Source organism: Klenkia soli, assembly GCF_900103975.1.
Classification (GTDB): Bacteria; Actinomycetota; Actinomycetes; order Mycobacteriales; family Geodermatophilaceae; genus Klenkia; species Klenkia soli.
In genome coordinates, this window is record NZ_FNIR01000007.1 from 171429 (window position 1) to 284671 (window position 113243).

Below are 113243 nucleotides of genomic sequence, written 5' to 3' on the forward strand. Positions count from 1 at the left end.
GGTGCTGGACTCCCCGTGGTGGCTCCAGCCGCCGTTCCCGCTGCAGTAGGGCACCTACGCTCCCGGTCATGACCCAGGGTGGCTCCGCTCCCGTCCCCTGCCCGGCCTGCGGCGGGACCGACTTCGAGCGCGGCAGCATCGACGACGTCAGCCGGGGCGACGTACGGTGGATGGCCGGCGAGCCACGGCGCAGCTGGCGGGACAGGGCCGTCCCGCGGGGGCGGTCGACCGGCGTCGTGGCGCTGCGGTGCGTGCAGTGCTCCCGGCTGGAGCTCTACGCCCGCTGATCAGAGCGTCTGCAGCCAGTTGGTGAGCAGCGCGGCCCCGGCGTCGCCGGACTTCTCCGGGTGGAACTGGGTGGCGGTGAGCGCACCGTTCTCGACCGCGGCGACGAACCGGTCGCCGTGCTGCGCCCAGGTCACCGCGGGGGGCTTGAGCGGGCCGGTGCCGTCGCGGCCCAGCGGGAACTCACGCACGCCGTAGGAGTGCACGAAGTAGAAGCGTTCGTCCTCGATGCCGGCGAAGAGCGTGGAGCCCGCGGCGACCTCGACGGTGTTCCACCCCATGTGCGGCAGCACCGGTGCGTGCAGCTGCTCGACCACCCCGGGCCACTCGGCGCAGCCCGGCGCGTCGTAGCCGTGCTCGATGCCGCGGTCGAAGAGCACCTGCATGCCGACGCAGATGCCCAGCACCGGCCGCCCCCCGGCCAGCCGCTTGCCGATCAGCTTGGGCCCCTCGACCGCGCGCAGCCCGGCCATGCAGGCGGCGAACGCCCCGACGCCGGGCACGACGAGCCCGTCGGCCTCGAGCGCGGCGTGCGGGTCGGCGGTCACCGTGACCTCGGCGCCCACCCGGGCCACCGCGCGCTCGACCGACCGGAGGTTGCCCGACCCGTAGTCCAGGACGACGACGTTCTTCACCGGACCAACGCTACCCAGCACCCACCGGTGGTCGACCGACCCGGGAGCAACCCTCCCCTCACGTGAGGGTAGGGTTGGTCGCGATCCGGCCCCCTCCACCGAGGCGTGCGGCCGACACCCCCGAACCCGAGAACGGTGCCATGACGTCTGCCCTGCTCCCCCGCACCCGGCCCGGCTGGGTCGCCGCGCTCACCGACCCGCGCACCCTGCGCACCGAGGTGCTCGCCGGCCTCGTCGTCGCCCTCGCCCTCATCCCCGAGGCGATCAGCTTCTCCATCATCGCCGGCGTCGACCCCCGGGTCGGGCTGTTCGCCAGCTTCACCATGGCGGTCACCATCGCCGTCGTCGGTGGCCGACCCGCGATGATCTCGGCCGCCACCGGTGCGGTCGCGCTGGTCATCGCCCCGCTGGTCGCCGCGCACGGCCTGCCCTACCTCATCGCGGCGGTGCTGCTGGGCGGACTGCTGCAGATCGCCCTCGGCCTGCTCGGCGTCGCCCGGCTCATGCGGTTCGTGCCGCGCAGCGTGATGGTCGGCTTCGTCAACGCGCTGGCGATCCTGATCTTCGCGGCGCAGGTGCCGCAGCTGGTCGACGTCCCCTGGTTGGTCTACCCGATGGCCGCGGTCGGCCTGGCGATCATCTTCGGGCTCCCGCGGCTGACCACCGCCGTCCCGGCGCCGCTGGTCGCGATCGTCGTCCTCACCGTGACGGCGGTGGCCGCGGGCATCGACGTCCCCACCGTGGGCGACCAGGGCGCGCTGCCGGACAGCCTGCCCTCGCTCCTGCTGCCCGACGTGCCGTTCACCCTCGAGACGCTGCGGATCATCGCGCCCTACGCCCTGGGGCTGGCCGTCGTCGGGCTGCTCGAGTCGCTGATGACCGCGACCCTGGTCGACGACCTCACCGACACCCGGTCGTCCAAGACCCGGGAGTCGGTCGGGCAGGGCGTGGCCAACGTGGTCACCGGCTTCTTCGGCGGCATGGGCGGCTGCGCCATGATCGGCCAGACCATGATCAACGTGCGGTCGGGTGCCCGCACCCGGGTCTCGACCTTCCTGGCCGGGGTCTTCCTGCTCGTGCTGGTCGTCGTGCTGGGCGACCTCGTCGCGGTGATCCCGATGGCCGCCCTGGTCGCGGTCATGGTCTTCGTCTCGGTCGCCACCTTCGACTGGCACTCGGTGCGCACCCTGCGCCGCATGCCGCGCAGCGAGAGCGCCGTGATGCTGGTGACCGTGGCCGTCGTGGTGGCCACCGACAACCTGGCCATCGGGGTCGCGGTCGGCGTGCTCACCGCCTGCGTGCTCTTCGCCCGCCGGGTCGCGCACCTGGTGTCGGTCACCCCCGGCCCGGTCGCCGACGGCGTGCGCACCTACACCGTCTCCGGCGCGCTGTTCTTCGCCTCCAGCAACGACCTGGTCGGCCGGTTCGACTACGCCGGCGACCCCGCCCGCGTCGTCGTGGACCTGTCCGCCGCGCAGGTCTGGGACGCCTCCAGCGTCGCCGCCCTGGACGCCGTCGAGCAGCGCTACGCCGCCCGCGGCACGACGGTGGAGCTCGTCGGCCTCACCGGGGACGCCGGGCACTGGCACCGCCGCCTGGCCGGCCAGCTGGGCGGCGGGCACTGATGGGCCACGGGATGCTCCAGATCGGCGAGGTGGCCGAGCGGATCGGGCTCTCGCTGCGGACCATCCGGCACTACGAGGAGGTCGGCCTCGCCGTCCCCTCGGCCCGCTCGGAGGGCGGGTTCCGGCTCTACACCGAGGACGACGTCGAGCGGCTGCGGGTGATCATGCAGATGAAGCCGCTCGGGTTCTCCCTGGAGGAGATGCGCGAGCTGCTGCAGGCCCTGGCCGACGGCGGCCCGGCCGACCGGCTGGCGCACTACCGCACAGCCGCGGCCGACCGGGTCGAGGCGCTGCGGGCGCAGCTGACCACCGCGGATGCCTTCGCCCAGCGGCTCAGAACCTGAGGACGCCGGCGGCGATGGCCAGGGCCGCGGCCAGGACGAGGACACCGGCGAAGACCCACTGCCCCGTGGTGCGGCCCTTCACCGGGTCGTCGGCGCGGAAGATCGAGTACGCCCCGCCCAGCAGGAACAGCCCGATCGCGACCAGGCCGGAGGCGAAGCCCACGGCCTACAGCGCGCCCTTGGTGGAGGGCACGTCGGTGACCCGGGGGTCGAGCGCGACGGCGGTGCGCAGGGCCCGGGCCAGCGCCTTGAACTGACCCTCGACGATGTGGTGGGCGTCGCGGCCGGCGTAGAGCACCCGCACGTGCAGCGAGATGCGGGCGTTGAACGCGAAGCTCTCGAGCACGTGCTTGGTCAGGGAGGTCGGGTAGTCCGGCCCGATCATCGGGGTCATGCCCTCGGGCTCGGCGTGCACGAAGTAGGGCCGGCCCGAGAGGTCGACGGCGGCCTGCACCAGCACCTCGTCCATCGGGATCGTGGCGTCGCCGTAGCGGGTGATGCCCCGCTTGTCGCCCAGGGCCTCGGCGAAGGCCACGCCCAGCGCGATCGCGACGTCCTCGACCGTGTGGTGGGCGTCGATGTGCAGGTCGCCGTCGGCGCGCACGGTGAGGTCGATGCCGCTGTGCTTGCTCAGCGCGGTGAGCATGTGGTCGTAGAAGCCGACCCCGGTGGCGATCGAGCTGGTGCCGGTGCCGTCGAGGTCGACCTCGACCACGAGTGCCGTCTCGTTGGTGGTGCGCTCGACGCGCGCGGTGCGGGACATGCGGGTCATCCTCCCAGGCCCGGGGCGGCCACGACCTCACCCAGGGCGGTGAGGAAGGCGTCGGTCTCGGCAGGTGTGCCGGCGGTCACCCGCAGCCAGCCGGGCAGCCCGACGTCGCGGACGAGCACGCCGCGGTCGAGCAGGCCCTGCCAGACGGCGGGGGCGTCGGCGAACCCGCCGAAGAGGACGAAGTTGGCGTCGCTGGGGACGCTGGTGAGCCCGAGGCCCGGCAGCGCGGCCACGATCCGGTCCCGCTCGTGCTTCACCGCGTCGACGGTGGCCAGCAGCGCGTCGGTGTGCGCCAGCGCGGTGCGGGCGGCGGCCTGGGTGAGGCTGGACAGGTGGTAGGGCAGCCGGACCAGCTGCAGCGCGTCGACGACCGCGGGGTCGGCGGCCAGGTAGCCCAGCCGCAGCCCGGCCATGCCGAAGGCCTTGCTCATCGTGCGGCTGACCACCAGCCGCGGGCGGCCCTCGAGCAGCGTGAGCGCCGAGGGCGTGCCCGGGCGGGCGAACTCGGTGTAGGCCTCGTCGACCACCAGCACGCCCTCGGTGGCGTCGTGCAGCGCGGTGATCGTGTCGAGCGCGACCGCCGTGCCGGTGGGGTTGTTCGGGCTGGTGACGAAGACGACGTCCGGGCGCAGCTCGCGCACCTGGGCGACCGCGGCGTCGGGGTCGATGGTGAAGTCGGCCCGCCGGTGCCCGTCGACGAACGTGCCGCCGGTCGAGGCGGTGATGAGCGGGTGCATCGAGTACGACGGCGTGAAGCCCAGCGCCATGCGACCGGCCCCGCCGAAGACCTGGCTGAGCTGCTGCAGGATCTCGTTGGACCCGTTGGCCGCCCACACCTGGTCCGGGGTCACCGCGGTGCCCGACCGGGACAGGTAGGTCGCGAGGTCGGCGCGCAGGTCGAGGGCGTCGCGGTCGGGGTAGCGGTTGAGCTCCAGGGCCGCGGCGCCCAGCGCCGCACCGAGGTCGGCCAGCAGCTCGTCGGGCAGCGGGTACGGGTTCTCGTTGGTGTTCAGCCGGTGGGCGGCCGGTACCTGCGGTGCCCCGTAGGGCGACCTGCCCTCGAACTCCGGCCGGACGGGGAGCCCGGTCACTTCTGCCGGACGGCGACGGCGGCCGCGTGCGCGGGGAGGTCCTCGGCGTGGGCCAGGACGTCGACGTGCCGGGCGACGTCGGCCAGCGCGGCCTCGTCGTACTCGACCAGGTGCACCCCGCGCAGGAACGTCTGCACGCTCAGCCCGCTGGAGTGCCGGGCGCAGCCACCGGTGGGCAGCACGTGGTTGGAACCCGCCGCGTAGTCGCCCAGCGAGACCGGCGACCACGGCCCGACGAAGATCGCCCCCGCGTTGCGCACCCGCAGGGCGATCTCGCGGGGGTTGCGGGTCTGGATCTCCAGGTGCTCGGCGGCGTAGGCGTCGACCACGGCGAGGCCGGCGTCCAGGTCGTCGACCAGCACGATCCCGGACTGGCTCCCGGCCAGTGCGGTGTCGATGCGGTCGCCGTGCTTGGTGGCGGCCACCTGGCCGGGCACCAGTTCGAGGACGGCGTCGGCCAGCGCCTCGCTGGTGGTCACCAGCACCGCGCCGGCCAGCGGGTCGTGCTCGGCCTGGCTGATCAGGTCGGCGGCCACGTGCACGGGGTCGGCGGTGTCGTCGGCCAGGACGGCGACCTCGGTCGGGCCGGCCTCGCTGTCGATGCCGATCAGCCCGCGCAGCAGCCGCTTGGCCGCGGTGACGTAGACGTTGCCCGGGCCGGTGACCAGGTCGACCGGCTCGCAGGCACCCGCGCCGTAGCCGAAGACGGCGATCGCCTGCGCCCCGCCGACGGCGTAGACCTCGGTGACGCCGAGCAGCGCGCAGGCGGCCAGCACGCCCTTGTCGGGCAGCCCGCCGTTGTCCCGCTGCGGCGGGGTGGCCACCGCGATCGACTCGACCCCGGCGATCTGGGCCGGGACGACGTTCATGACCACGCTGGACAGCAGCGGGGCCAGGCCGCCGGGCACGTAGAGGCCGACGCGGCGCACGGGCACCCAGCGCTCGGTGACGGTGCCACCGGGGACGACCTGGGTGGTGACGTCGGTGCGCCGCTGGTCGGCGTGCACGCGGCGGACGCGCGAGACCGCCTCCTCGAGCGCCTCGCGGAGCACCGGGTCGCAGGTGGCCAGCGCTTCGTCCAGCGCGGCCTGCGGGACGGCGAAGTCCTCGGCGTCCACGCCGTCGAACCGGGCGGTGATCTCGCGGACCGCTGCGGCACCCCGGACCCGGACGTCCTCGAGCAGCGGACGGACGACGGCCTGCACGCTCTCGACGTCGGTGCCGGCGCGGGGCAGCAGGCCGGCGAGCTCACGCACCCCGGGCAGCTGGGAACCACGCAGGTCGATGCGGGTGAGCACGGGTACCTCCGGGTGACGACGACGGACGCGTCCAGGGTAGTTGCGCGGCACTGGGCCGGCCGGTCCCCTCCCCCGTAGGGTTCGGCCCGTGGGCGACCTGATCCCGTTGTTCCCGCTGGGGAGCCCCCTGTTCCCCGGCGTCGTGCTGCCGCTGCAGATCTTCGAGCCGCGGTACCGACGGCTGGTCGCGGACCTCGTCGCCCGGCCCGAGGGCAGCGGCCCGCGGTCCTTCGGCGTCGTGGCCATCCGCCAGGGGTGGGAGGTCGAGCGGGTGGCCCCCACCGAGGCGCTGTTCGACGTGGGCTGCACCGCCGTCGTGCGGGCCGTGACGCCGCAGGCCGACGGCGGGTACCGGCTGGTCACCGTCGGGGCCGACCGGTTCCGGCTGCTGGACGTCGTCGTCGGCGACGACCCGCCCTACCTGCAGGCCGAGGTCGAGTGGTTGGGCGAGGAGGAGGCCGCCGAGGAGGCCGCCGGCGACGCCGAGGGCCTCACCGCCACCGAGGGCTCCCCCACCCGCGCCGACGAGGACCTCGCCGCCTCGGTGGCCCAGGGGTCGCTGGACCTGCTGGTCGGCACCGTGTCCCAGCTGTTCTCCCGGTACGTCACCGAGGTGGCCGTGCTGCGCAGCGGCGGCCCGATCGAGGTCGACGACGAGGAGGAGGCCGAGCTGATGGCCGACCTCGGCCTGGACGGCTACGGGGACGGGGCCGACGACGAGCCCACCGACGCGGGGTCCGCCGCGGCCGCGCTGCTGCGCCAGGTGGGGGACGACGCCCGCGGGCTGTCCTACCTGGTGGCCTCTGCGGCGCTGCTCACCACGGACGACCGGCAGGCCCTGCTGGCCGAGTCCGCGACCCGGCGCCGGCTGGCCGCCGAGTCACGCCTGCTGCGGCGGGAGCTGACGCTGCTGCGCGAGCTGGGGGCCGTCCCGGTCCCCCTGCAGCAGTTCGCCACCCCCATGACGCCTAATTGATGCAGCTGGTGTCGGCGGCGGTGCGCTCGGGGTTGACGTAGGAGCCGGGCACCACCGGGTCGCTGGTGGGGGCCGGGGCGGCGGTGACCGGCTGGCCGACACCCGCGAAGTCCTCGCCGAGGGTGAGGGTCACGGTGCCCGCGGCGAGCGTGTCGTCGACGGTCAGCGCGGCACCGGGCACCTGCGCGGCCAGGGTCGCGGCAACGGCGTCGTCACCGGTGCGGTGGGCGATCGTGGTCGTCGCGGTGGGGGTGGCGTTGCCGCCGCTGCTGGCCTCGAACCCGGCGTCGGACAGCGTGGTCGCGGTGGTGGCAGCGGCACCGGCGACGCCGGAGCCGTTGAGCACCGACACGGTCACCTCGGCCGGCGCCTCGGTCGCCGGGGCCGTGGTCGTCGGCGCCGCGGGCTCGGGGTCGGCGGTGAGGTTGGCGAAGAAGTCGGTGAGCACCGACGGGTCGGGCAGCTTCAGCACCGAGCCCCAGCCGTCGGCGTTGCCGTCGGTCAGGCCCGGGATGGTCTGGAAGGTGATGTTGCCCGGCTGCACGTTCTGCATCTGCGTGGCCAGGTCGAAGATGTTCAGCCCCTGGTCCAGGGTCACGCTGGTGCCGACCTGCTGCACGATCTGCTGCTGCTTGGTGGGGTCGAGCAGGGTGTTGGAGGACAGCACGTTGCGCAGCATCCCGGCGATGAACACCTGCTGGCGGGCCACCCGGTCGAAGTCGGAGGTGAGCCCGTGCCGCTGCCGGACGAACAGCAGCGCCTGGCTGCCCGTGAGCGTCTGCGGACCGGCGTCGAAGTGCGCCCCCGTGACCGGGTCGTCGGTCGCCCGGCAGATGTCCACGTCGACCCCGCCGACGATCTGGGTGAGGTTGATGAAGCCCAGCAGGTTGATCTCGGCGTAGTGGTCGATCTGCAACCCCGACAGCGCGCTGATGGTCTGGATCAGCAGCCGGGCGCCCCCGGCCCGCTTGGCGTCCTCGTCGCCGTCGACGTCGTCGTACCCGTCGCTGTAGGCGGAGTTCAGCTTGCCCTTGCCGTGCCCGGGGATGGACACGTACATGTCGCGGGGGAAGGACACGAAGGAGGCGGCGGAGCCGTCGGCCGGGATGTGCACCAGCATCATCGTGTCGGTGTTGTGCAGACCGTCGGGGTCACCGGTGCTGTACTGCTCCACCTGCTCCTCGGTCAGCCCGGCACGGGAGTCCACGCCCACCAGGAGCATGTTCATCTCCTGGCCTGCGTGGGTGTCGCCGTTGACGTCGGAGTTCCCGGTGGTGGGGATGGCGTCGGTGCGGTTCACGCTGGCCTCGGCGACCCGGACCAGGTACCAGCCCCAGCCGCTGCCGGTCACCAGCAGCACGCTGACCACGCCGGCCAGCACCCTCGCGACCAGGGCCACGCGACGTCCGCTCCGCGCACCCGCGGCGTGCCGCGCGGGAGGCCGGCCCAGCCGGGGGTCCAACCGGGCCGGGAGCGGCGTCTGGTCGCCGACGTCGGTCCGGCGGCTCATCGGGCGGCCCGGAGGGGGTCGACCGACGAGGACTGGGGAACGAACCGTGGCTGCACACCACCGAGGGTGACAGCTCGCACGCAGCGGGTGACGGAGCGACGCGGGCGGTGTCCGTACCGTTCCGTCACTCCGGGACCGCCGGTCCCACGAGCCCCGCGGACGGCGACCCGGTCGGGCCCGCGGCCGGCGCCGGCTCCGTCGCCGGGTCACCGCGACCGAGGTCGTCCCGACCGGCCAGCACCGTGGCCACGAGGTAGACCAGCACCGCCGCGAACGGGCCGACGGCCAGCGAGGCCAGCATGTTCAGGTCCAGGGCGGTGGTCACCTGCCGACCGACCGTGGTCAGGTCGGTGCGGGACGGGCCGCGGCCCAGGACGGCGCCCAGCTGCCACGCGGTGAGCGAGGCGGCCAGCATGCCCGCGGCCAGGGAGACCAGGGTGACCACACCGCGCCGACGCACCCGGGTCCAGCCGACCAGGCCGACCAGCAGCCCCAGACCGCCCAGCAGCAGCACGTAGACGCCGTCGTCGCCCATGAACAGCTCGGGGTCGACCAGCCCGCCGCCGGTCACCTCGACGGCGCCGTCGGCGGACGTGACGGTGAAGTCCGCGCGGGGGGCGAGCCAGAGCCACAGCAGCCCGACGCCCAGGCCGACCACCGCCAGGACGAGCACGACGAGCACACCTCCGCGCACGTCGTCCCGGCTGCCGCGCAGCCCGGGGACCCCCGACCGGGTGGCCGGGGGTCGGGGACCGGGCGGCCCGGTCAGGAGGTCAGGGCTGCTCACGGCCGCGATGGAACCACACCAACCTCAGAGGATGGCCACGCTCGTGGGACCCAGCAGCGCCTTGATGTCGCCCATGAGAGCGGTGCTCGGCCGCACGGACAGCCGCTGGTCCAACCGCAGCACGGTCTCGCGCTGGCCGTTGATCAGCTTGAGCTGCACCTCGGTGGTGCCGGGGTGGCTGCCCAGCACCTCGCGCAGCCGCTCGACCACCGGCGGGGTGCACCGGGCCGCGGGCATCGACACCAGCACCGGGCCGCGCGGGCCCTCGGTGAGCTCGGGGATGGTGACCTCGGCGCCGAAGATCGACGGGGTGTCGTCGCGCCGGGAGATGCGGCCCTTGACCACCACGATCTGGTCGCGGGCCACCTTGTCCTGCACCTCGAGCCAGGTCTTGGGGAAGAACAGCACCTCGATGCCGGCCTCGAGGTCCTCGATGGTGGCGATCGCCCAGGGCGCGCCCTGCTTGTTGGTGCGCGGGGAGACCGCGGTGAGGATGCCGGCCACGGTGACGTTGGCGCCGTCCTCGACCCCGCCGGCCAGGATCTCGGCCAGCGAGGTGTCGGCGTGGCTGGTGAGCACGTGCTCGACGCCGTGCAGCGGGTGGTCGGAGACGTAGAGCCCGAGCATGTCGCGCTCGAAGACCAGCCGCTCGGCCTTGGACCAGTCGGCGGTCGGGATCGGGATGTTCAGGGCAGCCGACAGCGGGTCGTCGGCGCCCAGGTCGTCGCCGCCGCCGAAGAGGTCGAACTGGCCCTCGGCCTCGCGCCGCTTGAGCCCCATGGCGGAGTCGACGGCCTGCACGTGGATGGCGGCGATGCCCTGCCGGGAGTGGCCCAGGGAGTCGAACGCCCCGGCCTTGGCCAGGGACTCGATGACCTTCTTGTTGCAGGCCACGGTGTCGATCTTGCGCATGAAGTCGGCGAAGTCGCGGAACGCGCCCTTCTCCTCGCGGGCCCGCCGGATCGAGTCGACGACGTTGTGCCCCACGTTGCGCACCGACGCCAGCCCGAAGCGGATGTCGGTGCCGACGGCGGTGAAGTCCCAGGAGGACTCGTTGACGTCGGGCGGGAGCACCTTGATGCCCATGCGGCGGCACTCGGCCAGGTAGATCGGCCGACGGTCCTTGTCGTCGCCGACGCTGGTGAGCAGTCCGGCCATGTACTCGGCCGGGTAGTTGGCCTTCAGGTAGGCCGTCCAGTAGGAGACCAGGCCGTAGGCCGCCGAGTGCGCCTTGTTGAAGGCGTAGTCGGCGAAGGGCACCAGGATGTCCCAGAGCGTCTTGACCGCGGCGGCGGAGAAGCCGTTGGCCTTCATGCCGGCTTCGAAGCCCACGTACTCGGCGTCCAGCACCGACTTCTTCTTCTTGCCCATCGCCCGGCGCAGCAGGTCGGCCGCGCCCAGGGAGTACCCGGCGACCTTCTGCGCGATCGCCATGACCTGCTCCTGGTAGACGATCAGGCCGTACGTCTGGCCCAGGATCTCCTCGAGCGGCTCGGCCAGCTCGGGGTGGATCGGGACGATCTCCTGCTGCCCGTTCTTGCGCAGGGCGTAGTTGGTGTGCGAGTTCGCGCCCATCGGGCCCGGCCGGTAGAGCGCGCCGACGGCGGAGATGTCCTCGAAGTTGTCCGGGCGCATGAGCCGCAGCAGCGACCGCATCGGGCCGCCGTCGAACTGGAAGACCCCGAGCGTCTCGCCCTTGGCCAGCAGCTCGTAGGTCTTCGGGTCGGTGAGGTCCTTGCTGAGCTCGTCGAGGTCGATGGCGGGCTTGCCGTTGATCTCGATGTTGCGCAGCGCGTCGTCGATGACGGTGAGGTTGCGCAGGCCCAGGAAGTCCATCTTGAGCAGCCCGAGCGTCTCGCACGTGGGGTAGTCGAACTGCGTGATGATCGCGCCGTCGGCCTCGCGGCGCATGATCGGCACGCTGTCGATGAGCGGGTAGCGGCCGATGATGACCCCGGCCGCGTGCACGCCCCACTGGCGCTTCAGGCCCTCGAGCTTGCGGGCCTGGTCGACCACCTCGGCCGCGCCGGGGTCGGACTCGTAGCGGGCCCGGAACTCCGAGGCCTCCTTGTAGCGCGGGTGGGCCGGGTCGAAGACCCCCGTCAGCGGGATGCCCTTGCCCATCACGTCCGGCGGCAGGAGCTTGGTGAGCTCGTCGCCGACGGAGAAGGGCCGGTCGAGCACCCGGCCGGCGTCCTTGATCGCGGCCTTGGCCTTGATCGTGCCGTAGGTGACGATCTGGCTGACCCGTTCCTCGCCGTACTTGTCCGAGACGTAGCGGATGACCTCGCCGCGCCGGCGCTCGTCGAAGTCGATGTCGACGTCGGGCATGGAGACGCGCTCGGGGTTGAGGAACCGCTCGAAGATCAGCCCGTGGGCGAGCGGGTCGAGGTCGGTGATGCCCATCGCGTAGGCGGCCAGGGAGCCCGCGGCCGAACCACGGCCGGGGCCGACCCTGATGCCGTTGTCCTTGGCCCAGTTGATGAAGTCCGCGACCACGAGGAAGTACCCCGGGAAGCCCATCTGGACGATGATCGAGGTCTCGTAGTCGGCCTGCTTGCGCACGTGGTCGGGGATGCCGCCGGGCCAGCGCTTGTGCAGCCCGCGCTCGACCTCCTTGATGAACCAGGAGGTCTCGTCCTCGCCCTCGGGCAGCGGGAACCGGGGCATGAGGTCGGCGCCCTCGGTGAAGGTGACCTCGCACTGCTCGGCGACCAGCAGCGTGTTGTCGCAGGCCTCGGGCATCTCGGTGAACAGCGCACGCATCTCGGCGGCGGACTTCAGGTAGTAGCCGTCGCCGTTGAACCGGAAGCGGTTGGTCTCGTTCAGCCGGGACCCGGTCTGGATGCAGAGCAGGGCGTCGTGGGCGTCGGCGTCCTCGCGGTGGGTGTAGTGCAGGTCGTTGGTGGCCAGCAGCGGGATGCCCAGCTCCTTCGCGATCTCCAGCAGCGCGGGCTTGGTCTGCTTCTCGATCGACAGGCCGTGGTCCATGACCTCGGCGTAGAAGTTCTCCCGCCCGAAGATGTCCTGGAAGTCCGCGGCGGCCTGCCGGGCGCGGTCGACCTTGCCCGCGCGCAGCCACATGTTCACCTCGCCCGAGGGGCACCCGGTGGTGGCGATCAGCCCGGTGCCGTACTGCTCGAGCAGGTCGCGGTCGAAGCGCGGCTTGCGGTACTGGCCCTCGAGGCTGGCCAGCGACGACAGCCGGAACAGGTTGTGCATGCCCTCGGTCGTGCGGGCCAGCAGCGTCATGTGCGTGTAGGCGGCCTTGCCCTTGGACGACGCGCCCTCGCCGTCCTCGTCGGCGATGGCGCCGAACTCGAACGGGGCGCGGTCGAACCGGGACCCGGGTGTGTAGTAGCCCTCCATGCCGATGATCGGCTTCACGCCGGCGGCCGTGGACTGCTTGTAGAAGTCGTAGGCGCCGAAGACGTTGCCGTGGTCGGTCATGGCCAGCGCCGGCATGCCCTCCGCCGCGGCGGCCTTGGTCAGCTCGGGCAACTTGGCCGCGCCGTCGAGCATCGAGTACTCGGTGTGCACGTGCAGGTGCACGAAGTTCTCGCTCGAACCACTGGGCACGGATGCGCTCCTCACAGGTCGGTGGTGCAGGTGCGGTGGTGCTGACCGGCGGGGAAGGCCGTGTGCGGACCGGTGCTGGCGATCGGGGTGACGCGCACCCCCGATCCTCGCACTGCGGGCTGTCTACTCCGAGGGTCCGACAGAGTCGCGCTGGTCTCCCCGCGTGTCCCACCGGGGACGCGCGCCCTGACCGACGGCGGGCAGGGCGGCCGACGGCACCAGCAGGAACCGCAGGTCGACCGCGGCGTGCAGCAGGACCGGCAGCAGCAGGGACCCGGTCTGCAGGTACAGCGCCGCGAACACGCCCCCGAGGACGCCGGTCAGCAGCACCCCGCCCACGCCCTGGTAGGCGTGGGCGGCGCCGAAGGCCACCGCGGCCACCGCCACCAGCCATCCCGAGGCCAGCCCCGGCACCACCGCGGCCACCACGGCCAGGAAGAACCCGCGGTAGAGCCACTCCTCGCAGATCCCGGCCGTCACCCCGACGACGGCGAACAGCCGGCGCTCGGTCGCCGACCGGGGCAGCAGGGCCACCGTCGACTGCACCGCGGGCTCGCTGTGCCGGCCCTCCCCCGGGCGCGGCACCGGCGGCGGGGCGTCGGCCAGGGCGCCCGAGCGCAGCGCCCGGGTGGAGACCACCACGAAGGCCAGCAGGGCGAGGCACGCCAGACCGGTGATCCACCCCGGCCACGCCTTCGGCCAGCGGAGGCCCAGCTGGCCGCCGTCGACGTCCGGGGCGGCCAGGAACACCACCAGCACCAGCGACGACAGGCCCCACTCGAGGATCAGCAGCCGGACGTAGAAGGAGCGGCGGGCCTGCGCGTCGGTGCGCATGCGGTCCTCGAAGCGGCGGTGCAGCACGTGCCCCACGAACGGCTCGCCCACGACCAGGTACGCCGCCACCACGACCGCGGCCAGGGCGGCCGGGCCGAAGTCGGCGAGGGAGTCGGGCAGGCCGGTCACGTGCGGTGGGGCTCCTTCAGGCCTCGTCGCGCAGCCGGCCCAGCGCGCCGGCGAGGTCGGCCGGGTAGGTGCTGGTGAACTCCACCCAGCGGCCGTCGGCCGGGTGCGCGAAGCCCAGCCGCATCGCGTGCAGCCACTGCCGGGAGACCCCCAGCCGGGCGGCCAGGGTGGGGTCGGCCCCGTAGGCCATGTCGCCCACCAGCGGGTGCCGCATCGCCGAGAAGTGCACGCGGATCTGGTGGGTGCGGCCGGTCTCGAGCTTCACGTCGACCAGCGACGCGGCCGGGAATGCCTCGAGGGTGTCGTAGTGGGTGACCGACGGGCGCCCCGTGCTGACCACCGCGAACCGCCAGTCGTGCTTGGGGTGCCGGTCGATGGGGGCGTCGATGGTGCCGCGCGAGGGATCGGGGTGGCCCTGCACCAGCGCGTGGTAGCCCTTGTCGACGGTGCGCTCCTTGAACGCCTGCTTGAGCAGGGTGTAGGCGCGCTCGCTCTTGGCCACCACCATCAGGCCGGTCGTGGCGGCGTCCAGCCGGTGCACGATGCCGCGGCGCTCCTCGGCGCCGCTGGTCGAGATCCGGTAGCCGGCCGCGGCCAGGCCGCCGACGACGGTCGGGCCGTCCCAGCCCGGGCTGCCGTGGGCGGCGACGCCGACGGGCTTGTCGACCACCACGACGTCGTCGTCGTCGTGCACGATGCCCATGCCCACGACCGGCCGGGGCGGGGCGGGCTCGCCGGGCGGTGGCGGGAGCTCGACCTCGAGCCAGCTGCCGGCGGTGAGCCGGTCACCCTTGCCGCGGGCCCGGCCGTCGACGATCACCCGGCCCTCGTCGGCGAGGTCGGCGGCGGCGCCGCGGCTGAGGCCGAACAACCGGGCCAGGGCCTGGTCGACCCGCTGGCCCTCCAGGCCGTCGGGGACCGGGAGCTCGCGGTGCAGGCTGGCGGTCATCCCGCCATTGTGACCGACGATCAGTCGTCGGCCGGCCGCGTCGCCGGGGCGTCGCCGGCCGCGGTGCCGGCGGCGTCGTCGGCGGGCTTGCCGCGCGAGCCGTCGAACTCGATGCCGCGGACGGCGAGCACGGCGCCCAGGATGCCGCCGCAGACGATGGCGGAGTCGGCCACGTTGAAGATCGGCCACACCCGGCCGTAGGGGTCGAACAGGGACAGGAAGTCCACGACCCCGCCGCGCAGGAACCCCGGGTCGCGGAACACCCGATCGGTCAGGTTGCCCACCGCCCCGCCGAGCACGAGGCCCAGCGCGACCGCCCAGCCGGTGCTGAACAGCCGGCGGGCCGCCCGCACGATCACCACGACGACGACCGCCGCGATCAGGCTGAACACCACCGTGGCGCCCTCGGCGAAGGAGAACGCGGCGCCGGTGTTGCGGGCCTCGGTGAGGTACAGCACCCCGCCCAGCAGCCGCAGCGGCTCGCGGTCGGACAGTGTCGCCACCACGACCAGCTTGGTCACCAGGTCCAGGGCCAGGACACCGGCGGCCAGCCCGACCAGCAGGAGGGTGCGCGGCCGCCGGGCGGTGGCCGGCTCGGGCGCGGACGGGCTGGTGGGTTCCTCGGGCACGGGGCGACGGTACCGAGGTGGCTGCGCACCCCGGGTCCTGGCGCGCACCGGGTCACCCCTGCGTGCAGCATGGTGAGGGTCACACCGCCCGGGTGAGGTGCCCGGCACCGGGTGGGACGACCATGGCAGGGACGAGCGGTGATCCCGCTCCCCCCTGAACGCATCGCCGGGCACCGACAGCCCGGGCGAGACCACCAGGAAGGCCCCCGTGACCAGCCCCGCCAGCACCCCCGCGACCAGCACCCCGGGTGAGTACGCCCACCCGGTCATCCCCGACACGTCGCGCCCCGACGTCGTCCTGGTCGGCGGCGGGGTGATGAGCGCGACGCTGGCGGCTCTGCTGGGCATCGTGGCGCCGCACTGGTCGATCACGCTGTTCGAGGCCGGGGACAAGGTCGCCGCCGAGAGCTCCGACGGCTGGAACAACGCCGGCACCGGGCACTCGGCGCTGTGCGAGCTCAACTACACGCCCGCCGGCGCGGACGGCACGGTCGACGCGACCAAGGCCAACCAGATCAACGAGCAGTTCCAGCTGTCCCGGCAGTTCTGGTCGCACCTGGTGCGCACCGGCCTGACCGGCTCGCCCAAGAACTTCATCACCCCGGTGCCGCACATCAGCTTCGTGCACGGCACCGAGGGCCAGGAGTACATGCGGGCCCGGCACGCCGCCCTGACGGCCTCCCCGCTGTTCGCCGAGCTCGAGCTGACCACCTCGCAGGACGAGCTGGCCGGCTGGGTGCCGCTGATGATGGAGGGCCGCGACCCGGCCCAGCCGGTCGCGGCGACCCGGTCGACCGCGGGCACCGACGTCGACTTCGGCTCGCTCACCCGGCTGCTGCTGGACCAGGCGACCAGCCGCGGCGTGGCCGTGCACACCGGCACCAGCGTGCAGGACCTGGAGCGGACGACGGACGGCCGCTGGAAGGTCACCGCCCGGCACCACGCCAGCGGCGAGGAGTTCACCGTCAACGCGGGCTTCGTGTTCGTCGGCGCCGGGGGCGGCGCGCTGCCGCTGCTGCAGCGGGCCGACATCCCCGAGATCAGGGGCTTCGGCGGGTTCCCGGTCTCGGGCCTGTTCCTGCGGTCGACCAACGACGCCCTCGCCGCGCGGCACCAGGCCAAGGTCTACGGCCAGGCCGCCGTCGGCGCGCCCCCGATGTCGGTGCCGCACCTCGACCTGCGGCTGATCGACGGCCAGCAGTCCCTGCTGTTCGGCCCCTACGCCGGGTTCTCGCCCAAGTTCCTGAAGTCCGGCTCCTGGCTGGACCTCCCCCGGTCGGTACGCCTGGGCAACATCGGCTCGATGCTCGGTGTCGCCCGCACCCAGACCGCGCTCACCCGCTACCTGGTCGGCCAGGTGCTGCAGCGCCCCTCCGACCGGCTCGAGGCGCTCGAGGAGTTCGTGCCCACGGCCGAGGGCGACGACTGGGAGATGATCCACGCCGGCCAGCGCGTGCAGGTCATCAAGCAGGACGCGAAGGGCCGCGGCGTCCTGCAGTTCGGCACCGAGCTGATCGTCGGCGGCGGGGGCACCATCGCCGGCCTGCTCGGCGCCTCCCCCGGCGCCTCGACCGCGGTGGCCGCGATGCTCGACCTGCTGCGCCGGGCCTTCCCCGACCAGCACGCCGACTGGGAGCCGCTCCTGCGCGAGGCGATCCCCTCCTACGGCCGCACGCTGGCCGACGACCCGGCGCTGTTCGCCGAGGTCCGCGAGGAGACCACCCGCACGCTGGAGCTCACCGGCCCGGTCGAGCTGGCCGGCGCCCGCTGAGGCGGGCGCCGGCTCACCGGCGTCAGCTGACGACGGGGTTCAGCGGGGTGTCGATCACCTCGCCGGGCTGCGCCCCGGGGAGGAACTGCTGCCACTGGCCCGACACCAGGGTCGGCGAGGGCACCACCGCGGCGCCGTCGGCGAAGTAGGTGGTGGCCAGCACCATCCGCGGTGCCGTCGTCCGGTTCGGGCCCGCGGTGTGGAAGCACAGGCTGGAGTGCACCGAGATCTCCCCCAGCTCGAACGGCCCGTCCTCGACCGACACCCCGGCCTCGGCGAACGCCCGGGAGACCGTGCGGTCGTAGCTGGCGTCCTCGGTGGAGAACGACACGTCGTCCACCAGCCGGTGCAGGTCGACCCCGCGGGCGAAGGACAACGGGCCCATCTCGCGGGGCGTGTGCTGCAGCGGCATCCACACCGTGGCGACCGCCTGGCTGTCGATCGGGAAGTGGTGGTCGTCGAAGTGCCACGGCGTCCGGCCGCACGCGGGCTCCTTGGCCAGCACGTTGTCGTGGTAGACCCGCACGTCCTCGACGGCGAGCAGGTCGGCGACGATCCGGCCCAGCCGGCGGCTGAGCACGAAGGCGGCGATCTCCGCGGAGTGCGTCCACATCAGCTCGTCGCTGGTGAACCGGCCCTCCGGCCGGTCGCGGCCGGCCGCCGCCAGGTGCTCGACCAGCAGTCGCCGCAGCCGGCTGACCGCGGCCGGCGGGAGCACCGCGGGCAGCTTGACGAAGCCGTCGCGGGCGAAGGACTCCCGCTGCTCTGCCGTCACCGGGTAGACCTCGGCCAGTAGGGCGTCGAGCTCGGCGGCGGAGGGCTCGGGCAGCTGGTCCGGCTCCTCGACCTCGGTCAGCGGGCCCTGGTCGCCGCCGTTGTCGGCCAGCGTCAGGTACCAGTCCCACCACTCGTTGTTGTCACCGGTCCAGGCGGTGTCCAGCCCGTCGCGCGCGGCGTGGGACTGGGAGACGTTGCCGCTCACGCGTGCCGCACCGAGATCAGCGCGACCTGGTGGTCGAAGACCCAGCGGCCGTCCTCGGCGCAGGAGGCCAGGTAGCCACCCACGACGGGGTCGGCGAGCATCTGGTCCAGGGACACCGAGTCGTCGAAGACGCAGCGCTGCAGGAAGCCCTCGGCGGTGTCCCGGTCGTCCTGGGCGACCGACGTCCGGTAGGTCAGCAGCTCCTCGGCCACCGTGACCGGCAGCGCGTCCAGGGCGACGCGGACCTCCTCGGCTGCGGTGTAGGGCACCCGGACGCCGTCCGGGTCGAAGGAGCGCCGGAAGGCCTCGTCGACGACGAGGTAGTGGGAGGCGGCGGTGGCCTGCGCGACCACCCCCAGCCCGCCCGGGGCGATGGCCTCGACGAACCGGGCCATCCCGGCGTCGAGCACGTCGGGCGCCAGGGCGTACAGGCCGTGGGTGCTCCAGACCAGGTCCCAGCCACCGGGCCGGACGACGAGGTCCTCCACGGTGCACTCGTGGTCGGCCGCGCCGACGAAGGGCGGGGCCAGGGTGCCGCGGGCCTCGTCCAGGCTGAACCGCGACGGGTCCAGCAGGTCGGTCTCGACCACGAGCTCACCGGCCAGCGCGGCGACGTCGGGGGTGGCCAGCAGCGCGGTGGGGAACTTGCCGCTGCCGCAGGCGACGTCCAGCAGGGTCAGGCGGTCCCCGCCGGCGGCCAGGTCGCGGAACGTGCCGGCCCAGTCCCGGGCGGCGGCCAGCTGCCGGTAGTCCTCGGTGGCCAGGGCGTAGAAGGCCTCCATGCCGCGGCGGCCGGCCTCGGACCAGTGCGCCAGGCTCGCCGCCGACGTCGCCGAGCTGGGGGTGGGTGGGCTGCTGGTGGGGTGCACAGGTGCAGCCTGCGCCCCGTCCCGGACCGCCGTCCACCCGGGTCGTCACCGAGCATTTCCGCAGCTCGCTGCACACCGGGGTGTGGTTGAGTCGAGGCGGTGACCACCAGCACGGCACCGCTGGACCTGCTGCGCGGCACCCTCGCCCGGCGACCGGCCCTGCCCCCCTTGACCCCCACTGCCTACGCCCGCGCGCACGCCACCTACGAGGCGCACAGCGACCAGCGCGCGCTGCTGACCACCTGGCTGGCCAGCACGGTGGCCGACCGGCTCCCCGGGGCGGCGGCCCGCACCGTGCTCAGCGTGGGGCCGGGCGACGGCAGCGTCGACGCCCCGCTGGCCAGCTCCCTGGTCGGCGGGCGTGGACCGCTGCGCTGGGTGGTCGCCGAGCCCGACCCGGTGGTGGGCGAGCGCTGCCGGGCCCGGCTGGCACAGGCCGTCGGCCCGGCCGGCAGCGTCGTGCTGCACGCCGGCCCCTTCGACACCGTGGGCGAGACCGTCGGCGCCGAGCAGGTGGACCTGGTGCTGGCCGTGCACTCCCTGTACTACGTGCCCGACCTGGCGGTGGCCGTGGCCGCCGCCGCGGCCCGGCTGGTGCCGGGTGCCGCTCTGGTGGTGCTGCTCGCCCCGCTGGAGGCGCTGTGCCTGCTCACCGAGGCCGTCGACCCGGCCAGCCACCGCTGGTGGAGCGGTGACCTCCCCGACGCGCTCGCGGCCGCCGGGCTGCGCGGGTCGGCCGTCCGGCTGCCCGGCCGGCTGGACACCACCGACTGCTTCGACCCCGGGTCACCGACCGGTCGTGAGGTGCTGGACTTCCTGGTGGGGGCCGACTGCGCGGACCTGGACGACGTCGCCCGCGGCGTGCTGCTGGACGCCCTGGCCGACATCGGCACCCGGGACGGCGACCGCTGGTCCGTGCCGCACCCGGTCGACGCCGTGGTGGCCACCCGGGTCTGACCTCACCGGCCGACCGGCGCCGGCGGCAGCACCCCGACCAGGGTCACCGCGGCGGCGAGCCCGAACGCCGGCAGCACACCGGCGCCCAGCACCGCCGAGGACAGCGGGGCACCCACGGCCTGCCCGAGCAGCAGGGCCACGAAGAACGCGGAGACGGCCGGCCCGGGGGTGCACGAGACCTGCCCGGCCCAGGCGATGAGCACCGTCGTCCCCACCGTGAACCCCAGCCCGAACGCCGCCGCGGCCAGGAACGGCACCGGACCCACCGGCGGGACGGCGAGCCCGACCACCCCCGCGGCGGTGAGCCCGAGCGCGGCCGCCCGGGCCCGCCGCAGCCCGGCCCGCAGCCAGCGGGGTGCGACCACCGCGGCCCCCGTGGCGCCGACGCCCAGGGCCAGCCAGACCCACACCGCCGTGGCCTCGGCGAGGCCGGCGGCCTGCAGCACGGTCCGGCCGTGGGTCCAGACGGCGGCACTGCCCGCACCGAGCAGGAACGCAGCGCTCAGCGGGGCCAGCCATCGTCTGCCGGCGTCCACCGGAACCGCGGTACCGCGGGTCCCCGCCCCGTGCGGGGCCAGCACCAGCACGGCCACCGTGACGGCGGCGGTCGCGGTCGCCGCCACCCACCACGCCGTCTGCCACCGGTCGCCCAGCAGCAGCGCGAGCAGCGCCGCCGCCACGAGGCCCGGCCCGGTGCCGGCGTTGACCAGGGCCTGCGCGCCGTCCTGACCCGGGCCGGGCACCGCGCGCCGGACCAGCACGACCAGGCCCGGCGAGGCCGCCCCGGCCCCCGCGCTCCCCAGCACCACGGCGACGGAGAAGACCGCGGCCGACCCCGCCGTCCAGACCCCCAGGGCGCCGACGGCGGCTACCGTCCCGGCCCCGGCCACCACCGTCCGGGGCCACCGCTCGCAGGCGACGAACGCCAGGCCCGCGGCCACGCAGTAGGCCACCGAGGTGGCCCCGGACACCGCGCCGACGGCGCCCGTGGACAGGCCGAGGTCGCGCTGGGCGTCGGGTGCGGCCAGCCCGTAGGCGTAGCGGACCAGGCCGTAGGTGCAGGCGATGAGTGCGGTGCCGGCGAGCACCAGGGCAGCAGGACGTAACGGTCGTTTCATCGAAACGGACGTTACAGTGGATCCGTGACCCCGCGACCCGACGCCCGCCGACGCCTGCTGGACGCCGCCGACGAGCTGTTCGCGGTCCAGGGCTGCGCCGCCACCCCGGTGGACCAGGTGCTGACCCGCGCCGGGGTGGCCCCTGCGACGCTCTACGCCCACTTCGGCAGCAAGACCGGGCTGCAGGCCGCCGTCCTGGACGCCCGGCTGGCCCGCTGGGACACCACCTGGGCCGCGGCGGTCGACGCCGCGCCGGACGACCGGGGCCGTCTGCTGGCGGTGTTCGACGCGTTGGCGGAGTTCGCCCGCGGCGAGGCGGCGTCCCGGTGGTGCGCGTTCCTGGACGCCGCCGCCGGCGCCCCCGCCGACGACCCCACCGCCACGGCGGCGATCACCGCGGACACCGCCCTGCTGCGCGCGCGGCTGACCGAGCTGGCCGGACCGGTGGCCGGGGACCGGGCGGCCGAGCTGGCCGAGCAGCTGCTGGTGGTGGTCAGCGGCACCCTCGCGATGCACCTGCGGCCCGGCGGGTCCCTGGCCACCGGCCGGGCCACCGCGGAAGCGCTGCTGCGTTAGTCGATCTCCGTGGGCTCCCCGGCCTCGCCGCGCCAGCCGGCCAACCGGCCGGCGCGGCTGACCGCCCGCAGTCGGCGCTCGGCCTCGGCGCGGGAGCCGCGGGCCGAGACCAGCAGGGCCTGGTCCCCGCGCATCAACCGGGTCTCCGGGCCGGGCACGAACGGTTTGCCGTCCCGCACGACGAGGACGACGGCGGCGTCCTCGGGCAACCGCAGCTCGGGCAGGTAGACCCCGTGCAGGCGCGAGCCCTGCGGCACGGTCAGCTGCATGAGCTCGGCGCCGAGCTCGTCCAGCGGAGCGGACTCGACGTCGATGTCGCGCGGCGTGATCGGGGTGGCGATGCGCAGCAGCCGGGCCACCGCCGGCAGCGACCCGCCCTGCACCACGGTGAAGACGACGACCAGCACGAAGACGATGTCGAACACCCGGGTGGCCCCGGGCACCGACGCCGCGATCGGGAAGGTGGCCAGCACGATGGGCACCGCCCCGCGCAACCCGGCCCACGAGATGAACGCCTGCTGCGCCCACGGGACCTTGAACCAGGCCAGGCTGGCCACCACCGACAGCGGCCGGGCCACCAGCAGCAGCGCCAGGCCCACCAGCAGGGCCTGCGGCACGGCCTCGAGCAGCCGGTCCGGGCTGGCCAGCAGGCCCAGCAGCACGAACAGGCCGATCTGGGCGAGGCTGGCCATGCCCTCGGCGAACCCGATGGTGCCGGCGCGGTGCGGCAGCGGGGCGTTGCCCAGCACCAACCCGCAGAGGTACACCGCGACGAAGCCCGAGGTGTGCACCAGGTCGGCGGCGGCGAAGGCCAGCACGCACAGCGCCAGGGTGGCCAGCGGGTAGAAGCCGGCCAGCGGCAGCGCGGCCCGGCGCAGCAGCCAGGCCCCGCCGAACCCGATGGCCACGCCGATGACGGAGCCGCCGGCCAGCTCGCCGAGCACCTCGACCAGGGTGATCCACCAGGCGGCGGTCTCCCCGCCGACCAGCCGCTCGCTCAGCACGAGCACCAGCAGGATGACCGGGGCGTCGTTCAGCCCGGACTCCATCTCCAGCGCCGCGGCCATCCGCCGGGGCAGCGGCAGCCGGCGGAGCGTCGCGAAGACCGCCGCGGCGTCGGTGGAGCTGACGACGGCGCCCAGCAGCAGGGCGAAGGTCCAGGAGAAGTCGAGCAGCCAGACCGCCACGGCCGCCGTGACCACGATGGACACCACGACGCCCACCGTGGCCAGGGTCAGCCCGGGCCCCACCGCCCGCCGGACGTCGGACCACCGGGTGGTCAGACCGCCCTCGGCCAGGATCACCACCAGCGCCGCGACACCGAGGGTCTGGGTGAGCTCGACGTCCTCGAACTGGACGCCGGCACCGCTCTCGCCCAGCGCCACGCCGAGGGCCAGGTAGATCAGCAGGGCCGGCAGCCCGAGCTTGTCCGACAGACGCAGGGCGAGCGCCGCGGTGAGGACGACGAGGGCGCCGACGGCGAGCGCGATGGTCACCGTCGTCGACATCTGCCCCCCGTCACCCCCGCAGTGTCCCGCACCCAGGTGTCGGGCCGGTGACGCCGTCGCACCCCCCTGGGATGATGGCGGGCGTGAGCAGCCCCACCTCCCCGTTCCGCCCCCTCCCCGCCCAGGTGGACCTCCCGGCCCTCGAGCACGAGGTGCTCGACCAGTGGGCCGCCGACGAGGTCTTCGCGCGGTCTCTGGAGGCCTCCGCGGGCCGTCCGCAGTGGACCTTCTACGAGGGCCCCCCGACCGCCAACGGCCGGCCGGGCACCCACCACATCGAGGCCCGCGCGTTCAAGGACGTCTTCCCCCGCTTCAAGACCATGCAGGGCTTCTCGGTCCCCCGCCGCGCCGGCTGGGACTGCCACGGGCTGCCGGTCGAGATCGCGGTCGAGAAGGAGCTCGGCTTCAGCGGCAAGCCCGACATCGAGGCCTACGGCATCGCCGAGTTCAACGCCCGCTGCCGGGAGTCGGTCGAGCGGCACGTCGCCGACTTCAGCGAGCTCACCGACCGCATGGGCTACTGGGTCGACCTGTCCACTGCCTACTGGACGATGAACCCGGAGTACGTCGAGAGCGTCTGGTGGTCGCTGAAGACGATCTTCGACAAGGGCCTGCTGACCGAGGACCACCGGGTTGCCCCCTACTGCCCGCGCTGCGGCACCGGCCTGTCCGACCACGAGGTGGCCCAGGGCTACGAGACGGTCACCGACCCCTCGGTCTACGTGTCGCTGCCGGTCACCAGCGGCGAGTGGGCCGGCAAGGCCGACCTGCTGGTCTGGACGACGACCCCCTGGACGCTGCCGTCGAACACCGCGGTCGCGGTCAACCCCGACGTGACCTACCTGGTCGTGCGGGCCGACCACGCGGGCACCGAGCGCACCGTCGTCGTCGCCGAGCCGCTGGTGGCCGCCGTCCTCGGGGCCGACGTGCCCTACGAGGTGCTGGCCACCACCACCGGTCGCGACTGGGAGCGGGTCACCTACCAGCGCCCGTTCGAGCTGGTCGAGTTCCCCGCCCCGGCCCACTTCGTGCTGCTGGCCGACTACGTCACCACCGACTCGGGCACCGGTCTGGTGCACCAGTCCCCCGCCTTCGGCGCCGAGGACCTCGCCGTCTGCCGCGCCTACGGCCTCCCGGTCGTCGTCCCGGTCGACGCCACCGGGCACTTCGCCGCCGACGTCCCCCTGGTGGGCGGGCACTTCTTCAAGGCCGCCGACCCGACGCTGGTGCAGGACATGGCCGACCGCGGCGTGCTGTGGCGCGAGCAGCGCTACGAGCACCCGTACCCGCACTGCTGGCGCTGCCACACGCCGCTGATGTACTACGCCCAGCCCTCCTGGTACATCCGCACCAGCGCGGTGAAGGACCAGCTGCTGGCCGAGAACGAGGCCACCCGCTGGCACCCCGAGAACGTGCAGTGGGGCCGCTACGGCGACTGGCTGAACAACAACGTCGACTGGGCGCTCTCGCGCGACCGGTACTGGGGCACCCCGCTGCCCATCTGGCGCAACGAGCTCGACCCGGCGAACCTCGTCGCCGTCGGCTCGCTGGCCGAGCTCTCGGAGCTGACCGGGCGCGACCTCGCCGACCTCGACCCGCACCGGCCCTTCATCGACGACGTGACCTTCACCCTGCCCGGGGTCGAGGGCGAGTTCCGCCGGCTCCGCCAGGTCATCGACGCCTGGTACGACTCGGGCTCCATGCCCTTCGCCCAGTGGGGCGCCCCGCACCGCAACCAGGAGCAGTTCGAGGCCGCCTACCCGGCGCAGTTCATCGCCGAGGCGATCGACCAGACCCGCGGCTGGTTCTACACGCTCATGGCCGTGGGCACCCTGGTGTTCGGCAAGTCCTCCTACGAGGACGTGCTGTGCCTGGGCCACATCCTGGCCGAGGACGGCCGGAAGATGAGCAAGCACCTGGGCAACATCATCGAGCCCATCCCGCTGATGGACCGGCACGGCGCCGACGCCGTCCGCTGGTTCATGCTCGCCGGCGGCTCGCCGTGGCAGGCCCGGCGGGTCGGCCACGAGACGCTGTCCGAGGTCGTGCGCAAGGTGCTGCTGACCTACTGGAACACCGCGTCGTTCTTCACCCTGTACGCCTCGACCAACGGGTGGGACCCCGCCACGACCCCGGCTCCCCCGGCGGCCGACCGGCCGCTGCTGGACCGCTGGGCGCTGGCGTCGCTGGCCACCGTCACCGCGGGCGTCACCGACGCCCTGGAGGCCTTCGACACCCAGACGGCAGGCCGGCTGCTCGCGCAGTTCGTCGACGACCTGTCCAACTGGTACGTCCGCCGCTCCCGCCGCCGCTTCTGGGACGGCGACCCGGCCGCGCTGGGCACCCTCCACGAGGTGCTCGACGGCCTGACCCGCCTCATGGCGCCGTTCACCCCGTTCGTCACCGAGCGGGTGTGGCACGAGGTGGTCGCGCCCGGGCTCGTGGACGCGCCGGACTCCGTGCACCTGGCCTCGTGGCCGGCGGTCGACGAGGACGCCCGCGACGACGAGCTGGTCGCGCAGATGGACGTCGTCCGTCGGCTGGTCGAGCTGGGCCGGTCGGCCCGCACGGCGTCCAAGGTGCGCACCCGCCAGCCGCTGGCCCGCGCCCTGGTCGCCGCACCGGGGTGGGCCGAGCTGCCCCGCGACCTGGTGGCCGAGGTGGCCGAGGAGCTCAACGTGGTCGCCCTGGCCCCCGTCGCCGAGGCCGGCGGCGACCTGGTGGACGTCGGCGTCAAGGTCGACTTCCGCTCGGTTGGCCGCCGCATGGGCAAGCAGGTGCAGGCCGTCGCGCAGGCCGTCGCCGCCCGCGACGCGGCTGCACTGGTGGCCGACTACCGGGCCGGGACGGCGACCGTGGTCGTCGACGGCGCGGACGTGCCGCTGGTCGAGGGCGACCTGGTGATCACCGAGACCCCGCGCGAGGGCTGGACCGTGGCCTCGGGCGGTGGTCTGACCGTGGCGCTGGACCTCACCCTGACCCCGGAGCTCGAGCGTGCCGGGCTCGTGCGCGAGGTGGTCCGCCTGGTGCAGGACGCCCGCAAGGCCGCCGGGTTCGAGGTCAGCGACCGGATCCAGCTGTGGTGGACCGCCGACGGCCAGCTGGCCCAGGCCCTCATCGAGGCCCAGGACGCCCTGGCCGCCGAGGTGCTGGCCACGACCGTGCACGCCGACGCCCCCGGCAGCGGTGACGGCACCGAGGCCCCGGCCGGCGGCCGCGTCTGGGTCGCCCTCGCCTGACCCGCCCGGCGCAGCATGGATCAGGGGCCCTGATCGAACTCCGTCCTCCTCCGGCAGATCTGGTGGAGGAGGACGGAATTCGGCGGCGGAGGACGGCGGGCGACCGCTCAGGCCTTGGCGGCGGCGCGGCGGCGGCGCTCGGCGTCGGCGAGGTGTCGATCGGGGCGGCAGACGCCGCACGCGGTGAAGCCGTCCTGCTTGGCCTCGGTCAGCGGGAGGCCGAAGACCTCCTCGCCCGCGGTCACCGAGCACCCGGCCAGGTGGTAGCGGGGGTGCTCGTCGACGACCTCGACCTCGTCGGTGAGGTCGAGCACCAGCAGCAGATCGGTGACCTCGACGTCCTCCTCGACCGGCTCGCCGTCCTCGTCCAGGCTCGCGGGCGGACGGTGGCTGTGCGACCCGGTCGAGGGCCCGGCGACCGCCGGAGGCGCCTCGGGGGCCACCGCGGGCGCGGGGACCACGGGTTCGGGAGATGCGGACGCGGTGGTGTCCCCCACCGCGGGGGTCACCAGCGTCTCGGCCTCCGCAAGCGGGGAGACCTCCGCAGCCGGTGCGGCCTCCGCGGGCGACGCGGCCGCCGCAGCCGCCGGGGGCTCCTCCGGGGCCGCTGCCTCCACCGGCGCAGCCTGCACCGGGCGGGACGGCTGCGCGGGGATCACCGGGGCGGGAGGCTCGGGAGGGGACACGGCCGCGGGGGTCGACGCCGGGGACCCTGCCGAGGACGAGCCGGCGGCGGTGGTCGCCCCGACCAGCACGGGCTCGTCGTCCTCGGCGTCGGCTCGGGCGGCGCGGGCCCGTCGCACGCTCTGCAGCACGAGGGCCACGGCGGCCAGGGCGCTCACGCCCACCGACCCCCACAGCATGGCGGTCTCGCCGTTGCCGAGCCCGCCGACCAGCAGGGCCCCGGCGACGAGGATGAGCAGGCCGGCCAACACGATCACGGGCGGATCGTAACCGGCACCACACGACGGAGCCCCCGCAGACCACGAGGTCTGCGGGGGCTCCGGCGTGCAGTGCGGACGATCAGGCGCCGGCGTGCTGGTTCTGCCGGGCGTTGGAGGCCGGCTCGGCCGAGCCGCGGCTGTCCAGGTCGCGCAGGTGCGACTCGAGGTAGGACCGCAGACGGGTGCGGTACTCGCGCTCGAAGGTGCGCAGCTCCTCGATCTTGCGCTCGAGGCTGCTGCGCTTCTCCTCCAGGGAGCCCATGACCTCCACGTGCTTGCGCTCGGCCTCCTGGTCGAGCGCGGTGGCCTTGGCGCGGGCCTCGCGCTCCATCGTGTCGGCGCGGGTGCGGGCGTCGCCCACCATCGCGTCGGAGCGCTGCTTGGCCTCGGCGAGCTGCTGCTCGCTCTTGGCACGCGCGTCGGCCAGCATGCGGTCGCTGTTGGTCTTGGCGCTGCCGACCAGCTGGTCGGCCTGCTGCTTGGCCTCGTTGACGTACCGGTCGGCCGTCTCGGTGGCCAGGGTCAGCATCCGGGAGGCCCGGACGCCGTCGTCCTCGCGCGGCTGCTGCACGGGGGGCGGCGGCGGGGTGGCGGCGACCGGCTCGGCCGGGCGCTCCTCGGCGCGGGAGGCACCGCCGCCGTTGCTGCGGAGCTCGTTGTTCTCCTCGATCAGGCGGGCGAGCTCGGCCTCGACCACGTCGAGGAAGGCGTCGACCTCGTCCTCGTCGTAGCCACGCTTGCCGATCGGCGGCTTCTTGAAGACGACGTTGTGCACGTCGGCGGGCGTGAGTGGCATCGGGTCACCTCGGGTCGGACGGGCGGAACAAGGACTCGGTCTGACGAGCGGTGCGTGACCGCCCGCCCGACCGGCCCCCAGGACAGGAGCTGGTCACGCGTACGAAGCGATGATGCTGCGCAGGATGACCACGGCGATCAGGAGCACCATAAACCCGAGGTCCAACCTGATGCTTCCCAGGTTCAACGGCGGGATGACCTTCCGGACCGCCTTGAGCGGCGGGTCGGTCGCCGCGTACACGACCTCCAGGCCCGCGGCGACGGCGCCGGAGGGGCGCCAGCTGCGGGCCAGGACAATCACCCAGTCCACCACGAAACGGGCGAACAGCAGGATCAGGAAGACGAGCAGGACCGATGACACGATCTGCAGGAGAAGGGACACGGTCCTCGCTCGTTCGGGGGCTGGGCGGACGGGTGCCCGGCGGCAGCCGATGGGTCAGGACTGGGTGAGGAAGCCACCCTCACGGATGCGGGCCTTGTCCTCGGCGGTCACGTCGGTGCCCACCGGGGAGAGCAGGAACACCTTGGCCGTGACGCGCTCGATACTACCGTGCAGGCCGAAGGACAGACCGGCGGCGAAGTCGACCAGGCGCTTGGCGTCGGCGTCCTCCATCTCGGCCAGGTTCATCAGCACCGCGTTGCCCTCGCGGAAGCGCTCGCCGATGGTGCGCGCCTCGTTGTAGGTCTGCGGGTTCAGCGTGGTGATGCGGTAGGCCTTGGGGGCGGCCACCGGGGGCGTGACGACCGGCGCGGGGGTCGGTGCCGGCTCGGGCGCCTGCAGGGCCGCGGCGGTGGCACCCACCGGGCCGGAGGTGGCCGTGCCACCGGACAGCCCGCCGGACAGCGCCGAGGCGGTGCCGCGGGCGCTGCCGCTCAGCCGCGGACCGACGGTGGCGGGGGCGGCGAGGTCCAGCCGCCGCGGCCCGGTCCGGCGCGGCAGCGCGGGCTCCGCCACCGGCGGGGCCTGCAGCGCCTCGACCGGCAGCTCCTCGGAGGGGTACTCGGCCGAGGGGTAGCTGGTGTCGTACCGGTCGTCGTACCGGCTGTCGGTCTCGTAGCGTTCCCGGTCGGTCGAGCGACGGTCGACCCGGCGCTCCGCCCGGTCGTCGTAGTCGGACTGTCGTGCGTCGTACCGCCCGTAGGCGGCCCGGGTGTCGTCGTCCTCGACGAGTCCGAGGTAGATGCCCATCTTGCGCATGGCGCCGGCCATCGAAGGGCCCCTCTCTGCTGGTCGTCATCCGTGACTGGTGGGACTCGTGCGACGGTGGTGCCTGGTGTGTCCTACGGTCCTGCACCGGAGGCTAGGGCGCGGTCGCCGAACAGTGCGGTTCCGACACGCACGACCGTGGCGCCGGCCGCCACCGCCTCCTCGAGGTCGGCCGACATGCCGGCCGAGAGCTCGACGGCGCCCGGGTGGTCGGCCCGCACCCGGGCGGCGAGCCCGGCCAGCTGCTCGAAGGCGGGGCCCGGCGCCCCCTCACGCGGCGCTACGGCCATCAACCCGCGCAGCTGCAGCGCCGGCTGGGCGGCGACCGCGTCGGCCAGCTCGACCACGTGCTCGGGGGCCACGCCTCCGCGGGCCGCCGTGCGCCCCTCGGGGCCGCCCAGGTCGACCTGGACGTAGACCTCGGTGACCACGTCGGCGCGCTCGGCCACCCCGGCCAGCCGCTCGACCAGCGAGACCCGGTCCACCGACTGGACGACGGCCCCGAGCCCGACCACCGCGGGGGCCTTGTTCCGCTGCAGCTGACCCACCAGGTGCCAGCGCAGGTCAAGGTGGGCCAGCTCCTCGGCCTTGGCCACCAGCTCCTTGACCTTGTTCTCGGCGAACTCCCGCTGCCCCAGGGCGGCCAGCGCGGCGACGTCGGCGGCCGGCCAGGTCTTGCTCACCGCGAGCAGGCGCACCGACCCCGGGTCCCGCCCGGCGGCCCGCTCGGCCCGCTCGATCCGGGCCCGGACGGCGGCCAGCGCGTCGGCGAGGTCGCTCACGCCGGCTCCAGCCACGCCACGCCGGCCTGCCGACCGGTGACGCCGTCCCGGCGGTGGGAGAACAGCCGCCGGTCCTCGACGGTGCAGCGGGGGTCCTGCACGACCTGGCCGACGCCCGCGGCGCGCAGCACCTGGGTCAGGCCGGCGCGGAGGTCCAGCGCCGGCGTGCCGGTGCGCGAGGACACCGCGGCGTCCTTCGCGACCCGGGCGACCTGCACCTGCATCGCCCGCGGCACCTCGTAGTCGGCCCCGCACACGGCCGGGCCGAGCAGCGCCTGCACGTCGGCGGGCCGGGAGCCCAGCCCGACCATCGCCGCCAGCGCGGCGGTGACCACTCCCTGCCGGACACCCTCGCGCCCGGCGTGCACCGCGGCCACGACGCCGCCGACCGGGTCGGCCAGCAGCACCGGCACGCAGTCGGCGACCAGGACGCAGAGCACCAGCCCGGGGGTGGCGGTGACGAGGGCGTCGACCTGCGGCGGCGGACCCGTCTGCGGTCGGTCGACGACGGCCACCCCGGTGCCGTGCACCTGCTCCATCCAGACCAGCGCGCCCGGGTCCACCCGCAGCTCGCCGGCCAGCCGGGCCCGGTTGGCCGCGACGTCGGCGGGGTCGTCGCCGACGTGCCCGCCCAGGTTGAACGCGTCGTAGGGGGACGACGAACGGCCACCCCGCCGATCCGTGACCACCCGCCGGGGGCGGAGGGACCGGGTCGGCGGGGTGGCCGATGCGCTCGTGCTCACGTCGCGTTCGCTACTGGGAGCGCAGGAACTCGGGGATGTCGAGCTCTTCCTCGAAGTCGTCCGAGGACAGCGGACGACGGGCCCCCTGGCCCTGCACCGGCGGCAGCGGCGGCACGGTGATGCCACCGCCCTGCGGGGCCCGGGGGGCGGGCTGCTGCGGGGCGGACCGCTCCTGGGAGACCAGACGCTCACCGGTCTGCCGGGGAGCCAGCGGGGCCGGCTGGACCGGCCGTTGCTGCGCCGCCGCCGGGGCCTGGGACACCGGGGGCGCGGCCGCCGGCTGGGCGTCCTTGCGGGCCGTGCCGCTGGGCTTGCCGTTGTCGAACCCCGCGGCGATGACCGTCACCCGCACCTCGTCACCGAGGGCGTCGTCGATGACGGCGCCGAAGATGATGTTGGCGTCGGCGTGGGCGGCGTCCGAGACCAGCGAGGCGGCCTCGTTGATCTCGAACAGGCCGAGGTCCGAACCACCCGAGATCGACAGCAGGACGCCGTGGGCGCCCTCCATCGAGGCTTCCAGCAGCGGCGAGGCGATCGCCTGCTCGGCGGCCAGCAGCGCACGGTTGTCGCCGCGGGCGCTGCCGATGCCCATCAGCGCCGAGCCCGCCCCGGACATGACCGACTTCACGTCGGCGAAGTCCAGGTTGATCAGGCCGGGCGTGGTGATCAGGTCGGTGATGCCCTGCACACCGGACAGCAGCACCTGGTCGGCGGTGCGGAAGGCGTCCATGACGGACACGTTCCGGTCGCCGAGCTGGAGCAGCCGGTCGTTGGGGATCACGATGAGCGTGTCGCACTCGTTGCGCAGCTCGTCGATGCCGGACTCGGCCTGCACGGCCCGCCGCTTCCCCTCGAAGGAGAACGGCCGGGTGACCACGCCGATCGTCAGCGCCCCGAGCTTGCGGGCGATGGACGCCACGACGGGCGCGCCGCCGGTGCCGGTGCCACCACCCTCGCCGGCGGTCACGAAGACCATGTCGGCGCCCTTGAGCACCTCTTCGATCTCCTCGCGGTGGTCCTCGGCGGCCTGCCGGCCCACGTCGGGCTGGGCACCGGCGCCCAGGCCGCGGGTGAGCTCGCGGCCGACGTCGAGCTTGACGTCGGCATCGCTCATCAGCAACGCCTGCGCGTCGGTGTTGATCGCGATGAACTCGACCCCCTTGAGGCCGACCTCGATCATGCGGTTGACCGCGTTCACCCCGCCGCCGCCGATGCCGACGACCTTGATGACCGCGAGGTAGTTGTGCGGAGGTGTCATGCTGCGCTCCCCAACTGGACCCTCATCCTCAGGTTAAGCCTTATAGTTATGTCAACTAGGGCGATGGGGACGAAGCTAGGTGCGCAGGTTGCCCGACGCCAGCACCCTCCCCGGCTACGGCGTGTCGTCATCAGCCGCCCCGCCCACCTCCGCCGACCCGTGCGTCACACCCTCCTCACGCCATGTGACGACCCGCCTCGGAGACGTCTCATCCCGGGGTCGAGACCGGTGTGGGGCAGATTCTGCCGACGGTCTCCGGACCGGGCGTGTCGGATCACCTGCGCGGCTCGCGCCCCATGAGGAAGAACTCGGGGTTGGGCGGGATCGCCGCCCAGTGCGCGAGCCGGTTGGACAGCGCGAAGAAGCTCACGATCGCGCCGACGTCCCAGACGTCGTCCTCGCTCAGCCCGTGCCCGCGCAACGCGTCCAGGTCGGCCGGCTCCACCAGCGCCGGGGTCACCGCCAGCCGCACGGCGACGTCGAGGACGGCGTGCATGCGGGGGTCCAGCGGGGCCTTGCGCCAGTCCACGGCGACCTGGTCGGCCAGGTAGGGGTCGCGGGACCGGATCCGCGCGATCGCCCCGTGCGCGACGACGCAGTACAGGCAGTCGTTGGCGGCACTGGTGGCCACCACGACCACCTCGCGGTCGGCCTTCGACAGCCCCGTCGTCTCCTTGTCCATCAGCGCGTCGTGCATCGCGAAGAACGCCCGCGCCTCGTCGGGGCGGTGGGACAGCGCGGCGAACACGTTGGGCAGGAAGCCGGACTTCTCCTCGACGGCGTCGAAGCGCTCGCGGAGGTCTGCCGGCAGGTCGGCGCGCTCGGGGACCGGGAAGCGGGAGATCGGTGTGCTCATCACCACACCCTGCATCACCACCCCCCGCACCGGTCAGCGCAGCACGACCTCCTCGGGCGAGCTGACGTCGATCTGCGCAGCGGGGTCCAGGGCGCCGGCGGCGAGCTGGTCGAGGACGGCGGCCAGCACCTGCGCCTTGCGGTCGGCGTCGTCGGCGCTGCCCCACAGCACGCTGGTGCCGTCGACCAGGGTGAGGGTGACGTCGTCCCCACCGGTGGCGGTCACCTCGGTGACCTGGTCGCGGACGACGGCCGGCAGCGACACGATCGCGGCCAGCGCGGCGGTGGTGGCGCGGTCGCCCGGCCCGGGGTCGGCCACCTGCAGCGGCACCACCCCGGCCGGCGGGTCGCCGGTGATGGTGTCGAACAGCGTGCCCCCGGCGTCGACCAGCGAGCGGCTGCCGCCGACGGTCACCACGGCGACGGCCACCCGCTCGCGCAGGGTGACCACCACCCGGTCCGGCCACCCCCGGGTGACCTCGGCGTCGGCGACCTGGGGCAGCGCGGCGACCCGGGCAGCGGCGGCCGCGGTGTCGACCCGGGCCAGCGGGGTGCCCTCGGCGACGCCGGCGGCCTCCCGGACCTCGTCGGCGGTCAGCGTGGTCAGGCCGTCGACCTGCACCGTGCGCACGGCCAGCAGGGGGCTGGCGAGCACCACCCACGCGAGGACGGCGACCAGCACCGCGACGCCGCCGACCACCAGCAGCCGCCGGCGCCGGGGCCCCAGCGGCGGGCGGCGCGGGCGGATGCGGGTGACCCCCGCGTCGGCACGGGCCCGCCCCGGGGCACCCCGACGGGGGCCGCGGTGGCGGTCCCGGGTGGTGCTGCCCGTCCGCGGCACGGTCTAGTGCACCCCGCCCGTGTGCTCCCCACCCGCGCGCTCGGTGAGGGCGGTCAGGATCTCGGGGCCGACCATGACGACGTCGCCGGCGCCCATCGTCAGGAGCAGGTCACCGGGCCGGGCGCGGTCGGCCATGGCGCCGGCCGCCGCGGACCAGGACGGCTCGAAGCGCACCTGACCGGCCGGCAGCGGCACGGCGTCGGCCACCAGGGCACCGGTGACGCCCGGGACGGGGTCCTCGCGGGCGCCGTAGACGTCCATGACCACGACCTCGTCGGCCAACCCGAGCGCCTCGCCGAACCCCGCGGCGAACTCCTGCGTGCGGCTGTAGAGGTGCGGCTGGAAGAGCACCACCAGCCGGCCCTCGCCCACCACCGCGCGGGCGGCGCGCAGCTGGGCGGTGACCTCTGTCGGGTGGTGGGCGTAGTCGTCGTAGACCCGCACGCCGGCCGCGGTGCCCTTCAGCTCGAACCGCCGGTGCACCCCGCCGAAACGGGCCAGCCCGGCCATCAGCCCGCTGGCCGGGAACCCCAGCTCGAGCCCGGCCAGCAGGGCCGCCGCGCTGTTGAGGGCCATGTGCGCACCGGGCAGCCGCAAGCTGACCCGCCCCAGCTCGGCGCCGCGGTGCACCGCGGTCCAGCTGGTGCCGTCCGGGCCGACGACGAGGTCGCGCAGCTGCAGGTCGACGGCGTCGCCGAAGCCGTAGGTCAGCACCCGGGCTCCCCCGGTGGGCACGTCGCGCAGCCGGGCCGAGCCCGGGTCGTCGGCGCACAGCACGACGAACCCGGTGGGATCGACGGTGGTCACGAAGCGGTCGAACGCGGCCTCGACCGCGGCCAGGTCGCCGTAGTTGTCCAGGTGGTCGGCCTCGACGTTGGTCACGATGCCGGCGAAGGGGGCCAGCAGCAGGAACGACCGGTCGCTCTCGTCGGCCTCGGCCACGAACACGTCGCCGGAGCCGGCGTGCGCGTTGGACCCGGACTCGTTGAGGTCGCCGCCGATCGCGAACGACGGGTCGGCACCGCAGGCCTGCACGGCGACGGTGAGCATCGACGTGGTGGAGGTCTTGCCGTGGGTACCGGCCACCGCGACGCTGCGCCGTCCGGCCATGACCGCGGCCAGCGCGACCGCGCGCGGCAGCACCCGCAGGCCCCGCTCGCGGGCGGCGGCCAGCTCGGGGTTGTCCGGCCGGATCGCGGTGGAGACCACGACCGTCGCGGCGTCGCCCAGGTGGGCGGCGTCGTGCCCGACCTCGGTGCGGGCGCCGAGGGCCGCGAGCGCCAGCAGCGTGGGGGTGCTGCGGCGGTCGCTGCCCGACACCGCGACGCCGCGGGCCAGCAGGATCCGGGCGATGCCGCTCATGCCGGCACCGCCGATGCCGATGAAGTGCACCGCGCCCAGGTCGGCCAGGGCCGGGATGGGGTCGCGCCAGGCGGCGACGTCGGCGGCGCTCATGCCCGCACCACCGAGAGGGTCAGGTCGGCCAGCTTCTCGTCGGCGTCGGGGACGCCGGCCGCGGCCGCGTGCCGGGAGAGCTCGGCCAGCCGGGCGGGATCGGTGAGCACGGGCACCAGGGTGGACCCGATCCACGCCGCGGACAGCTCGGCGTCCTCGACGAGCAGCCCTCCCCCGGCCTCGACGACCGGCAGCGCGTTGCGGCGCTGCTCGCCGTTGCCGATCGGCAGCGGCACGAACGCGCCCGGCAGGCCGACCGCGGACAGCTCGGCGACGCTCACCGCCCCCGAGCGGCACAGCGCCAGGTCGGCGGCGGCGTAGGCGAGGTCCATGCGGTCCAGGTAGTCGACGACGACGTAGGGCGGCTCACCGGCCGGGACGGACACCTCGGTGTTCTTGGGCCCGCGGGCGTGCAGCACCTGGATGCCCGCGGCCCGCAGCTGCGCGGCGGCGCCGGTCGCGGCGGTGTTCAGCGACCGCGCGCCCTGGGACCCGCCGAACACCAGGAGGGTCGGTCGGTCGGCGTGCAGACCGAAGTGCGCCCGCGCCTCCGCCCGCAGCGCCGCGCGGTCCAGCCCGGTGATCGACGGGCGCAGCGGCATGCCCACGTGCACCGCACCGCGCAGCGGGGTGCCCGGGGTGGTGACGGCGACCGCCGCGGCCAGCCGGGCGCCCACGCGGTTGGCCAGGCCCGGCAGCGGGTTCTGCTCGTGCACGACGACCGGGATGCCGGCGCGGCGGGCGGCCAGGTAGGCCGGCAGCGCCACGTAGCCGCCGAAGCCGACGACGACGTCGGCCTCCAGCTCGGCCAGCAGGGCCCGGGTGTCGGCCACGGCGCGGCGGACGCGGCCGGGCACCCGCAGGAGGTCCGGGGTGGGCTTGCGGGGCATCGGCACCGGCGGGATCAGCCGCAGCTCGTGCCCGCGGGCGGGCACCAGCCGGGTCTCCATGCCGCGGGCGGTGCCCAGGCAGGTGACCCGGGGGGTGCCGCCCGGGGCGTCGGTGCGCCGGACGAGGGCGTCGGCCAGGGCGAGCATCGGTTCGATGTGCCCTCCGGTGCCCCCTCCGGCGAGCACGACGCTGACCGGTCGGGTGCGGGCGGGGGGTCTCGGTGGTGCGGAGGTCACGGGGGCAGTCTCACAGGGTCGGTGCTCAGCGTGGACGGCGCGGCCGGTCCCGGGGCGTGCGGAGCGGCTCGCCGACGACCGACCCGACCCGCTCCCGGGACGCGGTCCGGGCTCCGCGGTCGGCGGACCGGGCCGCGTCGCGCCGGGGGTCGCGCTCAGGGTCGCGGCGGGCGGGGTCGCGGCGGGCGGGGTCGGGACGGCCCGCGCCGGCCCGCGCACCGTCGCGCACGCGGGCCACGGTGCGCCCACCCGTGCGCCGGGCACCCCGGCCGTCGGCGGGCGGGGCGCTCCGGCGGCCCAGGGTGGGCAGCGGGGCGACGGCGTGCTCGGGCACCGGCACCAGCCAGCGGCCCAGCCGACCCAGCGCCCCGACGGGGTGCGCGCGGCGGTGCGCCCGCAGGTGCTCGATCGCTGCCGGTTCGGCCCGCGCGAAGCGGACGAGCAGGCCGACGATGAACAGGGTGAGCACCAGCGAGGTCCCGCCCGCGGAGATCAGCGGCAGGGTGACGCCGGTGACCGGGAGCAGCCCGACGACGTAGCCCATGTTGATGAACGCCTGACCGATCAGCCAGACGGTGATCGCGGTGCTGGCCAGCTGGATGAACCGGTCGGTCGAGCGGCGGGCGATGCGGAACCCGGCGTAGGCCAGCACCCCGTACAGCGCGATGACCACCAGGCAGCCCAGGAAGCCCAGCTCCTCGCCGATGATGGCGAAGATGTAGTCGCTGGAGGCGTGCGGCAGCAGGTTCCACTTCATCGCGCTGTTGCCCAGGCCGACACCGGTGAGCCCGCCCGAGGCGAGGGCGTAGAAGCCGCGGATGGCCTGCAGGCCGTCGCCCATGGGGTCGTCGAAGGGGTGCAGGAACGAGGTGACGCGGGCCAACCGGTAGGGCGCCAGCTGGACCATGACGACGACGAGCACCGCGACGACGCCGGCGGCGATGCCGATGTGCCGCCCGCGGATGCCACCGGCCCACAGCAGTCCCGCCACCACGAGCGCGTGGATCATCACGGCCCCGAAGTCGGGCTCGCGGATCAGCAGCAGGCTCAGCACGCCGAAGACCGGCAGGACCGGGACCAGCAGCGACTTCGTGGTCAGCCACCGCTCCCGGAGGGCGATGACGTGCGCCCCCCACAGGGCCAGGACCAGCTTGCTCAGCTCGGAGGGCTGCAGGTTCACCACCCCGAGGTCGAACCACTGACGGGCACCGTTGAGCTCGCTGCCGATGCCGGGGACCAGGACGACGACCAGCAGGAAGGCCACCACCAGCAGGGCCACGCCGGAGTACCGGCGCACGTGGCCGACCGGGAGGCGGACCGCGACCAGCATCGCCCCGATGCCCAGCAGCGCGAAGACCAGCTGCTGCAGGCCCGGGCCCCAGGCGGGCTGACCCGCGATGGCTGCCTTGACGCTCGAGGCGGAGAAGACCATGACCAGGCCGATCGCCAGCAGCAGGCCGGCCGAGCCCAGGACCAGGTGGGCGCTGGTCATCGGGCCGTCCAGCCAGGCCGGGGCCCGGAACAGCGGGGCGCGGGAGGCGAGGGCACCGCGCTGCGCGGCCCGCTCGGACGTCGCGGTGCGGGCGGGGCGGGTCGGGCGCTCGGTGCCGGTGTGCGTGGCGGCCATGCCGTGGACCCCCGTCAGTGCAGGGCGTGGACCGCGTCGGTGAAGGCGCGGCCCCGGTGCCCGTAGTCGGTGAACACGTCCATGGACGCGGCGGCCGGTGCCAGCAGGACGGTGTCGCCGGGTCGGGCCAGATCGGCAGCTGCACGCACCACCTGGACCATCACCGCCTCAGCCGTCCCGCTCGTCGCACCAGCCACACCGACATCGTCGCCGCTGGGGACGACGATCCGTGGGACCGCCGGGGCGTGTCGCGCCAGCGAACCGGCCAGCACCTCGCGATCACGGCCCAGCAGCACGACCCCGGCCAGCCGCGGTGCGACCGCGGCGACCAGCGGGTCGACGTCGGCGCCCTTGAGCAGGCCGCCGGCGATCCACACCACCCGGGGGTAGGCGGCCAGGGAGGCACCGGCCGCGTGCGGGTTGGTGGCCTTGGAGTCGTCCACGTAGTCGACGCCGTCGACCGTGCCGACCAGGACGTTGCGGTGCGCACCGCCGCGGAACCCGGCCAACCCCGCGGCGATGTCGGCGGCGCAGACCCCGGCGACCCGGGCGAGGGCGGCCGCGACCAGGGCGTTGACCACGTTGTGCGGCCCGGCCACCTGGAGCTCGGTGACGGCCAGCAGCGCCTCCTCGGCGGCGAACGCGCGGTCCACCAGCACCCCGGCACGCACGCCGAGCTGCCCCGGTGCCGGCTCGTCGAGGGTGACCGTGACCGGGTGGTGGTGCGCCGCGACCAGCGAGGCGGCGACCGGGTCGCCGGCGTCGGCGACCGCGACCGGCGCCCGCTCGAGCACCTTCGCCTTCGCCTCGCGGTAGGCCTGCGGGCTGCCGTGCCAGTCGACGTGGTCGTCGGCGACGTTGAGCACCGCCGCGGCCGCGGGGGCCAGCGAGCTGGACCAGTGGAGCTGGAAGGAGGACAGCTCGACGGCCACGGCGTCGAAGGCCGCCACGCCGTCGTCGTCGACGGCGGTGACCACCTCGACCAGCGGGCGCCCGACGTTGCCGGCCGCCACGGCCCGGCGTCCCCCGGCCAGCAGGAGTGCCTCGAGCATGGTGACCGTGGTGGTCTTGCCGTTGGTGCCGGTGACGGCGTACCAGGGCGCGGGCTGCCCGTCGGCCAGCGGCCGCCGCAGGCGCCAGGCGAGCTCGGGCTCCCCCACGACCTCGACGCCGGCACGGGCGGCCGAGACCAGCAGCGGGGAGTCCGGCCGCCACCCCGGGGAGGTGACCACCAGGTCGACGTCCTCGGGGCAGTCGACCACGGCACCCAGCCAGACCGCACCGGCGGCCTCGAGCTCGGCCCGCACCGCCGGGGTGCCGGCGTCGGCCAGCAGCACGGTGTCGCCGCGGGCCAGCAGCACGCGGGCGGCCGCGGCGCCCGAGACGCCCAGCCCGCAGACCAGGACCCGTCCCAGCGGGCCGGTCACAGGCCGGTGAGGGACAGCCAGTCGGCGTAGAAGGCGCCGATGCCGAAGGCGACCGCCATGCCGGTGACCAGCCAGAACCGCACGATCACCGTGTTCTCGGCCCAGCCGGCCAGTTCGAAGTGGTGGTGCAGCGGGGCCATGCGGAACACCCGCCGTCGGGTGGCCTTGAAGAACGCGATCTGGATGGCCACCGACAGGGTCACGGCCACGAAGAGGCCGCCGAGCACCACCAGCAGCAGCTCGGTGCGGGTGACCACGGCGATGCCGGCCATCAGGCCGCCCAGGGCCAGCGACCCGGTGTCGCCCATGAAGATCCGGGCCGGGGAGGTGTTCCACCACAGGAAGCCGAGGCAGGCACCCATCGCCGCGGCGGCGACCAGCGTGACGTCCAGGGGGTCGCGCACGGTGTAGCAGCCGTCGACCGCCGCGGTGCTGCAGTCGTGGCCGAACTGCCAGAAGGAGATGACGACGTAGGCGCCGAACACCATGGCGGAGCAACCGGCGGCCAGGCCGTCCAGGCCGTCGGTGAGGTTGACGGCGTTGGAGAACCCGGCGATGAACAGCAGCGCGAACAGCACGAACACCGCCGACGGCAGCGCCAGCGGGGCGATCTCGCGGACGAAGGAGATCGTGGTCGAGGCCACCGGGGCGCGGCCGCCGATCTCGACGATGGCCAGCACCGCGAAGCCCAGCCCCACCACCGTCTGGCCGACCAGCTTGGCCGTGGAGTTCAGGCCCAGGCTGCGCCGGTGCCGGATCTTCAGGTAGTCGTCGAGGAAGCCGACCACCCCCAGCCCGACCAGCAGGAACAGCAGCAGCAGCCCGGTCGAGGTGACCCCGCGGCCGGCCTGGCCGAGCAGGAACAGGTGGGCCACCAGGTAACCGATGACCGTGGCCAGCACGATGACCGTGCCGCCCATCGTGGGCGTGCCCTTCTTGGACAGGTGGCTCTCGGGGCCGTCGTCGCGGATCTCCTGGCCGAAGCCCTGCCGGCGGAAGGCCTTGATGGCGACCGGGGTCAGCAGGATGGAGATGATCAGCCCGACGGCGGCGGCGATCAGGACGGACTTCACTGGTGCGGCTCCCCGGTGGTGGCCCCGTCGGCGATGAGGTCGGCGGCCAGCAGCTCGAGCCCGTAGGAGCGGGATGCCTTGACCAGGACGACGTCGCCCGGGACCAGCACCTCCGCGAGCAGCTGGCGGGCGGCAGCCCGGTCCGGCACGTGCACCGACTCCTCTCGGGCCGCGGCGATCGCCGCGGCGTCCGGTCCCACGGCGACGACGAGGTCCACGGCGGCTGCGGCGTCCGCGCCCAGCCGTCGGTGCTCGTCGTCGGCCCCGGGGCCGAGTTCCCCCATCGCGCCGAGGACGGCGACCCGGCGGGTGCCCGTCATCCCGCGGACCGCCGCCAGGGCGGCCCGCATCGACTCGGGGTTGGCGTTGTAGGCGTCGTTGACCACCACGACGCCGTCGGGGCGGCGGGTGACCTCCATGCGCCAGCGGCTCTGCGGCACCGCGGCCGACAGCCCCTCGGCGACCTGGGCGGGCCCGAGCCCGGCGGCCAGGGCGGCGCCGGCGGCCGACAGCGCGTTGGCCACCTGGTGGGCGCCGACGACCTGCAGCCGCACCGGGTGCTGCTCGCCCTGCGCGTGCAGGGTGAACGAGGCCCGGGCGGCGTCGTCGAGCTCGACGTCGGTGGCGCGGACGTCGGCGTCGGGCGCGGTGCCGGTGAGCAGCACCCGGGCGCCGGTGCGGGTGGCCACCCGCGATGCCATGGCGCGCACGCGGGAGTCGTCGGCGTTCAGGACGGCGGTGCCGGTGGCCGCCTCGGCCAGCTCGCCCTTGGCGGTGGCGATGACGTCGGCGCTGCCGAACTCGCCCAGGTGCGCCGACCCCACGTTGAGCACGACGCCGACGTCGGGCCGGGCGACGCGGCACAGCCGCGCGACGTGCCCGACCCCGCGGGCGCCCATCTCGAGCACGAGGAAGCGGGTGCCGGCGTCGGCGGTGAGCACGGTGAGCGGGAGCCCGATGTCGTTGTTGAACGACCCGGGCGGGCTGACCGTGGCCCCGGCGGTGCCGAGCACCTGGCCGAGGAGGTCCTTGGTGGAGGTCTTGCCCGACGACCCGGTGATGCCGACGGTGACCAGGTCGGGCAGCCGCTCGTGGACCGCGTGCGCCAGCCGGCCCAGGGCCTCGACCGGGTCGTCGACGACCACCACGGCGGCGCCCTCGTGCGGGTGGGTGCTGATCGCCCCGACCGCGCCGGCGGCCACGGCGGCGGCGACGAAGTCGTGGCCGTCGACCCGCTCGCCGGGCAGCGCGACGTACAGGTCGCCGGCGCCGACGGTGCGGGAGTCGACGGTGACGCCCCCCGTGACGTCGGCGCCCTCGCCGACCAGACGGCCACCCACGGCCGTCGCGATCTCTCCCAGGCCCAGTGCGATCACGCCCGCGCCTCCAGTGCTCGTCGGAGTTCCACCCGGTCGTCGAAGGCGCTCACGACGCCGGCGACGTCCTGGCCGCTCTCGTGGCCCTTGCCGGCCACGAGCAGGGTGTCACCCGGTCGCGCGGCGTGCACCGCCGCCTCGATGGCCGCCCGCCGGTCACCCACCTCGCGCACCTCGCAGGCGGTGCCACCGGGCACCCCGGCGAGCATCGCGGCGCGGATCGCGGCCGGGTCCTCGGAGCGGGGGTTGTCGTCGGTGACCACCAGGAGGTCGCTGCCGGCGGCCGCGGCGGCCCCCATGCCGGCCCGCTTGCCGGGGTCCCGGTCCCCGCCGCAGCCCAGGACGGTGATCAGCCGGCCCGGGGTGCTCGCCCGCAGCGCCCCCAGCGCGGTGGCCACCGCGTCGGGGGTGTGGGCGTAGTCGACGACGGCGACGAAGGGCTGGCCGGCGTCGACCGGCTCCATCCGACCGGGGACGACGGTGCCGGCGATGCCGGCCAGCGCGTCGGCCACCGACACCCCCACGGCGTCCAGCAGCGCGACCGCCAGCACCGCGTTGGCCACGTTGAACGCCCCCGGCAGCCGCAGCCGCCCGGGCACCGCGTCGCCGGCCGGGGTGTGCAGGGTGAAGGCGGAGCCGCCGTCCTCGGTGGTCGCGACGTCGGTGGCCCGCCAGGCGGCGTCGCTCCCCCGACCCGACACCGTGACGGTGCCCGGGTGCAGCAGGCGGCGGCCGTGCTCGTCGTCGACGTCGACCACCTCGACCGCGGCCCGGCCGTCGAACAGCATCGCCTTGGCGGCGAAGTAGCTCTCCTCGTCGCCGTGGAAGTCCAGGTGGTCGCGCGAGAAGTTGGTGAACCCGGCCGCGGCGAAGCGCACCCCGCCGACCCGGCCCAGCACGAGCGCGTGGCTGGAGACCTCCATGACCACCGCGGTCACGCCGGCCGCGCGCATGCCGGCCAGCATCGCGTGCAGGTCGGGGGCCTCGGGCGTGGTGCGCACGCTGGACAGCTCGGTGACCACGGGCTCGCCCTGCGGGCCCGTGCCGCGGGTGCGGATCTGGACGGTGCCGATCAGCCCGCTGCTCCGCCCGGCCGCGGCCAGGCCGGACTCGACCAGGTAGGCGGTGGTGGTCTTGCCGTTGGTGCCGGTGATGCCGATGACCGCCAGCTGGTCGGCCGGCCGGCCGTGCACCCGGGCGGCGACCTCGCCGAGCACGGCCCGGGGGTCGTCGGCGACCAGCACGGGCAGGGCCGGGTCGTCGACCTCGGCCGCGCCGGCGGCGTCGGTGAGGACGGCGACCGCGCCGCGCTCCCGGGCCTGGGCCAGGAAGCGGATGCCGTGCGCGCGGGCGCCGGGCAGCGCGGCGAACAGGTCACCGGGCCCGATGCGGTCCGACGCCAGGCCGACGCCGGAGACGACGGTCGAGGGGTCGCCCTGGACGGGTGCGCCGACCAGGTCGGCCAGGTCGGACAGGGCGGTGCTCACGGGATTCCAATCTACCGGCGGGACGCACCGTCCCCTCATGTCGACCCAGCCTCCCGACCCGGTGATCAGCCCGTCGGTGCGGTGCCGGTGAGCTGGAAGTCCGGACGGGCGGTGCCGGAGGGGACGACGTCGTCGGTCATGAGCACGTACCGCATGAGGTCGGCGAACACCGGCGCGGCGACCTGGCCGCCCTCGGCGTCGCTGGAGGGGCGCTCGAGGTCCACGGCGATCACGTACTGCGGGTCGTCGGCCGGGGCGAAGCCGACGAAGGTCGTGAAGTACCCACCGCCGTCGTAGCAGCCGCACTCGGGGTTGGCCCGCTGCGCCGTGCCGGTCTTGCCGGCCACCCGGAAGCCGTCGACCTCGCCCAGCGGCGCGGTGCCGCCCGGGCCGACCACGGCCTCGAGCATGTAGGCCATCTGCTGCGCGGTGGACGCGCTGATCACCCGGGTGCCGTCGGGCTGCGCCTCGGGGGTCACGGTGCCGTCCGGGGCGGTGACCGACTCGACGATGCGCGGCGGGATGCGGACGCCCCCGTTGGCGATGGTCTGGTACACCGACGCCATCTGCAGCGCGGTCACCGAGACGCCCTGCCCGATCGGCACGTTGGCCGCTCGCGAGGCGGTCCAGTCGGCGGAGTCCTGCAGGATGCCGGCGCTCTCCCCGGGCAGCTCGATGCCGGTCTGCGCGCCCAGGCCGAAGGCCCGCATGTACTCCTCGAGCCGGGCGTCGCCGACCTCGCGGGCCAGCATGATCGTGCCGACGTTGCTGGACTTCGCCAGGATGCCGGTGACGGTCCAGTCGATGTTCGCGTGGTCGTGCGCGTCGGTGACGACGACGTCCCCGGCCTGGATGTGCCCGGGGACGCTCAGCACCGTGTCGGGGGTGGCGTGGCCGTCCTCGATGGCCGCCGACAGCGTCACGGCCTTCATCACCGAGCCGGGCTCGAAGACGTCGGAGACCGCGGGCAGGCCCAGCAGGTCGGGGTCGGTGGTGCGGGCCTGGCTCGGGTCGTAGCCCGGGCAGGTGGCCATGGCGGCGACCTGGCCGGTGTGCACGTCGAGCACGACGGCGGAGCCCTGGGTGGTGGCGCCGTCGGCGCAGGCCTGGTCGAGGCGCTGCTGCACCGTGTACTGCAGGTCCTCGTCGATGGTCAGCGTGACGTCGGAGCCGTCCACCGCGGGGGTGGACTCGTCGATGCCCGCGGGGATGGCGACGCCGCCGGCGCCCACCTCGACCCGGCGCTGGCCGTCGGTGCCCGACAGCACGTCGTCGTAGCGCTGCTCGATGCCGGCCAGCCCGTCGCCGTCGCTGCCGACGAAGCCGACGATCTGCCCGCCGACCGCGCCGGCCGGGTAGAGCCGGACCGGGTCGTCCTCGAGCACGATGCCGGCCAGGGCCAGGTCGGTCACCTGGTCGCTGGTGGCCGTGTCGACGTGCTCGGCCAGCACCACGTACCGGCCCTCGCCGGACAGCTTCTCCACCAGCTCCGAGGTGGGGACACCCAGCAGCGTGGTCAGCGCCAGCGCCGTGCGCTCGGGGTCCTCGACGATGCTGGGGTCGGCGACGACCCGGCTGGCGTCGACGGTGTAGGCCAGCGGGTTGCCGTCGCGGTCGAGCACCGCACCGCGGATGGCGGCGATGTCGAAGGTGCGCATGCGCTCGTCCGAGGCGTCGGCGGCGTAGGCCGCGCCGTCGAAGCCCTGCAGCACGACCAGCTTGGTGGCCACCGCGACCAGCAGCAGCACCAGGACGGTCAGGCCCAGCTTGTTGCGCTTGGTCCGCACGGCCGGCGACAGGCCGCGGGTGCGCCGGGTGCCCGGCTCGCGCCGCGGGCGGAAGGCGTCGCCCGAGGACGGCCGGCGGGGGCCGCTCGCCCGGACGGGACGGCGGGAGGGGTCGGGTCGGCGGTCCATCGTCAGCCTCCGGCCGGTGCGGGGGCCGCGCCGGCGTCCGGCGCGGGCTCGGGAGCGGGGGCGGGCACCGGGGCGCCGCGCACCACGGAGGTGCCGTCGGGACCGAGCACCAGGTGCCCGGCGGTGTCGGCCGGGACCAGCCCGGCCGCGGCGGCGTCGGCGGCCAGCTGGGCCGGGGTGCGCGCCGTGGTCACCTGCTGCTCCAGCCGGTCGACCTGCTGGGAGAGCTCGGTGTTCGCCGCCTTCTGCTGGCTGGCCCGCAGCGAGTCGACCGCGATCGCGGTGTTCAGCGCGAGCAGGCCCAGGGCGGTGGCCGAGATCAGCACGACCAGCAGGACCACGAACGGCGCACGGCGGGGTCGGGCGGCCGCCGCGCGGCGGGGCCGGGTGGGTGTGCCGACCGGGGCGGTGACCAGCCGCAGCTGCGGGCGGACGTGCACCGGTCCGGTGCGGCGGGTGGTCCCGGTGCGCGGGTGGGTCGACGTCGTCCGGGCAGCGGTCGAGCGGGCACTGGTGGTCCGGGCAGCGGTCGACCGGGAGGCGGTCGACCGGGAGGCGGACCGGGTGCTCGCCGCACGGGCCGCGCTCACGAGCCGGCCCGCCGGACGCGCTCGGCGGCGCGGACGCGGGCCGAGGCGGCCCGGGGGTTGGCGGCGGTCTCGGCGTCGGAGGGGGCCTCGCCGCCCCGGGTCAGCAACCGCAGGATCGGCGCGTGCTCGGGCATGGGCATCGGCATGCCCGGTGGGGTGGCGTCGGTGGCGCCGAGCGCCAGGGCCTGCTTCACGATCCGGTCCTCCAGGGAGTGGAAGGTGATGACGACGACACGGCCGCCGACGGCGAGGGCGTCCACGGCGGCCGGGAGCACGCGGGTGAGCACCCCCAGCTCGTCGTTGACCTCGATCCGCAGCGCCTGGAAGGACCGCTTCGCCGGGTGGCCACCGGTCCGTCGGGTGGCGGCGGGGATGGCGTCGCGGACGAGCTCGGCGAGCCGGGCCGTGCCGGTGAAGGGCTCGCGGGTCCGCTCGCGCTCGATCGCGGCGGCGATGCGGCCGGCGAACCGCTCCTCGCCGTAGACCTTCAGCACGCGGGTGAGCTCGCCGCGGGAGTAGGTGTTCACGACGTCGGCGGCGGTGCGCGGGCCGCTGGGGTCCATGCGCATGTCCAGCGGGGCGTCGGTGGCGTAGCTGAAGCCGCGGCTGGGCCGGTCGAGCTGGAGGGACGAGACCCCGAGGTCGAACAGGATGCCCTGCACCTCGTCGATGCCGAGGTCGGCGAGCACGTCGGGCAGCTCGTCGAACACGGCGGGCACCAGGGTGACCCGGTCCGTGTGGCCGGCGGCGGCGATCCGCCGGGCTGCCTCGGCGCGGGCGTCGGGGTCGCGGTCCAGGCCGACCAGGCGCAACCCGGGGTGCGCGTCCAGCATGGCCAAGGAGTGCCCGGCCAGGCCCAGGGTGCAGTCGACCAGCACGGCGCCCTCGGCGGCGCACGCGGGGCCGAGGAGCTCGGTGACCCGGTCGAGCAGCACGGGGACGTGCAGCGCGGGCTGCTCGTCTGCGCTCATCGCGGGCCTCCTGGTGCGATCCGTGCTGCGGGGCGTCCGTCCCGGCCGTGGGACGTCGGTGCTGCTCCGGGGTTCTCGGCGAGTTCTGGCCGATCTCCACTCGGTGGTGCAGGTCGTGCGGTGCTCGTGGTGCGGGTGGGGCTGGTGTGACTGGTCGGAGCCGGGTGGTGCCCGGGTCCAGGTGGTGCGGGGTGTCCGGGTCGGCGCGCCCGGGGGCGTCCGGCAGGTGCGGCGCGGGGCGTTCCCGCCCCACCGCGGGGCCCGTCCGGCGACGGGGAAGGTCACCGGCATGGGCCCCGCATCGGGTGCGGCTGCTGCTCGGGTCAGGGAGCAGGTCGTGCTGTGCGGTCGTGCTGTGCGGTGGTGCTGGCCGCCGGCGCCGGGTCCAGCCGCGGGGAAGTCGGCTGGCGGGTCCGGGTCCGAGCCCCGGGGAAGTGGGCTCGGGCTGCTGGCGGGTGGGGCATCGTGGGTCCCGGGGGCCGCCGTGGGGCTCGGTGGCGGCGCGGTGGGGCCCGGGGGTCAGGACAGGGTCGGCATCCCCTCGCTCTCGCTCTCCGCGTAGGCGGCCTCCTGCTCGGCGACGTAGGCGTCCCAGGCGGTGGCGTCCCAGATTTCGAACCGGGTGTCGACCCCGACCACGACGACGTCGCGGTCGAGACCGGCGTAGTCGCGCAGCAGGGCCGGGAGCGTGATGCGGCCGGCCTTGTCCGGCTCCAGCTCGACCATCGAGCCGAAGCCGAGGCGGTTGACGGCGCGGGCCTTGGAGGTGTCGGCGGCCATGGCGGCCGCGCGGGCCCGCTGGACCTCGGCTACGCGCTCGTGGGTGAGGCCGTAGACGCAGCGCTCCTGCCCCTTGGTCAGCACGACGCCGCCCGAGGCCAGCTCGCGGAAGCGCACCGGGAGGGCCAACCGGCCCTTCTCGTCGAGGCGCAGGACGTGGCTGCCGAGGAACACCGGTCCACCACCCCCACCCGCTCTTCCCGGGGGCCCGTCAGGTCCCCCTGTAGGCCCTGCCTCCCCATCGGGCGCCACAGTAACCCACCAGCCCCCACTGGACACCACTTCGCACCCCGTGTCCCCTTTTCCCCCTCGGACCCCCACCGGTGGGGGTCTGTGACAGGAGTGACGAGACCGGCACCGACGTGCGGAGCGGCCCCCCGGACGGCGGGGCCACGTACCGTGGCGGGGGTGACGGAGGCGACAGCGGTGGGGTCGGCAGGGGCGTCCCGGCACGGGGGTCCCGAGCCGGCCACGACCGTGGACGTGCAGGCCGAGGGCGCGCGGATCGGCGCGGCGATGGGCACGGTGGTCGTCGGCAAGCCCGACGTCGTGCGGCTGGCGCTCGTGGTCCTGCTCGCCGAGGGCCACCTGCTCATCGAGGACGTCCCCGGGGTCGGCAAGACCACCCTGGCCAAGGCGATGGCCCGGGCGATCGACTCCGAGGTGCGCCGGATCCAGTTCACCCCCGACCTGCTGCCCAGCGACATCACCGGCGTCGCCGTGTTCGACCAGGAGTCGCGCACCTTCGAGTTCCGGCCCGGCGCGGTGTTCGCCAACCTCGTGGTGGCCGACGAGATCAACCGGGCCTCCCCGAAGACCCAGTCCGCGCTGCTGGAGTGCATGGAGGAGCACCAGGTCACCGTCGACGGCGTCACCTACGAGCTCGCCCGGCCGTTCATGGTGCTGGCCACCCAGAACCCGCTGGAGATGGAGGGCACCTACCCGCTGCCCGAGGCCCAGCGCGACCGGTTCACCGCCCGGGTGTCGATGGGGTACCCCGACCGCGACGCCGAGCTGGCCATGCTCGACGACCGCGGCACCGTCGACCCGCTGACCCGGCTGCAGCCGGTCGCCGACGCCGCGTCCGTGCGGGCGATGGTCGACGCGGTGACCCGGGTGCACGTGGCCGACCCGCTCCGCCGCTACGTGGTGTCCCTGGTCGAGGCCAGCCGGCGCAGTCCCGACCTGCGGCTGGGCGCCTCGCCGCGGGCCGGCCTGCAGCTGCTGCGCTCGGCGCGGGCGGCCGCGGCCCTGGCCGGCCGGGACCACGTGCTGCCCGACGACGTGCAGGAGATGGCCACGCCCGTGCTCGCCCACCGGCTGCTGCTCACGCCCGACGCCGCACTGGCCCGGCGGACCCCCGAGCGGGTGGTCGGCGACCTGCTGACCGCCGTCCCGGTCCCCCGCCGGCGCTGAGCGGGTGCGCCGTCGCCCCGGCCGGCTGGCCGAGCTCACCTCCAGCCTCACGCTGCGCGGCGGCTGCCTGGTCGCCGCCGGGGTGACGCTGGTGCTGCTGGGCGCCCTGCTGGGCGAGCGATCGCTGGTGCAGGTGGCGGTGTTCGTCCTCGCGCTGCCGCTGCTGGCGACCGTCGGGGTGGCCCGGGCCCGGTTCCGGCTGGCCTCCCGGCGCACCGTCTCCCCCGCCCGGCTCCCGCGCGGGCAGGACGCCGAGGTGCTGCTGGAGGTCACCAACACCGATCGGCGCGTCGGCGGGCTGTGGGCGATGTCCGAGCAGCTGCCGGCCGAGCTCGGCCCCCGGCCGAGGTTCCTGGTCGAGCGGCTGCCGAGCGGGGCCACCGCGGCCCTGCGCTACCCCGTGCACGGGGCCCGCCGGGGCCGGATCCCGCTGGGTCCTCTCCGGCTGCGCCTGGTCGACCCCTTCGGGCTGGTCCTGCGGACCACGTCCGGCGTCGACACCGCCACCCTGCTCGTCGTGCCGCGCGTGCGGCCGCTGGGCGCCGTGTCGCTGTCCGGCGGCGCGGGGGGCGGTGCGGCGGGTGCCCGCCGGTCGCTGGCGGTGCACGGCGAGGACGACGTCAGCACCCGCGAGTACCGGCGCGGCGACGACCTGCGCAAGGTGCACTGGCGGGCGACCGCGCGCACCGGCGAGCTGATGGTCCGGCTCGAGGAGAAGCCGTGGCGGTCCTCGGCCACCCTGCTCGTCGACACCCGCGAACGCGCCCACGTGCTGGACGCCGCCGCCGTCGGCCCGACCGGCGATCCCGCTCCCCCGCCCGACACCCTGGAGTGGGTGGTGGAGGCGGCGGCCAGCATCGGCGACCACCTGCTGGCCCGGGGCGCCGACCTGCGGGTGGTCACCGAGGCGGGTGACCTCGCCGGCGCGGGTCTGGACCGCCCCGGTCTCGCCGAGCGGCTGGCCTCCGTGTCGGCCTCCCGCGCCGCCGACCTGGACACCGGGCTGCAGGCCCTCCGCCGGGTGGCCGAGAGCGGTCCGCTGGTCTGCCTGCTGGGTGCGGTGTCCCCGGCCGACGTCGCGGCACTGGTCCGCGCGCGGTCGGGGCCGGGCACCGACGTCGCCGTCCTGGTCGACGTCGCCGCCTGGCGCACGGCCCCCGGCCGGGGCGGCCGACGGCCCGCCCTGGCCCCGGGCGCCGCGCAGGAGCTCGCCGACCGGCAGCAGCAGGCCGCCGCCACGCTGCGGGCCGCCGGTTGGCGGGTGGTCACCGCCGGCCCGCAGGACGCCGTCGAGACGGTGTGGGCCCGGCTGGGCAGCGCGACCACCGATGCCGAGCCCGGCCGGGCGGTGCCGGCGTGAGCGGGCTGCGGTGGGGCACCTCGACCGCCGTCGCGGTGGCGATGCTGCTGGGCTCGCTGGCCCTCACCCCCGTCTTCCTGACCAGCGGGTGGGTCGTCCCGGTGGTGCTCGCGGTCCCGGCGGTCACCCTGTCCGGCGCGCTGGTCCGCGAGCTCGACGAGCGGTGGGGGCGGTCGAGCACCGTGGCCGCCGAGGTGGTGGCCCCCGTCGTCCAGGTCCTGGCACTGCTGGTCGTGCTGACCCTCGTGTTCGCCCCCGGGCGGGCCCTGCTCGGCGTCCTGCCGACCCCGAGCAGCGTCGCGGACCTCGTCGGCGTGCTCGGGTCGGGCTTCACCGAGATCCGCGAGCAGGCCACCCCGGCGATCCCGCTGGACGGCCTGGTCGCCCTGACCACGCTGCTGGTCGGGGTCCTCACCCTCGTCGTGGACCTGGTGGCCGTGGGCGGCCGGCAACCGGCGGCCGGCGGGCTGGCCCTGCTCGTGCTGTGCTGCGTGCCGGTGGCCACGACGACCGGCGACGTGACGCTGCTGGTCTTCCTCGGCCCGGCCGCGGGGCTGGCCCTGCTGCTGTGGGCCGACCAGCGCTTGCGGCTGTCCGGGCGCCAGCGGTCGGGGCCCGGCGCCTTCGCCGGCACCGGGGTGCTGCCCGCCCTGCGCACCGGCGCGCTGGCCGTGCTGGCCGGCATCCTGCTGCCGGTGGTGGTGCCCACGCTCGCCGAGGGCTCCTTCGCCGCCGGGCTGAGCACCGGGAGCGGCTCCGGCCCGTCGAGCACGGGGACGTCGCTGGACCCGCAGGCCGCCCTGCAGGGTCAGCTGACCCAGCCCGACCCGATCGACCTGCTCCGGCTCGAGACCGACGTCACCGACCCGTCGTACCTGCGGGCGGTCGCGCTGGACCAGTACTCGGCCGACGGCTGGGGCATCGGCGACCTGGACGCCACCGAGTCCACCGACACCGCGGGCGACCTGATCCCGCTGGCCGACGGGGTGCCCTCGCGCGAGGTCCGGGCCCGGATCACCGCGGTGGAGCACGACGACCGGTTCCTCCCGCTGTTCTCCTCCGTCGACCAGGTGACGGTCGAGGACGCCGACGACGGCGAGTGGCGGGTCGACCCCACCAGCGGCACCGTGTTCGGCCGCGACGGCGCCCGGACCAGTGGCCGCACCTGGGACGAGGTCGCCCTGGAGGCCAGGCCGACGGTGGAGCAGCTGGCGGCCAGCCCACCGCTGCCCGGTGACGACCCGGTGCAGCAGGCGTTCACCGCACTGCCCGAGCTGGACCCCCGGGTGACGAGCCTGGTCGGGCAGCTCACGAACGCGGGGCAGACCCCCGACCAACGGGTGCGGGCGGTCTTCGACTTCCTCACCGACCGGGCCAACGGCTTCGTGTACAGCCTCAGCACCGCCCCCGGGACCACCGGTGACGACCTGGCCGACTTCCTCGAGCTGCGCCGTGGGTACTGCGAGCAGTACGCCGGGGCCATGGCGGTGCTCGTGCGGGCCGCCGGGGTGCCGGCCCGCGTGGTGCTGGGGTACACCCCGGGCCAGGAGCAGCCCGACGGCAGCCGGCTGATCACCTCCGCCGACGCGCACGCCTGGGTCGAGGTGTTCTACGACGGGCTCGGGTGGGTGACGTTCGACCCCACCCCGATCTCCGCGACCCGCGCCGTGGACTCGCCGTGGGCGCAGCGCGCCGACGCCCCGACCCCCGAGGCCACCGCGGCACCCACCGCGCCGACCAGCGCCCCGGCCGGCCCGAGCGCCGAGCTGGACCGGGACGACGCCGTCGTGCCGCTGGCCACGCCGACCGCCGACGACGGACTCCCGTGGGGGGCGGTCGCGGCGTGGGGTGGCGGCTCGCTGGGGGTCCTGGCGCTGCTGGCGGTGCCGGCCCTCGCCCGCGCGGCGCAACGCAGGCGGCGCCTGGGCACGGGCGCACCGGGAGCGGTGTGGGACGAGCTGCTGGCCGTGGCGCTGGACCTCGGGGTGCCGGTGCGGTCGACCGGGACCCCGCGGCAGCTGGCCGCGGACCTGGTGGAGCGGGTGGGTCCGGCAGCGGCCCCGGCGGTCGAGGCGTTGGCGCTGGCCCTGCAGGGCGAGGTCTACGCCCCGCCGACCGCGGCGACGGGCCCCACGGACCTGGCCACCCCGGCCGGGGAGGTCTCCCGGGCGCTGCGCCGGGGCGCACCGACGCGGGCCCGCGTGCGGGCCCGACTGCTCCCGCCGAGCACCGTCGCCGACACCAGGGCCTGGCTCGGCGCGCACCGCCCCCGCCGCCCGCACCCCGCCTGATCAGCGGTCGGTCAGCCCGCGGGAGCACCAGACGAACGACCAGGACCCGTTCCGCGTGCGGAACGGGTCCTGGCCGTCGAGGAGTGCGGGGCGCCGACCGGGCTACTGGTCGTAGCGGCGGCGGAAGCGCTCTTCCAGGCGGTCCTTGAGCGGCTGCTTGCGGGCCTTGGGGGCGCCACGGCCACCGGCCCTGGGCTGACCGCCGGTGGCGGTACCCGCCTCGACGGCGCCTGTGGCGTGCTTGTAGTTGAGCACCCCGAGCACGGCACCGGCCAGCATGACCAGGAACCCGACGACACCCAGCGGCACGGATGGCAGGGCCGCACCGCCCACGAGCGCGGCGAGTCCGACGACGACGAGCAGGGCGCCCACCTGGAGCTTGCGGCGGGCGGCCTTGCGGCGATCACCGGTACGCACCTGGGAGGCGAACTTCGGGTCGTCGTCGACGAGCGCGCGCTCGATCTGCTCCAGCAACTTCTGCTCGTGCTCGGAGAGCGGCACGACGACCTCCTGAGGTCCACCTTCGGTACCGCCGGTGGCGAGTCGCCGGCGGTGCACCTGAGGATACGAGCCCGGGCCTGGGTGCGAAAGGCGAGTCGCCCCCGACACGGGGATGTCTGTCGCGGATCACCCGGAGGGGCGGTCCGCTACCGGGTGAACGACCCGGCAGGTGTGGACGTTCCCGCGGACGGGGGGCTTCACACGTCGGGTGCGGCGCGTCGGTGGCCGGGCCGGTCGGTCGGGCGCGCGGCGTGGGCGCGGCCGGCACCGGCGCGGCCCAGCAGGGTGGCGGGGCGCACCGCGCCGGCCCCGAAGCGGCGGGCTGCGCGGTCGGCGGCGAGCTCGGCGTCGCGGCGACCGTGCTCGGGCGCGCCGAGCTCCAGCTGGGTGGGCGTGCTGCCGGTGCGGGCCAGCCGCTCGGCCCGGACGCCGACCAGCCGGACCCGCACCCGGTCCAGCCCCAGGGCGTCGAAGAGGTCCCGCGCCGTGCCGTAGAGCTGCTGGCCGACGTCGCTGGGCACCGCGAGGGTGCGGGAGCGGGTGATGGTCGTGAAGTCGGCGAACCGGACCTTGAGGGTGACGGTGCGGGCGAGGAACCCCGCCGAGCGCAGCCGGCCGGCGACCCGCTCGGCCAGGTGCAGCAGCTCGCGGTGGATGACGACCGGGTCGTCGACGTCGGCCCCGAAGGTCTCCTCGGCGCCGGTGGACCGCTCGGGCTCGTCGGGCACCACCCGGCGAGGATCCCGCCCCCAGGACAGCTCGTGCAGGTGGCCACCGGCACCTCGACCCAGGGCGTGCTCGACGGTGCCGGCGGGGGCGTGCGCGAGGTCGCCGACGGTGCGCAACCCGAGCCGCAGCAGGGCCTCGGCGGTCTTCGGCCCCACGCCCCACAGCGCGGAGACCGGCAGCGGGTGCAGGAAGTCGACGACCTCGTGCGGCCGGACGACGAGCAGGCCGTCGGGCTTGCTGCGGGTCGAGGCGACCTTGGCCACGAACTTCGTGGGAGCCACCCCCACCGAGCAGGTGATGCCCTGCTCGTCGTGGATGCGGGCGCGGACCAGCTCGGCGATCGCCAGCGGGTCGCCCAGCCGGCGACCCGCGCCGGAGACGTCGAGGAAGGCCTCGTCGAGGGACAGCGGTTCGACGAGGGGGGTGATCGTGCGGAACACGGCCATGACGCCGCGGGAGACCTCGGAGTACAGCGCGAGGTCGCCGGGGACGACGACGGCGTCGGGGCACAGCCGCAGCGCCCGCGCGGTGGGCATCGCGCTGTGCACGCCGCGGGCCCGGGCCTCGTACGTGGCCGACGTGACGACACCGCGCCCGCCCGACCCGCCCACGATGACCGGCAACCCGGCCAGCGAGGGGTCGCGGCGGACCTCGACGCTGGCGAAGAAGGCGTCCATGTCCACGTGCAGCACGCGGCAGCCCTGAGCCCGGTCCACGGACCTCCTCGTCGTCGAACACGTGTTCGACACCCTACCGGGTCAGTCGCCGGCCAACCGGTCGAGGTCGGCCCCGAACCCGCCCGTCGCCCGGGGCCGGCGCCGGCCCGAGGTGACGACGGTGCCCGCCGGTGTCCGCAGCACCGTGCGGCCGGCCAGCAGCAGGGCCCCCACCAGGGCGGCGTCCTCGGAGACCGCCAGCGGGGGGAAGCCGCCGACGGCCAGGTAGGCGTCGCCCCGCACGCCGAGGTTGGCGCCGTGCACGTGCGGGTGCAGCGCGGCGGGACCGGCTGCCCGCCAGCTGTCGTAGGCGTGCGCGAACGCGGCGGCCACGTGCGGCGGGTGACCGGTCCAGTCCTCGACCCGGACCAACCCCAGGACGGCGTCCACGCCGGACTCGGCCGCCGCCCGCTGCAGGGCGAGCCAGTCGGCGGGCACCCTGCTGTCGGCGTCGGTGCTCGCCACCCAGACCCGGGCCGGTCGGGTGCCGGCCTCGGCGGCCTCGGCCAGCAGGGCCGACGCCCCGGCGTGCCGGGCGTCCCCGACGGTCTCCCCGTGGGCCTCGACCACCAGGGCACCGGCCGCGGCCGCCAGCGCGGCGGTGCCGTCGGTGCAGCGGTCGGCCACGACCACCACCCGGACGGCGACCCCGGCCAGCTCGGGGTGCCGGGCGGCCCGGCTGATCGCGGCCAGGCAGGCCGGCAGCACCCCGGCCTCGTCCCGCGCCGGGACGACGACGCCGATCACCGAGGGGATCACCAGAGGTCCTCCCCCGCGGCGACCGACGCGGCCCGCGGGTCACCGGCGGGTGCCCGCACCCAGCAGTCCAGGAGGAGGTCGGGCTCCTCGTGCACGGCGACCCGGGGCCAGTCCAGCGTCGACCGCAGCGCGGCGTGGACGGCGTCCCCGGTCTGCGGGTAGTCGGCCACGGGGTGCCGCCAGTGCACCGCGAGCAGCGTCCCGCCGGGGCGCACCGCCGTCCGCACCTGGGCGAGGACGGCAGCCAGGTCGGCCGGCGACAGGTAGTAGAGGACCTCCGACAGCACGAGCAGGTCGACCTCGGGGAGCGGGTCACCGGGCACCGACCGCTGCGCGACGGCGACCCCGGGGTTCCGCAGGGCGGCCCGCGCCACGGCGGCGGCGCTGGCGTCCCAGGCGGTGAGCCGGTCGCAGCGCGGGGCCAGGGCGGCGGTCAGCTCGCCGACCGAGCAGCCCACCTCGAGCCCGTCGGGGTACCGCTCGCGCGGCAGCACCGCGGTGGTCAGGGCGTACTTGCGTCGCTCGTACCAGCGGCTGCGCATCGACCAGGGGTCGTCGGCGGCGGCGTAGAGGTCGTCGAAGTAGGACGGGGGAAGGGTCACCAGAGCACCTCGTGGTCGCGGTCGAAGTGGGCCAGGAACTCCGGCGGCAGGATCGCCGGGTCGGGGCCCAGCGGCTGGACCTGGGTGGTGAAGCACGCGACGGCGGCCCGCTTGGCCGCCCGCACGGAGGGCGGCAGCGGGACCGCCCGCGCCCGGTCCCAGGGCACCCGCGGGTCACCGGGTGCGGCCCAGTGCCAGGTCCACACCGGGAACTGCAGGACCGGGACGTCGCCGGCCGCGGCCACAGCGGCCCGGCCCACCGCCTCGTGGTCGGGGTGGCCGTCACCGGTCCAGGGCGCGAGGACGGCGTCCGCCCCCGCCAGCAGCGCACCCAGCGCCACGACGAGGTCGCCCTCGTGGGCGGAGACGGCGGAGTCCGGCAGGCCGAGCCGGGTGCAGGTCGTGGACCCCGCACCCAGGACGTCGAGGGCACGGGCGTGCTCGGCGACCCGGGCCACGGCCAGCGCGGCCGGGCCGAGCACGGGGTTGCCGGGGTGGCTGGCCTCGCCGTCGGTGACCGCGACCAGGTGCAGCTGCACCCCGGCCCCGGCCAGCATCGCGAGGATGCCGCCGACGCCGAGCACCTCGTCGTCCGGGTGCGCCGCGCAGACGACCACCCGCCGCCAGGTCGGGTCGGGCACCCACTGCGGGAGGTCCGGGGCCCACCCGGCCCAGGCCGACTCCGGGGTCGCGCCGGGACCGTGCCCGGCGGCGGGCGCGCTCACCGGCCGGTCCGCACGACGTCGGCCGGCGCCGCTGCCCGCACGGCGTCGGCCAGCGCCGCGAGGTCCCGGTCGCCGTGGTGCTGGCGCAGGTAGACCTCCAGGTCGGCACGGCGGGCGGCATGGGCGCCGTCGTGCGCGGCGGGGCCGGCGCCCAGGGCGCGGCCCGTGGTGGCCAGCACCTCGAGCCCGGTGCGGACGGCCAGCCCGCGGACCCGGTGCGCCCGGGTGGCGGCGACCCCGGCGGCGTCGAGCGGGTCGGCGTCCACCTCGGCGGCCGCCACGGCCAGCGCGGCGTCCACGGCGTGCAGGGCGACGTCGACCGCTCCCCAGGCGGCGTCGCGGTAGGGGTCGGGGCCGGCCGCCACGGCCTCGGCCAGCGCGGCGGCGACCCCGTGGGCCCCGCCGGCCCAGACGGCGGCGACGCCGATGCCGCCGTGCCAGAAGCCGGGGCGGTCCAGGTACGCGCGCGGGCCGCCGACCGCGGTGGCGGGGACGTCGCACAGCTCGACGTCCACGGTGTCGCTGCCGGCCATCCCTGCGGCGCGCCAGCTGCCGGGTCGGGGGACGACCCCCGGGGCGGACAGGTCGACGAGGAAGAGCCGGCGGCCGTCCTCGGCGTGCGCGGTGACCAGCGCCGAGGTGCACGCCCGGGCACCGGAGCACCAGCGCTTGGTCCCGGTCAGCCGCCAGCCGCCGACCGACCGTGCCACGACCCGGCCGTCCGGTGGCTCGGCGGCCCACACCCCCAGCCGCTCGCCCGGGCCGGGGACCGGGCCGTCCAGCTCGGCCAGGACCGCCACGGCGTCGGCGTGGCCCTCGGCCAGCCGGGCCAGGGGCAGGTCCTGGGCGCCCAGGGCGGACAACCCGGACCAGCGGCGGGCCGTGTCACCGCCCCCGGGGAGCGGGAGGGACCAGCCGTCGTCGACCAGGTCGGCGAAGGCGGCAGCGGTGCGGGTGACCTCGGCGGTCCAGCGGTCGGTCACCCGGGTCCTCTACCCGTGCCCGGCGGGGTCCCAACCCGGATGTGTAGCGCGACGACCGCTGCGGTAGGACTCCCCCGGGACCGCCGACCGGCGGTCGCACGACGAGCTTGATGGAGGAATCGTGGCGTTCGACGACGACGACATGACCAGCACCGAGGGTCCCGCCGACAGCGGTGCCGGTGAGGGCACCCCGGGCCAGCACGACGGCGGTGCCGACGGCGGCGCCGAGGGCCCCGCGGACAGCGGTGCCGGTTCGGGTACCCCCGGCCAGCACGACGGCGGTGCCGACGGCGGCGCCGAGGGCCCCGCGGACAGCGGCGCCGGCGAGGGCACCCCGGGCCAGAGCGACGGCGGCGCGGACGGGTCGGCCTGACGCCGACCCCGACCACGCAGGGCCGGGCGGAGGAAGCTCTCCGCCCGGCCCTGCGGCGCTGCATCGGCGTGGACCCGGAGGTCTTCGCCGCGGCGTACTGGTCGCGCCGACCCCTCCTGACCAGCGCTGCCGAGCTGGGGCAGGACTTCTCCGACCTGCTCACCCTGGCCGACGTCGACGACCTGCTCTCCGTCCGCGGCCTGCGCACCCCGTTCCTGCGGATCGCCAAGGACGGCGCCGTCGTCGACCCCAAGCGCTTCACCGGCTCCGGCGGCGCCGGCGCCGAGGTGGCCGACCAGGTGTCCTCGGACTCCGTGCTCCGGCTGTTCAGCGAGGGCTCCACCGTCGTGCTGCAGGGCCTGCACCGGCTGTGGCCGCCGCTCATCGCCTTCGCCGACGCCCTGGCCGCCGACCTCGGCCACCCCACCCAGGTCAACGCCTACATCACCCCGCCGTCCTCGCGCGGGTTCTCCCCGCACTACGACGTCCACGACGTGTTCGTGCTGCAGGTGGCCGGCGAGAAGCACTGGACGATCCACGAGCCGGTGCTCACCGACCCGCTGCGCACCCAGCCGTGGGGCGACCGGGCCGACGCCGTCGCCGAGCGCGCCGCGCAGACCCCGGTCGTCGACGCCGTGCTCCGGCCCGGCGACGCCCTCTACCTGCCGCGCGGCTACCTGCACTCGGCGGTGGCGCTGGGCGAGATCAGCGCCCACCTGACCATCGGCGTGCACAACGTGACCCGGTGGGGCGCCGTCGAGTCCGCGCTCGACCTCGTCCGCACCCTGGCCACCGACGACCCCGCCCTGCGCGCATCGCTGCCGCTGGGGGTCGACCTCTCGGCACCGGGCACGACCGCCGACGACGTCGCCGCCGTCCTGGCCGGGCTGCACGCGGCCCTGGACCGGGTCGACCCGGCCGCGGTGGCCGACCGGCTGAGGTCACGCACCTGGGCCCAGGTCCGCCCCGAGCCGGTGGCCCCCCTCGCGCAGTCGGCCGCCGCGGCCGCCCTCACCGCCGACACCGTGCTCCGCCTGCGGCCCCGGCTGCGGGTGCAGCTCCGCGACGCCGTCGGCGACGAGGTCGTGCTCGTGACCGGCCGCCAGCACCGCACGTTCCCGGCCGCCCAGCGGCCGGCCCTGGCCGGGTTGCTGGCCGCCGGCGAGCTGAAGGTCGGCGACCTGCCCGGTCTCCCGGCCGACGAGCAGCACGAGCTGGCCCGGCGACTGGTGGTGGAGTCGGTGGCGGTGGTCCCGGACGCGCGAGCTGTGCACCATGGAGGGGATGAGCGCGGAACAGGTGCCTGACGCGGCACCGGCAGACCCCTACTGCCAGGACGCCGACCCGCGCACCTACCCGGCGGGCCGGCTGGACGAGGGCCGGTGCTCGGTGCAGGCGCTGGTCGCCGGCGACTCCCCGATCGCGACGGCTCCCCCGGCCCGACGCTGGTTGCTGGTCGAGCAGCCCGGGCCGTGGGGCCGCGACGCGTTGCTGCAGTCCCGGTTCGACGCCGAGGTCGCCCCCCGGCTGGCCGAGCGCGCCCGCGCGGCGGGGCTGCGGATCCAGATGGTCCGTCGCCCCGGCGAGCGGTTGTCGGACTCCCGCGGGCGGTGGGCCGTGGCCGACGTGCACGCCCCGTGGGTCCGCTGGTCCACCCGCGACCAGGACGCCGACCTGCTCGACGTCCCCCTGGACGGGTCGGTCGGCATCGAGTCCGACGCCCCGACCTTCCTGGTCTGCACCCACGGCGGGCACGACGCCTGCTGCGCGGTCCGCGGCCGGCCGCTGGCCCGCACCCTGGCCGGGGACGTCTGGGAGACCAGCCACCTGGGCGGCGACCGGTTCGCCGCCAACGTGCTCGTGCTGCCCACCGGCCACCTCTACGGCCAGGTGCCCGAGGACGGCGGCGGGCTGGTCGAGGCGCACGGCCGCGGCGAGGTGCTGCTGCCCGGCCTGCGCGGCCGGGCCGGGCTGACCCCGCCGGCGCAGGCCGCCCAGCAGTTCGCCCGGGTCGAGCTGGGTCTGGTCGGGGTGGCCGACCTCCCGGTCACCGGGGCGCGGGCCGACGAGGCCGCCCCGGACGGTTCGCAGCGCTGGACGGTGACGCTGACCGGACCGGTCGGCGAGGTCCGGGTCGTGCTGGACAGCCGGCTGTCCGGCGAGGCCCGGCAGCTCACCTGCGCCGCGCTGCGACCGGGCCGGTTCCGGACCTGGCACCCGGTCTCGGTGACCTCCTAGAGCTCGGCCTCGGCCCGCACCCGGCGGGACGGCGAGAAGATCTGCAGGTCCAGGAAGTCCGGTGGCTCGGCGATGCCCGGGCCGCCGTCGGCGACCCAGCGCAGCACGTCGGCCGTCGTCTCCTCGTCGAGGACCCCACCCAGCCAGACGGGCCGGGCGCCCGCGGCGCGGCCGGCCGGGCTGGGGCTGACCACGACGACGTTGGACCGCTCGCACGCGTCCAGGCAGTCGACCACCCGCACCCGCGCGGTGCCGCGCTGGAGGGCGGTCAGCTGGGCGCGGTGGTCGGTCCCGGGGTGCTTCTCCACCCGGCCGCAGCAGCAGCCGCGGCACACCGTCAGGGTCGGGCCGCTCACAGCGCGCTCCCCCGGGCGACCAGCAGCGGGATCGCCAGCTCGGTGGCGGTGAGCGAGCCGTGGTAGGCCGCGAGCATCGAGGGCACCTTCTCCTGCTGGGTGGCGGTGACGGCCCACGTGCCGCGGGCCAGGGCGACGACGTCGCCGATGCGGGCGGCCAGGTCGTCGTCGACCGGGCCGAAGACGCCGCTGGCGATCGCCTCGTCACGGCCGACCACCCAGGCCCGGTCGCCGAGCTCGGCGCGCCAGGCGGCGAGGACGTCGCCGGCGGCACCGTCGACGGCGTGCACGTAGCGGGCCCGCGGTTCACCGGCGAGCAGGCGCACCCCGGCGCCCAGCGCCGGGGTGGCGTCGACGTCGACCCGGGTGTCGGCCGGGACGTCGAGCATGCCGTGGTCGGCGGTCACCAGCAGGGCCGCGTCGTCGGGCAGGCCGTCGAGGACCTGGGCGACCATCAGGTCGACGTGGGCCAGCTGCTGCCGCCAGCTCGGGGAGTCGACCCCGCGGACGTGGCCGGTGAGGTCGAGCTCGGCGTGGTAGCCGTAGACGAGCGCGCGGTCGTGGGCGGTCAGGGCCTGGCCGAGGGCCGCGGCGAGGTCGCCGGGGCTCACCGCGGGGGCGTAGCGGGCGCCGCGGTAGGCGGCCCGGGTCAGCCCGGAGCCGGCGTAGGCGTAGGGCCCGACGACGGCGGCCGGGACGTCGGCGGCGGCCAGCTGCTGGAAGACGGTGGGGCGGGCCTGCCAGGTGGCGGGGTCGGGGTCGTCGGTCCACTGGGTGTGGGTCAGCGCGCGGTCCTGCCCGGGCACGTCGGTGACGAAGCCGAGCACGCCGTGGCTGCCGGGCGGGAGACCGGTGCCCAGGCTGGTCAGGCTCACCGGGGTGGTGCTCGGGCAGGGCGCCTGCAGGTCACCGAGCGGGCCGGCCAACGCCGTTAGCGTGGGCGCCAGGTCGGGGTGGGCCCGCACGAGGTCGGCGCCGAGCCCGTCGACGAGCAGCACGGCGACCCGCCGCGCGCCGCGCAGCACGTCGGTGAGGCCGAGCGGGTCGGGCCCGCCCACGCCCAGGCAGGACGCCACCGACGGCAGGACGTCGGCGAGGGTGGCGGTGCCGTAGGCGGGACGGTGCAGGTCGGCCGGCAGGGTCACGGCTGACCGGCGCCCCGGGTGGCGATCACGTGCAGGCCGGTCGCGACGTCGCGGTAGGGCGAGACGCCGGCCAGCTCCAGCTCGAGGCGACGGAGGGCCTCGGGGTCGGCACCCGAGCTGGACTCGAGCAGGTCGGCCACGACGGACACCCCGCGCCACTCCCCCGCCTCCAGCCCGGCCCCGTGCACCAGCGCCAGCAGCTCGTCGGGGCTGAACCGACGGCGGGCTGCCCGGGTGCGCGAGCGGGCCGGGGCGGGGTCGCGGTCGTCGAGCAGCGCCCGCGCCTCGACCGGGTGGCCGCCCAGCGCCCGGGCGAGCACCGCCCCGGCCCGGTTGGCCGCGGTGACGCTCAACCGACCACCGGGGCGCAGGGCCGCGGTGATGCCGGCCAGCGTGGTGGCCGGGTCGTCGACGACCTCGAGGACGGCGTGCACGAGCGCGAGGTCGTAGCCGGCATCCGGGCCCCGGACGGAGCCGAGCTGGTCGGCGTCGCCCTGCACGCCGTGCACCCGCCCGGCGACACCGGCGAGGTCCGCGCGACGACGGAGGGTCGCCAGGGCGTCGGCCGAGGTGTCGACGACGGTGACCGTGTGGCCCAGCTGGGCCAGCGGGACCGCGAACACCCCGGCCCCACCGCCCACGTCGAGCACCTGCAGCGGGCCACCGCCGACCAGCGGGTCGAGCGCGGCCCAGACCGCGGCGGCTCGGACCGGGGGCTCGGCGAGGCCGGCCGGCGCGGCGGGCGGGTTCTCGGGCTGGGGCACCCTCGCGACCCTAGACGGCACCCGCCGCGGACGCGTCAGCCCCGGCGTACCGCCCGCAGGACGGCGTCGCGGACGCTCATCAGCTGGCCCTCGGGGCCGGGCGGGAAGACCGCCTCGCGGGTGGGGTCGGTGGCGCTGACCTCCCAGGTGTCGTCGAGTGCCAGACCATCGGCCATCTCCTGGGCGGTGGCGAAGAGGTCGGCGGTGAACGGGGTGCCCTCGCCGGCGTGGCTGTCGGCGTGGTGCGCGGTGATCAGCAGGGTGCCGCCGGGGGCCACCGCGCCGGCGAGCTTGCGGTGGAAGGCGCCCAGCTCGGGCCGCGGGAACTGCAGGAAGGAGGCGGTGACCAGGTCGTAGGCGCCGGCCGGCGGGGTCCAGTCGCTGCGGCCGTCGGCCTGCTCCCAGGTGATGGCCTCGCCCACCCCCGCGGACCCGGCGGCCTGGCGCGCCCGGTCCAACGCCACCGGCGAGACGTCGGAGGCGGTGACCTGCCACCCGCGGGAGGCCAACCAGATGGCGTCGCCGCCCTCGCCGCAGCCGACGTCCAGCGCCCGGCCGGGGGTCAGCTCGGCGGCCGCCTCGACCAGCCGCTGGTTGGCGTTGCCCGACCAGATCGGCCGTTCGCGGTAGCGGTCGTCCCAGAAGCTCTCGGTGAACCACTCAGCCGGGTCGGTCTCCTGCCAGGCCGCCATCTGCCCGGCGTCCCCGTGCTGGTGGGCGCCGCGCTCGTGCCCGCCGTGCTGGTCGGTGCCGTGGTCGTGGTCGTGGGGGTGCTGCGTCGCCATGCCACGACTCTCGGTCAGGCCCGGCAGGTGGGCAAGCATCCGTGCCGATCCGGCAAAGCGCCGGCCGCTCACACCGACCGCAGGGGTGACACCCGCGCCGGCGGTGCCGGCCGGGCCGCCTCGGCCGAGACCGGCCGACCCAGGGTGGTCTCGACGACCGCCAGGAACGCCGTGGCGTCACGGACCAGGTCGTCGGCCTCCCGTTCGGTGACCGCGGAGGACAGCCCCGCCTCGGCGGCCGCCCGCTTGGCCGCCCCGGCGGCGAAGAAGGCGGCCCACTCCCCCAGCTCGGGGGCGACCTGGCCGATGAGCACCCAGGCGCTGCGCGGGCGACGGCGGCCGGACTCGGGCCGGGTGCGGGCGGCCAGGACGGCGGCGGCCCCCCGCAGCGCCGCCAGGTGCGCAGTCGCGTAGCGCCACCCGGCATCGCGGCAGGCCGCCGCCTCGGCCAGCCCGCGGTGGGCCTGCCCGAGCAGCTGCGACGCCGCCGGTGGCAACGGCGGGGTGAGCTCGAGCTGGGCGGGCGAGAGGACCCGGACGGCGCCCATCAGTCGTGCACCCGGACCAGCAGCCACCGGTCGCCGGCCGGCTCCCACGACAGGTCGAACACCCCGGCGAAGGTGCTCCGGGACCGACCCGCGCGCACCGCCTCGATCCGCCACACGTGGCGCTGGGCCACCGGGGCGCCCGCGGCCGCGCCGCGCCACCACGGGTCGGGCTCGACCCGGTGGTCGATCAGCTCGCCCACCTCGTAGCGACCCTGACCCCGCCAGAACCGGATCGGACCACCGGGCCCCCGCTCGACCCGCACCTGCTCCTCGGTCCGCTCGTCCGTGCCCACCAGCACTCCGCTCACCACGGCCTCCGCACTCCCCGTCCCGCGACCGGCGACCCCACCGGCCGTTCGAACGCACGTTCGAACACGTCGAGAACACCACGCCCGCACCCCGCCGTCAAGGCGACACCCGAACACCTGTTCCCCTGCACACGAGGAGCAGACCACCGACCACCGACACTTCCGCCCCGTCCCGTCGGTCCCCCGCCCTACGGTGCCTGCGTGACCCTCGACCACCTCGCCCTGCTGCAGCACGGCACCGCGTCCCTCGCCGAGCTCCTGGCCTCGGCCGACCTCGCGGCGCCGGTGCCGTCCTGCCCGGGCTGGTCGCTGGCCGACCTGGGCCGGCACACCGGGTCGGTCCACCTGTGGGCCCGCGAGGCGCTGCGCGGCGACCGGGCCCCCGACGAGCAGCCCGGCCCGGCCGACGACGCCGCCGTCCCCGCCTTCTACGCGGACGCGGCCGGGTTGCTGCTGGAGGCGCTGCGCACCACCCCGCCCACCACCCCCTGCTGGACCCTCGACCGCACCGACCGCACCGCGGCCTCCTGGTCGCGGCGCCAGGCGCACGAGGTGACGCTGCACCACCACGACGCCACGAGCGCCCTCGGCGAGCCGGCCGCCATCCCGGCCCCGGTCGCCCTCGACGGGGTCGACGAGGTGCTGGGCCTGTTCCTGCCGCGCCAGGTCCGCCTCGGCCGGGTCACCGCGACCGACGACGTGGTGCACCTGACGCCCGCCGAGTCCGGTGCCGTGCTGCCGGTCGGTACCGGCGACCTCGCGGCCGCCCCCGTCGGCACGGTCGCCGGGCCGGCCGAGGCGCTGCTCCTCCTCCTGTGGCGTCGGATCACCCCCTCCGACGACCGGGTGGAGATCCGCGGTGACCGCAGCGCCGTCGCGGCGGTGCTCGACCGCCCGCTCACCCCGTGACCGGGCGAGCCCCCCGCACCCCGGCCGACCTCGAGGCCCGCACCCGGCAGGCCTACGACGCCGTCGCCGGGGCCTACGCCCGGCTGCTGGCCGACGACCTGGCGGGGGCGCCGTGGGACCGCGCGGTGCTCGCCGCCTTCGCCGAGGCCATGCCGCCCGGGCCGGTGCTGGACGCCGGGTGCGGGCCCGGCCGCATCACCGCCCACCTGGCCGGCCTCGGCCTGGACGCCCGTGGCCTGGACCTGTCGCCCCGGATGGTGGCGATCGCCCGGCGCACGCACCCGTCGTTGCGGTTCGTCGTCGGCTCGCTGACCGACCTGCCCGAGCCCGACGCCGGCCTGGCCGGAGCCCTGGCCTGGTACTCGCTCATCCACCTCGACCGGGCCGGCCGGGCAGACGCGCTGGCCGACCTGCACCGGGTGCTCGCCCCCGGCGGTCTGCTGCTGACCGCCTTCCAGGTCGGCACCGACCACCTGCGCCGCACCTCGGCCTACGGGCACCCGGTGCGGCTGGACGTCTGGCGACTGGACCCCGCCGACCTCACCGACCAGCTGCGGGCCGCCGGCTTCGAACTGGTCGACCGGTGGGACCGGCCGCCGTCCCGCCGCGAGACCACCCCGCAGACCGCACTGCTGGCCCGGGCCGCGCCTCGGCGTGCGGAACCGGCCCCCGAGGGGGACAGTCGTTGCCCGTGACAACCGCCAAGACCGCGGCCGCCCCGGCCGAGAAGACCTTCCTGGGCCAGCCGCGCGGCCTGGTGCACCTGTTCGGCGTGGAGATGTGGGAGCGGTTCAGCTTCTACGGCATGCAGGCGATCCTGCTGTACTACCTCTCCTACTCCGTCGCCGACGGCGGGTTGGGCATCACCACCTCGACGGCGGCCAGCATCGTGGGCGCCTACGGCGGCACCGTCTACCTGTCCACGATCGTCGGCGGCTGGGTCGCCGACCGGCTGCTGGGCCCCGAGCGGGTGCTGTTCTGGTCGGCCGTGGTCGTCATGGCCGGGCACGTCGCGCTGTCGCTGGTCCCCGGGCTGGCCGGGGTCGGCGTCGGCCTGGTGCTCATCGCCCTGGGCAGCGGTGGCGTCAAGGCCACCGCGACCACCCTGGTGGGGCTGCTCTACAGCGCCGACGACGTCCGCCGCGACGCCGGGTTCTCCGTCTTCTACCTGGGCATCAACGTCGGCGCCCTGGCCGGCCCGCTCCTGACGGGCCTGGCGCAGTCCACCGTCGGCTTCCACCTCGGGTTCGGGCTCGCCGCGGTCGGCATGGCGGCGGGGCTGGTGCAGTACGCCGTCGGCCGGCGTGGGCTCGAGGGCACCGGGCGCGAGGTCCCGTCCCCGCTGCCCGCGGCCGAGCGCGCGCGGTGGATCAGCGGCGCGGCCGTCGGCGTGCTGCTGCTGGTCGGGCTGGCCCTGACCGGGGTCATCCGCGCCGAGCGGCTGGCCACGATCGTGGTCTGGGTCTGCGTGGTGGTGTCGATCGGCTACTTCGCCCAGCTGCTGCGCAGCGCCCGCATCGACCGCACCGAGCGCCGGCGGGTGCTGGCCTTCATCCCGATGTTCGTGGCCAGCGTGGCGTTCTGGTCGCTCTACCAGCAGCAGTCGACCGTGGTCGCCCTCTACGCCGACAGCCAGCTCGACCGCGACCTGTTCGGCTGGACGGTGCCGGCGTCCTGGGTGCAGTCGATCAACCCGGTCTTCATCATCCTGCTGTCCGGCGTCTTCGCCGCGCTCTGGACCCGGCTCGGCCCGCGGCAGCCCTCCACCCCGGTCAAGTTCGCGGCCGGCACGGCGATCATGGGGCTCGCGTTCCTGCTCTTCCTGCCGATGGCCGGCTCCGGCCCGGGGGGTGCCCCGCTGCTGGGCCTGGTCGGCGTCCTGCTGGTGTTCACCGTGGCCGAGCTGCTGCTCTCGCCGGTCGGCCTGTCGCTGTCGACGAAGCTCGCACCGGCCGCCTACCGCACCCAGATGGTGGCGCTGTGGTTCCTGTCCACCGCGATCGGCACCTCGCTGGCCGGGGTGTTCGCCGGGAAGTACGACCCGGACACCCAGGTCGCCTACTTCGGCACGCTGGGCGGGATCGCCGTCGTGCTCGGCCTGGTGCTGGCGCTGGCCACCCCGTTCATCCGGAGGTTGATGTCCGGGGTCCGATGAGTCTGCCGCCGGGTCGGGGTCCCGTCCGGGAGACCCCGACCCGAGGAGGACCTCGTGCGACCGATCGTGATCACCCAGAACATCACCCTGGACGGCGTCGTGGACGGCGAGCAGGGCTGGTTCGACGTCACCGCCGACACCGAGCACGGCCGCGAGCTCGCGGCAGCCACCGCCGATTTCGCGGCGAGGTCGGACGCCTTCCTGTGCGGCCGGACGACGTTCGAGGAGATGCGCGGGTTCTGGCCGAAGCAGCACGACGACCGCACCGGGGTGACCGAGCACCTGGACCGGGTGCAGAAGTACGTCGTCTCCTCGAGCCTGCAGGACCCGGGGTGGGCGGGCACGACGGTGCTGCGCGGGGGCGACGGCCTGGCCGGTGAGGTCCGCGGCCTGGCCGAGCAGGACGGCGCGGACGTCGTGCTGACCGGGAGCATCGCGCTGGGCCACGACCTGCTGCGGCTCGGGCTGGTGGACGAGCTGCGGCTGTTCACCTACCCGGTGGTGCTGGGCCGCGGCCGCCGGCTGTTCCCGGAGGGCCTCGACCTGCGGCTGGACCTGCAGGAGGAGCGTCGGTTCGGCAGCGGGGTGGTGCTGCTGCGCTACGCCGTCGGCCGCGGCTGACCGCGCCGGCCCGACCGGGCGGCGAACGCGTCGAGGGCCTCGAGCACCTCGCCGGCCTGCCACATCCGGTTCCGCCGACGACCGGTGAACTCGGTGACCACCCCGGCCGCCTCCAGCGGGGCCAGGGCGCGGACGACGTTCTGCGCCGGCACCCCCAGCTCCCGGGTGACCGCGGCGGCGTCGACGACGGGCTGGCGCACCAGCAGGTCGGCGACCCGCCAGGCGGCGGCGTCCGAGCGGGCCCGGACGACGTCGTCCCAGCCGGCGCGGACGGCCCGCAGCTGCTGGACCAGCTCCGCCGCGTTCGTGATGGCCGCCAGGGTGCCCCGGGTGAAGGCCGTGACGACGGGGTCGAGCTCGCCGCGCCGGTACGCGGTCAGTGCGTCGAAGTACCCCTCGACGTCGACCAGCAGGCCCGCCGAGACCGGCACGGTGACCGCCCGGGTGACCCCGTGGTGGCGCAGCAGGCAGTGCACCAGTGCGCGACCGGTGCGGCCGTTGCCGTCGGGGAAGGGGTGGATGGTCTCGAACTGGGCGTGGGCGACGGCGGCCAGCACGAGCGGGGCGGTGTCGGTGCGGACGGCGAACCGGCTGAGGTCGGCGACCAGCTCGGGGACGTCGGCGGCCACGGGCGCCACGTACTCGGCCCCGTGCGGGCCGTAGGAGCTGCCCCCCACCCACACCTGCTCGCGGCGCCACCGCCCGGCGATGTCCGGATCGGTGTCGCGCAGGAGGGCTTCGTGCATCGCCAGGACGGCGGCCGGCGTCGGCGCCTCCGACAGCTCGAGGGCGGCCTGCATGGCCGCGACGTTGCCCACCACGGCCTCGGCGTTGCGGGTCGAGGGCGAGCCGAGCTCGGCGACGGCGATCGCCCGGGCGCCGGAGGTCAGCTGCTCGATGCGCGAGGACGACGCGGACTCCGTGCGCAGCAGGACGGCGGCGAACGGGGCGACCTCGGCGCCCATGCGGGCGTCGAAGCGGGCGATCTCGGCGACGGCGTCCTCGGCGGCGCGCAGCACGGGACCGCTGACCTGCGGCACCAGGTCGGCGATCGTCGGGACCACGGCGGCGCGGTAGGGCCCCGCGTGGCGGAGGCGGACCGCCCGGGGAACGACCTCGTCGGGCAGGTTCGGGCGCCACGGCACCTGCCGGGTGCCGATCGGCGGCCAACCGGGTGCAGCTGCGCTCACGATGCGACCTTATACTCACTTGTAGCACATGTGCGAATGATGATCCCGCTGCACTCGGATGGGATGATCGCCGCCGTGACGTCGTCCGAGCACCCGATGGTCGCCCACGTGCAGCAGGTCCTCCGGGACCACGGGGTCACCGGCGAGGTCCGGCACCTGGCCGACGCCGCCCCGACCGCGCAGGCCGCCGCCGACCAGCTGGGCGTCGAGGTCGGTGCCATCGCCAACAGCCTCGTCTTCGAGGTCGACGGCAACCCGGTGCTGGTGCTGACCAGCGGCGCGCACCGGGTCGACACCGCGAAGGTGGCCGCGCTGCTCGGCGTCCCGGCCCTCACGAAGGCGTCGGCGTCCTTCGTCCGGGAGCACACCGGGCAGGCCATCGGCGGCGTCGCCCCGGTCGGGCACCCCGAGCCGATCGGCACGCTGGTCGACATCACCCTGGCCCGGCACCCGCAGGTGTGGGCTGCAGCCGGCCACCCGCACACCGTCTTCCCGACGACGTACGACGAGCTGCTGCGCATCACGGCGGGCACCGCGGCCGAGGTCGACGCCGGCTGACCGACGGGGCAGCTCCGGCGGTGGGATGATCGAGCCATGCCGTCCGTGGACCCCGCAGCACCCGCAGCATGACCGCACCGACCACCCGGGTGACCGAGCTGCCGACCCCCTGGATGCGCGAGCACCTGCACGAGGCGCTGGCGATCTACGGCCTGGCCATGGGCTACGGCGACTCCGTCGTGGCCGGTCGCTACGGCTACGCCGTCCAGCACACCGAGCGCCAGGGTTTCCGCGCGGTCGGCGCCTTCGCCGAGGGTCCGGACGGCGAGACCCTCGTCGGCTTCGGCTACGGCTACCTGGTCGCCCCCGGCCAGTGGTGGCACGACCAGGTCAAGCACGCCCTCGACCGGCGCACCGCCAAGCGCTGGCTGCCCGGCGGCTTCGAGGTGTGCGAGCTGCACGTGCACCCGGCCCACCAGAGCCAGGGCCTGGGCCGGCAGCTGCTGCACGCGCTGGTCCACGACCTGCCGCACCCGGCCGCGCTGCTGTCCACCCCGGACGCCGACACCAAGGCCTTCCGGCTGTACCGCGCCGACGGGTTCGTCGACCTGGCGCGCAACCACCACTTCCCCGGTGATGCCCGGCCCTTCGCGATCCTCGGGGCGAGCCTGCCCCTCGGGTCGTCGTCGGAGTGACCGACGCCGTCGTCGTCGGGTCCGGCCACAACGGTCTGGTCGCCGCCTGCCACCTGGCCGTCGCCGGGCTGTCCGTCGAGGTCGTCGAGGCCGACGACGTGCTGGGCGGGGCCGTCTCCACCGTCGAGCGCTGGCCCGGGGTGCTGGTGGACCGGGGCTCCAGCGCGCACGTGATCATCCGGCACTCCGGCGTCGTCGAGGAGCTCGACCTCGCCGCCCACGGCCTGCGCTACGTCGACTGCGACCCGTGGGGCTTCGCCCCCGCCCCCGACCCGGGCAGCGACGGACCCGACGGGCGGCCGCTGGTGTTCAGCGTCGACCTCGACGCCACCTGCGCCTCGATCGAGGCCGCGTGCGGTCCGGGCGACGCCGCCGCCTACCGCCGGTTCGTCGAGGTGTGGGGTCCGCGCAGCGCGCAGGTCGTGCGCGCCTTCGGCGACCGGCCCAGCCCCGCCCGGCTGGTCCGCCACCTGTGGCCCCTCGGCGCACCGGCGAAGGGCCGGCCCCGCACCCCGGGCGGCGAGCTGGCCACCGACTTCCTCGGCTCGGGCGACGCGCTGCTGGACAGGTGGTTCACCAGCGAGCGGCTCAAGGCGGCCCTGGCCTGGTTCGGCGCCCAGTCCGGCCCCCCGATGTCCGAGCCCGGGACGGCGGCCATGGTCGGCTGGGCGGCGCTGCTGCACACCACCCCGCCCGGCCACCCCGTCGGCGGGTCCGGCGGGCTGACCACCGCGCTGCGCCGCAAGCTCGAGTCGCACGGCGGTCGGGTCACCCTGGGCGACGGCGCCGCCTCGCTGCTGGTCGAGGACGGCCGGGTGGCCGGGGTGGTCACGACGTCGGGACGCCGCATCGAGGCCGAGACCGTGGTCGCGGCCTGCCACGTCGGCGCCACCCAGGCCATCGCCGGCGAGCACGCCCCGCCCGCGCTGCGTGACGCCGACCCGCCGTTGGGCAACGGCTTCGGCCTCGTCGTCCGCTGCCTGACCGACGCGCTCCCGGCCTACCCCGGGGTCGACCCCGCCGACTCGTTGCAGGGACTGCAACTGCTGTGCACCGACCGGGCCGTGCTGGCCCGGGCGCACGGCGACTGGCAGGCCGGCGACCTGCCGCGCGAGCCCGTGCCGCTGGCGATGAGCTTCTCGGCCAGCGACGACACCCTGGCCCCGGCCGGTCAGCACGTGGTCACGATCTGGGGCCAGTGGTACCCGTACCGGCTGGCCGACGGCTCGGACTGGACGACGATCGCCGACGCCGAGGCCGCCCGGTTGGTGGCCGCCGTCGACCGCTTCGCCCCCGGTTTCGCCGACTCGGTGCAGCGGCTGTACGTGCAGACCCCGCTGCTGCTCGAGCAGGAGCTGCGCCTGCCCCGCGGCAACGTCATGCACGTGGAGATGTCGCTGGCGTCGATGTTCGCCTTCCGGCCCACCCCCGAGCTCTCGGGCCACCGCGTGCCCGGCCTGCCCGGGCTCTACCTCACCGGCGCCTCGACCCACCCCGGTGGCGGGGTCAGCGGCAACAGCGGCCGGACGGCGGCCCGCGTGGTGCTCGCCGACCGCGGCCGCCGGGCCCAGCTGGTCCGCCGGCTGCTGCGCCGGTGAGCTCCCGGGCCCTGCCCTGGGTGCTCACCGGGCTGCTGCTGGCCACCGCGATCGCCTACCCGCTGACCGGCGGCGGCGCCCGGGACGTCGTCAGCTGGACCATCGTGCTGCTGGGCTCGGCGCTGAGCGTCGTGCACGCATCGCTGTCCCGTCGGCTGGGGCTCGCGGTGCTCGGCACGGTCGCCGTCCTGGCGGTGGTGTTCGAGGCCGTCGGCCTGGCCACCGGGTTCCCCTACGGCAGCTACACCTACAGCGACACTCTCGGGCCCACGCTGCTCGGCGTGCCGTTCCTGGTCCCGCTGGCCTGGCTGATGATGGCCTGGCCCAGCTGGCTGCTGGCCCGCCGGCTCGTGCCCGGCCACCGGGTGGGCCGCATCGCCGTCGCCGCCTACGTGTTCGCGGCCTGGGACGTCGTCCTGGACCCGCAGCTGGTGCAGGCCGGCTACTGGACCTGGGCGCACCCGAGCCCGGGGCTGCCGGGCATCGGCACCGTGCCGCTGACCAACCTAGCGGGCTGGCTGCTCGCCGGGCTGGTGCTGATGACCGCGCTGGACCTGCTGGCCGCCCGCCGCACACCCACGGCCCCCGACCACGCCCCGCTGGTGGCGCTGGCGTGGATGGTGCTGGGCGGTGCGCTCGCCCACGCCGGCTGGCTGGGCCTGCCCGGTTCGGCGGTGTGGGGCGTGGTGCTGGCGGTCCCCGTGCTCGCCGCCCTCGCGCGGCAGCACCGTCACCGCCAGCACGCCGCCCCCGTCCCGTGACGCCCGGGGGGCGGGTGCTGCGGGGGTTGGCCGGGGTCTCGGTGGTGACCGCCGTGCACGCCGCGGTCAACGTCCGGTTGCTGCGCACGCCGGCCGCCGACCCGCCGCCCACCGCGGCCCGGGTGCGGGTGGTCGTGCCTGCCCGCGACGAGGAGACCGAGCTCGGCGGGTGTCTGGACGCCCTGGCGGCGCAGACCGGCGTCCCGCAGCTGCAGGTCGTGGTGGTCGACGACGGCTCCGCCGACGGCACGGCCGCGGTGGCCCGGGCCCACGGTGCCGCGGTGCTGGCCGCGACCGCGCCGCCGGCCGGGTGGCTGGGCAAGCCGAACGCCTGCGCGCAGGGCGCCGCCGGGGCCGAGGACGTCGACGTGCTGGTGTTCGTGGACGCCGACGTCCGGCTGGCCCCGCACGCCGTGGCCGCCGCGGTCGCGCTGCTCGACGCGCACGGGCTGGACCTGGTCTCGCCGTGGCCCCGCCAGCTCGCGGTGACCGCCGCCGAGCGGTTGGTGCAGCCGCTGCAGCAGTGGCTGTGGGCCACCCTGCTGCCGCTGCGGGTTGCCGAGCGGTCACCGCGCCCCAGCCTGGCCGCCGCCAACGGGCAGTTCCTGGTCGTCCGGCGCAGCACCTACGAGCGGGCCGGTGGGCACGGGGCCGTCCGGGGTGAGGTGCTGGAGGACATCGCGCTGCTGCGGGCGGTCAAGCGCGCCGGCGGCCGGGGCGTCGTCGTCGACGGGTCGACGCTGGCCGCCACCCGGATGTACGACGGCTGGCCCGCGCTGGCCGCCGGGTACGAGAAGTCGCTGTGGGCGGCGCTGGGCGGCTCGCCGGCCGGGAGCCTGGCCGCCGCGGCGGTGCTCACGGCACTGTTCGTGCTACCCCCGCTGACGGGGTCCCGGGCGGGGGTGGTCGGCTACCTGGCCGGGGTGGCGGGCCGGGCGGTCACCGCGCACCGCACCGGCGGTCGGGTGTGGCCCGACAGCCTGACCCACCCGCTGGGCGTGCTCGCGCTGGACCTGCTGCTGCTGCGGTCGGTGCTCGGCCACCGCCGCGGCACGCTGCACTGGCGGGGCCGCACACTGGACCGGTGACCGCACACGAGCGCACCCGCTTCGACCCCGCCGAGATGGCGCCCAAGGACTTCTACCGGGTGCTGAACTCCGTCGTCGTCCCCCGACCCATCGCCTGGGTCTGCACCAGGTCCGCCGAGGGCGTGCACAACCTCGCGCCGCACTCCTTCTACACGGTGGCCTGCGTCGACCCACCGGTCGTGCAGTTCACCAGCGTCGGCCGCAAGGACAGCCTGACCAACGCCGAGGCGACCGGCGAGTTCACGATCAGCCTGACCCCCGAGGAGCTCTTCGAGCAGGTCAACGCCACCGGCACCGACTTCCCGCCCGACCACGACGAGGCCGAGCAGACGGGGATCGTGCTCGAGGACAGCGACGTCGTGTCGGTCAAGCGGGTCGCGGCCAGCCCCGTGACGCTGGAGTGCCGGCTGCACTCGACGCTGTCGTTGGGTGACTCCACGATCGTGTTCGGCCAGGTGGTGGCCGTCAGCGCGCACGCCGCGGCGGTGCGCGACGGCCGGCCCCGCATCGAGGCGCTGCGCCCGCTGGCCCGCCTGGGCGGCAACGAGTGGTCCACCGTCGGCGAGCTGAAGGAGATCAAGCGGATCCCCTTCACCGACTGGCAGGCCGACCCGACGATCGGTCAGGCGCTGCGCGGCGACTGAGGCAGGTGGGGGGCGACCTCGTCGGCGGCCTGCGCGCCGAAGGCGAGGGCGAACCGCTCCAGGAACGACTCGTGCGGCAGGTCGTACTCCTGGGTGCCGATCACCTCGACGGCGGCGGTGGCCACCGCCGAGCCGACCTGGGTGGCCCGCTCGATGCCCAGCCCCCACTGCCGGGCCGCGACGAACCCGGCACGCAGGGCGTCGCCGCCACCGGTGGGCTCCACCGGCTTGGTCTCGGGCACCGCGATGACCTCGATGGTGTCGGCGGTGCGGCTCTCGACCCGCACGCCGTTGGCCGCCCGGGTGGTGACCCAGGTGCCCACGCGGTCGAGCACCTCGTCGTGGCTCCAGCCGGTCTTCTGCTTGAGCAGGGCGGCCTCGTACTCGTTGGTGAACAGCAGGTCGGCGCCGTCGACGAGGGTGCGGATCATCTCGCCGTCGGCCCACGCCAGCTGCTGGGAGGGGTCGGCCAGGAACGGGTAGCCGCGCTCCCGGCACTCCTGCGTGTGCCGCACCATCGCGCCCGGGTCGTTCGGGCCCACGATCACCAGGTCCGGCGCACCCACCCGGTCGGCGACCGGGGCCAGCTCGATCAGGGCGGCCTCGGCCATGGCGCCCGAGTAGAAGGACGCGATCTGGTTGTTGGTCGAGTCGGTGGTGCAGGTGAAGCGTGCGGTGTGCTTCACGTCGGACCACCGGATGGAGCCGGTGTCCACCCCGTGGCGCTGCAGCCAGGCGTCGTACTCGTCGAAGTCCCCGCCCACGGCACCGACCAGCACCGGCGTCAGCCCCAGCAGCCCCATGCCGTAGGCCATGTTCGCCCCGGCGCCGCCGCGGTGCTGGACCAGGTCGTCGACCAGGAACGAGAGGGAGACGTTCTCCATCTGGCCCTCGACGAACTGCTCCGCGAACTTCCCCGGGAAGGTCATGAGGTGGTCGGTGGCGATCGAACCGGTCACGACGACGGACACGGTGGGGCTCCTGGAGGGGGGTGGGGGCAGGTACCCGTCGTTCGACGCCTACGTCGTGCGGGGTTCACCGGAGCGTAACGGGCCGGTCAGCCCAGGGCCCGCCGCAGCTGCAGGCCCAGCTGCGTGCTGCCCACGACGCCCAGCAGCGCCCCGACGGCCGCCCCGGCCGTGACCACCAGGTCAGCGGCACCGAGCGCGGACACCACCCCGGCGCCGCCGAGGGTCATGCCCACCATCGCCACCCGGGTCGGGCGCTCCCACACCGAGATCGCCCCGGTCTCGTCCACCCCGGCCTGCCCGGCCCGCGCCCGCAGGTAGTCGGGGAACCAGCACAGCGCGCCGAACAGCACGGCCAGCCAGCCCGGCGCCCCCGCCGCCCAGAACGCCGCGGCGTAGGCCACCTCGGTCAGCCGGTCGACCGCGGAGTCCAGCACGTAGCCACGACGCGAGGCCCGCCCCCCGGCGATGGCGAGGGCGCCGTCCAGGGAGTCCAGCAGGCCCGAGACCCCGACCAGCACCCCCGCGAGGACCAGCCAGCCACCTCCGGCCGCGGCCGGGCCGACCGCGGCGGCCGCGACCACCAGCCCGACGGCCGTCACCAGGGTCGGCGAGAGCCCCGCCAGCGGCCGGGCGAGGGTGTGGGCGATCGTCAGCCAGCCCCGCACCACGGCGGAGGCACGCGGGTCGGTGCCCCCGTGCCACTGCGACCAGGCTGTGAAGTACTCCTCCCGGGTCAGGAACGGCGGCATGCGCCCAGTGCACCAGGGACAGTGGACTCATGCTCGCCGGCCTCTCCCCCGCCCGCCGTCGCCTGGTCCTCGGGGTGCTCGCCGCGGCGGTGGTCGGCCTCCTGGCCGTCGTCGGCGCCGTGCTGGTACCGCGGTTGACCGCCCCCACCCCGGCGCCGGTCAGCCAGGCCGAGCCCGGTCCGGTGCTGCTGGTGCCCGGCTACGGCGGCTCCACGACCGGGCTGCAGTCGCTGGCCGACGCGCTGACCGCCGTCGGCCGGGACGCCACGGTGGTCAGCCTCCCCGGTGACGGCACCGGTGACCTGCGGGAGACCGCTGCGGTGCTCGGCGACGCGGTCGACGCCGCCCTGGCCCGCACCGGTGCCGACAGCGTCGACGTCGTCGGCTACTCCGCCGGCGGGGTGACCGCACGCCTGTGGGCGGCGGACGGCGGTGCCGCGCAGGCCCGGCGCATCGTCACCCTCGGCTCCCCCCACCACGGGACGACGATCGCCGACCTGGGCGCCACGCTGGCCCCCGACCAGTGCCCCGAGGCCTGCCAGCAGCTGACCACGAGCAGCGACCTGCTGCGGCAGCTCAACGCCGGCGACGAGACCCCAGCGGGGCCGACGTGGGTCTCCATCTGGACCGAGGTCGACCAGACCGTCACCCCGCCGGACTCCGCCGACCTCGAGGGCGCCCTGGACATCACCGTGCAGTCGGTGTGCGCCGACAGCACGGTCGCCCACGGCCAGCTGCCCAGCGACCCCCTGGTGCAGGGCATGGTGATCGCCGAGCTGGCGGCGGGGCAGCCGGTGGACCTGGGTCCGGCCGACTGCGCCCGCCTGTCCTCGTAGCGGCTACAGCTGCACGTCCACGTCGTACTCGCGCAGCCAGCGGTCGACGAACAGCAGCCGGTCCTGCACGTTGCGCGGCGCCTCGCGGCCGGCGTCCAGGTCGACCAGGTCCGCCAGCGGCGACGACGTGTCGTCGGCCAGCGCGCCGAACCGGCGGCTGATCTCCGCGGCGTACCGCGGGTCCTGGGTCGAGGGGTAGGGGCTCTTCACGCGCTCCACGACCGACTGCGGCAGCAGGTCGGCGGTGGCCGCGCGCAGCAGGCTCTTCTCCCGGCCGTCGAAGTTCTTCAGGTGCCACGGGGCGTTGAAGACGTACTGCACCAGCCGGTGGTCGCAGAAGGGCACCCGCACCTCCAGCCCGACCGCCATGCTCATCCGGTCCTTGCGGTCCAGCAGCACCGGCAGGAACCGGGTCAGGTAGGCGTAGGAGACCTCGCGCATGCGGGCGTCGTGCCCGGTCTCCCCGGCCAGCCGGGGCACCTCGGCCATCGTCTGCCGGTAGGCGTCGTCCACGTGCCCGGTGAGGTCGAGCTCCTTGGCCACCCGCTCGTGCAGCAGGTCGCCGGCGGAGTAGCCGGCGATCATCCGCCCGGCCAGCCACGGGAAGGTGTCCGCACCGGTGGCGACGGGGTCGTGGAAGTCGATGTAGCCGCCGAACACCTCGTCGGCGCTCTCCCCCGACAGCGCCACAGTCGAGCTCTTCCGCACCGCGCCGAACAACAGGTGCAGCGAGGTGTCGATCTCGCCCATGCCCGGGGTGTCCCGGGCCCGCAGGACGGCGTCCCGGGCGGCGGGGTCCAGCAGCCCGGCGTCGTCCAGCACGACGTCGGTGTGGTCGCTGCGCACGTGCGCGGCGACGTCGCGGACGTAGGGGGCGTCCGGGGTGCCGCGGACGTCGTCGGGCACGAAGTCGGTGTCGTTGCCGGCGAAGTCCACGGAGAACGAGCGCACCGGGCCCTGGCCGGCCTCGGCGAGCTGGCGGGCCGCGAGCGCGGTGAGCGCGGAGGAGTCGAGCCCCCCGGACAGCAGGGTGCACAGCGGGACGTCGGCGATCAGCTGCCGGCGGGCGGTGTCGTCGAGGATCTCGCGCACCCGGGCCACCGTGGCGTCGACGTCGTCGGTGTGCGGGGTGGACTCCAGCGCCCAGTAGCGCAGCTCCTGCACCCCCGACCGGCTGATCCGGACGACGTGGCCCGGAGGCACCTCGCGCAGGCCGGCGAACGGGGTGTGGGCGGGGTCGGCGACCATGCCGAACACCTGCCGCAGCCCGGCGGCGTCGACCACCCGCGGGACGTCGGGGTGGGCCAGCACCGCCTTGGGCTCGGACCCGAACAGCACGCCGTCGGGCGTCTGCCGGTAGTACAGCGGCTTCACGCCGAGCCGGTCGCGGACCAGCAGCAGCTCCTCGCGCCGGGTGTCCCACAGGGCGTAGGCGAACATCCCGTTGAACCCGGCGACCACCTCGCGGGGGTCGCGGTCGCCGGCCGCCCGATGCGCCCGCAGCACGACCTCGGTGTCGCTGTCGGTGTCGAACCGGCCGCCCAGGGCGCTGCGGTGCTCGCGGAAGTCGTAGACCTCGCCGGAGTAGACGATCGCCAGCTCGTCGTCGGTGACCCGGTCGGCGTCCGGGCCGGCGCCCAGCGCGCCGGACGTGGCCAGCGCCATGGGCTGCCGGCCGTGCGCCACGTCGATGACGGCGAGCCGGCGGTGGCCGAGGGCGACGTGCTCGCGCAGGTAGAGCCCCTCGTCGTCCGGACCCCGGCAGGCCATGGTGCCGGTCATGGCCTGCGCCGTGGCCCGCTGCTGCCGCAGGTCGCCGTCGAACGAGACCCAGCCCGCGATGCCGCACATGTGATGTCCTCCCGATGTGGTTGGTGTTACCAACCTGTTGCTACGCCTCGTCGAGGGTGTGTGCAACTGGAGGTCACAGGAAACTCCCCGGTTCAGCGCCCCAGGGCGGCGCGGATGCGCGCGACGGCGATCGGGCCCACGCCGTGCAGGGCCAGCAGGTCGGCCTCGGGGACGGCGGCCACGGCCTCCAGCGTCGTGAGCCCGGCCGCCCGCAGCGCCCGGGTGGCCGGGGCGCCGAGGCTGGGCAACGGGGTGCCGGACGGCGGCGCCGCCCGCTCGGGCACGGGCCGCCCGGCCGCCTGCAGCGCGGCGTCGACCACCGCGGCGCCCCGGGTGGAGAGCCGGTAGCCGATGTCGAGGGACTCGGTGAGGCCCAGCTCCTTGAGCTTGCGGACGTCGCGCTTGAACTCCGCCGTCGGTCGGCCCAGCTCCTCGGCGAGCTCCGGCGCCCGCCGCTCGGGGTACGCGTCGACGATCGCGAGGGTGGCCGCCGTCCAGGGCCCGATCGACGAGGCCCGGTCGAGCCGGTCCAGCCGCGCCTGCAGGTCGGCGATCTCCGCACCGGTCGGCGGGGTGCGGCGCAGCACGGCGCGGGGGTCCTCGCCGGCGAACCGGATCCCGACCCGGAACACCGGCCGCTCCGGGTTCGCCGCCAACCCGCGGCGCAGGGCGGCCAGGTCAGGGGCACCCGCGCGGCGGGCGTCGTCCTCGGTCAGCCCAGCCGGGTCGACCTCGTCGACGGAGGTGACCTCCACCAACCCGACCCGCGTGCGCATGCGGGTGCCCACGAGCAACCGCGGCCGCTCCCACCGCCGGAAGGCCAGGTCGATCGTCCCCGCGACGACGGCGTCCAGTTCCAGCGGGCTGATGCGCACGCCCGAAGTCCACCATTCGAGCGGCGGTGCCGGCCACGTCCAGAGGCTCGCGGCGAGCCTGCGAGTCGTGAGGGGGACGTGGTCCTTCTAGGAGGTGATGTCCTTCGTCGTGAAGTTCGCCCACGCGGCGCCGAGGAGCACGACCACGTACACGGCCTGCAGGCCCAGGCCGCGGACCACGTTGCGCCACAGGATCGGGTCGCGGAAGAAGTCCACGAAGCTCAGCCAGTAGCGGGTGGGCAGGTAGGGCGCGATGTCCGAGGCGGCGTCGAGGGTGAACAGCAGCGACGAGCCGATCAGCACCGCCAGCGCACCGAGGGTGGCCAGCTGCGGGGAGTCGGTCAGCGTGGAGAAGAACATCGCGAACGCCGCGACCCCCAGCATGGAGATCGTCACGTAGCCGATCGACAGGAGCGTGCGGCCGGCCACCTGATCCGGGGTCAGCGACGTCCCCGAGACCGCGGTGGTCGCCCCGAGGGACTGCACCTCGAACAGCGTCGTGCCGACGACGTACCCGACGATCGCCACGATCACGACGGTGACCAGCACGAACACGACCAGCGCGACCAGCTTGGCGACCAGCAGCCGGGTGCGGCCGGCCGGGCGGGCCAGCAGGTAGCGCAGCGTCCCGCCCTGCGCCTCGCCGGCGACGGAGTCCCCGGCCACCACGGCGACCGCGATCGGCAGGAACAGCGGGAGCACGATCGCCAGCGCGGCCAGCGGGAACAGCGTGCCGTTGGTGAGGACGGCGGACAGGAACGCCGGCCCCTCCCCCGGCCGCGGCGCCAGGTCGGTGACCTTGAGCAGCACGGCCACCAGCACCGGCAGGCTGTTGAGCAGCGCGATGGTGATCCACGTGCGCGGCCGCCGGAACAGCTTGCGCAGCTCGACGGCGATCACGAGGCCGCACCGGCCTGCACGCGGTCCCCGGAGCCGGCCGCCGCGGCGAGCACGACCTCCTCGAGGGTCGGCCGCTGCAGGGTCAACCCGTGCACGGGCACCCCCGCACCGACCAGCACGGCGTTGACCTCGGCGGGCTCGCTGCCCCGCACCACCAGCCGGTCGCCGTCGGCGGACAGCACCCGGTCACCGAGCACCTCACGGGCCTGCGCGGCCCGCGGGGTGTCGACGACGGTGGCGCCCGTGGGCGCGGTGAGGGTGGCCAGGTCGTCCTGCAGCACCATGCGGCCGCGGTCCAGCACGCCGACCCGGGTGGCCAGCTGCTCGATCTCGGCCAGCAGGTGGCTGGACAGGAAGACCGTGGTGCCGGTGCGGTTGAGGTCCAGCAGCAGCTCGCGGATCTCGTGGATGCCCTGCGGGTCCAACCCGTTGGTGGGCTCGTCGAGGACCAGCAGGTCGGGTCGGCGGAGCAGCGCCCCGGCCAGGCCCAGCCGCTGCCGCATGCCCAGGGAGAACCCGCGGACGGCGCGCTTGCCCACCCCGCCCAGCCCCACCTGGTCGAGCACCTCGCCGATCCGCGCCTTGCGGGTCCGCCGGGACCCACCGGGGCCCGAGGCGTCGGACAGCGACAGGTTCGCCGTCGCCGACAGGTGGCCGTAGGCGGCCGGGCCCTCGATCAGCGCGCCGACCCGGGGCAGCACCTCGCGCCCGGCCTTCGGGATCGGCCGGCCGAGCACCTCGACGGTGCCGGCGGTGGGCAGCACCAGACCCAGCAGCATGCGCACCGTCGTGGTCTTGCCCGAGCCGTTGGCGCCGAGGAAGCCGTAGACGTCGCCGGCCCGCACGTCCAGGTCGATGCCGTCCACGGCCCGCACCGCGCCGAAGCTCTTCCGCAACCCGTGGGTGGCGATGACGGTGCCGCTCAACGGGCTGCCTCCTGGATCTGGCGCGCGGCGGTGGCCAGCGCGTCGAGGGTGACGGTGCCGGCCAGCAGGTAGGTGCCGCTGCCGCCGTCCCGGGTGCTGGTGCCGGCGACCATCAGCGACAGCGGCCCGGCGGCGATGCGCACCCCGAGGTCGTCGACGACGGCGCCGGGCGTGCGCTCGAGCTGGTCGCGCAGCGAACCGGCCGCGCGGCCGGGCAGGGCGCTGACGGCCAGCACGGTGATACCCGAGCCGTACGCGCCGATCTGGTCGGGGACGCCGTCGAAGCTGCGGCGGCCCAGGTCGGCCAGGGTGGCCGGCAGGTCAGCGCGTTCCTGCCGGCCCAGGTCGACATCGGTCAGGTCGCGCTCGGCGGTGACGTCGGCACCCGGTGGCGGGTCGAAGGCGGTGGTCGTGGCGGCCGGGGCCGACAGGTCCAGGTCGAGGAACCGGGTGTCCAGGGCCGGGGTCGCCGTCCCCGCGCTCCGGACCACGACCCGCACGGGCAGGCCGGTCGAGGGGTCGACCCACACGTCGACCGCGGACACCGACGCGGCGGGGTCGGCAGGGGTGTAGCGCAGGCCCACCGCGTCCACCCCGGCCACCCGGGCCGGGGCGATGCGGCTCAGCTCGTCGTCACCGGCCTCGCTCAGCAGGCGGCGGCCCAGGGCGCTGGGCAGCAGGTCCGGCGCGGTGGGCAGCGCGAGCGGCGGGTCGTCGCCGCGGCTGGCCCGCTGGTCGGCGTAGTCCCAGGTCCAGGTGCCGGAGGCGTCGCGGTGCGTGCCGGTCTCGCCGGTGGGGGTGACGACGTCCACCCGCCAGTCGTCGCTCCCCCGGTACCAGGCACGCAGCGCGGTCTGGTCCGAGAGCAGGTCCGCGACGCCGGTGAGGGCGTCGGAGACCGGCAGGGTGAGACCGCCGGAGGAGATCGCGTAGCCGGAGAACGCGACGTCGTCGCTGGCCAGCACCTGGGCCCGCAGGTCGGCGGGCGAGACGTCCTCGTCGTCGGCCGGCAGCGCCTCGACCAGCGCCGGCAGGGCGACCAGGACGGCGAGCCCGAGGGCCACCACGACCCACCGCCACCCCCGCACGACCATGCCCCACCGTACGTCGGGACGACGGGGTGCTGCCGCTTTCAAGCACCTTCACACCGTCCCCACAGGTCAGCCGGCCCGGAACAGCTCCAGCGCCTCGACGGCCAGGGCGTGGTCGTCGGCCTGGGGCAGACCCGACACCGTCAGCGTGCCGACCACGCCTGCCCCCTCGACGGTGATCGGGAACGCGCCGCCGTGCCCGGCCATGCGGGTCGCGTCGATCCACGGGGCGTCCTCGAAGACCTCGCCGCGGGCGCGGGCCTGCAGGCCGGCGAGGAACGAGCTGGTGCCCAGCTCGCGGACGGTGGCCACCTTGCGGGCGATCCACACGTCGTTGTGCGCCGCCGTCCCCTCGAGCGCGGCGTGGAAGAGCTGCTGCGCGCCGCGGGTGACGTCGACCGTCACGGGCAGTCCGCGCTCCCGGGCCAGCCCGACCACCAGCGACCCCAGCGCCCAGGCGTCGTCGTGGGTGAAGCGGGTCAGCACCAGCCGGCGCTCCTGCTCCTGCACGGTGGCGATCAGGTCGTCCAGCTGGTCGGTCATCGGGTGATCGTCGCAGAGCGCGTCGCCCCGGCCCCCGCTAGCGTCGGCGGCCGTGGCAGCCCCCATCTCCGACGCCGTCGTCGTCGACGTCCTCCGCCGGGTCGACGTGCTGTGGGCCCCGGTGGTGGCCCGGCTGGAGCGGCCGCCGGCACTGCCCGAGAGCGAGGGTGCCGACTGGTGGGCCGAGACCGCCGGCCGGGTGGTCGCGGTTGCCTCGGCCGCCCCGCGCTTCGCCGGCAAGCTCGCCGACCTCCTGCCGCTGCAGAACACCGTGGGTGCGGCCGTCCAGTCGCTGGTGGTGCTGGGCGTCGCGGCCGAGCACGAGGTGACCGACCCGGCCGAGCGGGTCGCGCTGCTCGCCCGGGTCCTGCTCGGACGCACGCTGACCGCGGAGCAGGTCGGCCCGCTGCTCCAGCGGCAGAAGGGCGTCTACGCCGAGGACGTGCTCGGCGCCCGGGAGCGCCGGCAAGGCGCCGCCGGGGTCGCCCGCGCGCTGTGGCGGGTGGCCCGGCTGCTCGCCCGCGTCGACGACGCGCTCGACGCCCGGCCGAAGGGCGGGCTCGGCGCCCGCGCGCTGTCCAACCTCCCGGTGGTCGGGGTGCTCGGCGGCTACCGGGCCGAGCGGGTGGCCCTCCGCCGCGCGGCTCAGCTGGCCGCGACGGCGTTGACCGGCGCCAAGCGGGAGTAGACCTCACGCGTCGCCGTCGAGCGGTTCATGGTGATGAAGTGGATGCCGGGCACGCCCTCGGCCAGCAGCTGCGCGCACAGGTCGGTGGCCACGTCCACCCCGAGGGCCCGCTGCACCGCCGCGGGTTCGTCGGCCACGGCCTCGAACCGCTCGGCCAGCTCGGCGGGGAACGCCTGGCCGGACAGCTGGACGATGCGGGCGATCTGCTTCGCGCTGGTCACGGGCATGACGCCGGCCAGCACCGGGACGTCGCAGCCCCGGGCGGCGACCCGGTCGCGCAGCCGGAGGTAGTCCTCCACCCGGAAGAACATCTGGGTGATCGCGAAGTCGGCCCCGGCCCGGCACTTGGCCACGAACATGTCGGCGTCGGTCTCGGGGTCCGGCGACCTCGGGTGCGACTCGGGGAAGGCCGCGACCCCGACCCCGAAGTCACCGATGCCCTTCACCAGCTCGACCAGCTCCGCGGCGTACCGCAGCCCCTGCGGGTGGGCGACCCACTCGGCCTGCGGGTCGGCGCCGGGCGGGTCGCCGCGCAGCGCCATGATGTTGCGGACGCCGGCCGCCGCCAGCCGGCTCACCACGTTGCGCAGCTCGGCCACGGAGTGGTCGACCGCGGTGAGGTGCGCCAGCGGCAGCATCGTGGTGTCGGTGGCGATCCGCTCGGTCACCGCCAGGGTGCCCTCGCGGGTCGAGCCGCCGGCGCCGTAGGTGACCGAGACGAACGACGGGTTCAACCGCTCCAGCTCGCGCAGCGCCGTCCACAGCTGCGCCTGCCCGGCCTCGTTCTTCGGCGGGAAGAACTCGAACGACCAGGTCGGTCGGGCCTGGTCGAGCAGATCACGCACGGTGCCGGTCACACCCGGAGAGGGTACGGAACCGCCGACACCGCACCGGTGCACGCCGCGGTCGACCACCGGTGTGGATCACGTGCGTAGGCAGCTCCGGAACCGGGCATACTCACGTGGTGACAGCAGGCACCCGAGCGAATGGCCCCACCAGCGCAAACACGGCTGACCCGAGCACGTCGGCCGCGGCGGCGGACCTGGCGCGGTTGCGCGCGGCGGTCAGCGAGGCCCTGGAGGCCTTCCTGGTCGAGAAGCGCGCGGTGCTGGCGGGCATGGACGCCCAGCTGGTCCCGGTCATCGACGAGGTGGCCGCCGTGGCCGACGGGGGCAAGCGGCTGCGCCCGGCCTTCGCCTACTGGGGCTGGCGCGGGGTGAGCACCGCGCACCCCGAGGACGACAGCGCCGTGCTGCGGGCCGTCGCCGCGCTGGAGTTCGTGCACGGCAGCGCGCTGGTGCACGACGACGTCATGGACGCCGCGACGACCCGGCGGGGGCGCCCGGCGACCCACATCGGCTTCGCCGACCGGCACACCGCCGCCGGCCTCGAGGGCGGCCCCGAGCTGTTCGGCACGGGCGCCGCCATCCTGGTCGGCGACCTGGCCCTGGTCTGGTCCGACGAGCTGCTGCGCCGGTCGGGCATCTCGGCCGACGCCCTGGCCCGGGCCCGCCCCGTGTGGGACACCATGCGCACCGAGGTCACCGCCGGGCAGTACCTCGACCTGCTCCGCGCCGCCGGCGGGCTGCCCGGCCCCGAGGGTGCCCTCAAGGTGGCCCGCTACAAGAGCGCCGGCTACACCGTCCAGCGCCCGCTGCACCTGGGTGCGGCGATCGCCGACGCCGGCCCCGAGGTGACCGACGCCTACACCGCGATCGCGCTGCCGCTGGGCGAGGCCTTCCAGCTCCGCGACGACGTCCTGGGCGTCTTCGGCGACCCCGCCGTCACCGGCAAGTCCGCCGACGAGGACCTCCGCGAGGGCAAGCAGACCCTGCTGGTGGCCCTCACCGCCGACGCCACCGACGACGCCGGCCGGGCCCTGCTGCGCGCCGTGCTCGGCGACCCGGCCGCCGGTGCACCCGAGCTGGACTCCGTCCGCGACCTCATGCGCAGCACCGGTGCGCTGCAGCAGGTCGAGGACCGCATCAGCACCCAGACCACCGCTGCCCGACAGGCCATCGCCGAGGCACCCGTGCTCGACGAGGCCCGCGGCGCGCTGGACGCGTTGGCCGTCGCGGCCACCACCCGCACCACGTGAGGACCGTCCCCGGGCGCACCGACCGGGTCGTCGTGGTCGGCGCCGGGTTGGCCGGGCTGTCGGCGGCGCTGCGGCTGCGCGGCGCCGGCCGCGAGGTGACCGTGCTCGAGCGCGGACCCGACCCCGGCGGTCGTGCCGAACGGGTGGAGCGCGACGGCTACGCGTTGGACACCGGCCCCTCCGTGCTCACCGCACCCGGCCTGATCCGCGACGCGCTGGCCTGCGTGGGCGAGACCCTGGAGGACCGGCTCGAGCTCCTGCCGCTGGAGACCACCTACCGCGCGCAGTACGCCGACGGCTCGACCATCGACGTGCACGCCGACCCCGAGGCCTTCGCCGCCGAGGCCGAGCGGGTCTGCGGTCCCGGCGCCGGCGCCGAGGTGCGGGCCTACCTGCAGCACATCCGCGACCTGGACCGCCTGCAGTGGGACGTCTTCATCGACCGCAACCTGGACTCCCCGCTGGACCTCGTCGGCCGCCCGGTGCTCGAGCTGGCCCGCAAGGGCGGGTTCGGCAGGCTGGCCCCGCACGTCGACCGGCGGCTCACCGACGAGCGGCTGCGCCGGCTGTTCAGCTTCCAGGCCCTCTACGCCGGTGTCTCGCCGTTCGACGCGATCGCCGCCTACGCCGTCATCGCCGAGCTCGACATCGGCAAGGGGGTGTGGCACCCCGTCGGCGGCATCCACGCCGTCCCCGCTGCCCTGGCCGCCGCGGCCGCGGACGCCGGGGTCGTGCTCCGGTACGACACCACCGTTGCCTCCCTGGACCTGCGCGGTGGCCGCGCCGAGGGCGTCCGGCTGGCCGACGGCGAGCTGGTGCCCGCCGACGCCGTCGTGGTCACCGTCGACCAGCCCGACACCCTGGTCCCCCGCCGGCGCCGGCGGGTACGGCCGACGTACTCGCCGAGCTGCGTGGCCATCCACGTCGGCGTCCGGCAGGAGTTCGCCGACCGCGCCCACCACACCATCAGCTTCGGCGCGGCCTGGGAGCAGGTCTTCGAGGAGCTCACCAGGACCGGCCGGCCGATGAGCGACCCCAGCCTGCTGATCTCGATGCCCAGCAAGAGCGACCGCAGCCTGGCCCCCGAGGGCGCCCAGGTGATCAGCATCGTCGCGCCCACCCCCAACCTGGACCTCGCGCCGGGCATCGACTGGCCGGCGCTGGGCCCCCGGTACCGCGACGAGGTGCTGCAGACGATGGAGGCGCGCGGCTGGACCGGGCTCACCGGGTCGATCGAGGTCGAGGAGATGCTGACCCCCACCGACTGGGCCGCCCAGGGCATGGCCGCCGGCACCCCGTTCGCCCTCGCCCACACCTTCGCCCAGACCGGCCCGTTCCGGCCCTCGACCTACCCCCGCGGCGGCCCCGAGAACGTGGTGCTGGCCGGGTCGTCGGTGCAGCCGGGCGTCGGCGTCCCGATGGTGCTGGTCAGCGGCCGGCTCGCCGCGCAGCGGATCACCGGCTCGTGAACCAGGCCGAACGCCAGCGGCAGCTCGACGCCGCCTACGCCCGCTGCCGGGCGATCGCCGCCGAGCACGGCAAGAGCTACTTCCTGGCCACCCGCCTGCTCACCCCGGACCGCCGGCCGGCGATCCACGCGCTCTACGCCGCGGCCCGGGTCGCCGACGACATCGTCGACGTCGGTGCCGACCTGCCCGGCCGCGACCCCGAGGCCGAGCTGCTGGCCTGGTCGCAGGCGGCGCTGGCCGAGGTCGAGGCCGGCTGGTCCGACGACCCCGTGCGGCTGGCGCTGGTGCACACCGTGCGCCGGTACGACATCCCGCTGGTGCACTTCGTCGACTTCCTGGCCGCGATGACCAGCGACCTGGACGTCACGGGGTACGCGGACCTCGCGGCGCTGGACCGGTACATGTGGGGCTCGGCCTCGGTGATCGGGCTGCAGGTGCTCCCCGTGCTGGGGACCGCGGAGGGGGTCCCCCGCGAGGAGGCGGCACCGCACGCGATCGCCCTGGGCGAGGCGTTCCAGCTGACCAACTTCCTGCGCGACGTCGCCGAGGACGCCGACCGCGGCCGGGTCTACCTGCCCGAGGACATGATGGCGGCGCACGGGGTCACCCGCGAGCAGCTGGCCGCCCGGCAGCACACCCCCGGCTTCACCGCGCTGATGAAGGACATGGTCGAGGTCGTCCGCCGGCGGTACGACGACGCCGCCCCCGGCACCCCGATGCTGGCACCGGAGTCGCGGGACTGCGTGCGCGCGGCGACCGACCTGTACGGCGGGATCCTGACCGAGATCGAGCGGGCCGACTACCGGGTGCTCGACGGCCGGGTGTCGGTGTCCAAGCCGCGGCGCCTGGCCGTGTTCGCCCGCCGGTTGACCGCCGCCCAGCTGGCCAGGGTGAGGGTGACCATCGCCCACCCGAAGAGCAGGTCCTCGACCGGGGCGTAGGCGATCCGCGGACCCCAGATGGTCGCGGGGTCGTAGGTGACCACGCCCAGGCCGGTGAGCACGCCGTTCATCAGCAGCTGGAAGACGATGATGATCGCGTAGGCGGTCCAGTAGGACTTCCGGGTGACCATCCGGGTGCGGTAGACGGCCAGGTCGACCACCAGGACGACGACGACGGCCGTGACCGCGAGGGCGCTGTAGCTCACCGCTGCGCCTCCTCGGCCGGGTAGCCGGCGTCCCAGCCGGTGACCTTCCGCACCGCCTCCAGGGCGAGAACCGAGGCCAGCGGGACGACCAGGAAGAACAGCACCTCCTCGACCGGGATCCCCCCGGGCAGGCGCACACCCAGGGTGTAGGTGTCGCTGTAGTCCCAGTGGCCCTGGGCGATGGCGTACAGCACCCAGACCACGAAGACGACGAACTCGGGGACGACGGCCACCAGCAGCCGGCGCCACCGCGGGTAGACCCGCACGTGCAGCAGCAGCTCGAGCGGCGCGGTCACCACGAGCACCCCGGCCAGCAGGCCGAGGTAGGTCAGCTGGCTCAGAACGCCAACGCCTGGGCGCGCCGGGTGACCTCGGTGTGCCGGTCGTCGCGCAGCGCCTGCACGGGGGTGCCCGGCAGCGAGTCGTCCTCGCGGAACAGCCAGTCCCACGCCTCCTGCTCGGAGAACCCGCTGTCGCCCAGCAGGGTCAGCAGGCCGGGCAGGTGCCGCAGCACCTCGCCGTCCTGGATGACGTCGACCGGGATCTTGCTGCGGCCGCTGCCGGGGAGCGCGAGCAGCTTGCCGTCGTTGACCAGCTGGCGGACCCGGTTCGGCGAGACGCCGATCAGCTTGGCGACCTCTTGGGGGGTGTAGAACTCCACGCGATGAGCTTAGGTCGGTCCATGACCGGCTTGACCCAGCGCCGCCGCGAACCCGGTGAGGAGCCCCGGCCCGACGACCCGGACCGCGAGCCGCCCTACCTCGACCTCGACCGGCTCGAGGCCCGGGCGCGCGAGGTCCTGGCACCCCCGGTCTACGACTACTACGCCGGCGGCGCGGAGACCGAGAGCTCGGTGCAGGAGGCCCCGCAGGCCTGGCGGTCCTGGCGGCTGCGGCCGCGGGTGCTGCGCGCCACGCAGGCCGACCTCGCCACCACGCTGCTGGGCACCCCGGTCGGCACGCCGATCGGGATCGCCCCGTGGGCCTACCAGGGCATGGCGCACCCCGACGGCGAGCTGGCCACCCGCCGCGCCGCCGCCCGGGTCGGGGCCCTGATGACGGTGTCCACCAGCGCCACGCACAGCGTCGAGGAGGTCGCCGCCGCCGCGCCCGACGCCCCGGCGTGGTTCCAGCTGTACCGCCAGCACTCCCCCGAGCACACCGCCGACCTGGCCCGCCGGGCCGGCGCCGCGGGCTACCGCGCGCTCGTGCTCACCGTCGACCTGCCCGTGCTCGGTCGCCGCCGGCGCGACCTGCGCAACGACTTCGCCCTGCCCGCCGGGCTGCGGATGGCCAACCACCCCGCCCCGGACGACCGGCCGGCGCTCTCGGCCAACGCCAGCACCAGCTGGACCTTCGACGACATCGCCCGGTTCGCCGAGATCAGCGACCTGCCGGTCGTGGTCAAGGGCGTGCTGCGGGGCGACGACGCGGTGGCCTGCGCGCGGGCCGGGGCATCCGCGATCTGGGTCTCCACCCACGGCGGCCGCCAGGTGGACCTGGTGGTGCCCAGCGCGCACGCGCTGCCCGAGGTCGTCGACGCCGTGCGCGGCGAGGTCGCCCCGGACGGGTCCGACGTCGAGGTCTACGTGGACGGCGGGGTCCGGGCCGGCTCCGACGCCCTCGTCGCGCTGGCGCTGGGCGCCCGGGCGGTGTTCCTGGGGCGACCGACCGCGTGGGGCCTCGCCGTGGGCGGTGCCGACGGGGTGGCCGCCGTCCTCACCGGGCTGTCGGAGGAGTTGGCGCACGCCATGACGCTGTGCGGCGTCGCGACCCCGCACGACGCCACCCCGGATCTCGTGGTCCGCGCCGGTTGGCTGCCCCGCTGACGTGATCAGCACCCCCCCCCGCGTCGCTGGGCCGGGGGACTGGCCTGCGCTCGTATGCTCGCTCCCGTGGACACGACCGTGACCGACCCCGTGCTGGGGCTGGTCCTGGAGGGGCGCTACCGCCTCGAGGAGCGCATCGCGCGCGGCGGCATGTCCACCGTCTACGCCGCCACCGACCTCCGGCTGCACCGCGAGGTGGCCGTCAAGGTCATGGTCGAGCACCTCGCGCGCGACCCCGCCTTCGTCGACCGGTTCATCCGCGAGGCCCGGGCCGCGGCCATGCTCAGCCACCCGAACGTGGTCGGCGTCAGCGACCAGGGCAGCGACCAGGGCCTGGTCTACCTGGTCATGGAGCTGGTCCGCGGCCGCACGCTGCGCGACCTGCTGCAGGCCCGCGGCCGGCTGACCGTCGGCGAGGCCTTCGCGGTCCTCGAGCCGGTGCTCGCCGGGCTGACCGCCGCCCACCGCGCCGGCATCGTGCACCGCGACATCAAGCCCGAGAACGTGCTGATCTCGACCACCGGGCAGGTGAAGGTGGCCGACTTCGGGCTGGCCCGGGCCGTGGCCGGCACCGGGCACACCAGCCACACCGGCGGTGTGCTCATCGGCACGGTCGCCTACCTGTCCCCCGAGCAGCTCGAGCGCGGCAGGTCCGACGCCCGCTCCGACGTGTACGCCGCCGGGGTCGTGCTCTACGAGCTGCTCACGGGGCACCCGCCCTACGCCGGTGACACCCCGCTGGCCGTGGCCTACCAGCACGTGCACCACGACGTCCCCGCCCCGTCGCTGGAGACCCCGTCCGTGCCGTGGCAGGTCGACGAGCTGGTCGGGCGCACCACCCGCCGCGACCCGGGCGCCCGCCCGCTCGACGCCGGGGCCTTCCTGGCCGAGATCGAGGACCTCCGCCGCGACCTCGGGCTGGGCCGCACCCCGGTGCCCACCGGCCGGGCCAGCACCGCGACGACCACCCTCCGCCCGGTCAACCGGGCCACCGCCGCCCGCGCCGCCGAGGATCCCCGCACCGAGGTCATCTCGCCGCACCGGCCGGCCGGCCGCACCGCGATGGTGCCGCTGCCGCCCACGGGGGCCGTCGGCGCACGACGTCCGCCGACCCACCCCACCGCACCCCGCCCGATGCCGCGCGGTGGCGTGCCCGACCACATCCGGCGCCGGCGGATCCGGTTCGGCGTGACCATCGTGCTGCTGCTCGCGGTCACCATCGGCGCCGTCGGCTGGTGGCTGGGCTCGGGCCGGTGGACCGACGTCCCGGCGGTCTCGGGCCAGGGCCAGCAGCAGGCCATCGGGTTCCTGCAGGAGGCCGGGCTGGACCCGGTCGTCACCGAGGTGTTCAGCGAGGACGTCGCCGCCGGCACGGTCATCTCGGCCGACCCCACCGACGGCGCACGGATCATCATCGGCAGCGACGTCGCGCTGAGCGTGTCCAAGGGCCCCGAGCGGTTCACCGTCGACGGCGCCCTGGTCGGCCAGCCCGCCGACACCGTCCAGGCCGCGATCGAGGGCCTGGGCGCCGACCTGCAGGTGGCGCGCTCGACCGGCCGCAGCGACGACGTCGCCGAGGGCTCGGTGATGGCGATCGACCCCGCCCCGGGCACCGAGCTGCGGCGCGGGGACACCGTCACCATCCAGGTCTCCGAGGGTGCGGCGAACGTCGCCGTCCCCGACCTGGTGGGCAGCGACCCGGACGACGCCCAGGCCGCCCTGGAGGCCCTCGGCTTCGACGTCGACCGGGCGGAGGGGCGCAGCGACGACGTGCGCACGGGCCAGGTCAGCGCCGTGACCCCCGACGGCACCCAGGCCTTCGGCACCACGATCACCCTGACGGTCTCGGTCGGCCCGGTGCAGGTCACCGTGCCCAACGTCGTCGGCCAGTCGAAGGACGCCGCCGTCGCGGCGCTCGAGGCCGCCGGGCTCGAGGTGTCGGTCACCCAGTTCTTCGGCGACACCGTCCTGCGTCAGACCCCTGCGGCCAACGAGGTCGTCGACCCCGGCACCTCGGTGACCATCCTGGTGACGTTCGGTTGATCGGCTCCCCCGTCGGGGCGCACGTGTCGGTCCGGGGCGGGCTGGCCACCGGTGGGCTGGCCTACGCCGACGCCGTCGGTGCCCGCGCCGTCCAGGTCTTCGTCGGCAACCCGCGCGGCTGGCGGCGCTCGGCCGGCGACCCGCGGCAGGACGCCGCGTTCACCGCCGGCTGCGCGCAGCGCGGGGTGCCCTCGTTCATCCACACCCCGTTCCTGGTCAACGTGGGGTCGCCGTCGCCGGCCACCGTCGACGCCTCGGTGGCCACCGTCGCCGCCGACCTGGCCCGCGGTGTGCAGCTGGGCTGCGCGGGGGTCGTCGTCCACGCGGGGTCCGCGGTCGGCGAGGACCGATACGAGGCGGCGCTGCGCCAGCTGCACGAGCGGCTGCTGCCGGTGCTCGAGGCGCTGCCCGACGACGGCCCCCGGCTGCTGGTCGAGCCCACCGCCGGCGGTGGGCGGGCGCTGGCCGCCACCGTGGGCGACCTCGCCCCGTACTTCGCCGCGCTCGAGCACCATCCGCTCCTCGGGGTGTGCCTGGACACCTGCCACGCCTGGGCGGCCGGTCACGACCTGGCCTCCCCGGGTGGGACGTCGGACACCCTCGACGCCCTCGAGGCCGCGGTCGGACCGGGCCGACTCGGGCTCGTGCACGCCAACGACTCCCTCGACGGGTGCGGCTCGCTGCGGGACCGGCACGCCTCCATCGGGGCCGGGCAGATCGGGCGGGGCGCCTTCGCCGAGCTGCTCGCCCACCCCAGCCTGGCCGGCGTCCCCGTGGTGGTCGAGACGCCGATGGCCACCGACACCGGCCCCTGGGACGGCCACGCGCGGGACATCGCCCTGCTGCGCGAGCTGGGCTCCCCCGTGCCGTCCCTGCGCTGAGCCCGTACACCCGACCTGGCCCGTCGGCGTCCGACTCAGCAGTTCCGACACGACTCTGACCTGCGCGGACGGTCTCGTTCCAGCTCGAGAAGTTCTGCCCCGGGTCTTTCGCACAGGTCACTAGCTGTGTTCAGGTGTGCACACCTGAGCCCCCGCTGTGCGAGCGGCGGGGGCACCCGCCACACCCCAGGAGCGACGCCCGTGCACCCACGTCTCCAGGTCCGCCCGATCGCGGCCGCCGCCATCGCCGTGCTGACCACCGCCGGCATCGGGGCCACCGCCGGTTCCGCCGCGGCCGACGACACCGTCGAGTCCTCGGCCCTCGGCAGCTACATCGTCACGCTGGACGCCGGCAGCCTGCCCACCCAGGTCGCCGCCCTCACCGAGGCCTTCGGCGGCGACGTCAGCCACGTCTACTCGACCGCCCTCACCGGCTTCGCCGTCACGCTGCCCACCGCCGTCGCCGACCGGCTCGGCACCCTGCCCGGGGTGGTCGCGGTCGAGCCGGACCGCCCGGTCGAGCTGAGCGCCACCCAGTCCGGTGCCACCTGGGGCCTGGACCGCACCGACCAGCGCCAGCTCCCCCTCTCGGGCAGCTACAGCTACGGGGCCACCGGCGCCGGGGTCACCGCCTACGTCATCGACACCGGCATCACCCTCTCCCACCAGGACTTCGGCGGCCGGGCGGTGACCGGCACCGACACGATCGACGGCGGAGCGGCCACCGACTGCAACGGCCACGGCACCCACGTCGCCGGCACCGTGGGCGGGTCCACCTACGGCATCGCCAAGCAGGTGTCGTTGGTCGCGGTCCGGGTGCTGGACTGCCAGGGCTCCGGCTCGACGTCCGGCGTCATCGCGGGGGTCGACTGGGTGACCGCCGACCACCAGGCCGGCGAGGCCGCGGTGGCCAACATGAGCCTGGGCGGCGGCACCAGCTCCGCCCTCGACCAGGCGGTGTCGAGCTCCATCGCCGACGGCGTCAGCTACGCCGTCGCGGCCGGCAACGGCAACGCCCTGGGCATCCCGCAGGACGCCTGCGGCAACTCCCCGGCCCGGGTCGCCGGCGCGATCACCGTCGGCGCCACCGACCGCAGCGACCAGCCCGCCTCGTTCAGCAACTACGGCTCCTGCGTGGACCTGTTCGCCCCCGGTGTGGACATCACCAGCGACTGGTACACGAGCAACTCGGCGACGAACACCATCAGCGGGACGTCGATGGCCACCCCGCACGTCGCCGGCATCGCCGCGCTGTACCTGCAGGGCAACCCGTCCGCCAGCCCCGCGACGGTGGCTGCCGAGATCACCGGGACGGCGACCCAGGGCATCGTGCCCACCAGCCGCACCGCCCAGAACGACCTGCTCTACAGCCCCTACTGAGCCGGCTGCCCGCGCCCCGGTGATCAGGTGACCTGATCACCGGGGCGCCACCTCCACCACCGTTGGTGCGGTCGGCCACCCGGTGATCAGGTCACCTGATCACCGAGTGGCCGGCGCGATCAGAGCAGCGGGGCGAGGACCTCGGCGGCCCGGGTGATCGCGGCGTCGTCCACGTCGAGGTGGGTGAGGAGCCGGACCTTGGTGGCCGACACCTGGCTGACCAGCACGCCCTGGGCCCTGGCGGCCTCGGTCAGCATCGGGGCGGCGACGCCGTCGAGCACCACCATGTTGGTGTGCACGGTCGCCGGGTCGACGCCCAACCGCTCGGCCAGCGTGCGCGCCCGGGCGTGGTCGTCGGCGAGGCGGTCGACGTGGTGGTCGAGCGCGTGGTGGCCGGCCGCGGCCAGCACACCCACCTGGCGCATGCCGCCACCCAGCCGCTTGCGCCACAGCCGGGCCTCGGCGATGCGGTCGGCGGAGGAGAGCAGCACCGAGCCGACCGGGGCGCCCAGGCCCTTGGACAGACAGACCGAGGCGGTGTCGGCCAGCCGACCGTAGGTGGACAGCGGGACGCCGGAGGCCACCGCGGCGTTCCAGATGCGCGCGCCGTCCAGGTGCACGGCCACCCCGGCGTCCCGGCTCCAGGCGAAGAGCTTCTCCAGCTGGGCCAGCGGCTGGACGAGCCCACCGGCCCGGTTGTGCGTGTTCTCCACGGCGATGGCCGCGGTGGGGGTGAGGTGCCAGTTGCCGAAGGGCCGGACCTGCTCGATCAGCTGGTCGGCGTCGAGCACCCCGCCGGCCGACACCACCGTGCGGGTGGAGAGCCCGAAGACGGCGGCCGCGGCCCCCATCTCGTAGGTGACCACGTGGGCCTCGGCGTCCCCGAGCACCTCCTGGCCGGGCTGGCAGACCAGCCGCATGCCGATCTGGTTGCCCATCGTCCCCGAGGGCACGAAGACGGCCGCTTCGTGGCCGAACAGCTCGGCGACCCGCTCCTCGAGCGCGTTGACCAGCGGGTCCTCGCCGTAGACGTCGTCCCCGACCTCGGCGTCGGCCATCGCCGCCCGCATGCCCGCCGTGGGCTTGGTGACGGTGTCCGAGCGCAGGTCGACGAAGCCGTCGCCGTCAGCCACGGAGCATCTCGGCGACCAGGAAGGCGAGCTCGAGGGACTGACCGGTGTTCAGGCGGGGGTCGCAGGCGGTCTCGTACCGGCTGCTGAGGTCCTCGTCGCTGATCTCCATCGCGCCGCCCAGGCACTCGGTGACGTCCTCGCCGGTGAGCTCGACGTGGATGCCACCGGGCCAGGTGCCCAGCGAGCGGTGCACGTCGAAGAACCCGAGCACCTCGTCGACGACCCGGTCGAAGTGCCGGGTCTTGTAGCCCGAGGGCGACTCGTGGGTGTTGCCGTGCATCGGGTCGCACTGCCACACGACCTGGTGGCCGCTGGCGGTGACCTTCTCGACGATCGCCGGCAGGACGTCGCGGATCTTGCCGTTGCCCATGCGGCTGATCAGCGTGAGCTTGCCGGGCAGGCCCTCGGGGTCCAGGCGCTCGACCAGCTCGACGGCCTGCTCGGGCGTCGTCGTCGGGCCGATCTTGACCCCGACCGGATTGGCCAGCTTCGAGGCGAACTCGATGTGGGCGCCGTCCATCTGCCGGGTGCGCTCGCCGACCCACACGAAGTGCGCGCTCAGCGCGTAGGGCCGACCCTCGTGCACCCGGAGCAGCGCGCGCTCGTAGTCGAGGATGAGCGCCTCGTGGCTGTTGAACAGCTCGACGCTGCGCAGCGCCGAGTCGTCGACCCCGCAGGCCCGCATGAACCCCAGCGCCCGGTCGATCTCGCGGGCGATGACCTCGTACCGCACCCCCGCCGGGGAGGACGCCACGAAGTCCTGGTTCCAGTTGTGCACCGCGTGCAGGTCGGCCAGCCCGCCGCGGGCGTAGGCCCGGATCATGTTCATGGCCGCGGCCGAGTTCGCGTAGGTGCGCACCAGGCGGTTCGGGTCGGGGATGCGCTGCACCGGGTCGGGGGCGAAGGCGTTGACCATGTCGCCGCGGTAGGAGGGCAGGCCCAGCGCGTCGATGTTCGAGCTGCGCGGCTTGGCGTACTGCCCCGCCACCCGGCCGACCTTGACCACCGGGACGCTGGCGCCGTAGGTGAGCACGACGGCCATCTGGAGCAGCGTGCGGGTGGTCGCCTGCAGGTGCGGCTCGGTGTTGAGGTCGAAGGTCTCCGCGCAGTCGCCGCCCTGGAGCAGGAACGCCTTGCCCAGCGCGACGTCGGCCAGCTGAGCGCGCAGGGTGTCGACCTCGCTGGGCGCCACGATCGGCGGGACGGTGGACAACGTCGCCAGGACGGCGTCCAGGGCGGCCCGGTCGGGCCACTCCGGTTGCTGGGCGGCGGGGAGCTCACGCCACCTGTCGAGGCCCGGGACCAGCTCGGCGGGTTCGGTCAGACTCACGGGGGAAGGGTACGGCGAGCCCGGGTCCACCCGGCTCCCGCCCGATGGAGAGGAACCCATGACCCGCCTGATCACCGTCACCGGAGCGACCGGAGCACTCGGGGGCCGGGTCGCCCGGCTGCTGGCCGCCGGCGCCGCCGACCACGACGCCGAGCTCCGCCTGGTGGTGCGCGACCCGTCCCGGGCCCCGCAGCTGCCCGGCGCCGAGGTCGTCGGCCACCCCGGGGGCTACGCCGACGAGGCCGGGTTCACCGCCGCCCTGGCCGGCACGCACACGCTGTTCCTGGTCAGCGCCGCCGAGGCCGAGGACCGCACCGAGCAGCACCTGGCCGCCGTCCGCGCCGCGGTGGCCGCCGGGGTGCAGCGGATCGTCTACACCTCGTTCCTCGGCGCCGACGAGGGCGCGACCTTCACCCTGACCGCCACCCACGCGGCGACCGAGGCAGCGCTGGGCGACACCGGCCTGCGCACCACGGTGCTGCGCGACTCGATGTACGCCGACTTCGTGCCGTTCTTCGCCAGCCCGGAGGACGACGGCGGTGCCGTGATCACCGCGCCGGCCGGCGACGGCGCCGCCTCCTTCGTCTCCCGCGACGACGTCGCCGAGGTGGCCGCCGCCGTCCTGCTGCGCGACCACCCCAGCACCGACGGCCGCGTGCTGGACGTGACCGGACCCGAGGCCCTGACGCTGGCCGAGGCCGCCGCTCTGCTGACCGAGGTGACCGGCCGGCCGGTGCGCTACGAGGCGCAGACCGTCGAGGAGGCCTGGGCCACCCGCCGGCCCAGCGGCGCGCCGGACTGGGAGATCGAGGGCTGGGTGACCAGCTACACCGCGATCGCCGCCGGCGAGATGGCCCTGGTCAGCGATGTGGTGCGCGCCTTCACCGGCCACCCGGCGACCACGGTCCGCGAGCACCTGGAGCGCCACCCCGAGGACTGGGCCCAGCTGGCCCGCTGAGCCCTCGACGTGACTCGATGCGGTGTCCGGGCAGCCGGACACCGCTGGGTCTCACGTCGAGCGGCCGGCCTGCACCGCCTGCCAGACCGCCAGCCCGTGCCGGGCGTCCACGAGCGCGTCGTGGGCGTCCGGCGACTTCGGGGGCAGCGGCGGGGAGCCGGCGTCCTCCCACAACTGCTTGAGCTCCCGGGTGAACCGCGGGACCTTCCTCGGCAGCGCGGGCATCGCGCCCCACAGCTGGCACAGCGCGACGTGGTCGTAGGCCGCGATCCACGCCCACAGCTGGACCTCCTCGCCGGGTCCGGTGAGGAAGTCCAGCAGCGAGTCGCGGATCTGCGCCCGGGTGCGCCAGGCCTTGTCCGCCGGCGGGGGCAGCTTGTCCAGCACGTTGCGGCGCACCCACGGGATGGCCCGGGTGGGGTCGAACTCGGTGGAGACGGCGTAGAACTCGCGCCCGGTCTCGTCCACCACGCCGATGGACACCAGGTCGATCGTCGTCCCGTCCTCGATGAACTCGGTGTCGTAGAAGTAGCGGCGCACCCGCCAACCCTAGGCAGGGGAAACCGCGTGCACCCGACCGACCGATCCGGCACCCTCTCCCGGTGCCCGCCGACCAGACCCTCGCCCGCGCCCGGGCCGAGCTCGCCGCCGGGGACACCGCCCGAGCCCGCCAGCGCCTGCGCGGGCTGGTCTCGAGCTACCCGCACCGGCTCGGCATCCGCGCCGAGCTCGCGGCGGCCTACCGGGCAGAGGGGGACGTCGCCCAGGCCGGACGCTGGTCCTTCCTGTGCCATGACCGCGACGAGGCCGAGGCCGAGGCCTTCCTGCGTGCCACCACCGGCCCCGTGCCGCGGATGCGTGCGATGCGGTGGGCGGGTCCGGAGGACGCCGCGGGCCGCTGGGCGCAGGAGCGCCTGGTCGAGCTCCGCACGACAGCCGAGATCGCGACGGGCGGGCAGGTCACCTGGCGAGCGGACCGGCCTCGGCCCGCAGGACCGTCACGCATGGCATCCCTGCTGGGGACGGCGGGCTGCTTCGTGCTGGCTGTCGTCCTCGTGGCGCTGGTGGTCATCGGGGTGGTGACCGTCGTCCGCTGGATCTGGTGACCCCTCCTACCGGTGATCACGGACCTGGGGCGACGCCGGCACGGTGTGTCGCCCGCCCAGGTCCGTGATCACCGACGGGAGAGGCTCAGGCCTTGCGGGCGCGGTTGCGTTCCACCGAGTTGGCGCCGAACTCCTCGCCGCCCAGCGCGGCGATCTCCTTCTCCAGCTGCGGGACGGCGGTCTTCGCCTGGGCGAGCACCAGCTTCTCCCCCACCGCGCCGACGACGGCCTGCCGCCACGCGGCGAAGATGCCCACCGAGCGGGGCACGAAGACCCGGCGGCCGCGGTTCTCCAGGTTGCGCAGCAGGGCGTCGGCGCAGTCCGAGACCGAGGTGTAGGAGCCCAGCGGCCCGGGGAGCCGGTCGAGGGTGGCCTTGAAGGTGGGCAGCGCGGCCTTCGTGTCGCGGACCATGTCGGTGTCGATCCACACCGGGTGCGCGCTGGCCACGGTCACCCCGCGGTGCGCGACCTCCAGCCGCAGCACGTCGCCGAACCGCTCCAGCCCGGCCTTGGCGGCGCAGTAGGCGGACAGGCCCGGCAGCACCGAGAACGCCGCGGCCGAGGAGATCAGCAGCACGTGGCCCCGGCGCTTGCTGATCTCCGGCAGCGCGGCGTGCGCGGTGAGCATCGCGCCGGTCAGGTTGACCTCGATGGTGCGGGCCAGCGCCCGGGCCGAGGCCGTGGCCACCGTGTTCATCGGGGCGATGCCGGCGTTGGCGACGACGACGTCCAGCCCGCCGAACACGTCGACGGCGCGGGCGACCGCGGCGGCCATGGCATCGGCGTCGGTGACGTCGGCCTCGACCCACAGGTGCTCCGGGCCCAGCTCGGTGGCCACCGTGGCCAGCAGCTCGGGCTCGAGACCGACCAGGGCCACCCGGGCGCCCTTCGCCGCGGCCTTGCGGGCCAGCTCGGCGCCGATGCCGCGGGCGGCGCCGGTGATCAGCACGGCCTGACCGGCCAAGGAGCGGGTGTTCTGGGTCCTGCGGGCCATGGGTGGGCCTCCTCGTCGTCGAGTGCGCGGCGTCTGAGTTGAGCACTGCTCAACTCATGTGTACCGTGTTGAGCGTTGCTCAGCAAGCCGTCAGCAGAGGAGCCGACAGGTGACCAGCACGATCGAGACGTCCACCACCACCCGCGAGGTCCACGTGGCCGTGGTCGGGTCCGGCTTCGCCGGCCTCGGCATGGCCATCCAGCTCCGGAAGCAGGGCATCGAGGACTTCGTCGTCCTCGAGCGGGGGGACGACGTCGGCGGCACCTGGCGCGACAACACCTACCCGGGCGCCGCCTGCGACGTGCAGTCCAACCTGTACTCCTTCTCGTTCGCCCCGAACCCGGACTGGCCGCGCACCTACTCCGAGCAGCCCGAGATCTACGCCTACCTGCGCGGCGTCGCCGCCCGGTTCGAGGTCCTGGACCGGCACGTCTTCGGTGCCGAGGTCACGGCCGCGACCTGGGACGACGCCGCCCACCGCTGGGACGTCGAGACCACCGCCGGCAACTTCCGGGCCAAGGTCCTGGTGTCGGCCGCCGGTGCGCTGGCCGACCCCTCCTACCCCGACATCCCGGGCATCGAGTCCTTCGGGGGCACCGTCATGCACTCGGCCCGGTGGGACCACGAGCACGACCTCGCCGGTGACCGGGTCGCGGTGATCGGCACCGGCGCCTCGGCGATCCAGGTGGTGCCGGCGATCCAGCCGGTCGCCGGGTCGGTGGCGGTCTACCAGCGCACTCCCCCGTGGGTGATCCCGCGCGGCGACCGGCCCACCACGGCGGCCGAGCGCTCGATCTACCGCCGGTTCCCCGCGGTGCAGAAGGCCGTCCGCGGTGCCCTGTACGCCGGGCGCGAGTTCCTGGTGTTCGGCATGGCGAAGAACCGGCGGTTCCTCGCCCCGGTGCAGAAGCTGGCCCGCACCCACCTGGAGCGCCAGGTCCGCGACCCGCAGCTGCGCGCCCAGGTCACGCCCGACTACACGATCGGCTGCAAGCGGATCCTGATCAGCAACGACTGGTACCCGGCCATCTCCGCCCCCAACGCCGAGGTGGTCACCGCCGGCATCGCCGAGATCCGACCGCACTCGGTCGTCACCCGCGACGGCGTCGAGCGCCCCACCGACACCCTGGTGCTGGCCACCGGCTTCCACGTCACCGACCTGCCCATCGCGCACCGCATCGCCGGTCGCGACGGCCGCACGCTGGCCCAGGTGTGGGAGGAGGGCATGGTCACCAACCGCGGTTCGGCCGTGGCCGGGTTCCCGAACCTGTTCCTGCTGGTCGGCCCCAACGTCGGGGTCGGGCACACCTCGATGGTCTACATGATCGAGTCGCAGGTCGCCTACGTCGGCCGCGCCCTGCAGGCCATGGCCGACGAGGGCCTGGCGACGCTGGAGACCACCCCGGCCGCGCAGGATGCCTACCGCGAGCTGATCGCCGAGCGCTCGCAGGGCACCGTGTGGCTGGGCGGCGGCTGCGGCTCCTGGTACCTCGACCGGCACGGGCACAACACCACGCTCTGGCCGGACTTCACCTTCCTGTTCCGCCGGCTCACCCGCACGCTCGACCGCGAGAACTACGTGGGGACGACGGAGCGCCGGCCGGCGGAGGTGGCGGCGTGACCGGCACCCTCACCCGCACCGTGCAGCACGCGGTGCACGCCGTCCGCACCGCCGACGGCGCCCAGCTGCACGCCACCGTCGACGGGCCCGACGACGCCCCCGTCACCGTCGTCCTGGCGCACGGCTGGACCCTCGCGCAGGCCGCCTGGGACGACGTCGCCGACCTGCTGGCCACCGAGGTCGTCGCCGGCGAGGTCCGGCTGGTCCGCTACGACCAGCGCGGCCACGGCCGCTCCACCTGGGGCAGCACCGACCCGGTGTCGATCGACCTGCTCGGCGACGACCTCGCCGCCGTCCTCGCCGCGCTGGTGCCCACCGGCCCGGTGGTGCTGGGCGGGCACTCCATGGGCGGCATGACGATCATGGCGCTGGCCGCGGCGCACCCCGAGCTGATCGGCGACCGGGTCCGCGGCGTGGCGCTGGTCGACACCTCGGCCGGTGAGCTGTCCCACCCGCCGCGCACCGCGCTCGAGCGGCTGCAGGAACGCCTGCTGCCCGCCGTCGGCACCTGGGCCGTCGCCCACGCCCGGCGGGTCGAGGGCTGGCGGCGCCTCGTGCCGCCGTCCCACCCCCGGCACCGGGCGATCGTGCGCGGCATCCTCTACGGCACCGACGCGACCGACGCCATGGTCGCCCGGGGCGCCGAGATCATGGCGGGCTCGTCGGTGCGGTCCTTCGTGGCCTTCTACCCGGCGCTGGGCGCCCACGACAAGGCGCAGGCCCTGGCCGAGCTCGGCACGGTGCCCGTCGAGATCCTGGTCGGCGACGCCGACAAGCTCACCCCGGTGAAGCACTCGGGCAGGCTCGCCGAGGCCATCCCGACCGCGCACCTGCAGATCGTGCCCGGCTGCGGTCACATGCTCCCCCAGGAGCGGCCCGACCTCGTCGCCGCGGCGATCCGCCGGCTGCTGCCGAGCTCGTGACGGCCGCCCGCCGGTCCGCCGCCGACCGGCGGGCCCAGCTGGTCGAGATCGGCCTCGAGCTGCTGCCCACCACCCCGGTGCCGGAGCTCACGATCGACGAGGTGGCCCGGCGGGCGGGCATCAGCCGCAGCCTGCTGTTCCACTACTTCGCCACCAAGGCCGACTACATCGACGCCGTCACGACCGCGGCCGCCGACCTGCTGTGCACCCACGTGCTCGAGGGGCCGGGCTCGCAGGCCGGCATGCTCGACCGCTTCGTGGAGTGGGTCGAGACGTACCGGGACAGCTACGTGGCCTTCGTGCGCGGCGCCGTGGCCGGTGACCCCGCCGTCTCCGACGTCTACACCCAGGCCCGCGAGCGGCTCGTCGACGGCACGCTGGCCGCGGTCGGGTTGCCCGACGACCCGCGGCACCGCCAGCTCGTGCGGTCCTGGTTCGCGTTCACCGAGGACCTGGTGATCGGCTGGACCGCCGACCCCACGATGAGCCGGGACGACGTCCTGGCGCTGGCCACCGACGTCCTGGCCCGCATCACCGCCCGCTGAGCAGCCCCTGCCGGCTCAGCCGGCGAGCGAGCTCGGCAGGCGGTCCGCGGCCTCGTGCGGCGGCGGCTGGAGCTTGCCGACCACCTCGACCGCGCTGGCTCCGGTGGTGTCCATCGACTTCTTCACCTTCGCGCCGTACAGGTCGACGTACTCCTGGCCCGACAGCAGCATGATCTCGTACATGATCTCGTCGGTGATCGAGCGCTCGACGAACCGGTCACCGCTCATGCCCTCGTAGCGCGAGAAGTCCAGCGGCTCGCCGACCACCACGTCCACGCGGGTCAGCGTGCGGCCCAGCAGGCGGAAGCTGCGGCCGGGGACCATGGCCACCGGGACCACCGGGCAACCGGTCTCCAGCGTCATCCGGGCCACGCCGGTCTTGCCGCGGAACAGCCGGCCGTCGGGCGAGCGGGTGCCCTCGGGGTAGATGCCCAGCAGGTCGCCCCCGCGCAGGATGCGGGTGCCGGTGCTCAGCGCGGCCTCCGCGGCGTCGGCACTGGTGCGGTCGATCGGCACCTGGCCGCTGCCGGCGAAGAACACCCGCTGCAGCGCGCCCTTGAGGCCCGGGGCCGTGAAGTACTCGGCCTTGGCCAGGAAGGTCACCCGCCGCTTGAGCATCAGCGGCATGAAGATCCAGTCCGAGGCCGCCAGGTGGTTGCTGGCGAGCACCGCCGCACCCCGGCGCGGCACGTTCTCGGCTCCCGTGACCCGCGGACGGAACACCAGGTGGACGATCGGCCCGATCGCGACGTTCTTGAGGAACCAGTAGAACAACACGCCTCCCTCAGCGACTGTCAGACTAGGGAGCAGTGCGCCGGGACCACAATCGCGGGTGCGCACCGCCCTCCCCCTGGACAACGAGCGGGTGGCCGACGACGCTTCGACCCGTGCACGGGAGGCCAGGATGAACGCTCGACGCGGCCGTCGGGACAACGGCCTCGAGGCCTCCCTGTGGCACCCGCTGCGCGACGTCGACCCCCGGGTGGGCGAGCACCTGCTGGACGTCCTGCGCGAGGAGGGCATCGCCGCCTACCTGGCCCCCTCCACCGACGACGGGCCCTACACCCGCACCCAGTTCCTGCCCTCCCCGCCCACGGACCGGCTCTTCGTGGACCGCGCCCGCCGGGCCGACGCCCGCACCGTCGTCGACACCCACGCCGACGACCACGAGCCGGCCGCGCCCACCCCGCCGCCCACGCCACGCCGCCGGCGCACCGACCGCGCCGAGGACGCCGCGGCCACCGACGCCGAGTTCGCCCGCATCGTGGCCGCCTGGCAGGCCGAGGAGGCCGCCGCCGCGACCCCGCCACCGGCTCCGGCGGTGCCCGAGGAACCCCGTGACGACCCCCCGCCGCCGCCCGCAGAGGTGCCGGTGCTGGACCTGCCCGACGAGCACTTCGAGCCGCCGGCACCGCCGCCGCTGCCCGTGCTGGCGCCGGCGTCGCTCTACGCGCTGCTGCTGATCCTGGCCGGCGCCGTCTGCATCGTCACCCCGGGCACGATCGGGCTCAGCCTGGACGTCGGCATCGTCATCGGCGTGCTGGCGGTCGTGGGCGGGGTCGCCGTCCTGGTCTCCCGCATGCGCGACCGCTCCGACGACGACGGCGACGGAGCCGTCGTCTAGGCGGTGCCCTCGGCCACCGCCAGGCGGACGAGGTCGGCGGCGCCGACCAGGCCGGCCTGGGCGCCGAGCTGGGCCCCCACGACGGTGGGGCCGGGGCGGAAGCCGCGGCCGGGCAGGGCGCGCTCGAGGCGCTCGCGGGCCGGGCCCAGGACCATCTCGCCGAGGACGCTCACGCCGCCGCCGATGACCACGACGTCGGGGTCGAGGATCGCCGCCATGTCCGCGATGCCCTGGCCCAACCAGGTGCCCACCTCCGCGAGCAGCTCCAGGGCGAGCGGGTCCCCGGCCTTGGCCGCCGTCGCGACGTCCTCGCCGGTCAGCCGCTCGGCCCGGCCACCCACCCGCTCCAGCAGCAGCGCCGCGGCCGCCGGCGAGCTGGTGGCGACCTCGCGCGCGGTGAGGCCCAGCGCGTTGCCCGAGGCGTACTGCTCCCAGCACCCCCGGTTGCCGCAGGCGCACAGCCGCCCGTCGGGCACGACGCGCATGTGGCCCCACTCGCCGGCCACGCCGTGCGCCCCGCGCTGCAGCCGGCCGTCGATGACCATGCCGCCGCCGATGCCGGTGCCCAGGGTGATCATCACCGCGAGGTCCGACCCACGGGCGGCGCCGTAGCGGTACTCGGCCCACGCCGCGGCGTCGGCGTCGTTGCCCACCCACAGCGGCCGCTGCAGCCGCTGCGACAGCTCGTGCCGCAGCGGCTGGTTCCGCCAGGCCAGGTGCGGGGAGAACAGCACGGTGTCGCCGGTCCGGTCGAACCAGCCGGCCGCGCCCACACCGACGCCGACCAGCGGGCCGCCGTGCCGCTCGGCCAGCTCCTCGACGACGGCGGCGATGGCGTCCTCGGTGGCCCGCACCGACTTCCCGGGGGTGGCCCGGCGGGCGGTGTCGGTGATCGTGCCGTCGGGCAGGACGACGCCGCCGGCGACCTTGGTGCCGCCGATGTCGATGCCCAGGGCCGGGAGGTCCTGCGGGGAGCTCATGCCACCTCGATGCGTTGCACGGGAGCCGGCCGGGCGGCCGGCTCGGGGTCCGGTCCGGCCGCGCCGTCGTCGGGCGCCCCGGGCGGGGGCTGCGAGAGACCGCGCAGCGCGGTGGCGGCGGTGGCCAGCAGGTCGGCCAGCGCCTCGGAGAGGTCCGGCCGCTGCCCGCGGAGCACCGCCAGGGCGGTGCACACCGGGCAGGTGCGGCACTCGGCCGAGTGGTCGCCCCCCGTCTCGCGCCCCACGGCCCCGAGCAGCCCGGTGAGGCCGTCGGCCAGCCCGCGCAGCTGGTCGGCCAGCGGGGACGTCGGGCCGGTCACGGGACACCTGCCGCGCGGGCACCCTCGGCGGCCAGCAGGTCGGCCGGCCACTGGGCGGGGTCGGCGGTGAAGCGGACGGCCAGCACGGTGCCCGGCGTCCCCGGGTCCCGCACGGAGGCCGACGTCACCGCGCACCGGCGCAGCAGCGAGTCCAACGGCAGCGAGCGGCGCACGCCGGCCACACCCACCACGAGCTCGTCCACCCACCGGGTCAGCTCGACCTCGCCGCGCCCGGCACCGGGCAGCGGCACGTCCAGCACCCACCCGGTCCCCTCGCGCCGGGACGCGGCCACGGGCAGCGGCCCGGCGGACGTCGCGAGCACCCCGGCTCCGAGCGCGGTCAGGGCCGGGACGTCGGACGGCGACCGCGGGGCCTCGGCCACCTCGGCGACGGCGAACCCGGTCGCCCGCAGCGCCGCACCCACCTCCTCCTGCTGGGCCGCGCGCCCACGGGCCCACGGACCCGCAGCGGCGGGCAGCACCCGAGCCAGGGTGACCGAGGCCAGCGGGCACCCGAGCAGCCCCGCCCCGGCGGCCGCGCGGCGCAGCGCCGGCTCGGCCCGCGGGTCCGGCGGCAGCACGAGGTGCACCTCCGGGTCGGCGGGGACCAGGTCCAGCAGCGCCTCGACCGCCTCGACGGCCGCGAGGGCGGCGTCCGCGGCACCGGGCCGGCCGCGGGTGGCCACGGCCCGGACCGAGGCCAGCACGCGCAGCCGGGTCGGGGCCAGCTGGGCCGACCACCAGCGGACGGCGGCCGGCAGCCCCAGGAGCTGCAGCGCGCGGTCCAGGGGGCCGGCGTCGACGACCACCACGTCGACGTCCCCCGCCTCGGCCACCCGGCCCAGCGCCACCAGCAGCGCGACCTCGCCCGCTCCGGGCACCGGCACCACCGAGGACGCCGGCGGCAGGTCCAGCACCGGCAGCAGCTCGGCCAGCCGGTCGACGTGACCGGCCCAGGCGGCCTCGACCGCACCGCCGGGGGTGACGACCTCGACGGGGACGCGGTCGGCCAGCCCGGCCACGACCGGCGCGGCGGTGGTCAGCAGCCGGACCCGGAGGCCGGCCTCGGTCGCCGCCAGCGCGGTGGCGGCGGCGACGGTGGAGGAACCGGCCCCGCCGGGGCCGGTGACCAGGACTGTGCGCACCGTCGGGTCAGGCCTCGACGCGCTTCTTGAGCTCCTTGAGCGCGGTGTCGAGGATGACCTTCTCCGCCTTGCGCTTGATCATGCCGAGCATGGGGATGGACAGGTCGATGCTGATCGCGTACGTGACCTCGGTGGTGCCGCCGGACTCGACGAGGGTGTAGCTGCCGTCCTGGCGCTTCTGCATCTGGCCCTGCACGAGGGTCCAGCTCACCCGTCGGTCGCCGTCCCAGGTGTAGGCCAGCACGTAGTCGTCCTTGACCGCACCGGCGTCGAGCACGAAGTGCACCTGCTCGGCCCGCCCGTCGGCGCCGGTGCCCAGCACCTCGACGGTCTTGGCGGCCGAGACCCACTCCGGGTACGCCGGGAAGTCGGCGATCACGGCCATCACGGCGGACGCCGGTGCGTCGATCACGATGGACTGGGTGGACTGGTCGGCCATGCGCGCAGGGTAGTCGCCGAGCCCGTCCCGCGGCCCTCCGGTGCAGGTCACCTACTCATCAGTAGGGAGGCCCCGGTAGATTGGGAGTCCACGATCCCGCGTCCGCAGGCCGGCGACGAGGCTGGTACCTCCGCGCGGGGAGGAGAGGACCGGCGTGCGCGAACTGAGCGTCCCCCCCACCTACACGGTGGGACCCGACGAGGCCCTGCCCGACATGGTCACCCTGAACGCCGAGGAGGCCGGGAAGCAGGTCGGCCTGCGTCGCCAGGTCGGTGACCGGTGGGTCGACGTGACCTACGCCGAGTTCGCCGAGCAGGTGCGCGGGGTCGCCAAGGGCTTGGTGGCCGGCGGCGTGCAGGCCGGCGACCGGGTGGGTCTGCTGGCCAAGACCCGGTACGAGTGGACGGTGCTGGACTTCGCCATCTGGACCGCCGGCGGCGTCGTCGTCCCGATCTACGAGACCTCCTCCCCCGACCAGATCGGCTGGATCCTCAGCGACTCCGGGGCCCGGGCCATCGTCGTCGAGAGTGCCGCGCACGCCTCGGCCGTCGACGCCGTGCGCGACCAGGCGCCCGAGCTCGGCCCGCTCTGGGTCATCGAGGACGACATCCTCCGCACCCTGACCGCCGCCGGCGACGAGGTGCCCGACAGCGAGCTGGCCGCCCGCCGGGCGACGCTGTCCCCCGACAGCCTGGCCACGCTGATCTACACCAGCGGCACCACCGGCCGGCCCAAGGGCTGCGAGCTCACGCACGCGAACTTCCTGTTCGAGATCGGCAACGGCATGACGCTGCTGGGCCGGTTCATGAACATGGACGGCTCGCTCCTGCTGTTCATCCCGCTGGCCCACGTGCTCGCCCGGGTCCTGCAGGTCGGGGCGATCCGCACCCGCACCGTCGTCGGGCACACCCCCGACATCAAGGACCTCGTGGGCGACCTCGGCCGGTTCCAGCCGACCTTCGTGCTCGCCGTCCCGCGGGTGTTCGAGAAGGTCTACAACCAGGCCAAGGCCACCGCCGACGAGGGCGGCAAGGGCAAGATCTTCGATCGTGCGGCGCAGACCGCCGTCGACTGGTCCCGGGCGCAGGACACCGGCGGTGCCTCGCTGCAGCTCAAGGCGCTGCACAAGCTCTTCGACGTCCTGGTCTACGGCAAGATCCGCGCCGCGCTGGGCGGCCGGTGCGTCGGCGCCATCTCCGGCGGCGCCCCGCTCGGCGAGCGGCTGGGCCACTTCTTCCGTGGCATCGGCGTCACCGTCTACGAGGGCTACGGCCTGACCGAGACCACCGCCGCGGCCGCGGTCAACCACGACGCCGCCTTCAAGATGGGCACCGTCGGCCGACCGCTCCCCGGCACCGACGCCACCATCGCCGAGGACGGCGAGGTGCTGCTGCGCGGCGGCATCGTCATGCGCGGCTACTGGAAGAACGAGAAGGCCACCGCCGAGGCGATCGACGGCGAGGGCTGGTTCCACACCGGCGACATCGGTGAGCTCGACAGCCAGGGCTTCCTGAAGATCACCGGGCGCAAGAAGGAGATCCTGGTGACCGCCGGCGGCAAGAACGTCGCCCCGGCCGGTCTCGAGGACAGCATCCGGGCCCACGCCCTGGTCAGCCAGTGCATCGTGGTGGGTGACCAGAAGCCGTTCATCGGCGCCCTGATCACCCTCGACGAGGAGGCCCTGCCCGGCTGGTTGAAGGCCCAGGGCAAGGACACCTCGCTGACGGCCGAGCAGCTGCGGGACGACCCCGACCTGCTCGCCGAGATCGACGCCGCCGTCACCCGGGCCAACACGACCGTCTCCCACGCCGAGAGCATCCGGAAGTTCCGCGTGCTGGGCGTCGACTTCACCGAGGACAACGGCACCCTCACCCCGAGCCTCAAGCTCAAGCGCAACGTGGTGATGAAGGAGTACGCCGACGAGGTCGAGGCGCTCTACGCCAAGGCGCCGGCCTCCTAGGCCGGCGGACGGAGCAGGTCGGCGAATTGCGCGCCGATGCGCTCCCACGACCACCGCTCCTCGACCCAGGCCCGGCCGGCTGCCCCCAGGGCGGCCGCCCGGGCCGGGTCGTCGAGCAGGTCGGCGATCGTGGTGGCCACCTCGCCCGGTGACCGCGGGTCCACCACGTGCCCGGTGATGCCTTCGCGGACCGCCTCGGGTGCTCCCCCGGACGTCCCGGCCACGACCGGCTTCCCGCAGGCGGCCGCCTCCAGGTAGACCATCCCGAGCCCCTCGACGTCCAGCCCGCCCCGTCGGGTCCGGCAGGGCATGGCGAAGACGTCCCCGGCGGCGTAGTGCTCGGGCAGCGACACCGGTGCCACGGGTCCGGTGAGGACGACGGAACCGGCCACCCCGCGGGCGTCGACCAGGCGCCGCAACCGGGCCTCGTCGGGCCCGCCGCCCACCAGCAGCAACCGTGCGTCGGGGTGCCGGGCGAGCACCTGCGACCAGCCCTCGACCAGCACGTCCTGGCCCTTGCGCCGCACCAGCCGGGACACGCACACCACGACCGGCGCCTGCCCCAGCCCGTACCGCTCGCGCACGCCGGCGCCGTCGGCCCCGGGGTGGAACCGGGCGGTGTCGACCCCGGGTGACAGCTGGCGCAGCTCGGCCCGCGGGGCGAGGGCCGGTGCCAGCTTCCCGCGGGTGAAGTCGGAGATGTAGGTGAGGACGTCGACGCCGGAGGCGATCCGCTGCAGCAGCTGCCGCCCGACCGGGAGCGCCACCCAGCCGGTCTCGTGGCCGTGCGTGATGCCGATGCTGCGGGTCGCACCGGCCCGGTGCAGCCCGGGGGCCAGCAGACCCAGCGGGGCGGCCGCCCCGAAGACGACGGTCTCGGCCCGGTGCTCGCGGACCAGGTCGGCGGCCACCCGGCCGGTCCGCGGGGTGGGCAGCAGCATCGCGGTGGGCAGCCGCACCACCCGGTAGGGCAACCCGGCGTCGTGCTCGGCCGCCCCCGCCGAGGTCGACGCCAGCACCACGACGTCCGCCGGCGGGACCCGGTCCAGCAGGGCGGCGACGAAGGTCTGGATGCCGCCCTGCCGCGGCGGGAAGTCGTTGGTGACCACCAGGGTGCGGGTCAGCGTGACCACTCCTGGGCGGCGGCGACCCGCTGGGCCGTGGTCGGGTGCGAACCGAAGAACCACTGCCAGACCGCCGGCGGGTCGGGCTGGTTGAGGTTGGCCACGGCCAACCGGCGCATGACGGCGGCGAAGGACTCCGGGTCGGCGGTGAGGTCCAGGGCGTGCTGGTCGGCCCGGGCCTCCAGCTGCCGGGACACCCCGTTCTGCACCGGCGTCGACACCAGGGTGCCCACGGCGACCAGCAGCAACACGAGCGGGACCACCCGCGGATCACCGGCCCCCGGGGCCCCGGCCCGCCGCAGCAACGGCGCGCTGCCCAGCAGCCAGCCGAGCAGGGCCACCCCGGCACCGGCGCCCAGGGCGCCGACCAGCGTGCCGGTGAGGACGTCGTCGGTGGCCACGTGGCCCAGCTCGTGCGCGGCGATCGACTCGACCTGGGCGTCGGGCAGCTGGTCGAGGACGGTGTCGTACACGACGATCCGCCGGGTGGAGCCGAACCCCGAGACGTAGGCGTTCAGGGCCGTGGTCCGCCGGCTGGCGTCGGCGACCAGGACGTCCTGCACCGGCGTGCCGTTCTCGTCGGCCAGGGCGAGCAGGTCGGTGCGCAGCTGGCCCTCCGGCATGGAGGTGAAGTCGTTGAAGGCAGGCTCGATGACCACCGGGTACAGGAACGACCCGACCACGACCAGCCCGGCCGCACCCGCCCCGGCCCACGCCCACCACGTCCGCGGTGCTCGACGGGCCAGGCCCACCAGCAGCAGGAGCCCGAGCGCGGTCAGGCCCGCGGTGATCGCGGTGTCGACCGCGAGGTCGCGCACCCACAGCGGCCAGCTGCGGGTGGACAACCCGTACCGGTGCCGGACCACCTCGCCGTAGCCGCTCAGCGGCAGCGTCACGAGCCGGCCCACCAGGGTGAGCAGCACGGTGCCGAGCACGACCTGCCAGAACCAGCCGCCGCCCAGCGGGCGCGCGACGGCGGTGATCCACCGGGCGCCGGTCCGGGTCAGCCCCAGCGCCCCGCTGGCCAGCAGGCCGAGCAGGAGGTTGGCCACCGACGCCGGGCGGATCGCCGCGGCGAAGGCGTCCGCGCGGCCGAGCTGGTCGGTGGTCAACCCGGCGGTGGGGTCGGCGACCTGCGGGGTCGGCGCCCACGGGATGCGCAGCCACAGCACGAGGACCAGCGCGATGCCGAGGAGGAGCGCCGTCAGCAGCGCGAGCCGACGGGGAGCCACCCGTGCACCCTACGAGCCGGCACCCGCCGGCCCGTCGTCAGAGCAGGCGGCGCGCGCCGGCGTAGCCGGACATGTCGATGCTGGACACCTTGACGACGTCGCCCGAGGTCGGCGCGTGGACCATCATCCCGTTGCCGATGTAGATGCCGATGTGGCTCACCGGTGAGTAGAAGTAGACGAGGTCGCCGGGCTGCAGGTCACCCCGCGCCACCGGGGAGCCCAGCTGCGCCTGGGCCGCGCTGGAGTGCGGCAGCGAGATGCCGGCGGCCGCGTAGGCGTAGGCGGTCAGGCCTGAGCAGTCGAAGCTGCCCGGACCGCCGGCGCCCCACACGTAGGGGTCGCCGCGCTGGGCCATCGCGGTGTCGACCACGGTCTGGGCAGCAGCGGTGTCGGCCACCACGGCCGCGGGCGCCTCGACCTCGGGGCCGCTGGTGGCCTGGACGACGGCGGCCTGCTGGGTGGTGCTGAGCGCGGCGAACTGGGCCTGGTAGGTGGTGATCTGCTGCTGCAGGTCCGCCTGCTGGGCACCGACCTGGTCGAGGGTCTGCTGGGCCTGCGCGGCGGCGGCGTCGGCGGCGGACCGGGCGTCGGCGGCGGTCTGCGCCGCGGCGGACACCTGGGTCATCAGGTCGTCGGTGTGGCCGGCGATGAGGTCGAGCGTGCCGACCTGGGCGATGAAGTCCTCCGGGGAGCTGCTGGTCAGCAGGGCGGCGAAGCCGGAGGGGTTGCCGGTGTAGGCGCTGACGGCGACCTCGTCCAGCTGGGCACCGAGGCTCTGCAGCTGGGTCTGGGCGTCGGCGACGGTCTGCGCGGCGGCAGCGGCCGCGGCCTGCTGCTGGGCCAGCTGCACCTGCGCGTCGTTCACCTGCTCGGTGACCACCTCGAGCTGGTGGGTGGCGTCGGCGACCAGCCGGGTCGCCTCCTCCGGGGTGCTGGCCTGCCCGGGAGCGGCCACCGCGGCGCCGGGCACCAGCGCCAGGGCCAGGCCGGCGACACCGGTCAGCACTGCCCAGCGGGCGAGCCGAATCGGGCCACGCGATGCGCGGGGAGCGGGCTGG

The 113243-nt window shown here is 75.3% G+C and carries 112 protein-coding genes and 1 pseudogene (1 of these 113 only partly in view); 41 read left to right on the top strand and 72 right to left on the bottom strand.

Features of this window, described 5'->3' with window-relative positions; genetic code table 11:
• Positions 1-49, top strand: the final stretch of a protein-coding gene (locus BLS67_RS12555; RefSeq protein ID WP_091245401.1) for a molybdopterin-dependent oxidoreductase. It extends 1007 nt beyond the left edge of the window; the window shows 49 of its 1056 coding nt (coding positions 1008-1056); the start codon falls outside the window, past its left edge; it ends in the stop codon at positions 47-49.
• A 19-nt stretch (positions 50-68) separates the two neighbouring features.
• Entirely contained in the window at positions 69-287 is a 219-nt protein-coding gene (locus tag BLS67_RS12560; protein ID WP_091245404.1) for a hypothetical protein, read from the top strand.
• Here BLS67_RS12560 and hisH read toward each other — a convergent pair whose 3' ends face one another.
• The gene (gene hisH / locus BLS67_RS12565) at positions 288-920 is read right to left on the bottom strand and encodes an imidazole glycerol phosphate synthase subunit HisH (RefSeq protein ID WP_091245407.1); all 633 of its coding nucleotides are present in this window, start codon (positions 918-920) and stop codon (positions 288-290) included.
• Between the two features lie 140 nt (positions 921-1060).
• Between hisH and BLS67_RS12570 the strand changes: the two genes are divergently transcribed.
• A complete protein-coding gene (locus BLS67_RS12570; protein WP_091245410.1) occupies positions 1061-2545 on the top strand; it encodes a SulP family inorganic anion transporter in 1485 nt (494 codons plus the stop codon).
• 11 nt (positions 2546-2556) lie between these two features.
• Positions 2557-2889 carry a MerR family transcriptional regulator gene (locus BLS67_RS12575; protein WP_242654038.1) on the top strand — a complete coding sequence of 111 codons (333 nt, stop codon included), beginning with the start codon at positions 2557-2559 and terminating at the stop codon, positions 2887-2889.
• Here BLS67_RS12575 and BLS67_RS23805 read toward each other — a convergent pair.
• The 4 genes from BLS67_RS23805 to hisD are packed head-to-tail and all read right to left on the bottom strand — an operon-like array spanning position 2879 to position 6050.
• Positions 2879-3052: a hypothetical protein gene (locus tag BLS67_RS23805; RefSeq protein ID WP_165617568.1), complete on the bottom strand. Its 174-nt coding sequence runs from the start codon at positions 3050-3052 to the stop codon at positions 2879-2881. The genes BLS67_RS12575 and BLS67_RS23805 overlap by 11 nt on opposite strands.
• A gap of 3 nt (positions 3053-3055) precedes the next feature.
• Positions 3056-3652: an imidazoleglycerol-phosphate dehydratase HisB gene (gene hisB, locus BLS67_RS12580; RefSeq protein WP_091245416.1), complete on the bottom strand. Its 597-nt coding sequence runs from the start codon at positions 3650-3652 to the stop codon at positions 3056-3058.
• Positions 3653-3657: 5 nt separating this feature from the next.
• The gene (locus BLS67_RS12585; protein WP_091245420.1) at positions 3658-4752 is read right to left on the bottom strand and encodes a histidinol-phosphate transaminase; all 1095 of its coding nucleotides are present in this window, start codon (positions 4750-4752) and stop codon (positions 3658-3660) included.
• Positions 4749-6050 carry a histidinol dehydrogenase gene (gene hisD / locus BLS67_RS12590; protein ID WP_091245423.1) on the bottom strand — a complete coding sequence of 434 codons (1302 nt, stop codon included), beginning with the start codon at positions 6048-6050 and terminating at the stop codon, positions 4749-4751. The genes BLS67_RS12585 and hisD overlap by 4 nt, the downstream gene beginning before the upstream one ends.
• A gap of 88 nt (positions 6051-6138) precedes the next feature.
• Between hisD and BLS67_RS12595 the strand changes: the two genes are divergently transcribed.
• Positions 6139-7026 (top strand): LON peptidase substrate-binding domain-containing protein, encoded by an 888-nt coding sequence (locus BLS67_RS12595; protein WP_091245429.1) that lies wholly within the window; start codon positions 6139-6141, stop codon positions 7024-7026.
• Here the strand turns inward: BLS67_RS12595 and BLS67_RS12600 are convergent.
• From BLS67_RS12600 to lspA, 6 genes are all read right to left on the bottom strand, one after another.
• Entirely contained in the window at positions 7019-8536 is a 1518-nt protein-coding gene (locus tag BLS67_RS12600; protein WP_091245435.1) for an LCP family protein, read from the bottom strand. The two genes, BLS67_RS12595 and BLS67_RS12600, sit on opposite strands and share 8 nt — an antisense overlap.
• 124 nt (positions 8537-8660) lie before the next feature.
• Positions 8661-9323: a hypothetical protein gene (locus BLS67_RS12605; RefSeq protein ID WP_091245441.1), complete on the bottom strand. Its 663-nt coding sequence runs from the start codon at positions 9321-9323 to the stop codon at positions 8661-8663.
• A gap of 24 nt (positions 9324-9347) precedes the next feature.
• Positions 9348-12902, bottom strand: a complete 3555-nt coding sequence (gene dnaE / locus BLS67_RS12610) for a DNA polymerase III subunit alpha (protein ID WP_242654039.1) — start codon at positions 12900-12902, stop codon at positions 9348-9350.
• 123 nt (positions 12903-13025) lie between these two features.
• Entirely contained in the window at positions 13026-13865 is an 840-nt protein-coding gene (locus BLS67_RS12615) for a CPBP family intramembrane glutamic endopeptidase (RefSeq protein ID WP_091245449.1), read from the bottom strand.
• A gap of 16 nt (positions 13866-13881) precedes the next feature.
• Positions 13882-14814 (bottom strand): RluA family pseudouridine synthase, encoded by a 933-nt coding sequence (locus tag BLS67_RS12620; RefSeq protein ID WP_091245452.1) that lies wholly within the window; start codon positions 14812-14814, stop codon positions 13882-13884.
• A gap of 20 nt (positions 14815-14834) precedes the next feature.
• Positions 14835-15443: a signal peptidase II gene (lspA, locus tag BLS67_RS12625; RefSeq protein ID WP_165617569.1), complete on the bottom strand. Its 609-nt coding sequence runs from the start codon at positions 15441-15443 to the stop codon at positions 14835-14837.
• 208 nt (positions 15444-15651) lie between these two features.
• Here lspA and BLS67_RS12630 point away from each other — a divergent pair, with 208 nt between their 5' ends.
• Positions 15652-17214, top strand: a complete 1563-nt coding sequence (locus BLS67_RS12630) for a malate:quinone oxidoreductase (RefSeq protein ID WP_242654040.1) — start codon at positions 15652-15654, stop codon at positions 17212-17214.
• Between the two features lie 22 nt (positions 17215-17236).
• Here the strand turns inward: BLS67_RS12630 and BLS67_RS12635 are convergent, their stop codons facing one another.
• A complete protein-coding gene (locus BLS67_RS12635; protein ID WP_091245458.1) occupies positions 17237-18196 on the bottom strand; it encodes a phytanoyl-CoA dioxygenase family protein in 960 nt (319 codons plus the stop codon).
• Entirely contained in the window at positions 18193-19065 is an 873-nt protein-coding gene (locus BLS67_RS12640; RefSeq protein WP_091245461.1) for a class I SAM-dependent methyltransferase, read from the bottom strand. Before BLS67_RS12640 ends, BLS67_RS12635 begins: the two co-directional genes overlap by 4 nt.
• Positions 19066-19164: 99 nt before the next feature.
• On the opposite strand from BLS67_RS12640, the gene BLS67_RS12645 reads away from it, so the two are divergent.
• Entirely contained in the window at positions 19165-20022 is an 858-nt protein-coding gene (locus tag BLS67_RS12645; RefSeq protein ID WP_091245462.1) for a methyltransferase domain-containing protein, read from the top strand.
• 2 nt (positions 20023-20024) lie between these two features.
• On the opposite strand, the gene BLS67_RS12650 is transcribed toward BLS67_RS12645, so the two are convergent.
• Entirely contained in the window at positions 20025-21140 is a 1116-nt protein-coding gene (locus BLS67_RS12650; protein WP_091245464.1) for an MFS transporter, read from the bottom strand.
• 24 nt (positions 21141-21164) lie between these two features.
• Between BLS67_RS12650 and BLS67_RS12655 the strand changes: the two genes are divergently transcribed.
• Positions 21165-21716, top strand: a complete 552-nt coding sequence (locus tag BLS67_RS12655; RefSeq protein WP_091245465.1) for a TetR/AcrR family transcriptional regulator — start codon at positions 21165-21167, stop codon at positions 21714-21716.
• Here BLS67_RS12655 and BLS67_RS12660 read toward each other — a convergent pair.
• Complete coding sequence (locus BLS67_RS12660) at positions 21713-23224, bottom strand: potassium/proton antiporter (RefSeq protein ID WP_091245466.1); 1512 nt, start codon at positions 23222-23224, stop codon at positions 21713-21715. The genes BLS67_RS12655 and BLS67_RS12660 overlap by 4 nt on opposite strands.
• A gap of 74 nt (positions 23225-23298) precedes the next feature.
• Here BLS67_RS12660 and ileS point away from each other — a divergent pair, with 74 nt between their 5' ends.
• A complete protein-coding gene (gene ileS / locus BLS67_RS12665; RefSeq protein ID WP_091245786.1) occupies positions 23299-26463 on the top strand; it encodes an isoleucine--tRNA ligase in 3165 nt (1054 codons plus the stop codon).
• Between the two features lie 107 nt (positions 26464-26570).
• Here the strand turns inward: ileS and BLS67_RS12670 are convergent, their stop codons facing one another.
• The 20 genes from BLS67_RS12670 to mraZ form a co-directional block, all read right to left on the bottom strand.
• Positions 26571-27404: a hypothetical protein gene (locus BLS67_RS12670; RefSeq protein ID WP_091245467.1), complete on the bottom strand. Its 834-nt coding sequence runs from the start codon at positions 27402-27404 to the stop codon at positions 26571-26573.
• Positions 27405-27486: 82 nt separating this feature from the next.
• A complete protein-coding gene (locus tag BLS67_RS12675) occupies positions 27487-28203 on the bottom strand; it encodes a DivIVA domain-containing protein (protein WP_091245469.1) in 717 nt (238 codons plus the stop codon).
• Positions 28204-28296: 93 nt separating this feature from the next.
• The gene (locus BLS67_RS12680) at positions 28297-28584 is read right to left on the bottom strand and encodes a YggT family protein (protein ID WP_091245473.1); all 288 of its coding nucleotides are present in this window, start codon (positions 28582-28584) and stop codon (positions 28297-28299) included.
• 54 nt (positions 28585-28638) lie between these two features.
• On the bottom strand, positions 28639-29412 hold the full coding sequence (locus BLS67_RS24735) for a cell division protein SepF (protein ID WP_091245475.1): 774 nt from the start codon (positions 29410-29412) through the stop codon (positions 28639-28641).
• 71 nt (positions 29413-29483) lie between these two features.
• Positions 29484-30191: a YggS family pyridoxal phosphate-dependent enzyme gene (locus BLS67_RS12690; protein WP_091245478.1), complete on the bottom strand. Its 708-nt coding sequence runs from the start codon at positions 30189-30191 to the stop codon at positions 29484-29486.
• The gene (pgeF, locus tag BLS67_RS12695; RefSeq protein ID WP_091245481.1) at positions 30188-30934 is read right to left on the bottom strand and encodes a peptidoglycan editing factor PgeF; all 747 of its coding nucleotides are present in this window, start codon (positions 30932-30934) and stop codon (positions 30188-30190) included. Before pgeF ends, BLS67_RS12690 begins: the two co-directional genes overlap by 4 nt.
• Before the next feature lie 10 nt (positions 30935-30944).
• Entirely contained in the window at positions 30945-32192 is a 1248-nt protein-coding gene (gene ftsZ / locus BLS67_RS12700; protein WP_091245484.1) for a cell division protein FtsZ, read from the bottom strand.
• A 274-nt stretch (positions 32193-32466) separates the two neighbouring features.
• A complete protein-coding gene (locus BLS67_RS12705; RefSeq protein ID WP_091245789.1) occupies positions 32467-33048 on the bottom strand; it encodes a peroxidase-related enzyme in 582 nt (193 codons plus the stop codon).
• A gap of 33 nt (positions 33049-33081) precedes the next feature.
• Entirely contained in the window at positions 33082-33888 is an 807-nt protein-coding gene (locus BLS67_RS12710; protein WP_091245486.1) for a cell division protein FtsQ/DivIB, read from the bottom strand.
• 3 nt (positions 33889-33891) lie between these two features.
• Complete coding sequence (gene murC / locus BLS67_RS12715; protein ID WP_091245488.1) at positions 33892-35343, bottom strand: UDP-N-acetylmuramate--L-alanine ligase; 1452 nt, start codon at positions 35341-35343, stop codon at positions 33892-33894.
• Entirely contained in the window at positions 35340-36470 is a 1131-nt protein-coding gene (gene murG / locus BLS67_RS12720) for an undecaprenyldiphospho-muramoylpentapeptide beta-N-acetylglucosaminyltransferase (protein WP_091245489.1), read from the bottom strand. The genes murC and murG overlap by 4 nt, the downstream gene beginning before the upstream one ends.
• A gap of 25 nt (positions 36471-36495) precedes the next feature.
• Complete coding sequence (gene ftsW, locus BLS67_RS12725; protein ID WP_242654042.1) at positions 36496-38097, bottom strand: putative lipid II flippase FtsW; 1602 nt, start codon at positions 38095-38097, stop codon at positions 36496-36498.
• A 14-nt stretch (positions 38098-38111) separates the two neighbouring features.
• Positions 38112-39524, bottom strand: a complete 1413-nt coding sequence (gene murD / locus BLS67_RS12730; protein ID WP_091245493.1) for a UDP-N-acetylmuramoyl-L-alanine--D-glutamate ligase — start codon at positions 39522-39524, stop codon at positions 38112-38114.
• Positions 39521-40597: a phospho-N-acetylmuramoyl-pentapeptide-transferase gene (gene mraY / locus BLS67_RS12735; protein WP_091245566.1), complete on the bottom strand. Its 1077-nt coding sequence runs from the start codon at positions 40595-40597 to the stop codon at positions 39521-39523. The genes murD and mraY overlap by 4 nt, the downstream gene beginning before the upstream one ends.
• Positions 40594-41973: a UDP-N-acetylmuramoyl-tripeptide--D-alanyl-D-alanine ligase gene (locus BLS67_RS12740; RefSeq protein ID WP_091245568.1), complete on the bottom strand. Its 1380-nt coding sequence runs from the start codon at positions 41971-41973 to the stop codon at positions 40594-40596. Before BLS67_RS12740 ends, mraY begins: the two co-directional genes overlap by 4 nt.
• Positions 41970-43460: a UDP-N-acetylmuramoyl-L-alanyl-D-glutamate--2,6-diaminopimelate ligase gene (locus tag BLS67_RS12745; protein ID WP_242654043.1), complete on the bottom strand. Its 1491-nt coding sequence runs from the start codon at positions 43458-43460 to the stop codon at positions 41970-41972. The genes BLS67_RS12740 and BLS67_RS12745 overlap by 4 nt, the downstream gene beginning before the upstream one ends.
• A gap of 65 nt (positions 43461-43525) precedes the next feature.
• Positions 43526-45376 carry a peptidoglycan D,D-transpeptidase FtsI family protein gene (locus BLS67_RS12750; RefSeq protein ID WP_091245573.1) on the bottom strand — a complete coding sequence of 617 codons (1851 nt, stop codon included), beginning with the start codon at positions 45374-45376 and terminating at the stop codon, positions 43526-43528.
• Between the two features lie 2 nt (positions 45377-45378).
• Positions 45379-45966: a cell division protein FtsL gene (gene ftsL, locus BLS67_RS12755; protein WP_091245576.1), complete on the bottom strand. Its 588-nt coding sequence runs from the start codon at positions 45964-45966 to the stop codon at positions 45379-45381.
• Positions 45963-46937, bottom strand: coding sequence for a 16S rRNA (cytosine(1402)-N(4))-methyltransferase RsmH (rsmH, locus tag BLS67_RS12760; protein ID WP_091245578.1), 975 nt, complete (start codon positions 46935-46937; stop codon positions 45963-45965). The genes ftsL and rsmH overlap by 4 nt, the downstream gene beginning before the upstream one ends.
• Positions 46938-47456: 519 nt before the next feature.
• Positions 47457-47891, bottom strand: a complete 435-nt coding sequence (mraZ, locus tag BLS67_RS12765) for a division/cell wall cluster transcriptional repressor MraZ (RefSeq protein ID WP_091245580.1) — start codon at positions 47889-47891, stop codon at positions 47457-47459.
• Between the two features lie 234 nt (positions 47892-48125).
• On the opposite strand from mraZ, the gene BLS67_RS12770 reads away from it, so the two are divergent.
• Genes BLS67_RS12770 through BLS67_RS12780 form a run of 3 tightly spaced genes read left to right on the top strand, consistent with a single transcriptional unit; the run spans position 48126 to position 52784 of the window.
• The gene (locus BLS67_RS12770) at positions 48126-49133 is read left to right on the top strand and encodes an AAA family ATPase (protein ID WP_242654044.1); all 1008 of its coding nucleotides are present in this window, start codon (positions 48126-48128) and stop codon (positions 49131-49133) included.
• Positions 49134-49137: 4 nt separating this feature from the next.
• The gene (locus tag BLS67_RS12775) at positions 49138-50493 is read left to right on the top strand and encodes a DUF58 domain-containing protein (RefSeq protein WP_242654045.1); all 1356 of its coding nucleotides are present in this window, start codon (positions 49138-49140) and stop codon (positions 50491-50493) included.
• Complete coding sequence (locus BLS67_RS12780; RefSeq protein ID WP_242654046.1) at positions 50490-52784, top strand: transglutaminase TgpA family protein; 2295 nt, start codon at positions 50490-50492, stop codon at positions 52782-52784. The genes BLS67_RS12775 and BLS67_RS12780 overlap by 4 nt, the downstream gene beginning before the upstream one ends.
• 102 nt (positions 52785-52886) lie before the next feature.
• Here the strand turns inward: BLS67_RS12780 and BLS67_RS12785 are convergent, their stop codons facing one another.
• From BLS67_RS12785 to BLS67_RS12810, 6 genes are all read right to left on the bottom strand, one after another.
• Positions 52887-53285 carry a DUF3040 domain-containing protein gene (locus tag BLS67_RS12785; protein WP_091245582.1) on the bottom strand — a complete coding sequence of 133 codons (399 nt, stop codon included), beginning with the start codon at positions 53283-53285 and terminating at the stop codon, positions 52887-52889.
• A gap of 197 nt (positions 53286-53482) precedes the next feature.
• Entirely contained in the window at positions 53483-54730 is a 1248-nt protein-coding gene (dinB, locus tag BLS67_RS12790; protein ID WP_242654047.1) for a DNA polymerase IV, read from the bottom strand.
• 42 nt (positions 54731-54772) lie between these two features.
• On the bottom strand, positions 54773-55489 hold the full coding sequence (locus BLS67_RS12795; protein ID WP_207500533.1) for a glycosyltransferase: 717 nt from the start codon (positions 55487-55489) through the stop codon (positions 54773-54775).
• Positions 55486-56091: an SAM-dependent methyltransferase gene (locus tag BLS67_RS12800; RefSeq protein ID WP_091245585.1), complete on the bottom strand. Its 606-nt coding sequence runs from the start codon at positions 56089-56091 to the stop codon at positions 55486-55488. Before BLS67_RS12800 ends, BLS67_RS12795 begins: the two co-directional genes overlap by 4 nt.
• Positions 56088-56816: a PIG-L deacetylase family protein gene (locus BLS67_RS12805; protein WP_091245586.1), complete on the bottom strand. Its 729-nt coding sequence runs from the start codon at positions 56814-56816 to the stop codon at positions 56088-56090. The genes BLS67_RS12800 and BLS67_RS12805 overlap by 4 nt, the downstream gene beginning before the upstream one ends.
• Positions 56813-57799 carry an acyl-CoA dehydrogenase family protein gene (locus tag BLS67_RS12810; protein WP_091245589.1) on the bottom strand — a complete coding sequence of 329 codons (987 nt, stop codon included), beginning with the start codon at positions 57797-57799 and terminating at the stop codon, positions 56813-56815. Before BLS67_RS12810 ends, BLS67_RS12805 begins: the two co-directional genes overlap by 4 nt.
• Before the next feature lie 121 nt (positions 57800-57920).
• Between BLS67_RS12810 and BLS67_RS12815 the strand changes: the two genes are divergently transcribed.
• The 3 genes from BLS67_RS12815 (at position 57921) to BLS67_RS12825 (ending at position 60410) form a co-directional block, all read left to right on the top strand.
• The gene (locus BLS67_RS12815; RefSeq protein ID WP_091245591.1) at positions 57921-58172 is read left to right on the top strand and encodes a hypothetical protein; all 252 of its coding nucleotides are present in this window, start codon (positions 57921-57923) and stop codon (positions 58170-58172) included.
• A 68-nt stretch (positions 58173-58240) separates the two neighbouring features.
• Positions 58241-59479 (top strand): cupin domain-containing protein, encoded by a 1239-nt coding sequence (locus tag BLS67_RS12820; RefSeq protein WP_242654049.1) that lies wholly within the window; start codon positions 58241-58243, stop codon positions 59477-59479.
• Positions 59457-60410 carry a sucrase ferredoxin gene (locus tag BLS67_RS12825; protein WP_242654050.1) on the top strand — a complete coding sequence of 318 codons (954 nt, stop codon included), beginning with the start codon at positions 59457-59459 and terminating at the stop codon, positions 60408-60410. Before BLS67_RS12820 ends, BLS67_RS12825 begins: the two co-directional genes overlap by 23 nt.
• Here the strand turns inward: BLS67_RS12825 and BLS67_RS12830 are convergent.
• The 6 genes from BLS67_RS12830 to BLS67_RS12855 all read right to left on the bottom strand — a co-directional run bounded on the left by BLS67_RS12830 (position 60407) and on the right by BLS67_RS12855 (position 64316).
• Positions 60407-60766 (bottom strand): hypothetical protein, encoded by a 360-nt coding sequence (locus BLS67_RS12830; RefSeq protein WP_091245595.1) that lies wholly within the window; start codon positions 60764-60766, stop codon positions 60407-60409. The two genes, BLS67_RS12825 and BLS67_RS12830, sit on opposite strands and share 4 nt — an antisense overlap.
• Positions 60763-61911: an alkaline phosphatase family protein gene (locus tag BLS67_RS12835; RefSeq protein ID WP_091245597.1), complete on the bottom strand. Its 1149-nt coding sequence runs from the start codon at positions 61909-61911 to the stop codon at positions 60763-60765. The genes BLS67_RS12830 and BLS67_RS12835 overlap by 4 nt, the downstream gene beginning before the upstream one ends.
• The gene (locus BLS67_RS12840) at positions 61908-62675 is read right to left on the bottom strand and encodes a methyltransferase domain-containing protein (RefSeq protein ID WP_207500534.1); all 768 of its coding nucleotides are present in this window, start codon (positions 62673-62675) and stop codon (positions 61908-61910) included. The genes BLS67_RS12835 and BLS67_RS12840 overlap by 4 nt, the downstream gene beginning before the upstream one ends.
• A gap of 35 nt (positions 62676-62710) precedes the next feature.
• Positions 62711-63460, bottom strand: coding sequence for a class I SAM-dependent methyltransferase (locus BLS67_RS12845; protein WP_242654051.1), 750 nt, complete (start codon positions 63458-63460; stop codon positions 62711-62713).
• A 68-nt stretch (positions 63461-63528) separates the two neighbouring features.
• Positions 63529-64008: an SAV_6107 family HEPN domain-containing protein gene (locus tag BLS67_RS12850; protein WP_091245600.1), complete on the bottom strand. Its 480-nt coding sequence runs from the start codon at positions 64006-64008 to the stop codon at positions 63529-63531.
• Complete coding sequence (locus BLS67_RS12855) at positions 64008-64316, bottom strand: DUF6504 family protein (RefSeq protein WP_091245815.1); 309 nt, start codon at positions 64314-64316, stop codon at positions 64008-64010. Before BLS67_RS12855 ends, BLS67_RS12850 begins: the two co-directional genes overlap by 1 nt.
• Before the next feature lie 201 nt (positions 64317-64517).
• Between BLS67_RS12855 and BLS67_RS12860 the strand changes: the two genes are divergently transcribed.
• From BLS67_RS12860 to BLS67_RS12875, 4 genes are read left to right on the top strand one after another with little or no spacing between them, the layout of a single operon-like run.
• A complete protein-coding gene (locus tag BLS67_RS12860; RefSeq protein ID WP_165617571.1) occupies positions 64518-65225 on the top strand; it encodes a maleylpyruvate isomerase family mycothiol-dependent enzyme in 708 nt (235 codons plus the stop codon).
• Positions 65222-65920 (top strand): class I SAM-dependent DNA methyltransferase, encoded by a 699-nt coding sequence (locus BLS67_RS12865; RefSeq protein WP_091245607.1) that lies wholly within the window; start codon positions 65222-65224, stop codon positions 65918-65920. Before BLS67_RS12860 ends, BLS67_RS12865 begins: the two co-directional genes overlap by 4 nt.
• On the top strand, positions 65917-67380 hold the full coding sequence (locus tag BLS67_RS12870; RefSeq protein WP_091245609.1) for a peptide MFS transporter: 1464 nt from the start codon (positions 65917-65919) through the stop codon (positions 67378-67380). The genes BLS67_RS12865 and BLS67_RS12870 overlap by 4 nt, the downstream gene beginning before the upstream one ends.
• 54 nt (positions 67381-67434) lie before the next feature.
• Positions 67435-68001 (top strand): dihydrofolate reductase family protein, encoded by a 567-nt coding sequence (locus BLS67_RS12875; protein ID WP_091245611.1) that lies wholly within the window; start codon positions 67435-67437, stop codon positions 67999-68001.
• On the opposite strand, the gene BLS67_RS12880 is transcribed toward BLS67_RS12875, so the two are convergent.
• Positions 67980-69191 (bottom strand): Fic family protein, encoded by a 1212-nt coding sequence (locus tag BLS67_RS12880; RefSeq protein WP_207500536.1) that lies wholly within the window; start codon positions 69189-69191, stop codon positions 67980-67982. The two genes, BLS67_RS12875 and BLS67_RS12880, sit on opposite strands and share 22 nt — an antisense overlap.
• A 63-nt stretch (positions 69192-69254) precedes the next feature.
• Here BLS67_RS12880 and BLS67_RS12885 point away from each other — a divergent pair, with 63 nt between their 5' ends.
• The 6 genes from BLS67_RS12885 to BLS67_RS12910 all read left to right on the top strand — a co-directional run bounded on the left by BLS67_RS12885 (position 69255) and on the right by BLS67_RS12910 (position 74475).
• Entirely contained in the window at positions 69255-69749 is a 495-nt protein-coding gene (locus BLS67_RS12885) for a YbaK/EbsC family protein (protein WP_091245821.1), read from the top strand.
• Positions 69750-69817: 68 nt separating this feature from the next.
• Positions 69818-70384, top strand: coding sequence for a GNAT family N-acetyltransferase (locus BLS67_RS12890; protein WP_091245615.1), 567 nt, complete (start codon positions 69818-69820; stop codon positions 70382-70384).
• Entirely contained in the window at positions 70381-71982 is a 1602-nt protein-coding gene (locus BLS67_RS12895) for a phytoene desaturase family protein (RefSeq protein WP_091245618.1), read from the top strand. Before BLS67_RS12890 ends, BLS67_RS12895 begins: the two co-directional genes overlap by 4 nt.
• The gene (locus BLS67_RS12900) at positions 71979-72743 is read left to right on the top strand and encodes a carotenoid biosynthesis protein (protein ID WP_091245622.1); all 765 of its coding nucleotides are present in this window, start codon (positions 71979-71981) and stop codon (positions 72741-72743) included. The genes BLS67_RS12895 and BLS67_RS12900 overlap by 4 nt, the downstream gene beginning before the upstream one ends.
• Complete coding sequence (locus BLS67_RS12905; protein WP_091245625.1) at positions 72740-73831, top strand: glycosyltransferase family 2 protein; 1092 nt, start codon at positions 72740-72742, stop codon at positions 73829-73831. The genes BLS67_RS12900 and BLS67_RS12905 overlap by 4 nt, the downstream gene beginning before the upstream one ends.
• A complete protein-coding gene (locus BLS67_RS12910; RefSeq protein ID WP_242654052.1) occupies positions 73828-74475 on the top strand; it encodes a flavin reductase family protein in 648 nt (215 codons plus the stop codon). The genes BLS67_RS12905 and BLS67_RS12910 overlap by 4 nt, the downstream gene beginning before the upstream one ends.
• Here BLS67_RS12910 and BLS67_RS12915 read toward each other — a convergent pair.
• On the bottom strand, positions 74454-75446 hold the full coding sequence (locus tag BLS67_RS12915; RefSeq protein ID WP_091245628.1) for a carbohydrate kinase family protein: 993 nt from the start codon (positions 75444-75446) through the stop codon (positions 74454-74456). The two genes, BLS67_RS12910 and BLS67_RS12915, sit on opposite strands and share 22 nt — an antisense overlap.
• An 86-nt stretch (positions 75447-75532) precedes the next feature.
• On the bottom strand, positions 75533-76195 hold the full coding sequence (locus BLS67_RS12920; protein WP_091245630.1) for a CDP-alcohol phosphatidyltransferase family protein: 663 nt from the start codon (positions 76193-76195) through the stop codon (positions 75533-75535).
• A gap of 29 nt (positions 76196-76224) precedes the next feature.
• Between BLS67_RS12920 and BLS67_RS12925 the strand changes: the two genes are divergently transcribed.
• Entirely contained in the window at positions 76225-77031 is an 807-nt protein-coding gene (locus tag BLS67_RS12925; RefSeq protein ID WP_091245634.1) for a lipase family alpha/beta hydrolase, read from the top strand.
• Between the two features lie 3 nt (positions 77032-77034).
• On the opposite strand, the gene asnB is transcribed toward BLS67_RS12925, so the two are convergent.
• From asnB to BLS67_RS12955, 6 genes are all read right to left on the bottom strand, one after another.
• The gene (gene asnB, locus BLS67_RS12930) at positions 77035-78882 is read right to left on the bottom strand and encodes an asparagine synthase (glutamine-hydrolyzing) (protein WP_091245636.1); all 1848 of its coding nucleotides are present in this window, start codon (positions 78880-78882) and stop codon (positions 77035-77037) included.
• A 92-nt stretch (positions 78883-78974) separates the two neighbouring features.
• Complete coding sequence (locus tag BLS67_RS24430; RefSeq protein ID WP_091245639.1) at positions 78975-79757, bottom strand: hypothetical protein; 783 nt, start codon at positions 79755-79757, stop codon at positions 78975-78977.
• Between the two features lie 87 nt (positions 79758-79844).
• Entirely contained in the window at positions 79845-80657 is an 813-nt protein-coding gene (locus tag BLS67_RS12940) for an ABC transporter permease (protein WP_091245642.1), read from the bottom strand.
• Positions 80654-81583, bottom strand: coding sequence for an ABC transporter ATP-binding protein (locus BLS67_RS12945; protein ID WP_091245646.1), 930 nt, complete (start codon positions 81581-81583; stop codon positions 80654-80656). The genes BLS67_RS12940 and BLS67_RS12945 overlap by 4 nt, the downstream gene beginning before the upstream one ends.
• Positions 81580-82677, bottom strand: coding sequence for a transcriptional regulator (locus tag BLS67_RS12950; protein WP_242654053.1), 1098 nt, complete (start codon positions 82675-82677; stop codon positions 81580-81582). The genes BLS67_RS12945 and BLS67_RS12950 overlap by 4 nt, the downstream gene beginning before the upstream one ends.
• A 66-nt stretch (positions 82678-82743) precedes the next feature.
• Positions 82744-83217 carry a heme-degrading domain-containing protein gene (locus BLS67_RS12955; protein WP_091245827.1) on the bottom strand — a complete coding sequence of 158 codons (474 nt, stop codon included), beginning with the start codon at positions 83215-83217 and terminating at the stop codon, positions 82744-82746.
• Positions 83218-83269: 52 nt separating this feature from the next.
• On the opposite strand from BLS67_RS12955, the gene BLS67_RS12960 reads away from it, so the two are divergent.
• A complete protein-coding gene (locus tag BLS67_RS12960; RefSeq protein ID WP_091245649.1) occupies positions 83270-83905 on the top strand; it encodes a hypothetical protein in 636 nt (211 codons plus the stop codon).
• Here the strand turns inward: BLS67_RS12960 and metF are convergent.
• Complete coding sequence (metF, locus tag BLS67_RS12965; RefSeq protein ID WP_091245652.1) at positions 83863-84762, bottom strand: methylenetetrahydrofolate reductase [NAD(P)H]; 900 nt, start codon at positions 84760-84762, stop codon at positions 83863-83865. The genes BLS67_RS12960 and metF overlap by 43 nt on opposite strands.
• Positions 84763-84956: 194 nt before the next feature.
• Here metF and BLS67_RS12970 point away from each other — a divergent pair, with 194 nt between their 5' ends.
• Genes BLS67_RS12970 through BLS67_RS12980 form a run of 3 tightly spaced genes read left to right on the top strand, consistent with a single transcriptional unit; the run spans position 84957 to position 88413 of the window.
• Positions 84957-86003 (top strand): polyprenyl synthetase family protein, encoded by a 1047-nt coding sequence (locus tag BLS67_RS12970; RefSeq protein ID WP_242654054.1) that lies wholly within the window; start codon positions 84957-84959, stop codon positions 86001-86003.
• Positions 86000-87472, top strand: coding sequence for a phytoene desaturase family protein (gene crtI, locus BLS67_RS12975; protein ID WP_091245653.1), 1473 nt, complete (start codon positions 86000-86002; stop codon positions 87470-87472). Before BLS67_RS12970 ends, crtI begins: the two co-directional genes overlap by 4 nt.
• The gene (locus BLS67_RS12980; protein WP_207500537.1) at positions 87469-88413 is read left to right on the top strand and encodes a phytoene/squalene synthase family protein; all 945 of its coding nucleotides are present in this window, start codon (positions 87469-87471) and stop codon (positions 88411-88413) included. The genes crtI and BLS67_RS12980 overlap by 4 nt, the downstream gene beginning before the upstream one ends.
• Here BLS67_RS12980 and BLS67_RS24435 read toward each other — a convergent pair.
• The 3 genes and pseudogenes from BLS67_RS24435 to BLS67_RS12995 form a co-directional block, all read right to left on the bottom strand.
• Positions 88410-88619 (bottom strand): annotated as a pseudogene (locus BLS67_RS24435) (lycopene cyclase domain-containing protein); the annotation flags it as partial. The gene BLS67_RS12980 and the pseudogene BLS67_RS24435 overlap by 4 nt on opposite strands.
• Positions 88616-88960 carry a lycopene cyclase domain-containing protein gene (locus BLS67_RS12990; protein WP_091245833.1) on the bottom strand — a complete coding sequence of 115 codons (345 nt, stop codon included), beginning with the start codon at positions 88958-88960 and terminating at the stop codon, positions 88616-88618. The gene BLS67_RS12990 and the pseudogene BLS67_RS24435, both read right to left, overlap by 4 nt.
• On the bottom strand, positions 88957-89280 hold the full coding sequence (locus BLS67_RS12995; protein ID WP_091245657.1) for an Rv2175c family DNA-binding protein: 324 nt from the start codon (positions 89278-89280) through the stop codon (positions 88957-88959). The genes BLS67_RS12990 and BLS67_RS12995 overlap by 4 nt, the downstream gene beginning before the upstream one ends.
• Positions 89281-89301: 21 nt before the next feature.
• Between BLS67_RS12995 and BLS67_RS13000 the strand changes: the two genes are divergently transcribed.
• From BLS67_RS13000 to BLS67_RS13015, 4 genes are all read left to right on the top strand, one after another.
• Positions 89302-90447, top strand: a complete 1146-nt coding sequence (locus BLS67_RS13000; RefSeq protein WP_091245660.1) for an alpha-hydroxy acid oxidase — start codon at positions 89302-89304, stop codon at positions 90445-90447.
• 66 nt (positions 90448-90513) lie between these two features.
• Positions 90514-92490, top strand: a complete 1977-nt coding sequence (gene pknB / locus BLS67_RS13005; RefSeq protein WP_091245662.1) for a Stk1 family PASTA domain-containing Ser/Thr kinase — start codon at positions 90514-90516, stop codon at positions 92488-92490.
• Positions 92487-93371 (top strand): deoxyribonuclease IV, encoded by an 885-nt coding sequence (locus BLS67_RS13010; protein WP_091245665.1) that lies wholly within the window; start codon positions 92487-92489, stop codon positions 93369-93371. Before pknB ends, BLS67_RS13010 begins: the two co-directional genes overlap by 4 nt.
• A 201-nt stretch (positions 93372-93572) precedes the next feature.
• Positions 93573-94751, top strand: coding sequence for a S8 family peptidase (locus tag BLS67_RS13015; protein ID WP_207500538.1), 1179 nt, complete (start codon positions 93573-93575; stop codon positions 94749-94751).
• Positions 94752-94870: 119 nt separating this feature from the next.
• On the opposite strand, the gene BLS67_RS13020 is transcribed toward BLS67_RS13015, so the two are convergent.
• Together BLS67_RS13020 and BLS67_RS13025 are read right to left on the bottom strand one after the other, a co-directional pair.
• The gene (locus BLS67_RS13020) at positions 94871-95884 is read right to left on the bottom strand and encodes a threonine aldolase family protein (protein ID WP_091245669.1); all 1014 of its coding nucleotides are present in this window, start codon (positions 95882-95884) and stop codon (positions 94871-94873) included.
• On the bottom strand, positions 95877-97214 hold the full coding sequence (locus BLS67_RS13025) for a class II 3-deoxy-7-phosphoheptulonate synthase (protein ID WP_091245672.1): 1338 nt from the start codon (positions 97212-97214) through the stop codon (positions 95877-95879). Before BLS67_RS13025 ends, BLS67_RS13020 begins: the two co-directional genes overlap by 8 nt.
• 58 nt (positions 97215-97272) lie before the next feature.
• Between BLS67_RS13025 and BLS67_RS13030 the strand changes: the two genes are divergently transcribed.
• On the top strand, positions 97273-98172 hold the full coding sequence (locus BLS67_RS13030; RefSeq protein ID WP_091245675.1) for an NmrA family NAD(P)-binding protein: 900 nt from the start codon (positions 97273-97275) through the stop codon (positions 98170-98172).
• Between the two features lie 51 nt (positions 98173-98223).
• Here BLS67_RS13030 and BLS67_RS13035 read toward each other — a convergent pair whose 3' ends face one another.
• A complete protein-coding gene (locus BLS67_RS13035) occupies positions 98224-98712 on the bottom strand; it encodes a polyadenylate-specific 3'-exoribonuclease AS (protein WP_091245677.1) in 489 nt (162 codons plus the stop codon).
• 62 nt (positions 98713-98774) lie between these two features.
• On the opposite strand from BLS67_RS13035, the gene BLS67_RS24740 reads away from it, so the two are divergent.
• The gene (locus BLS67_RS24740; RefSeq protein ID WP_091245680.1) at positions 98775-99278 is read left to right on the top strand and encodes a DUF6584 family protein; all 504 of its coding nucleotides are present in this window, start codon (positions 98775-98777) and stop codon (positions 99276-99278) included.
• An 85-nt stretch (positions 99279-99363) separates the two neighbouring features.
• On the opposite strand, the gene BLS67_RS13045 is transcribed toward BLS67_RS24740, so the two are convergent.
• A complete protein-coding gene (locus BLS67_RS13045) occupies positions 99364-100272 on the bottom strand; it encodes a short-chain dehydrogenase/reductase (RefSeq protein WP_091245683.1) in 909 nt (302 codons plus the stop codon).
• Between the two features lie 109 nt (positions 100273-100381).
• On the opposite strand from BLS67_RS13045, the gene BLS67_RS13050 reads away from it, so the two are divergent.
• Genes BLS67_RS13050 through BLS67_RS13060 form a run of 3 tightly spaced genes read left to right on the top strand, consistent with a single transcriptional unit; the run spans position 100382 to position 103361 of the window.
• Positions 100382-101893: a flavin-containing monooxygenase gene (locus BLS67_RS13050; RefSeq protein WP_242654056.1), complete on the top strand. Its 1512-nt coding sequence runs from the start codon at positions 100382-100384 to the stop codon at positions 101891-101893.
• Positions 101890-102816, top strand: a complete 927-nt coding sequence (locus tag BLS67_RS13055; RefSeq protein WP_165617572.1) for an alpha/beta fold hydrolase — start codon at positions 101890-101892, stop codon at positions 102814-102816. Before BLS67_RS13050 ends, BLS67_RS13055 begins: the two co-directional genes overlap by 4 nt.
• Positions 102813-103361, top strand: a complete 549-nt coding sequence (locus tag BLS67_RS13060) for a TetR/AcrR family transcriptional regulator (RefSeq protein WP_091245688.1) — start codon at positions 102813-102815, stop codon at positions 103359-103361. The genes BLS67_RS13055 and BLS67_RS13060 overlap by 4 nt, the downstream gene beginning before the upstream one ends.
• A gap of 15 nt (positions 103362-103376) precedes the next feature.
• Here BLS67_RS13060 and BLS67_RS13065 read toward each other — a convergent pair whose 3' ends face one another.
• Positions 103377-104138, bottom strand: coding sequence for a lysophospholipid acyltransferase family protein (locus BLS67_RS13065; protein WP_242654057.1), 762 nt, complete (start codon positions 104136-104138; stop codon positions 103377-103379).
• Between the two features lie 127 nt (positions 104139-104265).
• Between BLS67_RS13065 and BLS67_RS13070 the strand changes: the two genes are divergently transcribed.
• The gene (locus tag BLS67_RS13070) at positions 104266-104985 is read left to right on the top strand and encodes a hypothetical protein (protein ID WP_091245844.1); all 720 of its coding nucleotides are present in this window, start codon (positions 104266-104268) and stop codon (positions 104983-104985) included.
• On the opposite strand, the gene BLS67_RS13075 is transcribed toward BLS67_RS13070, so the two are convergent.
• Genes BLS67_RS13075 through BLS67_RS13090 form a run of 4 tightly spaced genes read right to left on the bottom strand, consistent with a single transcriptional unit; the run spans position 104982 to position 107869 of the window.
• Positions 104982-105965: an ROK family protein gene (locus BLS67_RS13075; protein WP_091245691.1), complete on the bottom strand. Its 984-nt coding sequence runs from the start codon at positions 105963-105965 to the stop codon at positions 104982-104984. The two genes, BLS67_RS13070 and BLS67_RS13075, sit on opposite strands and share 4 nt — an antisense overlap.
• A complete protein-coding gene (locus tag BLS67_RS13080; protein ID WP_091245694.1) occupies positions 105962-106285 on the bottom strand; it encodes a hypothetical protein in 324 nt (107 codons plus the stop codon). Before BLS67_RS13080 ends, BLS67_RS13075 begins: the two co-directional genes overlap by 4 nt.
• Positions 106282-107430, bottom strand: coding sequence for an ArsA family ATPase (locus BLS67_RS23810; RefSeq protein WP_091245696.1), 1149 nt, complete (start codon positions 107428-107430; stop codon positions 106282-106284). Before BLS67_RS23810 ends, BLS67_RS13080 begins: the two co-directional genes overlap by 4 nt.
• 7 nt (positions 107431-107437) lie before the next feature.
• Positions 107438-107869: an SRPBCC family protein gene (locus tag BLS67_RS13090; RefSeq protein ID WP_091245847.1), complete on the bottom strand. Its 432-nt coding sequence runs from the start codon at positions 107867-107869 to the stop codon at positions 107438-107440.
• Positions 107870-108023: 154 nt separating this feature from the next.
• On the opposite strand from BLS67_RS13090, the gene BLS67_RS13095 reads away from it, so the two are divergent.
• Positions 108024-109829, top strand: a complete 1806-nt coding sequence (locus tag BLS67_RS13095; protein ID WP_207500540.1) for an AMP-dependent synthetase/ligase — start codon at positions 108024-108026, stop codon at positions 109827-109829.
• Here the strand turns inward: BLS67_RS13095 and BLS67_RS13100 are convergent.
• The 3 genes from BLS67_RS13100 to BLS67_RS13110 are packed head-to-tail and all read right to left on the bottom strand — an operon-like array spanning position 109826 to position 113191.
• Positions 109826-110962 (bottom strand): glycosyltransferase family 4 protein, encoded by a 1137-nt coding sequence (locus BLS67_RS13100; protein WP_278247132.1) that lies wholly within the window; start codon positions 110960-110962, stop codon positions 109826-109828. The genes BLS67_RS13095 and BLS67_RS13100 overlap by 4 nt on opposite strands.
• Entirely contained in the window at positions 110950-112185 is a 1236-nt protein-coding gene (locus BLS67_RS13105) for a M48 family metalloprotease (protein WP_091245698.1), read from the bottom strand. The genes BLS67_RS13100 and BLS67_RS13105 overlap by 13 nt, the downstream gene beginning before the upstream one ends.
• 37 nt (positions 112186-112222) lie before the next feature.
• On the bottom strand, positions 112223-113191 hold the full coding sequence (locus tag BLS67_RS13110; RefSeq protein WP_242654058.1) for a C40 family peptidase: 969 nt from the start codon (positions 113189-113191) through the stop codon (positions 112223-112225).
• Positions 113192-113243 lie beyond the last annotated feature (52 nt).

What these genes read in the sequence shown, in the direction of transcription:
- rsmH (WP_091245578.1), bottom strand. Translation starts at nt 46,937, where the DNA reads ATGAGCGCAGACGAGCAGCCCGCGCTGCACGTCCCCGTGCTGCTCGAC.
- BLS67_RS13090 (WP_091245847.1), bottom strand. Translation starts at nt 107,869, where the DNA reads ATGGCCGACCAGTCCACCCAGTCCATCGTGATCGACGCACCGGCGTCC.
- BLS67_RS13045 (WP_091245683.1), bottom strand. Translation starts at nt 100,272, where the DNA reads ATGGCCCGCAGGACCCAGAACACCCGCTCCTTGGCCGGTCAGGCCGTG.
- BLS67_RS12950 (WP_242654053.1), bottom strand. Translation starts at nt 82,677, where the DNA reads ATGGTCGTGCGGGGGTGGCGGTGGGTCGTGGTGGCCCTCGGGCTCGCC.
- BLS67_RS24735 (WP_091245475.1), bottom strand. Translation starts at nt 29,412, where the DNA reads ATGGCCGGCGCCATGCGCAAGATGGGCATCTACCTCGGACTCGTCGAG.
- BLS67_RS12845 (WP_242654051.1), bottom strand. Translation starts at nt 63,460, where the DNA reads ATGGCGACGCAGCACCCCCACGACCACGACCACGGCACCGACCAGCAC.
- BLS67_RS12920 (WP_091245630.1), bottom strand. Translation starts at nt 76,195, where the DNA reads ATGCCGCCGTTCCTGACCCGGGAGGAGTACTTCACAGCCTGGTCGCAG.
- BLS67_RS13030 (WP_091245675.1), top strand. Translation starts at nt 97,273, where the DNA reads ATGACCCGCCTGATCACCGTCACCGGAGCGACCGGAGCACTCGGGGGC.
- BLS67_RS12825 (WP_242654050.1), top strand. Translation starts at nt 59,457, where the DNA reads ATGAGCGCGGAACAGGTGCCTGACGCGGCACCGGCAGACCCCTACTGC.
- BLS67_RS12925 (WP_091245634.1), top strand. Translation starts at nt 76,225, where the DNA reads ATGCTCGCCGGCCTCTCCCCCGCCCGCCGTCGCCTGGTCCTCGGGGTG.
- BLS67_RS13000 (WP_091245660.1), top strand. Translation starts at nt 89,302, where the DNA reads ATGACCGGCTTGACCCAGCGCCGCCGCGAACCCGGTGAGGAGCCCCGG.
- ftsW (WP_242654042.1), bottom strand. Translation starts at nt 38,097, where the DNA reads ATGGCCGCCACGCACACCGGCACCGAGCGCCCGACCCGCCCCGCCCGC.
- BLS67_RS12955 (WP_091245827.1), bottom strand. Translation starts at nt 83,217, where the DNA reads ATGACCGACCAGCTGGACGACCTGATCGCCACCGTGCAGGAGCAGGAG.
- murC (WP_091245488.1), bottom strand. Translation starts at nt 35,343, where the DNA reads ATGAGCGCCGCCGACGTCGCCGCCTGGCGCGACCCCATCCCGGCCCTG.
- BLS67_RS12650 (WP_091245464.1), bottom strand. Translation starts at nt 21,140, where the DNA reads ATGAAACGACCGTTACGTCCTGCTGCCCTGGTGCTCGCCGGCACCGCA.
- BLS67_RS12890 (WP_091245615.1), top strand. Translation starts at nt 69,818, where the DNA reads ATGACCGCACCGACCACCCGGGTGACCGAGCTGCCGACCCCCTGGATG.
- asnB (WP_091245636.1), bottom strand. Translation starts at nt 78,882, where the DNA reads ATGTGCGGCATCGCGGGCTGGGTCTCGTTCGACGGCGACCTGCGGCAG.
- BLS67_RS12750 (WP_091245573.1), bottom strand. Translation starts at nt 45,376, where the DNA reads ATGGACCGCCGACCCGACCCCTCCCGCCGTCCCGTCCGGGCGAGCGGC.
- ftsZ (WP_091245484.1), bottom strand. Translation starts at nt 32,192, where the DNA reads ATGACACCTCCGCACAACTACCTCGCGGTCATCAAGGTCGTCGGCATC.
- BLS67_RS12620 (WP_091245452.1), bottom strand. Translation starts at nt 14,814, where the DNA reads ATGACCGCCAGCCTGCACCGCGAGCTCCCGGTCCCCGACGGCCTGGAG.
- ileS (WP_091245786.1), top strand. Translation starts at nt 23,299, where the DNA reads ATGGCGGGCGTGAGCAGCCCCACCTCCCCGTTCCGCCCCCTCCCCGCC.
- BLS67_RS12885 (WP_091245821.1), top strand. Translation starts at nt 69,255, where the DNA reads ATGATCGCCGCCGTGACGTCGTCCGAGCACCCGATGGTCGCCCACGTG.
- BLS67_RS12575 (WP_242654038.1), top strand. Translation starts at nt 2,557, where the DNA reads ATGCTCCAGATCGGCGAGGTGGCCGAGCGGATCGGGCTCTCGCTGCGG.
- BLS67_RS13075 (WP_091245691.1), bottom strand. Translation starts at nt 105,965, where the DNA reads ATGAGCTCCCCGCAGGACCTCCCGGCCCTGGGCATCGACATCGGCGGC.
- BLS67_RS12660 (WP_091245466.1), bottom strand. Translation starts at nt 23,224, where the DNA reads ATGTCGACGACGGTGACCATCGCGCTCGCCGTCGGCGCCCTCGTCGTC.
- BLS67_RS12705 (WP_091245789.1), bottom strand. Translation starts at nt 33,048, where the DNA reads ATGAGCACACCGATCTCCCGCTTCCCGGTCCCCGAGCGCGCCGACCTG.
- hisB (WP_091245416.1), bottom strand. Translation starts at nt 3,652, where the DNA reads ATGTCCCGCACCGCGCGCGTCGAGCGCACCACCAACGAGACGGCACTC.
- BLS67_RS12850 (WP_091245600.1), bottom strand. Translation starts at nt 64,008, where the DNA reads ATGGGCGCCGTCCGGGTCCTCTCGCCCGCCCAGCTCGAGCTCACCCCG.
- BLS67_RS12600 (WP_091245435.1), bottom strand. Translation starts at nt 8,536, where the DNA reads ATGAGCCGCCGGACCGACGTCGGCGACCAGACGCCGCTCCCGGCCCGG.
- BLS67_RS12560 (WP_091245404.1), top strand. Translation starts at nt 69, where the DNA reads ATGACCCAGGGTGGCTCCGCTCCCGTCCCCTGCCCGGCCTGCGGCGGG.
- BLS67_RS12675 (WP_091245469.1), bottom strand. Translation starts at nt 28,203, where the DNA reads ATGCCACTCACGCCCGCCGACGTGCACAACGTCGTCTTCAAGAAGCCG.
- BLS67_RS12570 (WP_091245410.1), top strand. Translation starts at nt 1,061, where the DNA reads ATGACGTCTGCCCTGCTCCCCCGCACCCGGCCCGGCTGGGTCGCCGCG.
- BLS67_RS13070 (WP_091245844.1), top strand. Translation starts at nt 104,266, where the DNA reads ATGAACGCTCGACGCGGCCGTCGGGACAACGGCCTCGAGGCCTCCCTG.